The organism is Brevibacillus sp. YAE8 (assembly GCF_057543335.1).
Genome location: NZ_BAAIYG010000018.1, coordinates 1 through 92,107 on the forward strand (window position 1 = coordinate 1; position 92,107 = coordinate 92,107).

The window sequence follows — 92,107 nt, forward strand, 5'->3', positions numbered from 1 at the left end:
AAAGACCAAGGTAGACTTAATAGAGTGATGTTGGCAAGTGCCTATTTATTTTTCCGCCTTGTAAAACGCAGGCTAGCTCTGCATTTTTACGCTGCGATTTTCTGTACTTTTATTATGCGATATACACCAGGTACGCTGAGAAGGCTCTTACATCCCCGACGTAGGATTCAATCGTTTTCGGCGCGATCCCGTTCTCCACAAGATACTCTGTGAATTGCTGAATCACGTCCATCTTTTTAGCACCTCCTGACATGCAAAAAGACCCTAGGGCTAATCGTTAGCCTTCGGGTCTACGCGTTTGATCCGGCGAACTTGCGAAACGCACGACACATCTCGCCTTCGTCATCTCCCCACGCCTGTCTGATGTCCTCCGGGTCGAGAATGCGAAAATGTCCGGTGAGCCTGTTCCGCTGCAGCTTCCACCCGTTTCTCCTGTCCAGGGTGTCCCAGAGCACTTTGCCGCCCGCCGTTTTGGTTGGCAGGTTTGGAAACAGCATGTGCGAACACCTCCTTTCCCTTTCTTTGAACGCAAAAAGACCCTGCATCCTTTGCTTGGACACAGGGCCGATCGGTTCTGGAACGTTTTTGAGCCTCGTACAGCGTCAGCGGTGGCAGATGCGGCACCTTCTGCCGCTGCTTTGGATACAGACGCTACTTGCGGAACATGGAGGGGAAGGCTAGTGAAGTTGCTGCTTTAGTTTTTGAATTTCATCTGGAGAAAGTTCCGTGTACCTTGCAATTTTGTCGATTGGTTCCCCATCTGCTAACATATTCAATGCCATTTTGATTGCCTTTTGCCGCTCGCCTTCCGCTTTTGCTCCCTTAATCATGTTGAGCTCATCCTTCAGCGCCTTCTCCCGCAACTCGTACAACCTGCGAGCCTCGGCATCCTGGCTCAGAAATTCAAGGACGTTGACCGCCTTGCGAATCGTCGGTTCGCTCATCGCCAATTCCTCCAGTTTCTTTTTGCTCTCGGCTTTAAAAAATAGCATCCACTTGACCAACATATCGCTGGTTTCCTGGTGCACTCCTGATACCTTGGGCAATTCGAGAAAGTGGATCTCCAGATCGTCGGTTAACACAAATCCTTTCTCATCCTCCCGCAGCCGAAACACACTGTGGTAGTTCTCTGTCGGAAGGTACTCAAAGTCTATGATGCTGATCGTGACCGTTTTTTTGAGGTTCCGGTACGGTTCACCTTCGGCCAGCTGTCCCTCGTACATCTTTGCCCAATAGTACAGGGAGCGCTTCTCCATGTCGTACTTGTTGTGAAGCTGCACTTCGATGTTGATCTGTTCGCCCGTCTTCGTTTTCGCTCTCACATCGAGGATGGAAGCCTTGTCTCCGACCTGATCGGCGTTGATGTGCGGATCAACCAGGATGATTTCCTTCAGCTCTTTACCTTCCTCCGGTTTCAGCGTGGCATTGAGAAACGATAGCAACAGATCTTTGTTTTCCTCGGTGCCAAAGATTCGTTTGAACACAAAATCGACGATTGGATTCATCCGCTTGGTCACGCCATCACTCTCCCTTCCCCGTCCTTTGTCTGTATTACCATTATACCACCGGAGCGCGGTTCAGACACTCCTGCACAAACCTCCTTTCTGTTCTATCTAAGGGAATATTAAATGTCTGAAATTGGGTTTGAATCGGTTTTTGGTGATGAGGAAAGGGATGGGGGACAGCGAGGGCCGGAAAGTGGGAAACCGACTAGACTGGCTGCAGTTTTTATATTAATCAGCGGGGGTTTCAGGCAAAAAGGTTCGCACGCTTGTTCGCTCGTATGCAAGCGATACCGCCGATCTTTGAACGACAGGATTTTTCAGTGAGCTTAGGTAGAGTTTTGCAGCGAGTTATGTTGTGTCCAGCAAAAACGGGAATGAAGAGGGAAAGCCGTAGCGAGAATACATGAAAGCTGCTACGAGAGCAAGTGAAAGCCGCAACGAGAACAAGCGAAAACAGTATCGAAAACAAAGCACAAGCCCTGTACAAGCCCCACGAAACCCTCCCCCCACCCCCACATACATATTTTTCAAGTCAATATAAATAGACGCTAATCACCGCATGTATTATACTTTTTTGTATATAAATGACTCAGTAAATAAATGTAAAATTATCCATCTGATTCTTCATTTTTTCACTCGACAGGAATGATGCCCACTTGCAAAGTGATTATCTCAATAAAAAAGCAAAGCTGCTTTTCGCAGGCGTGTCGATGCTGGCTGTGTCTGGCTGCCTCTATTTCTTCATGTTGGAAAAGCAGGTGCCGTCGCCGACGGAGAAGTTTATTGTCGAGCACATGACCAATCCGAACGGGACGCTGGCTACTTATCTGCTGGACGCTCCTGCGGAGACGGCGGACATCGTGGCCGGGAGAGAGGCGTTGGCGGAATCGCTTGGCCTCTGGATGCAGTATGCGCTGGCGAGGGACGATCAGAAGCTGTTTGACAGCAGCTATCAGGTGTTGCATCGGTACTTTCTCTCGCCGCAAACGTATTTGTACTGGAAGCTGTCAGCAGATGGTCAGTCGCATGTGACGACGAACGCGCTTGGGGATGATTTGCGGATCGTGGACGCGCTGTGGCAGGCGACTGACAAATGGGGAAAAGAAGCGTACAACAAGACAGCAAACGCTGTAACAGAAACCTTGCTTGCCTCGTCTATACAAAACGGATATCTCGTTGACTTCCATGACTTCGCAAAAAAGGAGTCTCCACACACGCTCAGCCTCGCCTACGTCGACATGTCTGCCCTCAAAAGGATGGCCGATCACGGGATGATCGACGCGGATATGTACAACCGCTACCGGGACCTTATGCGGAATATGCCAGAGGACGGATTGTTTTATCCTAAAATATTCCACGTAGAGAAACAAGTGTACAGCTATGATGACTCGATCAATTTGATCGACCAACTGATCGTCGCGCTGCATCGGGCGGAGATCGGGGAGAGGTCGGAGGCGCTGGTCGGCTTTTTGAAAAAGGAATTTGCGCAGCGTAAGCAATTGCCTGGGCGCTACGACCGTTTAAGCAGGACGCCTGCCGTCTCCTACGAATCTCCGGCGGTCTATGGGCTTGCTATTTTGCTTGCTCTGAAGCAGGACGACCCGGACTGGGCCCGCGAGCTGTATGAGCGGATGGTCAAGCTGCGCAGCGAGGATGCCCGTTATGTTGGCGGATATGTTTTTAACGACAACACGCACATCTTCGACAATCTGTTTCCGCTTTTGGCAGAGGAGGCGATGCGAAGCTACCTGGACTGATGGGAGCGGAAAAATCTATGAAAGGAGCTGAATCATGAACAACAATTCTCCGACGCGCAAGATGGAGATCGGGTATGCCATCCTGTTCCTGCTCACGGCATTCCAGGAAGCGCTGGTTTACGTGCAAGTCTATTGGAAGCAAGCGTACACCTTGACCGAGTTTGTTCTCAGCATGGCGATCCTGCTGGCGCTTTTGCTTGGCTTTACGGTGCCGATGGGGGTATCGGTCGTTCTCATATTCGTCTATATGGTCAGCTATATGGTCTGGCTGGCTACCTACGCGGAATCCAGTGTCATCGTTTACGCCTGGATGCTGGTGATTCCGGCGAATGTGCTGGTTGCGGCATTTATCAGGTCGTATTTGATTCGCAGCAAACGCATTGTGGAACGGCTAGAGGAGCTGAAGGAGATCAATCCGATTATTGATCTCGACACGACGCTGGGCAACAAAGAGGCTCTGGCGGAGACGGTAGTCAAGCAGTCCAATCTGGCCAAACGCTATGAGGATAAATACAGCTTTTGCATGGCGATGTTCAAAATCGAGTTTTTGCCGCTCGTCCAGGAAGCGCTCGGCTCGGAGCGGTATGCGCAGTTGTTGCTGGAATTGTCGAATACGATTCAAAAGCAGATTCGCTTCGAAGATTACAAGTTTTCGCTCGATGAAGGGCGGTTTGTCATTTTGTTGCCGATGACGAACAAAGACTATTTGCAACGGCTGACGGGCCGGATTAAAAACGCGATGATGGACGTGTCGTTTACCGATAAAAAAGGGCGGCCGCTGGAGCTGGTCATTCGCTCGGGAGCGCTTGTGTTCCAAAAAGACCAGTTTAGCCAGTATGAACAAATCGACAACGTGATCGCGGCGCTCGAACGGAACGCAGAGCTGGATCTGATCGGTGAATACATTTAAGCATGGCTAGCAAGCTAGGAGGGGAAAGGGGGGCTTCCGATGTCGTACACGAGCTGGTTTATCCCCTTGTGCATAGCGGTCAGCGTTATTTTTACCGTAGCCATTCTTTTTCTGACGGTCGCTACTTTCGTTTTTCGCGACAGAGTGAGCAAAAAATACGATCGGAGGAAAATCAGTGGCTGAACTGTTGTTGCTGCTCGCGATTATCAGTATTTGGATCGCGGTGTTTGAGTCGGCTGTCATTATGCTGGGGGCAATCCGCTTTGTTTTTCGGCAAAGTAAAAAGGAATTGGTGATTCCGGCGAATATGGAATCATATCCTACCGTGACGGTATTGGTGCCGGCGCATAACGAGGAGCTGGTCATTTCCGCGACAGTGGAGCATATTTTGCAGTTGAACTATCCGGTCGAGAAGCTGCAGGTGATCGTCATCGCCGACAACTGTACGGACCGCACGGCAGAGATGGTGCGGGCGGTGCACGCCAGACCGGAATTTGCGCAACATCATTTGCAGGTGATGGAGCGGACGGGCACCGGGGGGAAATCCGGCGCGTTGAATGACGCGTTGCGGCTGGCTACTGGCGAATGGCTTTGCATTTACGATGCCGATGCTGCACCGGAGAAAAACGCGTTGGCTTTTTTAATGCAAAAGGCGATGGAGCAGCCAGAGCGGTACGGAGCGGTGTTCGGTCGCAACAAGGCGCGCAATCGCGACCAAAATTTTCTCACCCAATGCATTAACTTGGAATTGGTCACTATGCATCGCGTCTACCATACGGGGCTGTGGGAGCTTTTTCAGCTTGGCTCGATTCCGGGGACGAATTTCATCGTCAAGCGCTCGCTGATCGAGGAGGTTGGCGGCTGGGACGAGGAGTCGCTGACGGAGGATACGGCGATTTCCTTTGAAATATTGAAGCGGGGGCAACTGATCGCGCTCGCGCCGCGGGCAGAGGCCTACCAGCAGGAGCCGGAGAAGCTCGGCGTCTACATCAAGCAGCGCAAGCGGTGGGCGATGGGCAACTATCAGTCCATTTTCGGGAACATCACGCATTTGTTCGACGGGACGAGCTGGCGGATCAAGCTGAAGCTTTTGTATTACGCAGCCAGCTACTTCTGGTTCATGGTAGCCATTATCGTTTCGGATATTATTTTTGTGACCAATCTCGTCTACAAAATCATTTCCTTGTTTCATCCCGAAGTGGTTTCGCCGTTCCAGTTTGCCGAAGACATCTACGTCTATCTGGTAGTCGCCTGGGCGCTGATGTATTACTTGTACGTGCTGCAAATCAACCTCGCGCTGGCCTCGGACATCGGCCAGAGCACGACGAGAAACTTCGTCTTGTCCTGCCTCTCGTATTTCACGTATGCGCAGTTGTTTATTATCATCTCTGTCCAAGCGTTTTTCGGGTTGTTGATGGACAAGGTGACGAGAAGAAAAAGAAAGTGGTACAAGACGCAGCGCTTCACATGAGTGAGCGCGCTCGCTTGTTTGCACAGAGTCTGTCGGCGGAGGGCAGGCTCTTTCTTGTTTCTTCCGATCTTTCCAGTCGATGGGCTGACCGTTATGTGAATCTGTTATAATACGAGTACAGATTGTTTGAGGAAAAAATAAACGGGCTCGCTGGAGACGGAAACGGGTGGAGAGAGCAGTGAAATACGACGTGATTTTCTTTGATGTGGACGATACGCTGATGGATTTTGACTTATCGGAAAAAAATGCGTTGGACAAAGCTTTTCGCGAGTTTGGGTGGCCAGAAGGCATGACCGATTACGAAGCGGCCTACCGCGAGATTAACAAAGGCTTGTGGCGCGAGCTGGAGCAGGGCGGCATTACGCTCGCGGAGCTTGGGGTGGAGCGATTCAAGCGGCTGTTTGCGGCTCATGAGCTTTCCGGGGATGCGGAAGCGTTTAACCGGCTTTACCTTGCGAATCTGGGGCAGGAAGTGCATCTGCTGCCAGGAGCGGTAGACGTATGCAGCCGTCTCGCCGACTGTAGGCTGGCGATCATCACAAACGGGTTTGCCGAGGTGCAGACGTCGCGAATCCGATTGTCTCCGCTGCAAGACGCATTCGAACAGATCATCATTTCCCAGGAGGCCGGGTTCCAGAAGCCCGACCAAAGAATTTTCGATTATGCGTTTTCCCGGCTGGCGCTAACGGATAAGAAAAAAGTCCTAATGGTAGGCGATTCGTTAACGTCCGATATTCAAGGAGGACACAACTACGGGATTGATACATGCTGGTACAATCCGCACGGCAAGGAAAACCATCTGGGGATCACGCCGACGTATGAAATCCGCGACCTGACAAATTTGCTGGGAGTTGTCGGCAGCAGCGTCGAGAAAATCATTCACATATAAGTTCATTCTTTTTTTCTTATATATACGAATGTTCGGGCGGTATAATAATCCTATTACTTATGATCTAATTGTTTCTGGAGGAATTACCATGGATCATACAACAGATCTTCTGCAGCGTATCGAGACCATGCGTAAAGAGTTGTCTGAGTTGGTCTTGGAAAAAGGTAGTTTTCTGCATCCGACTGTGATCGATATGTCGCAACAATTGGACGAGTACATTGTGAAATATCAAAAATGCCTCCAGTTACACACATAAAGCAGGAAGAAGTTATCCACACTCTGTGGATAAACTTGTTACTAATTGTCTGAATAGTTCTATTTTATTAGGTCTGCCCCAGTTTTGAGCCAGCTTTTTTAGCGTTGCTCAAAAGCTAGGCAGCTTCATTCGCACTCGCTCCTTTTTTTCGCGTGGCCGCAATCAGCAGCAGCAGGAGCGGCAGCACGACTTGCATCAAGAAGCCGTAGTAGGGGAGCGAAGTCATGTCGAAACGCAGATATTTTTCCTTTTTCAAGCATGAATGTTCACCTCTGGCTAAACGTAGTACCCGTCGATTATTTTTCCATCCATTTTTCCAAAGGCTTGAACAGTGTATTCAGCCATGTAATCGGTCCTGCCATATTGGGCAAATCGAATTGAGCCAGCACAACAAGAGCGAGAAAAAAGCGATTTTGTCTCTCAGCGGTTTCTGTCTCAGGGCAGGCAGTTCAAAGAGGACAATCAAAATCACAAGCACCGTAACGCCTATTGTGACGCCCCATCTCACTTATGTCTCACCTCATCTTCCGGTATGCCGCCTGGAACCGTGACCAAACCGGGACGGCGGATAAACGCCTCGATGTCCGTTGTTACTTTTACCTTGGGGAAAATGACATCCCACTGGTCTTTCGCTTCCTTCCATTCCTGCTGGTATTCCCGGTAAAACTCTGTGGCGAAGTCAAAAATGTCTGCTTTCATTTCGTGCTGCACCTGATGGAGAGCCAGCTCGATGCGAGCGTTGATATCTTCCTGGAATACCTTTTCCACGAGTTTGACCAGCTCGGGACTGCTCATGTTCAGATTGGAGCGAAATCCCGAGAAACAGGTAGCGCAGCCAGCGAATCGCCGAACCGATGACGAAGCGCTGGTAATAATCCTCCGCCGCTTGAAACAGGGCGTAAAAGGTGATCGGCGCAATGAGGACAAACGGTGTCCCGTCGATCAAAATGACAACTCTGCCCTCCAGCAAGGCCGAACAGGCTGTGTCTGGCCGTTCGGTATCTTTTAATTGCGGAAAGGGCGAGGCGGGGTTGTCCTCAATCATTTCTTCTATATATCCGCTCTCCAAAACTCCGTCGATCTTGATCCGTTTTAGCCGGGCGGTCACTTCTTCGACAAGAGTGTAGTCGACAAGTCCCTCCATATAGGCACTTGCTCGGCCATCCTTCCGAGATCGGGAAAATCGCTTTCTGTCACGTGCATGAGCGGCATCAGCACCTGCTGGTCGACGTCCTGGGCGGTGCAGAGGCCGCTGATGAACACGAGATACGCCTTGGACGTCTTGCCGATAAAAAAAGGGCGGAACACGACGTCAGAGCATTTGTGTATAGTTGTTACTCCACAGTTTGCCCAATTATGAATTTTTTAATCTGTTGTCAGCGGAATTGTCAGTATTTTTCAACGATTTTACAAAAAAGAACCAACTGAAACGGTCAGTTGGCTCAAAAGATATTCCCCAAGTTATTTGTTTAGACACTTCTATTTTATCAACAACGAATTATAATGTAAACTTTCTCACCAAATGGAAGTTTAATCGGGGAGAAGAGGCACCCTTCCATTCCTTGACATCCCTAATGCCTACAGGTATCCTTACAAATATTACCCGTCTCTGACGCAGACAGGTCAGCCGGCTGGCTGCCACACCGTGCATTCTCGATCAAAAGGCCGTAACAGGCGGGAGAATGCCAAGTTTTCTATGTTGCAAAAGGATGTCACTATGCTATAGTGAATGACGAACGCAAACTCTATATAGATGTAGAGAAAAGTTGGGAGCGGTGCTATGTTATCCTTCTTGAAGAATTTAATGGGGAAGACACCTACCACCAAAGAGGTGCGAGAGCAGGTTCAGGAGGAATCCATTTTGTCCGCTTCTGATACCGAACAGTCTCATCAGGAAGCACAAAAGCAAAAAGAGGCATCTGCCGGCGTCGTAACAACGCTGTCCTTGCATGAATCGTGGGAAGCGAAGCTGAGTACGCAGGAGAAATACGCGCTTTCCTTTATGGCTCAGGAGCTGGAACCGCTGCCGGAAGGGAATATCTCCCTCGCAGGAACAGCGCTTGTTCCGCATGATGATGGAATCGAAGTGACGGCGTTTATCCGCAACAGCTCGGACCGTCCGATCCGCCTGAAGGAAATGACGCTGGTGGTATTGTTCGGGGATCAGCAGTTGTTTACCCGCCAAGCGTTTGACTTGAGCGAGATAGGGGAAATTCCGCCGCGATCAGCCAGACCGTGGTCGTTTGTATTTTCACGCGAGCACTTCCTGGAGGTAAACGTACTTTTGGCTAACTGGAAGGTCGCATTCGAGATGGCGCAGAAAAAAATGGTGCTGCCGCAACAGTTGGAGCTGGAAGAGTCGTGGATCAAGGCGCTGTCGGATGCGCAGAAAAACTCCTTGATCGAACTGGCGAAAAATCTCCCTGCCTTAAAAGAGGGAGAAGTGAATATCCAGAGTGTGCAAATTCGTCGCTCCCCGGAAGGAGCCCTTCACGTCATGCTGTTGATCCGCAACGGCTCTACGCAGTCGCTCTCCTTTGAAAAGCTGCCGCTCGCTCTCTACGATGCGACAGGGGCAAAGGTGGCAGAAGGAATGTTTGAGCTTGGCAGTTTGACCGTGAATGCCAATACGAGCAAGCCGTGGCTGTTTATTTACCCTCCGGAAAGTATTTTGGTGGAGCAGCCGGACCTGTCGCGCTGGAAAGTGAGTGTTCCGCAGCAAGCGTAGAGAGTCTGGTTTGCATGGGCGATGGGGAAATGTATATCATGAGGAGAGAGAAACTTCGTTCGGGCCCGGACGTGTGAGGAGGTAACACATGTTTTCTTTTGTGAAAAATTTGTTTGGAAAACAGCAGGGTGACAAGGCCCTGGAGGATTTGAAAAAAGAGATTCAGGAAGAGTCTGCGATTGACATTGCGGAGTTGAAAGATACGGAAGTAGAAGTGGAAAACCAGCCCGCAGCGAGCACTTCCGGCAAGCCTGACAGAGTGCGCACAGAGCTGTCCCTGCATCCGATGTGGGAGCAGGAGCTGGATGCGGAGAAAAAATATACGCTGCGATTCTTGCAAGCAGAACTGCCTGAGATGGCACGAGGCTTGATTAGCGTAACGGGCTTCAGCATGATTCCCCAGCCGAACGGCATGACCGTGACGATGTTTTTCCGCAATGCGACAGATAAGCCTGTGCGCTTCAAAAACATCGGTCTGGCTATTTACTTGGACGACAAGCCGTTCGCGCGGATGAGAGTCGACCTGTCTGATATGGGCGCTATTCCTCCGCATACAAGCCGTCCGTGGGAAGTGCTGTTCCCGGAAGAGAGCTACCTGCACGACAACTTCATGTTCAGCCGCTGGAAAGTCGTGATGAAAGCAGGAAAAAGATCGCACATCTGGCCAAGTACGCTGGAGCTGGACCCGGAAATGGAAAGACGCATGACACAGCGTCAAAAAGACCGTCTGGAGTCGCTCGCGTACTCTTTGCCGCCGATTCCGGTCAACTCGGTGCAAATTACCGGGTTTGATATCGGGAAAACGAAAGAAGGGCAACTGGTTGCCGCATTGCTGTTCCGCAACGGCCTGTCTACGGATTATCGTCCTGACAAGCTGAAAATCACGATTTCCGATACGGACGGCGATGTCGTGGCGAGAGGCGTTGTGGATGCCAGCAAGATTCGCGTGAAGCCGGGGAACAGCCGTCCGTGGCTGATCGTGTTCCCGCCGGAGTTCGTGAAAAAACCGGATGCCAATCTGCGCAGATGGGTTCTTGACGTAGAATAGGCGCAAGAGCTCTCGATCGCAGAAATCAGGAGGAGGTTGACATATGAGTTGGTTATTGGAGAACTGGTTTGGCTCCAAGGAAAGCCTGGAGCAAGTACGTGAAGATATTCATGAGCATTTGCATAAAGAGTTTTACCTGGGGGTGTCGGGGATCGACAACCCGCAGCAATCGGCGAACCGGGTTGAGGCCAAAGAGCTGTTTCTGACGATGAACGGTCCTTGGGACAATCAACTGGAGGAGGCGGAGCAGGAGCTGCTGCAGTACGTCCACGATGAGCTGCCTCCGGTCGTTCGCGACGAGGTCGGCATTATTCCGTTCTACACACAGGTGACAGATGAAGGCTACCTGGTGCTGACGTACATTCGCAACGCGACAAACCGCAACGTGCTGTTGCAAAAGCTGCCGCTGACCCTCGTGACTGCTGACGGCGAAGAGGTGGCGAGAAAGACGTTTGACTTGATGGCAAACGGTCCTGTGGGCCACATGGCCAGCCGTCCGATGGAATTTATGTTCCGCTGGGAAGAGTTCGACCGCATTCCTGAGAAGGAAGTGCCGCTGACTCTGACCTATAAAAAGCCGGAAAAACGCCGCATCGAGGAGACCCAGGAGCTGAATATGGGCCTGAGTGCGGACGAACAAAGCCACTATACGCAAAAAGCGGCGGAGGAAGCTCCGGTGGAAAAAGGAAAGGTAGATTTGCAGGTCCTCGATATCAAGCCTACCGATGATAACGGCCTGAAGGTTGTCGTCGTATTCCGCAACGGACTGGAGAAGCGCCTGGAGTTTACCGAGGTGCCGATCATCGTTCACGACAAGGAAGGCGATGCGGTTGCCCGCGTCAGCTACACGCTCGAAAACATGAAGGTGGAAGCAAACAGTCAGCGCATCTGGGCGTTTGATATCCCGTCTTCTTCGATTAAAAAAGCAGAAGTAAACCTGGACGAACTGAGTGCCTACATTCCGCAGGCGCGTCAACGCAAAAAAGAAAAAGCATATGTAGAGCCTGCTACCGAAGACAACAAAGGCCTGCTGCAGTAATGGATGAACCCTTTTTGCCAATGGTGAAAAGGGTTTTTCTCCTGCCATAACGTTCCAAATCTTGGGGAAACAGGGTTGCTTTTCGCCCTTTTTATCCGCTATGCTAGGACGAGAAGCATAATACTTGAATACCTTTTTGAACGTACTGAAATTGATAAGCGCGAACATTTATTCATTTCGATACGTTAAGAAAACCTTCCACGACAGCGCATGCCCCTTTGTTTGAGCGGGCGGCGATAGAGGTTTTCTTGCTGCGCTAGTTGCAGGGGAAAGTAAGGAAGGACTGTGTTTATGAAAAAATCGATTCAAATAGCCGTGTCAGTTGCGATGCTGCTCACGCTTGTACCGCTGGGCGTGCGGCCTGCACTCGCTGCCGCGCCTGCTTCCAATGACAGCTATCTGAGCAATCAGTTGCACATCAGCCAGATCAAGGCCGACAAGGCGTGGCCTGTAGTCAACAGCAACCAGGCGATTACGATTGCCGTGCTCGATTCCGGAGCGGACTACAATCACCCTGACTTGAAGGGGAATCTGCTGCCGGGTGTCAATCTGGTCAACCCGGGGAAATCGGCGCAGGATGACAACGGGCACGGGACAGAAGTCATCGGGGTTCTCGCTGCAAAAGGCAACAACGGGATCGGGGTATCAGGGGTAGTCTGGAACGCCCGGATTTTGCCGATCAAAATTTTGAACAAAGATGCAGTGACGAATGTGGACATGATTGCGAAGGGGATCAATACAGCGCTCGACAGGGGAGCCAAAGTTATCCTGATGTCGTTCAGCAGCCTGTCCTATTCCCGCTCCTTGAAAGAGGCCATTGACCGTGCGGAGAGAAGCGGAGCCGTCCTCGTCGCTGCCAGCGGAAACGAAGCAAGCCGCGTCGCCTATCCGGCTGCCTACCCGACAGTCGTTGCGGTTGGGGCCGTGAATGGGAAAAACCAGGCGATTTATCAATCGAACACGGGGCCAGAGTTAAACATTGTGGCGCCGGGGCTTAACGTATATACGACGAAGCTGGGCGGAAAGTACGGATCGTTTTCCGGTACGTCAGCGGCAGCGCCTCAAGTAGCGGGAGCGGCGGCCCTGATTTTGGCCCGCTATCCAAAGCTGACGGCGCTGGATGTGAGGCAAATGCTTTACCAGACAGCTACAGACCTCGGCGAGAGCGGCTGGGACCGGCAAACAGGCTACGGATTGCTGGACGTGAACAAGGCAGTGCGCAGCGCGCTCTCCGGCGACTTTTTGGAGCCGAACAACTCTTTGCAGCGAGCCAAAGCATTCCCTATCGAACAGCAAATACGCGGCAACCTGGGGCCAAACGACACGGTAGACTGGTTTAAAATGGATGTGCCGTATGACGGAAAAGTCAGCTTTACGGCGACGATTAACTCCGGGGTATCCTCCGCCATGGCGGCTACCTTTTACCCGGAAAACCGAACGCCGATTACGCAGTATTTTGGAAACGGGGATACCGTTACCGTCCCGGCAAAAGCGGGCAGGATGAACATCAAGCTGATGCGAAACGGCGGCGTCAACTCGTTTGCCTACGTGCTGACGAGCAAGTTCACGATCAACCCGGACCGCAATGAGCCAAACGATACGATGGCGACGGCAAGGCCGCTGGTAGGCAACCAGATCAGCGTCACGGGCAACTTCCACCAGGAGGGCGACCAGGACTGGTTCTCCTACTACGTCCGCGAATACGGGCATATGGATGTGACGGTGACTCCCGACAACAAGCGGGTGGACCTGGTGCTTGCCATAGGAAAGCAGGAAACCGGAAAAAATACGGTTTGGGACCCGCTCTACGACAACGTCGACCGCGATAATCCGTCGGAGCGTGCGAGCAAGGAAGTCTCCCCGGGAAAATACTACATTCGGGTCAGCGAGTATCAGCAAAATGCGGTGAACGGCGAATATCGCCTGGATCTCGGGTTCACCCCGCTGAAAAAAGATTTGAACGAGCCGAATGATACGTACAGCAGGGCGTCGCCGCTAGCCGCTGGAGGGGTCATGACCGGAACGATTCCGACGGCTTCGGATGCAGATTGGTTTCAATTTACGCTCAATACAGACTCGTACGTCACGATTCGAGCCCCGTTTATTCCGGTATCCAGCGGTTTTCGCATCGCTCTTTACAGCGAGAAAAACATGAACTACGCGCTCGCTTCGACAAACGAAGTGGCTGAGTTGTCCGATCGGGGCAGCGAGATTTTCAGCCTGCGGTTGCCAAAAGGCAAGTATTACGTGCGCCTGAACAGCGGCATTCCGTTCAAGTACGATGCGTACAAATTGACAGTCACGCAGCAGCCCCTCGTCTCGGGGTATCGGGATATTTCCGACCATTGGGCGCGCACAGAGATCGCCAGGCTGAGCTCCAAAGGAATTGTCCAAGGCTTCGGCGATGCGACGTTCAAGCCTAACGAGGCAGTAACTCGTGCGCAGTTTGCCACAATGCTGCTGCAGGCGATGCGCGCAACCGGCTCGAAGGTAGCCAGCGCGTATTCCGGACGGGAAGTGTTTTCTGATTTGCCAAAAAAGCACTGGGCGTACAACACCCTTGGAGTGGCTTATCAGCTCGGAGTCTTGAAGGGGTATCCAAACAGTCAGATCAAGCCTGACCAAGCTGTTTCGCGGGCGGAAATGGCCGCGATGATCGCCAGGGCGAAGGGCGTGGCTCTGAACAGCAGCAGCGCACCGAGCTATCGCGATGTTCCGGCCAGCCATTGGGCAGCACCGGCGATCGGCGCTTTGACGGCAAGAAACTGGCTAAACGGATACGGTTCGCTCTTCAAGCCACAGGGCAGCGCTACGCGGGCCGAGGTTGTTGTATTAATCGCCAAATCGTATCAAGTGTAAGAAAAAATTTCCGCTTTGCGTTCGACAGACGCATGGCATGGCTATATCGTCCTTGTGAAAACGCGGCTTCGATCACCTCAGACGCTTCCCGCAGGCGATTCCAACAGCGTTTTGTACAGGGCGATTTCGGCCAAAGAGGTGCTCTGGCAAAAGTCTATTGACACCACCTCAAAAAACAATTATTCTATAATCCGTAATGGATACTCTTATCCAGAGCAGGCGGAGGGACTGGCCCTATGAAGCCCGGCAACCGTCTGGAGCGGTGCTAACCAGCAGGACGGAAATCTGTTCTGGCCGATAAGAGGATGAAGGAAGCTAAAAGCGCTCAAACCTTTTCCTCCAAAAGATGGAAAAGGTTTTTTATTTGCGTTTACGTCGATAAAATCCTGACTCGGCTACCAAACTATTTGTATGAGGTCAAAGGAGGTATTTTCTCATGGCTTTGCAAAAAGGTCGTCGTCTGTTCACATCTGAGTCTGTAACCGAAGGACATCCGGATAAAATTTGTGACCAAATTTCCGACTCCATCCTGGACGCCATTTTGGCCAAGGATCCAAACGCTCGCGTAGCTTGCGAAACTTCCGTAACTACCGGGCTGGTTCTCGTAGCCGGTGAAATCACCACCAACACGTACGTGGACATCCAAAAGCTGGTGCGCGAAACGATCCGTGAGATCGGTTATGATCGTGCGAAGTTCGGCTTTGACGCTGACACTTGCGGCGTAATCACTGCGATCGGCGAGCAATCCGCTGACATCGCTCTCGGCGTAGACCAGGCTTTGGAAGCGCGCGAAGGCAAAATGACCGACGCTGAGATCGAAGCGATCGGTGCAGGTGACCAAGGTCTGATGTTCGGCTTTGCTTGCAACGAAACACCTGAGCTGATGCCGCTGCCGATCAGCATGTCCCACAAGCTGGCTCGCCGCTTGACTGAAGTTCGCAAAAACGGCACACTCGCCTACCTGCGTCCTGACGGCAAAACGCAAGTAACGGTTGAGTACGATGGGGACAAGCCAGTTCGCATCGACACCATCGTGATTTCGACTCAACACGCTCCTGAGACTACCTTGGAGCAAATCAAGCAAGACCTCATCGAACAAGTTATCAAACCAGTTGTTCCGGCTGAGCTGCTGGACGCTGACACCAAATACTTCATCAACCCGACTGGCCGCTTCGTAATCGGCGGACCTCAAGGGGACGCTGGTCTGACTGGCCGCAAAATCATCGTAGACACTTACGGTGGCTACGCTCGTCACGGCGGCGGCGCGTTCTCCGGTAAAGATCCGACAAAAGTAGACCGCTCCGGCGCTTACGCTGCTCGTTACGTAGCGAAAAACATTGTGGCTGCTGGCCTGGCTGACAAATGCGAAGTGCAAGTGGCTTACGCAATCGGTGTAGCGCAGCCTGTATCCATCGCTGTTGATACTTTTGGTACAGGAACCGTTTCCGAAGAAGATCTGGTGAAACTGGTGCGCAAACACTTCGACCTGCGTCCGGCTGGCATCATCAAGCAGCTCGACCTGCGTCGCCCTATCTACAAACAAACAGCGGCTTATGGCCACTTTGGACGCAATGACCTGAATGTTCCTTGGGAGCAAACAGACAAAGCAGAAGTTCTGAAGCAAGAAGCTGCGCAACTGGCAAAATAAGAACGACAAAGAAAGAGCCTGGTAAAGCTACTGGGCTCTTTTTTTATTACGGGGAAAATTTTCCAGTTATTGGTGGGCTTTAAGCGAAGGGGAAATGTAGGACTGTGTCGAATCTCCTAGTGAGGAAGTAGAGGAGGGGTTTCTTTGCCGAACAAAAGGCTCTTCCTGACCGTATTTGTTATTTCTTTATTGCTGGTTATGTCTGCATTGGGGATTGGTGAATTTTACCAATCAAAAAAGAATGCCCAAAAAGTGCAACCTTTTCCCCAAGTAGATACGTCTATAAGCATAAGCGAGGCGGAAATTGCTGAGCCAAACGTCACGCAGAACGAAAAAGCAACGGTAAAGCCGAAAAAGTGGTATAACAATCAGGTAGTCGTCCTGACGTATCACCATGTCACGGATGCATCAGGCCAGCGCTACGTCATTTCGCCTGAGCAATTTGCAAAACATATGTCGTTTTTGCACGAAAACGACTTGCAGCCGATCTCGTTGGATGAGTTTTTGCATTTTGTGGATACAGGGAGCTTGCCGACCGAAAATGCTGTCCTGATTACCTTTGACGACGGCTATGAGAGTTATTACACGAAGGCTTTTCCCACCTTACGTACATACGGCTACCCGTCAGTGAACTTCGTGATCGCAGGGCGCTTGCGAGATGTAGCCGATCGAAAACGGGAGAACATGACGACGCCACTTACGCGTCAACAAGTCATGGAAATGCTTCACTCTGGGCTGGCTGATATCGGTTCGCATACGTACAGCCTGCACGAAGAGGAAGCGCGGAATGAATGGGGAGAGATGGGGCCAGAGACGGCTCCCGTCTATTTGCAGGATTTACAACGACTGGAAAATGAGAAAGAATACAGGGATCGGCTCTACGTTGATTTCAGTATGTCTCGTGCAGGCTTGAACAAATGGATGGGCCGGGAGATAAAAACGATTTCATTGCCTTTTGGCTACACGAATCCCATCGTACTGGAGACAGCGCGACAGGCAGGCTACGGATATGTCTTTACTTCTACACCCGGTTTTGTCAAAAGGGGAGTAGATCCGTTCGCCATTCCACGAAATGATGTGGGCCTGCGAGATGTAGATGAGGTCAAACTCCATCAGTTGTTCACGAAAGCGAAAAAAGAGTTCGAAGGAGAGCAATCATGAACAAAGTGATCGACATCAGCGTGCTGGATGGGGTGATTAAGAGAACCATTGAAACTGTGGAAACGAGTAAAACCCAAATTTTTGATATAGCCGAAAGTGCCAGACAGCAAGGCAACTCGTTGAAGTTTGACTTGCACGAGCTTCGGCAGGAAATCTCGAAGGTCATCCAAAAGGTCGATGCGCTGGAGCTGGCCTATCGAAAGTCGCGCAACAGGCTCGTTCAGGTAAGCCGCAACTTCCACATGTACACGGAAGACGACATTCGCATCGCCTACGAGGAAGCGAGCCGGATACAGGTGGAGCTGTCCATCTACCGCGAGCGGGAAAACAACCTGAAGCGCCGTCGCAACGACCTGGAGCGACAGTTGCGAACGCTGGAGGAAACGATCGACCGCGCCGAGAAGCTCGTTTCCCAGATGAGTGTCGTGCTCGGCTACTTGACTGGCGACCTGAGCAAGATCGGAGAAGCGCTGGAATCGGCCAAACAGACTCAATTGATGGGGCTGAAGATCATCCAGGCCCAGGAAGAGGAGCGCAAGCGTGTCGCACGCGAGATTCACGACGGACCGGCCCAATCGATGGCAAACGTCGTGCTGCGCTCTGAAATCGTGGAGCGGATGCTGAAAAACGAGCGCATTCTGGAAGCGCAAATGGAGCTTCACGAGCTGAAGGAAATGGTTCGCCTGAGCCTGGCTGACGTAAGACGGATTATTTTTGACCTTCGCCCAATGGCTCTTGATGACCTCGGACTGGTGCCCACTCTGCAAAAATATATCCAGACGTGCGAAGAACGTATCCGTGCTTCCATTGATCTGGTAGTATTTGGTGTGGAGCCACCGCTGCGCAGCTCTGTCAAAGCTGCGATTTTCCGCCTCGTTCAAGAATGCTTGAACAACGTGGAAAAGCACGCTGGAGCTTCTTCGGTACAAGTGAAGCTGGAGTTTCTGCAGGAGTCGCTAAGTCTCGTCGTCAAAGACGATGGAGTCGGATTCGATCTGGAAAAGCGCATGGCAAACGGCAACTCCTTTGGGCTTTTGGGAATGCGTGAGCGCGTGCAACTGCTGGAAGGCAGTGTGGATCTGCAATCAACTCCTGGCGAAGGAACAAAGGTAATTTTCCAAATACCGTTAAAAATATGAACCGATACAGATTATGTACACAGGGGGATGAAACATGGATAAAAGACAGCAAGAGCTCCGCATCGTGATTGTGGACGACCACCAATTGTTCCGCGAGGGCGTTAAGCGTATTTTGGAAATGGAAGAGGACTTCAAGGTCGTCGGCGAAGGGGCGGACGGCGGAGAGGCTGCTCTGCTTGCGGAGGAGCACAAACCAGACGTTCTGCTGATGGATATCAACATGCCGAACATCAATGGCGTCTCTGCTGCGGAAAATGTCATTTCCGTGAGTCCCTCCACGCGAGTTATCATGCTCTCGATCCACGACGACGAGGGCTATGTATATCGCACGCTGCGTTCCGGCGCGTCCGGCTACCTGCTGAAAGAGATGGGCACCAGCGATCTGGTGGATGCCGTACGCGTGGTAGCCAGCGGCGGCGCTTACATACACCCGAAGGTGACGGGCAAGCTGATTGAGGAATTCCGTCGCCTGAGCGAAAATGAGGGTACGGCAGAGCGCAGCTTCTCTGTTGATGAATCGCAAACGATCGATCCAAAAGTGATCGAATCGCTGACCCGCCGCGAGCGGGAAGTGCTGCAGTTGATGGCGGAAGGAAAAAGCAACCGGGCTATCGGAGAATTTTTGTTCATCAGCGAAAAGACAGTGAAAAACCACGTCAGCAGCATTTTGCAAAAGCTGAATGTCCAGGACCGCACACAGGCGGTTGTCATTTCGATTAAAAACGGCTGGGTGAAGCTGTAAGGCGAGGCTGCGCGTCCGGTTGGCACCCTGTTCAAGCCATTCGGCATACCTTTGTATAGGAGGGGGTATGACCGTGATGGAAGAACTGGTTGTATGGCTATTGGCGGCTTTTGGCTGCTCCTCACTGCTGGTGATGGTAGCTGAGCGATGGACCAGTCGGATGAACAGCATGACCGAACTCCCGCAAGAGCACTACCGTTTGTTGGTACACAATTCGGAGCAGGTGCTGGAGCGTGCCGTAAGAAAGCTTTTGTTTCGCTCATACTGGAGTGGCAAGCCTATCCGGATTACCTTGATAGAAGAAGGGTCTACGGACGATACGCCCCGGATGCTGGCGATTTTAACGCGAGAGCCGTACGGCTGCGGCTTTGGCGCGGCAGACGGCCAGCCTGAGCTGGCGACGGGAGCGATCGTGATTGACTTGCGGGAGAAGCGGGAAGGAGCCTGATTTTTTCGGGCAATTGAATAAACGTACAGGGCTGTCGAGCAAATCGGCGGCCTTTTTGTGTTCGCTGCAAAAAAAAATTTGCCGGCCTGCCTTGTCTTTTTGCACAATGGTGGCAGAAAACACAAGCGGAAATGGGGGAGGCAAATGCGCGAGTACTTGCTGTATATCAAATGCGGCACAGAAGCAGTGGCGCCAGTCCAAACGTATGTGACGCCGAGCTTTTCTGTCGATCGGGCTTTTTGGCAGGAGAGGGAGGGCTGTGTGCTGCATGTGATCGGCAAGACGTCGTCGCTTGCCTTGGCCTTTTCCTTGCGTGAAAAAATAAACGAACGGTTGCGCAAGCGCGTGGGAGAGCGGAGCAAGCTGACAGATGCGCTGGTCGCGGAGCTGCGGGGGCTGGCTGTGGCGAAGGTCAGGGAGGCGAGCGCGCTATACGGGCGGGAAGTGGAGAGAAGGCAGGCAGGGCACAGGAGCCGGGAGCATCAGCCACACCCGCGCCAATCCGTGCAGCATGAAGCGTGGTTTGCGTGGGAGGCGATAGCGTGCAGCGTGGAAGTGAGGCAAGCGGGCGAGCGGGATGAACAGCTTTTCAGTCGCGAGTCTGCTCATTGTGTGAGCGAGAGGGTGGATGTTTCTGGAAGAACTGCCTCTCCGTTTTTGCAACATCGGCTCGCGGATACGTCTGTCCATTGCAGCAGGAGAAGTTCTCGATCTCCATCTCAGGCTCATGAGGCAAGGCAGCCATTCCTATCTCGGGATAATGGGCTGCAAGCTATACCCTATCCCGCTAAGCCAGCAGACAGAAACGACATTGCCTTGAGAGAACTGCTGGATGGCCGCGCTCTTTTCTGGGATGAAGTCGAGACGCTTTTGCAGAAACGCGGAGTGGAAGTGGACGATCTTGCCGCTGTATTGCACAGGTACGTGCTGACTGGCAGAGCGCGGTGGCTTCCCGGAGTGCGAATGGACATGTGCAGCAACTGGCGGCAGAGTCGCTTTGTACTGACGTGCGAGCGATGCGGAAGCGCGGGGCGCGAGGTTGAGCTGACCTACTGCCATACGTGCGGGCAAGGCTGCGCATACTGTACGACGTGCCTTGGGATGGGCAGGAGCAAGTGCTGCACGCCGTATATTTTGCTTGCGGCAGGCGGTTCTCTGCCTGTCGGGAGCAACAAGGGCACAGGCCAGGAGCCTTCGCGGCTGGAGTGGACAGGCAGCTACTCGGACGACCAGGCGAGAGCTGCTGAGCGCGCTCGGCGTTTTGTAGCGAATCCGCGCCCCGGTCTTTCCGAGTTTTTGATTTGGGCCGTGTGCGGAGCAGGCAAAACCGAGCTGCTGTTTCCTTCCGTAGCAGAGGGACTTGCGGCGGGAGGCCGCGTGCTGATTGCTACCCCGCGCAAAGACGTAGTGCTGGAACTGGCTCCTCGCATTCAACGGGTGTTCCCCCACGCGCGGGTGATTGCCGTCCACGGTGCCAGCGCTGAAAAATGGGAGGAGAGCGACATTACGATCGCGACGACCCATCAGGTTTTGCGCTATTATCGCCGCTTTCTGTTGGTCGTACTCGACGAGGCCGATGCGTTTCCGTACCACAATAATCCCGTCCTCTACCGGGCGCTGGCCAGAGCTGTACACCAAGCGGGGAAGCTGCTTTATTTAAGCGCGACCCCACCCCGCTATTTGCAAAAACGACTCGTTTCAAACGATCGTTCAACTCGGCATGGCACGGCGGCCAACCCGCTTTTTTCTGCCACCCACGTCCTTTTGCCGGGTCGCTATCACGGCTTTCCCCTGCCCGTTCCCGAGGTTCTAACGGTCCGCGGACTGCACAAGCGCGTTCGGGCGAATCGAGCAGTGCCTGCATTGACAGATGCGGTGCAGCGTTCGCTGGAGGCAGGACGGCAAGTTTTTGTCTTCGTTCCGCGCATAGATGACGTGGAGGTAGTGCTCGCCTATTTGCAAAAGTGGCTGCCGTCTCGTGCCGAGCTGATGGCAGGTGTCCATGCTGCGGACCTGATGCGCGAGGAAAAGGTGCTCGGCTTTCGGCAAAAGCGCTACACCCTCATGGTGACGACGACGATTTTGGAGCGGGGGGTAACGATTCCACAGAGCGATGTCGTTGTCGTCGGCGCGGAGGCCGCTGTCTTTGACGAAGCTTCTCTGGTGCAGATTGCTGGCCGCGTGGGCCGAGCGTTCGACGATCCGGCAGGCGCCGTGTTGTTTTTGCAGACAGAACGCGCTTTGGCACCCAAGCTGGCGGTCAGGCAAATTACGCGGATGAATCAACTGGCGAGCAGGCTTGCAAAAAGAAGGGGGCACTCATGAGGGGGAGTACATGTGTCAGTTGCGGCGGGCGTGTAAATACGCCCAAAAGAGAAGGCGTTGTCCGCGTGCGTGCAAGCTGGCTATCCCGTCCCGTCAGCTATCCGGCGATCTATCGCTTGCTGCACGACCTCCCGGCCTGCGCAAGCTGTATTGAAGCGTTGCCGTTCATCGGGGAGCAGTTTTGCCGACAGTGCGGGCGGGACATGCGAGCGGAGCCGTACAGCAGCGAGGGCCGCTGCCGCGACTGTGTCAGGGAAGTGGACGAGCCCCTGAAGGAAAATCGCAGCCTGCTCCGGTACGAGCAAGACGGCAAAAGTCTGCTCAGCCTGTTCAAATACCGCGGAGATGAGCGCCTGGCTGGCTATTACGGAACGCTTTTGGCAATCGCGGCCTTTCGCTTTTACACTCCGTCCCGTTTTGCCTGCATCACCACTGTCCCGCTTCATGCCAGGCGGCTGCAGGAGCGCGGATTCAACCAGGTGGACTTGCTGGCAGCCTATTTGGGGAGTGCAACCGGGATTCCGGTGAGGCCCCTGCTCACACGCATAAAAGAGACGGAGAAGCTGAGCAAGCAGGGGGGACGCGCATCCCGGCAGGAAAGCATGCGAGAGGCTTTTGCGTGGAATGAGGGGGCGGTGCTTCCTGGGTTTGCCCGTGGCCGTTCTGATAGCCGGGGCGCCGATCATAGGAATCTGACCAGCATACTTGCAGCCGGGATTCATTTCTTGTTTGGCAATTGGTTCAGCCTGCGTTCTTCCATCTCGCATACTTCTCATGAAGCCAAAAGTGGCGAGAGAGATTCGCAAGCCAATCCCGTTCCGAAACTGGACAACCGCAACAGAGCTGCGCACGCCAATTTCGCTGCGAACCTGGACAGCCACGACAGAGCGACGTACGCCAATGCCGCCCCGAACTCGAATAGCGGCGACAGAGCAGCCTATGCCAATTTCAATCCGAACCCGAACAGCCACGACAGAGCTACACAACCCAATACCGCTCCGCTCCCAAATAACCGCATCCCCCTACCCGCCACTCCCCCGAAAATCCTTCTCATCGACGATATTTACACAACCGGATCGACTCTCCGCTCCTGCGCAAGAACATTGCGAGCACATTTGGGGACAGTTTGTGAAATTTATTCCTTGACAATATACAGATAGCCAGTTTGGAAAAATTACGATATCATGGAAGCATACAGCAGTCGGGAACCAAATGAACTTTCTGGATGTTGAAGGGGTTGTTTTTATGTCTCTGGGCAAGCTGGCAAACTGCTCGCGGTGTGATGCTTTATTTGTACAAACAGTTCGTGACATTTGCCCCAAATGCTATCAAGAGGTGGAGCAGGAATATGAAAAATGCGCCCGGTTTTTGCGCAAGCGCGAAAATCGCGGAGCCAATATTCACCAGGTGAGCGAAGCCACAGGGGTGAGCGTGAAGCAAATTACGAGGTTTATCAAGGAAGGGCGCATTTCTGTAGATGGTAACCCGAACCTTGGTTACCCATGTGAGATTTGCGGGATTTTAATCCGCACTGGCAACATGTGTGACGCCTGCATGAAGGGCTTGAAGCACGAGATATCGCAGCAGCTTGAAGTGGATCAGCGCTTGGAGCAGGAGGCGCGTGCACGTCAGGCGGAAGCGGCCGTCTATCGAAGAAAGCAGAATCGTGACGAATAGTTTTGCGCAAAAAAACTAATCGTCAAACAGGAAATTGCCGATGATACTACTAAGAGGTATCATCGGTTTTTCTTTTTATTAGGGGACCCGTTCCCGCGAAAATGTCCGGTGGTTTGAGAGGATGGTAATCAGATGCGGATTAATGAACCAAACCGTGTCGGGATGATTAATGCTTACAACAAGACGGCCAACAACCAGGTAAGCAAAAGCGGAAAAATCCCGATGGGCAAGGATGAGGTCAACATTTCCACGGAAGCGCTGGAAATGCAGCGCCAGATCGAAGACGCGAACGCGCCACAGCGCCGCGAAAAAGTGGAGCAGTTGAAAAAGCAAGTCGAGGAAGGCACGTATCGCGTCCCAAGCGAGCGGATTGCCGATAAACTACTGTCTTTTTGGAAAAAGCGATAAACCAGTTCTCTAGGGGAAGACGAGGAGAAACGCGAACATGGATAGACTCTACGATCTGCTCGACAACTTGATCCAGTTGCACAAAGCCTTGTACACCTTGGCCACACAGAAAAAAGATGTGCTGGTGAAAGGAAATGTGGATGAGCTGGTGGTGATTACCCGCCAGGAACAAAAGCTAATCAAGGGCGTCACAGCAGCAGAAGCAGCCCGCCAAAGTCTGGTACAGGAATTGACCGTCCAAAAAGGCCTGGCGCTCCAGGAAGGCACACTGGCTGAATTGATCAAGTTGACGACCAGTGCGGAAGAGAAGACGCGGCTTGCGTCCTATCGCGACGAGCTTGTGCGGATTGTCACCGAACTGCGTGAGGCAAACGAGCTGAATCAGCAGTTGCTGGAGCAATCCCTTTCTTTTGTAAACATGACGCTCGACCTGATTACGGACACGCCGGAGGACGACTTCATCTACGGCCACCCGAGCACGGACACATACCGCCAGGCGAGCCGAACATTTTTCAACAAAAAAGCGTAAAGAGGTGCTGAGATGCGCTCGACTTTTCATGGAATCGAAGTAAGCAAACGCGGCCTGTTCGCCCAGCAGTCCGCCTTGAATACGACCGGACACAACATCGCGAACGCGAATACGGAAGGGTACACGCGGCAGCGGGCGAACATGCAGGCGACCCCGGGCATTCCGTATCCGGGACTCAGCAACAGCACAGAGCCGGGCTTGCTCGGAACAGGTGTCAACGTTGTCAGCTTGCAGCGGATTCGCGAAGAATTTCTCGATGTGCAACTGCGCACGGAGAACAAGCACTACGGATATTGGGAAGCGAAAAGAGACGTTTTGCAAAAGGTCGAGGGCATTATGAACGAGCCTTCCGATACCGGGATGCAAAAAGTGATGGATGAGCTGTGGAAATCGTGGCAAGACCTGTCGCAAAATCCCGAAAGCCTGTCCGCTCGTGCGGTCGTTCGTCAACGGGCCATTGCCGTGACAGAGACGTTTGCCGCCCTGAATACATCACTGACCGAATTGCAGCGTGATTTGGACAATGTCGTGGCGACCAAGGTCATTGACATCAACTCCATTGCGCAGCAACTGGCGAACCTGAACAGACAGATCGGGGATGTGGTGCCGCACGGCTATCAGCCAAATGATTTGTACGACCAGCGCGATGTGCTGCTGGACAAGCTCGCGAAGCTGACCGATGTCAAGGTGACCAATCTGAACAGCGGCATGATTCAGGTAACGATTGACGGGCAGGAACTGGTGAACGGCCGGACAGCGGTGACGATGGCGGTGGAGAAGGATGCCACGACCGGTTTCAATAATATTACGCTGGGCGGAGCACCGTTTATACCGCAGTCGGGCGGTTTGCTCGGAACGTTTGAGGCGCGCGGCATCCCTGGTACGGATGCGAATGGCCAGCCAACCATGCAAGGCCCGGTGCCTGACATGATCCGAAAGCTGAACCTGCTTGCAGAAAATATCGCGACAGAAGTAAACAAGTTGCATTCCACGGGAATGAACTTGACTGACATTGAAAACAGAAAGACTAACCCGACGGCAGATTTGGAGAAGCTGGACTTTTTCGTGAAAAAGAATGACGCCTTGCCGCTTACTGCAGCGAATATACAGGTCAACCCGAAAATTTTGGCCAGCCTGAATTCTATCGCGGCGGCGCAGGTAGAAGACCCAAATACGGGATCGGGAACTTCCTTTTACGGCGACGGACGCAATGCGCTCGCAATCGCCAGCATCAAGTTCAAGCCGTTGCAACTGTTGACAGGCTCATCCGGACAAATCGAGTCCACGACCTTGGACGACTTTTATCGTTACACGATTGCCCAGCTTGGGGTAGACAGCCAGGAAGCGACTCGTATGGAAAAGAACTCGGAACTTCTGGTCGGGCAAGTCGATACGAACCGCCAATCCGTTTCGGGCGTCTCTATCGACGAAGAAATGTCCGAAATGGTGAAATACCAGCATGCTTACAACGCTTCTGCCAGGGTCATGACCAGCATGGATGAGATTTTGGACAAAGTGATTAACGGGATGGGACGTGTGGGCCTCTAGTCTAGCCTGCGCGTGAACATCTGAAAGGAGCATTTTCATGGCCGTTCGAGTAACCCAGACCATGTTAAACAATAATATGATGAGAAACTTGTCCAACTCCATGGGCAGAATGGACAAGCTCCAGGAACAGCTCTCTTCCGGAATGAAATTTTCCCGCCCTTCTGATGATCCGGTGGCGGCGAGCCGGGCGATGTTTTACCGCTCTTCCTTGATTGAGAATGAGCAGTTCCAGCGCAACGTGAACGAAGCGCAGTCTTGGATGGAGTTGTCTGACAAGTCGTTGGAAGAGGCCGGGACGATTTTGCAGCGCGTGCGTGAGTTGGCCGTAGCATCAGGCAACGGTGGGCTTGGGGCAGATTCCTTGCAAGCGATGGGAAAAGAAATCGCAGAAATTCGAGATCATTTAGGTAACATTGTCAACCAGACGGTGGGGGGACGTTACATTTTTGCAGGAACGGATACGCTAACCCCACCATATGACAAGGCCAGTGATACTTTAACGTTTACAAACAGAAATGAAATTCTGCTGGAGGTAAACAAAGGAATCCATTTGCCCATTAATGTCATCGGAGCCGATGTGTTCGATTTCAAAGGAACAGACGGCAATAACGTCTTTGATCTCTTGAAAAAGATTGTAGCTGATTTGAACGACGGCAAGCCTGTTAACACAGAGCTTGGAAACATTGACCAACAAATCGACAAGCTGCTTGCGGAGCGAGCCACGCTTGGTGCGCGGACCAACCGGATCGAACTGATAAAAGGCAGATTGGAAAATGAAGAAATTAGCGTGACCTCGCTCATGTCGCAAAACGAAGATGCCGATGTGGCGCAGGTCATTACCAACCTGAAGATGCAGGAAAACGTCCACCGCGCGGCGTTGGGGGCAGGCTCGCGAATCATTCAGCCAACATTGCTCGATTTCCTGCGCTAATAAAATAGGGGAGACGATCAAAAAATGAGACTCCCGCAAATCCAGATTCGCCAAACTTACGCGCAACTAGGGCTGAAAATTACAAAGCCCGTTCAGGAAATTCGCCAGCCGCAGGCCGAACTGAATTTGCGTCAGGAGCCTGCCATTTTGGATATCAAGCAGGCGAAAGGACAGCTATCCATTGATACCAGTGAGGCGCGGGAGAACCTGGACCTGCGCAGCTCGGCACAGCGAACGAGAAACAATGCAGACTACGGACGCCAGAAAGTGCTGGAGGCGATTGCCCAGATCAGTATGGAAGGCGACCGTTTAGCTGCCATCGAGAACAAAGGGGCAAACCCGATCGTCGATATTTCCTTTGAAGAAAGCATTATTTATCAGAGCAGGGAGATCATTGCGGAAGGCTCGATTATCGGAGACGGTATTGAGATCAGGTACGATCTCCAGCCGGCCCAGATCAACGTACAGGTGCGCGGCAAGAAAATGGACCCGGTTATCCATCGGCCTGTTCACAATTATACGCCGGGAAAAGTGGAAGGCTACATGAGACAATGGAATCGTGTCGAGTTTGATGTGGTAGGATTGTATGTAGATCAAAAGATGTGAGGCAGGAGAGAAGATCATGACACAATCCCAGGCGATACAGAGCATGGAGCTGTCTTTTCCGGATGGAGTTCCCGGTTTTCCGCAGCTTTCGCGCTTTCAGATGACGCAGGAAGAAGCGGGACAGCCGTTCTTTAGCTTGAAATCTTTGGAAGACGAGCAGGTAGGCTTCTGGATGATAGACCCGTTTCCGTTTTTTCCTCAGTATGAGTTTACTTTGGCTGAAGCCGTGAAAAAACAACTGCAAATCGAGGAAGGAACGCCACTGTCCGTCCGCACCGTCATCACTGTCCGCAATGAAGGCGATGTCACCGTAAATTTGAAGGCGCCTATCATCATCAACGAGGAAAAGGCTTTGGCCAAGCAAGTGATCTTGAACGACGAAAACTACGGAATCCGCCAGCCGCTCTTTCAGCGGCCCAAAGCGGCCAGTGAGTAGGTGAACTATGCTTGTCTTGTCGAGAAAAAAGAACGAGTCGGTGATGATTGGCGACCAGATTGAAATCAAGATCATTGCGATCGAGGGCGACGTGGTGAAAATCGGCATCGAAGCGCCGAGGGAAATAGACGTATATCGCCAGGAAATCTATCTGGCGATTAAAGAAGAAAACCGTCTGGCTTCGCAGACGAAGATCGATCTGTCGAGCCTGACGAAAATGTTTGGAGCCAAATCTGATGCGCTATAGCGTGTCAGATTTTTTTGTGCAGGTATACTTGGTGTGTAAAATATGTTCACGATGGAATACTCGATCCAGACGAGCGGAATTTCTAATCGACAATCATATTCTGCGAAGGATGTTTGCCTTCCGTGTTAATGATTAATGAAATTTCTTTTGTCTTGTTTTCTCCTGCATTCCAACTTTTCAAAGTATCAAACGTATAATCTTTTGTATCTGGTAGAACGGCTTTCAGTGTAGTTTCATTTTCCCAGCTTATCGAAAGAATGGGAACAGAAAAATCAGAACTTGTTAACTTGATGAATTCGTCAGTGTTTTTAAGTTCAGCTAACGTAAACGAATCTAACTCAATCATCATCACGCTGTGCCTCATAACATCCGTACCCTCGTTTCTCCCTAATAAGAGTGCTAGATAGTTATCATCAGGGGAGAATGTGTGTTCCATAAAAATGCTTCCTGAATGCAGGGGAAGGCTTTTTATGTGATTGTTCTTTATTTGCAGGAAAGTATGATCGCAAAGTTTCATTCCGCAACCATACCTGATGTCGCTATAGATTATTCCCGACGCAGATGTAAATGTTGTGGTTTCTATGCGCTTTAGTTCATTTGCTCTTTCCTTTGAGTCAAACTGATCCAGGTACTTTTTTACTGAATCTATTTTTGAAATGGGAATCGCCACTGTTTTTGAGTCAAGACGAACGGTTAGCGCCTCTGGCTGTTGGTCTCTATGTTGATTCTGCGTATTAATCGAATCAGGGGACTTATTTGTTGAAGGTTGGCCGCAACCTGCTACAAGGAGTATTGTTAAAATAACCCAAATGCATATGGAATACCTTTTTTTCATATAAAACTCTCCTCTTAGATTGTATTTTTGATTTCAATTCATTCTTTATCTTATGTCATTTTATGTAAAAGAAAAGGGGGATTGAAAAAACAATGAGTATTCCGATGTAACTGGACATTTTGATGGACAGGGCTTGGCATCTTCATTGGCAAAATCGTCCCGCAGTTTTTTTGCAAAAAAAGTAGAAAAAAGACTAAACAAGGATGAATCTCCCACCGATAATAAAACTGTAGGGGAAAAACGGCCTAAGCGCGCGATTGGGTTCGGCTTTTCCGAAACATTACCCAAACCTTCCGCAGGGACGTGGAGGGCACACTCAAGGAGGAAAATATTCATGCGTATTAACCACAATATCGCATCTCTGAACACTTACCGTCAGTTGACTGGTAACCAAGCTGCAACAAACAAAAACATCGAGAAACTGTCTTCCGGTCTCCGCATCAACCGTGCTGGTGATGACGCGGCTGGTCTGGCAATCTCTGAAAAAATGCGCTCCCAAGTTCGCGGTTTGGACATGGCTTCCAAAAACGCGCAAGATGGTATCTCTCTGATCCAAACGGCTGAGGGTGCCCTGAACGAAACGCACAGCATCCTGCAACGTATGCGCGAACTGGCTAACCAATCTGCAAACGGAACGAACACAGACGCTGACCGCGCAGCTCTGCAAGATGAAATGAACCAATTGACTTCCGAGATCAACCGTATTGGTAACACTACTGAGTTCAACACTCAGAAACTGTTGAATGGTGGAATGGGCTCTAGCGATGCAGCAAAGGTAACTAAAGCTACGAGTGCTACTGTTAAACTTGGAACAATTACTGCTGGTACTACTTTAGCAGGCACTTGGATTAAAGTTGATGGTACCACATTTGATTTGAGTGGTATTGTTACAACTGGTAATGATGCTGCTACTGCTACTGCACTTGGAAATGTAACAGCTGGTGGAGTAAAATTGTCCGATCTGGTTGATATCAAAAAAGGTGCAACCGGATTGGAATTTACCGCTAAATCAACTGGGACAACCAGCACCATCGAGTGGAGCACTGCTGCTGACGCTGCTATCGGTTTGGGAGCGGCTACAGCTAAGTCTACTGGTACTCCGACCACGATTGAGCGCCATGGTTTGGAAGCTGCTACTGCATTGACTGCTGCACCTACACCTACTACTATCACGAAAGATTCTTCTCTTAAAATTACTGTAGGCACAGATAGCGCAGTAGAGGTAGTTCTTAATGATGGTGCTGCTGATAAGGTTTACAAGACCGATGATTCAGATGCCAATGTTGCAAAAGCAGCTATGGATGATCTGGTTAAAGATCTGAACGCTGCTTTGCAAAAGGCTGGATTGGATGGTAAAGTTTCTGCTTCTTTGTCTGCAGATAACAAAATTCAACTCATTTCTGAAACTGGTAAAGACATCAGTGTAACTAATGGAACTGGTACTCCAATTGCAGCTCTGGGTGGTGGTCTCGCTACTATCGGTAACGTAGACCAAGTAGTTGGACCTGGTGCACAAGGTTCGGGATTCACTACTAAGTTCCAAATCGGTGCTAACAAAGGTCAATCCATGTCCTTGGATATTAGCGACATGCGTTCCGCTGCACTGGGTATCACTGGTAATGCTGGTCAAAAAGGCTTCACAAAAACAAATTCCGTGACTAACGGTACTAATGACATCAAATCCGAAGCAGCTTTGAACATTTCTACAAAAGAAGATGCTTCCAATGCAATCGAAGTTCTCGATAAAGCAATCAACAAAGTTTCTAGCGAACGCGCGAAACTGGGTGCTGTTCAAAACCGTCTGGAGCACACCATCAACAACCTGGGTACTGCTTCCGAGAACCTGACAGCCGCTGAATCCCGTATCCGCGACGTAGATATGGCGAAAGAAATGATGGAACAAACCAAGAACAACATTCTTGCACAAGCTGCACAAGCTATGTTGGCTCAATCGAATAGCCAGCCGCAAGGAGTTCTCCAACTCCTTAGGTAGTCTATTCCAGGGCGTCTCATGGAGTAATCGATGAGAGCATGACTGGGTGAATTGCTGGAATTTCCTCTAGAGCCTTTGATCCCACAACGCAATCGGAAACGGTAATCGTGACGGGTGAAAAAATCAAAGGATTGGATAATCAGCAGCCAAGCTCCTGTCTCGAAAGAGTGGAGAAGGTTCAACGACTAGGACATACCGCCTACAGCGCAATGCCATGGTGATGAAGTCCGTAGGGCAGTAGGATAACTGCTCGAAGTGCCCAGCCCCGAACAGGTAAAGCTGAGGGTGAAGATATAGTCTGTTCTGTTACTGAAAGGTACAGTGGCAAAGCAAGCCAACCAACAACCGCAAGGCGTTCTGCAATTGCTCCGTTAATAACGGCAAACACCCTGGTCTTCGATCAGGGTGTTTCTTTTTGTGCAAGATGAATTTCTCTTGCTTTTTGAATCACTGACCAATATGTCCTGTTGAGGGCTGTGGCTATTTCAGACCACGTCATTCCTTTTTGATGAAGCTCTAGTAAGCAGTTTATTTCTTCTTCCGAATAGTTCCGCTTTCTCTCGGACGAGGTTAGGCGTACTTGCACATTGGAGCCTGTCTTGTTTCTTTGCTCGAGTTTAAGTCTTTCATGTAAACATGTTTTGTATTTCATGCTGGGAAGGTCATCTGTAACAGGTTGAATGATTCGGAGAAAATGTTGAACCTCATGTTCTTTGTTCAATTTTAGGATAAAACCATGGCCATCTGGACGGGAAGCAACTACAAAGTTGGTGTCAAACGTATTATTGATATGGCTTTTCAACATTTCGTTCTCATCATGAGTAAAGCACTGCGTGTAGATTACAATTGTTGGATGGAGAACTAGCATCGAGGGAGTTTTTCTTTTAGAGAGAATAAGAGAACCGTCGTCTAAGTATAAGGTGGCAAGAAACAGCGGATGGGTCATCTGAGCAAGCAATTTCGGAGGAATGATTTTTACGCCATCTGGAAAGAAGTAGGCATACAGCTCTGAAAACAACGGGTGAGAATAAGAGTAGAGATGGTTCGAGTTTGTAATATGGAAGCCGAGGGTCGATAGCTTTTCTTGTTTCCATTCGCGATAGGCGCGCTGTTTTTCGGAGAAATGTTCTTTGTAGGCGTAGTGTTGGCTTCGGGGACCGCGTGACAACGTACCATCACCTAACAGACTGCCGTAGATGATAGACAACTGTTCAATAGATGGCGAGAGAGGCTTAATCCGTTTACGGTAATACTCTTGTTGAGCCTGTTTCACTTTTTCTCTTTTTTTATCCAGAAATTCTTTGTTTTTTCGCAAACCCATTTTGGTTGCGAGCCTGCGAACCTGATGAACGGAAATGCATGCCTTCTCGGCAATGCGTTCATTTTCTAAAAATGCGTAATTTTCTTTGACGACCTGACTAATGTATTCGATCCGCGACAATTACACTCACCTACCCGGTAGGAATGTACGTTCTCTTTCAGGATACCACATTACCGAATTGTTTTCTTCCTTAAATCTCCCGCTATTTTTTCCGATACATACAATAAGGAGAAACCGGAATGGAGGTTAATACATGGACGTATCTATCAATAGTCAATCAGGATTAGGGACGAAGGCAGCGGGAGTGCCTGTACAGGCAGCGTCTGCAGGTGTACCAGCGGCAAAGGAAAGCAAACCGGAGGCAGAGACAGCCACTCAGCAGTACTCTGAAAAAGAACTCGGAAAAGCGGTAGACGACCTGAACAAATGGATGCAGCAAACGCAAAGCACGCATCTGCAGTTTCGTCTGCACGAGCAACTCAAAGAATATTATGTGGAAATCGTCAACGACTCGACTAAAGAAGTCATTCGCCAGGTTCCTTCCAAAAAAATTATGGACATAGCGGCCAAAATGCAAGAAATGATCGGGTTGTTGGTTGACGAGAAACGATAGAGAAGGAGGGATTGACATGGTCAGTCCAATTCGTTTGTCTGGTCTCGTTTCCGGACTGGATACGGACAGCATGGTCAAGGAATTGATGAAAGCCCAGCGCGCACCTTTAAACAAGATGCTGCAGAAAAAGCAATTGGAAACATGGAAGCGCGACGCTTACCGCGAAATGAACGCACTGCTGTTGGATTTCCGCCTGAACACAGTAAGCGACATGCGTTTGCAAGGTCCATACCTGAAAAAAAAGCTCGTATCAGATAATGAAGGTGCGGCTTCGATCAAGCAAGTAGGAATGCCTAATTTGCCTACCTACAAAGTGACGGTAAACACCCTGGCTACAGAAGCCGAGCCAGCTAGAATGGATACGACTACGACAGTGGCAGCAGCCGATTCTGCGAAAAATCTATCTACTGCGGGTTTGAGCGGATCTTTCGAACTGACGGTGAATGGTACGAAAATTACGATCAACGATACCGATTCCATGGAGAGCGCTGTTAAAAAAATCAATGAACAGACCTCCAAGACAGGGGTAGCAGCAACTTTCTTTAACGGTAAATTGATTTTTTCTTCCACTTCCGCTGGGGAAAATGCAAAAATCAAGCTCGAGTACACAAACGATGACAACGCGAAAGTTTTTGGCCTGTTTGATAGCGGCGTTACAGCAGGAGATCCGGCAACCAAAGAAGCTCAGGGTCAAAAAAGTATAGATGGATCTGTTACCATTAATGGCGTGACTACTGCGATCAGCAGCAACAAGTTTACCTTTGACGGCATCGAGTTCGAACTGAAAAAAGCAGAATCGTTTACCGTAAACTCTATGCAGGACGACGAGGCCATCTTCAAGTCCATTAAAGGCTTCATTGATAAGTACAACGAAGTCATCGACAAGATTAATAAAAAAATTAGCGAGCCTCGCTATAAAGACTACCAACCTCTGCTCGAGGAAGAGAAAAGCGCTTTGGATGAGAAGCAAATTGAGAAGTGGGAAGAAAAAGCAAAAAGCGGTGTCCTCCTTCGCGATTCTGTCCTGTCATCCGCGCTGACGGAGATGCGCCAAATCTTCTCTACGGTTGTAGCAGGCATGGGCGATGAAAATTTTGACACTCTCTCTGATATCGGGATCAGCACAGCAAAAGCGGATGCCAAGTTCAGCTATGCCAACTACATGGAAAAAGGGAAGCTGTACATCGACGAAGAGAAGCTGCGCAAAGCCATTCGTGAAAACGGCACAAAAGTAATGGATTTGTTCACCAAAAACCCGGCGGAGACAACCACAGATAAAGACCAGATGGCACGAGAAACGGGAATCGCCAAAAGACTCTACAACAGTCTGACTGGCATCATGTCTAAAATTACAGACATTGCCGGTTCATCATCCATGGGTGACATCTCCGACAGCTACTCCATGGGCCGACAAATGAAAACTCTCACTAAAAACATCAGCACTCTGGAACTGCGCATGAAGAACATGGAAGAGCGCTACTACCGCCAATTCACCGCTATGGAAAAAGCGATGAGCAAGGCAAACTCCCAGAGCAGTTGGCTCGCTCAGCAATTCAGCAGTGGCAGGTAGGATCGAAAAGGAGCTGGATATGATGGCCTATCAACAATCGTTACAGGCATACCAAACGAACTCAGTGAATACAGCCAATCCAGGAGAATTGACGTTGATGCTCTACAACGGAGCGCTGAAATTTCTGAAGCAGTCAAAAGCAGCGATTGCCGAAAAAAAATTCGACAAAGCCAACGAGTACAACAAACGCGTGCAAGACATCGTGGGCGAACTGATGGTGACGTTGGATCAAAAATACCCGATCGCCCAACAAATGATGTCGTTGTACGAATATATGCAAACAAGACTGATTGAAGCCAACCTCAAAAAGGAAACCTCCATTCTGGATGAGGTAGAAGGACTTCTCACCCAATTCCGCGACACATGGAAGCAAGCCATGGTCTTGGCAAAAACGCAAGGGTAGCGGATGGAGATGTCATTTCAACTAACGAAAGAGACAGTCGAGCTGCTATTTCAACAGCTATTGCTTCATTCTCATGATTTGGAGAAAGCCGTCTTGAAGGAAGAAACAGAGCCGGAGGAATGGCTCGAGCTGTTGGACAAACGCGAAGAGGTACTGGGGCAAATTGCTGATGCAATCGATCGGGGATTTGTTCTGCCGCCAGAATGGAATCTGCAGTACGCCACGCCATTTTTGGAGATTGACCAGCGCTTGCTTCCGGTTATGCAGGAGAAGCAGGACGAACTGTCCGAGAAAATCAACCAGATCCAACGCGGTCGAACGGCTAACAAACAGTACGGAGGCTATAGCGGATCTCCGGCATATGGCGCTTTTTTTGACACCAAGAAATAACGGTCATGATACATTTGGATAAGCTCCCTCTTGACTGAATAGGTGCGTGCGTCAATTAGCCGTACTTGTTCGATTCAGGAGGGATTTTTATGCCTGTAAAAGGCCAGAAATTTACGAGTTACACAACCGAATTTAAGCTGAAAGCGGTAAACATGTACTTGGAAGAAGGAATGGGCTACAACCGGGTGACGAAAGAGCTGAATTTAATCAGTAGCTCTTATATCAGAAGATGGGTCAAAAATTACCGGGAGCATGGGATCGAGGGGCTCACAGAGCGCAGAGGAAAAGCAGCAAGGCTCTCCAATGAAAAACCTCACCCCGAAAGAAAGGGATGAGGTCTGGTTAAAGCCGATGGCGAAGAAGGGATTCTTCGCTTTTTTCTTGCCTAATTACACGCTGATATCAATCTGTTTCCCGAGTGTAGGGTGGGGAGCCTGTGTCGTTGCTTGGGCATTGGTAAAATCCTGGATCATTACCATTGCGCCTGCTGCCTGGGTAGCTTGCGCCATTTTCAGCATGCTCAGGCCTACGGTTTGCTGGAGCTGGCTTACTTGCGCGCCCATAATGGAACTGATATCCATATCGAATTTCCTCCTCTCCTGCCATGTCCATTCTTTACATTTATCGGCAGAGCGAACCTCTGCTATAATAATGGAATTCAAATCAACCGATACACCAATAGAAAACCTCAACCCGCTTTACCAGGAAAGAACGTTAGGAAGGTGACACCATTGTCCACAAAACGTCGCTCACTCGTCTTGATCGGAGCCGTCGTCCTCATTTTCATACACGCCGTTTACATGAACGGCAACCTCGCCGATCTGCTGAACGTGACCGCCATCGAGCTGGTCGCGCTCGCTGTAGTTGTTTCCTACGCGATCAAGCGCAAGCACCTCGACCTGAAAAAAATGATCCGCCTGCTGATTCACGGGCGGGACAGCAACGTCGAGGAGACGATCAAGCGCTTCTACTACTACGCGCTCGTCCAGAAAGAACAGGGATATATCGCGCTCGAGCGCGAGCTGCAGCAGGAGCGCGACTCGTTCGTGCAGCGCGGCAGCTTGCTGGCGATCGAGGGCGTGCCTGAGGACGAGCTGCGGATGATCCTGGAGAACGAGCTGAAGGGCGAGCAGTACCGTTACCAGCAGACAGCAGGCTTCTTTCGGCTTATCAGCTTGCTGGCGCCAGGGATGGGGCTGGTCGGGACGCTGCTCGGGATGACGGGGGTACTCAAGTCGCTCGAAGACATGGCGCTCACAGGTCACAGCCTGAGCGCAGCCGTTGTCGCCACGCTCTATGGCGCGCTCCTTGCCAATTTGTTCGCGCTGCCGTGCTACTACCGGATGATGGATTTGTATGACCGGGAAATGTTTGAAAAACGGCTGTATATCGAGGGCTGCGTCGGTTTGCAGCGGATGGAGACGCCGCGCCTGTTGTTTGAAAAGCTCAACTCGTTTTTGCCAGGCGACCAGAAGCTGGTGCTCGTCAAAGAGCCTGGCAGCATGAAGGGCACGATTGAAAGGCAGGATCGCTATGCATGACGATCGGTTGTACGATGAGAAAGAGCTGGAGAAAAGCTGGCTCATCAGCTACAGCGACTTGATTACGCTGCTGTTCGTCATCGTCATTATCATCGCGGCGACGCAAATGACGAAGATTCAGACCCAGCGCGAAGCCGCCAAAAAGGAGCAAGCTGAACAGCAGGCCAATCTGAAGCAGGTGCATGAGAGCCTCGATCTGTTGAATTTGCAAAAGCTGGAGCTGGAACGCGAGATTCATCAACTGGAGGGGCAAAAAAAGGCGCTCACAGGCACCGTGGATGAAAAAGGCACACAGGAGCAAGAGCAGGCGCAAAAGAGCGTGCCAAAGCCGCCTGTCGGCATGCCGGACACGGGTGAGCGCGATATGGAGACGGTGCACAACCAGCTCTCGTCCGCTTTGGCCGAGCTGAATCTGGACTACGAGGAGACCGAAGAGGGATTGCGCATCCGCCTTCCGGAGAAAATTTTGTTCGCCAGTGGCTCTGCTGATCTCCAGGAGCAGGGGAAAGAGGTCGTAGGCACTGTAGCACGTGTGTTGCAGCGCTACGAGTACAAAGTGAGGATCGAAGGCTACACAGACGACGTGCCGATCTCGCGCAGCGCATACAAGTCCAACTGGGAGCTGTCCTCTGCCCGCGCTATTGCGGTGATGCGGGAAATGGTTGATGCATATTCCTTGCCGGCGTCGCGCTTTACGGTGGCAGGATTGGGAGAATACAGGCCACTCGTGGACAATTCGAACGAAGAGAACCGCGCGCGCAACCGCCGGGTAGAGGTTATTATTTTGGCGGAAAAAGAATAATTCGTATTTTTCAGATAAATAAATCGTTTTCAGGCAGGATTTTTATATACAGGATAGAAGTATATCCGGTGTATACGAATCCTGCCTTTTTGCTGCTAATTCCAGTTCTATACCAAAACTCGACTCCGTAACCATAGTACCAGAGCCGCAGAACGCGCAGGAAAATAGTTATACACAGCTTGTGCACAACGTCATGTGGATAATGTGGATAACTTTGTGGGGAACGCAAAAAACACATGATTTCCATGTGGACAGTGCTGGGGAAAAGTAAGCATACACAGAGAGAAACAAGGGGGATTTTTAATGCGTATCGGGAAAAAGTGGTTCAAGTCTCTTGTGCTGGTCGTAGGCGTGGGGCTTTTGGTCTCAGCCTGTGGATCGGGTGGCCAGCAAAGCTCGGGAAGCGGAACTGGCGCGAGCGGCTCAGGGTCAGGCTCCGGCTCGGGTGAAAAAGTGTACGTGGTAGGAACAGATGCAGCTTATCCGCCGTTCCAGATGCTGGAGGCCGACAAAATCAGCGGCCATGACATTGACGTGATGAATGCGATCGCAGAAGCGGGAGGATTCAAGATCGAGTGGAAAAACACAGGCTGGGACCCGCTGTTCGACGGATTGGACAAAGGGACGGTGGACATCGGGATTTCGTCGATCACGATCACGGACAAGCGCAAGGAAAAATACGATTTCTCGGATTCGTACTTCGAAGCGAATCAGCTCATTCTCGTAGCGGAAGACTCTCAGGTGACCAAGCTGGCCGATCTGAAAGGCAAAAAGATCGGGGTACAGGCTGCGACTACAGGGGAAGAAGTGGTCAAAAAGGCGTTTGGCGATACGTATCAAGGCTTGATGGGCTATGACGACATGCCTTCGTCCGTGGACGATTTCTTCAATGGCCGTGTCGATGCAGTTGTCGGGGATAATGGCGTGCTGCAATATTACGTAAATAAAATCAAAGACAAGAAGTTCAAGCTGATAAAAGACGACTCGTTTGAAAAAGAATACTACGGAATCATGGTGAAAAAGGGCAACACGGACGCGCTGAACAAAATCAACGACGGCTTGAAGAAAATCAAGGAAAACGGCAAGCTCCAGGAAATCTACAACCAGTACTTTGGCAGCAATTAGTCATCAGTAGCCGGGTGCGTCGCGGGACGTGCCCGGTGTTTGTGACTCCAGTGCTGACATACACGAAGGGAGGACTTGCCATTGGACTGGAGCGTCATCTATGAATATCGCGAGCTGTTTATCCGAGGCATTATCAATACCATTTTACTAACGGCGGTTGCTACCGTTTGCGGGACCTTTTTGGGGTTGTTTATCAGTTTGGGCAAAATGTCGTCGAACCGCTTTTGGCGGTGGACATGCTCGATCTACGTGGAGCTTTTTCGGGGGACGCCGATGCTGGTGCAAATTTTGCTGATTCACTTCGCCGTCATCCCGTCTATCTGGGGACTGTTTTTTCCGGGAGAGAGCAGTCCGGAAGCGATCTACTCTGGATTCGTGGCGCTGTCGCTCAACGCAGCGGCCTACATCGCCGAGATTTTTCGCGCAGGGATTCAATCGATCGATCCGGGACAGATGGAAGCGGCACGCTCGCTCGGGATGACGAAGGGGCTGGCGATGCGGCTGATTATTTTGCCGCAGGCGTTTACCCGGATGCTTCCTGCCATCGGGAACGAATTTATCGCCCTTTTAAAAGACTCCTCCCTCTGCGCCGTTATTGCGACACCGGAGTTGAATTACGCCGCCATGAACGTGGCGAAGAGCACATTTGAGCGCTACCCGCCGTATTTGACAGAGGCGGCTGTGTACCTGGTGCTCACGTTGTTCCTGTCGCGGGTAGTCGTAAGAGGATTGGAGAAAAAATATTCAACGAGATAGAAGAATGCAGCTTCTGATTTTGGAGAAACTAGAGGTGTACACACAAAGATTTGTAATCCAAATTTTTACAAGAGAAAGGGTTGTGCTGTTTCATGCAAGGCAAAGTAAAATGGTTTAACGCAGAAAAAGGTTTTGGTTTTATCGAGCGAGAAGGTGGCGACGACGTATTTGTCCACTTTTCCGCGATTCAGTCGGATGGTTTTCGGACATTGGAAGAAGGACAAGCTGTAGAATTTGATATTGTGGAAGGCGACCGCGGGCCGCAAGCAGCCAATGTCGTCAAACTGTAAATCATATCGCTGACAGCAAATCCCCCTGGCCAACATCAGGCTCAGGGGGATTTTTACGTCTAGCTAATCATTCGGGTGATGGTAAGCGCGCGATGCTCGCGCAAATCCAAAAACTCGTCTCCTCGGCGAACGAGTGGACGCATCGGTTCATCGGTATGAATCATAATGATTTCGACGTGGTCTCCATTGCTGAGCAACGCCTGAGAGCCGACGTAGAGCAAAATAATGTACTGGATAAAACGCGAAACGATCAAAGGGTTCAGTTGGCCTTGGCATGCCAGCTCCCTCAATACGTTGGCAGCGTGAAAGGGAGAGGTGCCGCGGCGGTAGACGCGGTCTGTGCAGATAGCGTCGAACACGTCAGCAACGCTGATGATCTGGCACTCCAGAGGGATGTCTTCCTTTTGGCAGCCATGAGGATAGCCGCTGCCATCCAGGCGCTCGTGATGCATGAGAGCGCACCTGGCGATCCACTCGTCAGCGTCCTCCATCGACAGGAGCAGCTCGCTGCCGTAGAGGGTGTGCAGCTTCATGATCTCGTACTCTTCATCGCTCAAGCGATCGGGTTTGGACAAAATCTCGTCGGGAATCATCATCTTCCCTACGTCATGCAAGAGACCGGCTTGTCCCAAGCGGTAGATTTCGTCCTGGGGTCGTCCTACGATTTTACCGATCAGGGCAGCTACGATTCCGACATTGAGAGAATGGCGATAGGTGTAATTTTCCGTGCCTTCCTTGATGTAGAGGAACCGGAGGAAGCCCATTCGCTGGAGCACTTGGTCCAGCAGAGGATAAAATGTGCTGTTGAACTGATGCAGGGGAGGAACAGAACCTGTAGCGATCTGTTTGAAAAGGTGCTCGGTTTCTTTGACTGCTGCAATGTACTCGCGGGCAGCTTCTGCCTCGTTCCAATGCAGAATGGGCAAAGGCTGCTCGGGAGCTTCCGACGCAGAAGTGACGTGCACAGCTTGAATGTGGTGTGCCTCCAAAAGTCGAATGTCACTCAGGTGAAGGACTGCCCCGGCGGGCAAAAGAAGCAGGCCGTACTCATTGTAGACGTCTTGCGCGAGCGTAGTACCAATAATGGAATGAGAAGGTTTCACCTCTGCCATGAGGATTCCTCCAGTGCGATGACGACCGCGATATAAGATTGAGTGACTACCTTCTCTATTATAACATAGGGAAACTAGCGAGTATTGGTAAAATTCTGTCGATTATTGCCGGATTGTAAAAATTTCACTAAGATTTTTTTAAGCTTGGAGCAGGATTAATTACAGGGGTGCCGAATACCTATATATAGACGGAAGGAGGTTGGAACCATGAAATTTAATATTCGTGGAGAAAACATTCAAGTCACCGCAGCACTGAAAGAGTATGTGGAAAAGAAAGTCGGCCGTCTCGAAAAATATTTCGAAACTACGCCTGCAGATGTACAAGTTACCATGCATGTACATCGTGGAGAAGGCACAATCGAGGTAACAATCCCGCTTGCCGGGGTGATTATCCGAGCAGAAGAAACGCACGAGGATATGTATGCCGCTATTGACCTGGTGGCAGAAAAGCTGGAGCGTCAAGTTCGCAAGCATAAAACGAAACTGATGCGCAAGCTGCGGGTTGATTCCGCTGCGAAAGTCGGACAGCGCGATAGTCAGCCAGTAGCTGTGATGATACCAGATGTCGATGAGGAAGATGTTGACATTGATATTGTCAGAACGAAGCGTTTTGACCTGAAACCGATGGATGCGCAGGAAGCCGTCATGCAGATGGATATGCTGGGACACAGCTTCTTCGTTTTCCAAAACAGCGATACCAACGACGTCAGCGTGGTGTACCGCCGCAACGACGGACGCTATGGTTTGATTGAACCGAAATAACGAAACTTTACATTTCTTTACTCGTATAAGACTAGGGAGTTGCTTTTGGCAACTCCCTTTACTTGTGTATATGAGCTTCTATTTGTTAAAATAGCTTTTTAGAAAGTATTATTTTCGTAGAATCGGTATCCTTTTTTCTGGCGCGCCAGGTGGTGCGATATTTTTGTCCGGAAGCATATGGAAGGGGTGTCCTCATGTTAGGACTCGTTAAAAAGATATTTGGCGACAGCAATGAACGTGAAGTGAAAAAGATGTTTAAGCGCGTGGAAGCGATCAACGCGCTCGAACCAAGCATAGCAGCGCTTTCCGACGAGCAACTGCGGGAGAAGACCGCAGAGTTCAAAGCCCGGCTGGCCCAAGGGGAGCAGTTGGACAAAATTTTGAACGAAGCATTTGCCGTTGTGCGCGAAGCATCGAAGCGGGTTTTGGGCATGCGCCACTTCGATGTCCAGTTGATCGGTGGTATGGTGCTGCAGGAAGGCCGCATTTCCGAAATGAAAACCGGTGAGGGGAAAACCTTGGTGGCGACCTTGGCGACCTACCTCAACGCTCTACTTGGCAAAGGCGTTCACGTCGTAACAGTGAACGAATACTTGGCAGAGCGCGACTCGCGGATCATGGGCCAACTGTACAACTTCCTCGGTCTGACAGTCGGCCTGAACAAAAACGGACTGAGCCCGGAAGAAAAGCGGGCCGCTTATGCTTGTGACATTACGTATGGTACGAACAACGAGTTCGGCTTTGACTATTTGCGCGACAACATGGTTCTGTACAAGGAACAGATGGTGCAGCGCCCGCTCTTTTTCGCCATCATCGACGAGGTGGACAGCATCCTGATCGACGAGGCGCGGACGCCGCTGATTATTTCCGGATCGGCAAACAAATCGACAGAGCTCTACTACATCTGCTCGCACTTTGTGAAGCGGCTGGAGCCGGAAAAAGACTTTACGATTGACGAAAAGCTGAAGATCGTCAACCTGACAGACGAAGGTGTGGGCAAGGTCGAGAAAGCCTTCAACATCGACAACCTGTACGATACGGCACACATCACCTTGAACCACCACATTACAGCGGCATTGAAAGCCCAGGTCCTGTTCAAGCGCGACGTAGACTACGTGGTGCAAGAGGGCGAGGTTGTGATCGTCGACGAGTTCACGGGCCGTCTGATGGTGGGACGCCGGTACAGCGACGGTTTGCATCAGGCGATTGAAGCCAAGGAAGGTCTGCGCGTGCAGAGCGAGAGCATGACGCTCGCTACGATCACCTTGCAAAACTACTTCCGTATGTATGAAAAGCTTGCCGGTATGACCGGGACGGCGAAAACAGAGGAAGAAGAGTTCAAAAAGATTTACGGTCTGGACGTTGTCGTCATTCCAACGAACAAGCCGGTCATTCGCCAAGACTTGCCGGACCTGGTTTTCAAAACCGAAGCTGCCAAGTACCGTGCGGTTGTGAACGACATCGTCGAACGTCATAAAAAAGGCCAGCCGATTCTCGTCGGTACGATTTCCATTGAAAACTCGGAGCGGCTGTCGCACATGCTGAAGCAAAAAGGCGTTCCGCACAGCGTGTTGAATGCGAAGCATCACGAGCGCGAGGCGGAAATCGTCGCGCGCGCAGGTCAATACGGTGCGGTGACGATTGCTACCAACATGGCCGGTCGCGGTACGGACATCCAGTTGGGCGAAGGCGTAGCGGAATTGGGCGGCCTGCACATTATCGGTACAGAGCGTCACGAGAGCCGCCGGATCGACAACCAGTTGCGCGGTCGTGCCGGGCGTCAAGGGGACCCGGGTTCCTCCCAGTTCTTCCTGTCGATGCAGGATGAGCTGATGCGCCGCTTTGGTGCCGACAATATCATGAACATGATGGATCGTCTGGGCATGGAAGAAGACATGCCGATCGAGAGCCGTCTGGTTACCCGTGCGGTAGAATCTGCGCAAAAACGTGTCGAAGGATCCAACTTCGATGCACGGAAAGGCGTACTCCAGTACGACGACGTGATGAACCAGCAGCGCCTCGTCGTTTACAAACAGCGCAAAGACATCCTGGAGCAAGAAAACCTCAGCGATGTTGCGCTCAACATGATTTACAGCGTGCTGGAGCGTGCTGTCGAGCAGCATTGCCCAAAAGAAGAGGTACCGGAGGATTGGGACCTGCAAGCATTGGCCGATGCGGCGAACAACGGCTTCCTGCACGATGAAACCATTACCGTCTCCATGCTGAAAGGCAAGGAAGCAGAGGAAATCGTCGAGTTGCTGAAAGCCGAAGTCGTCAAACAGTACAAAGAGCGCGAAGCTCAAATCGGCGAGATGATGCGCGAGTTCGAAAAAGTGGTCATTCTGCGCGCTGTCGACAGCAAATGGATGGATCACATCGACGCGATGGATCAACTGCGCCAAGGGATTCACCTGCGTGCTTACGCGCAAAACGATCCGCTGCGCGAGTACCAGTTCGAAGGCTACGAGATGTATCAAGCGATGCTGGCTTCCGTACAGGAAGAGGTGGCCATGTACATCATGAAGGCCGAGGTGAGCCAAAACCTGGAGCGCCAGGATGTCATCCGCGGCCAGGGCATCGACCCGAACCAACTGCAGACGTCAGGCCCATCCGACCGTCCGGACCCTGAGACGTCTGGCGATGCCGACCCGAAAAACCGCGCGCAGCGCCGTGCCCAGGAGCAGGAGCGCCGTCGCCAAAACAAAAAACAGTAAGGCATAGCCTACATTAGCCAGCAATCAAAGCATTCCTCTGCACAGCGGCCATTTCGCTGCGGGAGGGATGCTTTTTCTTTTCCAATCGACAGCAGATGCTCCGTTGCAGCGCGGTTGCGCCGTTTGTGTAGACCTGCCCAAGAGATTTTCTTACTGTTTCCTGACGCCTAGACAGTATTCGTCCCGATCTGTTCTTCCTCGTCTGTTATGGTCGGTCTATTTGTCTAACACTGGTAAAAGTCATCGAACGATTCAGGTGGAAATGTTCGGAAAAATCCATAGAATCATAAGTACAACACTTTTTACCAAATACACGGGGACGGGGGAATGAACAATGAAAGCGTCAGTCAACGTGATGGGCATACAAACCAAAAACATGATGGAGAGAATCGGGAAGACATTGAAAGCTGTACTGAAAGCGGCAGCGGAGCATAAAAAAGTAAAATGGATTACCAAAGAAGAAAGAGGGGAGGAGCCTAAAGTATTCACAGCCGAAGACCCTGTCTTCTATGAAGAACGACTGAAAACGGAGATACCGGAGCCGAACTGGACGCCAGGCGTGCTGATCTCGCCGAAAGGCATGCTGGATCAGCCGCAGCAAAGTCCGGCGGCTGCAGGGGAGCGGAGGCTCAGGCAAGCGCGAATGAAGCAAAACATCCGCAAGCGTGAGGCGCGGATTCGCCAGTCGCATCTGTCCGTGGTTGCGGCGCCGCAGACGGAGAGCAAACAACCACATGAAATCCGAGACTTGAGATCCTCGCCATCACCGCCAATGGCTACATAGGCGCTACATAGGCAGGACAGATGCCAGGCAAGCGGCGAATCACGCTTTTTACGCACGGCAGGTTGCCAGGTTTGCGGATCTGGCGAATTACGTTACAATAAACTTAGCTTACGTAAAGAGAAGGTGACTCGCAAAAATGGCATTGATCGATATTGCGGACGTCAAACAAGAGATGTCCAGTATGGCTAAACGTTTAGCGGATATCAGGGGGTCTCTTTGACCTCCCTGTAAAACAGGAGCGGATCGGCGAGCTGGAAGAGCGCATGCTGGCTCCGGACTTCTGGGATGACAACGAGGCTGCGCAGAAAACAATCAGCGAGCTGAACGCCATCAAAAGTCTCGTCGAAACGATGAGCAAGCTGGATTCCCAGTACGAAGACCTCCAGTTGATGCTGGAGCTGGTCATCGAAGAAGGTGACTCGTCGCTCATCCAGGACTTGTATGACAGTACCCAGGAGCTGAAAAAGTCGTTTGAACGCTTCGAGCTGGAGCTGCTTTTGAGCGATCAGTACGACAAAAACAATGCGATTCTGGAGCTGCATCCGGGAGCGGGTGGAACCGAATCACAGGACTGGGCTTCCATGCTCTTGCGAATGTACACACGATGGGGGGATGCCAAAGGCTTTAAAGTCGAGACCTTGGACTATTTGCCCGGGGATGAAGCAGGCGTAAAAAGCGTGACCCTCCTGATTAAAGGGTACAACGCCTACGGATATCTGAAATCGGAAAAAGGCGTGCACCGCCTCGTGCGCATTTCTCCATTCGACGCGTCCGGGCGCCGTCATACATCTTTTGTATCCTGCAACGTTCTCCCCGAAATCGAGGACGACAATGCCGTAGACATCCGCACGGAAGACCTCAAGATCGACACCTACCGTTCCAGCGGTGCGGGTGGTCAGCATATCAACACGACCGACTCCGCTGTCCGGATTACCCACTTGCCGACGGGCATTGTGGTTACATGCCAAACCGAGCGCTCGCAAATTAAAAACCGGGAGCGAGCCATGAAAATGCTGACGGCTCGGCTGTTCGAGAAAAAGCGGGAGGAACAGGAAAAAACATTGGCTGCCATCCAGGGTGAACAAAAAGATATCGCCTGGGGAAGCCAAATCCGTTCCTACGTCTTCCACCCGTACAGTCTGGTGAAGGATCACCGGACCAACATGGAGGTAGGAAACGTTCAGGCAGTGATGGATGGCGAGATCGACGTCTTCATCGACGCGTATCTGCGCGCGCAGATCAAACGCTAGAGCTGTTTACAGCCCCTCTCTGCTGCAAGGCTTTTGCTTTTGCAAAGAAATGACGACCGTCGTGCCCTCGCCAAGCTCGCTCGTGATGTCGAGCGAGCCGCCGTGGTCGCGAATGATTTTGGAGCTAACCAATAGCCCCAGACCTGTTCCGGTTTCTTTTGTACTGTAAAATAGCTCTCCCAATCGCGGAAGCAGCTCCTCGGGTATCCCGTCGCCTTGATCGGATACCCGAATGAGGACGTTCTGATCGTTCTCGACTACCGCGATCGTGAGAATCTCACCTGACGGCATGGCTTCCATGCCGTTTTTTATGATGTTGATAAACACTTGCTTGATCTGGTATTCCTCGCAAGAAATAAGCGAAGTAGCCGTGGGAAATTCGTTCAATTTCGGAAAGCGTAATTTGCAAGTAATGACGGTTGGTAATCGGCTCGCTCTCCATGAGCTGGAGAAACCCTTTCAGCGAGGTGAGCGGATTGCGGATTGCGGATTTCATGCGCGATCCCTGCCGCCAGCTCGCCAAGGGCGGAGAGCTTGTCCGAGTAGCGCAGCAGCTCCTCGGAATGGCGCCGTTCTATAATGTCGCGGGCGACGATCACTGTATTTTTCACTTCGCCATCTGCTCCGATGTCGAGCGTTCCTTTGAACTCGAACAGAAGCATGCGGCCGTCCGGGTGAGGGTAGATGTATTCAGCGTCCAAAGGTGTTTTTTCCACAATCATCTGCAAAAAGTCACGTCTGGCAGCCTCTCTCTGCTCAGGCTGAATCAGGATGGAAAAATGCCGGAGCAAAATATGAGAGGCTGGCAAGCCGAGCACGGATTGGATCGAGGGCGAAGCGTATGTAATGTGGCCGTTCAGATCATGCGCAACAGCTCGGAAGCTGCATAGCCCAGTAATTGCTCGGCTGCGGCGTTGACGCCAGTAAGGTTGCCATGCATGTCGATAATGTAAACAGCATCGGGGTTATTCTGGAAGAGAGAAGTGTATAACTGCAACTGCGTACCCATACGTGACCACCTTTCTGTCGCTTCTTGCTTCATTTCAAACGTTCGCTGTAGATCGGAAAAATCCTACCTGTGCCAAAGTCCCGATTGGCAAATATGTTATACTGCAAACAAATACGCAAAATAAGGAGAGGACGCACACATGTTGTATGTCGCTTTGTTGCCGATTGTCGATCAGGAATTGAACGCGAAAATCAGACCGGCTCATTTAGAGTATATCAACGATTTGTACAAGCAAGATAAAGTGTTTATGGCAGGTCCGTTCACGGACAAGCAGGGAGGCATGGTCATCTACAAGGCCGCGTCCCTGGAGGAAGCGCGCAAGCTGGCGGAAGGCGATCCGGTTGTGGTGGAAGGCGCACGGACACTGGAACTGCGGGAGTGGAATCCGCTTGAGCTGCCCTTGACCTAAAATTCGCAGGGCCACAGGAATGAATAGCCCGCTGCGGAGGCATACTGAGCGAAGAATTTCTACAACAAGGAGGGAACCGCTTTGAAACGCATCCCACTGTTTACGGTTGCGGCTGTACTCGCATTCTCGCTCAGCGCCTGTGGCGGCGGCAATCAGCAGACCCAGCCCCCTGCTGAAAAGCCGGCTACGGAGACACCTTCGACAACCGCTCCATCTGGCAGCTATGACGCGGCTACGGCAGAGGCGTTGTTTAAAAACACCTGTGCAGGCTGTCATGGACAATCGCTGGAAGGTGCTGTCGGGCCGAATTTGCAAAAAATTGGCGGCCAACTGAGCAAGGAGCAGATTTTGGAAGTGCTGAATAACGGAAAAGGTTCGATGCCGCCTGGCCTGGTAAAAGGGACAGACGCGGAAAACATCGCTGCTTGGCTGGCCGACAAAAAATAAAGGTGAGTTGGACAAAAGACGCTCGGGTATGGAACCCGGGCGTTTTTTTGTATAAAAGGGCCCTTTGCTAGCGACTTCCCGCTTTGCCAAATGAAGCAGAAACAGATTTGCTAGTTGTATTCCGTTTGAATTTTTATTATTATTCATGTATAAAAATACAAACGAATGATGGGAAGAAGGGGAGAGGTGCATGGTTCGGGTCGGAATCGTTGGGGCAACCGGGTACGGCGGTGCGGAGTTGATCCGTCTGCTGGCTGGCCACCCTCAGGTTGAAATAGCGAATGTTTATTCAAGTTCAGCAGATGGAGAGGGGCTGGAGAAAACCTTTCCTCACGTAGCGGGACTGGGACTGCCAAAGCTTTTGCCGATTGACGCTGACAGCATGAGCGCCGCAAATGATCTGATTTTTCTCGCGACGCCTGCTGGCGTAAGTGCCGGGTTGTCTCCGCAACTGGTAGCAAACGGCGTGAAGGTCATTGATCTGTCCGGCGATTTTCGCCTGGAAAAAGGCGAGGTGTACAAGGCGTGGTACAAAAAAGAGCCTGCGCCCGCCAACTTTGTCGAACAGGCGGTTTATGGCCTGACGGAATGGAATCAGGAGCAGGTGGCAGGCGCCAGCCTCATTGCCAATCCGGGCTGCTATCCGACAGCGACCTTGCTTGCCTTGATCCCTTTGCTGAAAAGCGGATGGGTGCAACCGAACAGTTGGATCGTCGACGCCAAGTCGGGCGTGTCCGGAGCGGGACGCGGCGTATCGCTTGGCGTGCATTACAGCGAAATCAATGAAAGCATTCACGCATACAAGGTGGGAAGCCATCAGCATACGCCAGAGATTGAGCAGGAGTTGCAAAAGCAGAGCGGCGTGGAGACGGTCGTCCAGTTTACGCCGCATCTGGTGCCGATGACGCGCGGGATTTTGGTCACTGCTTACGGACAGTTGTCCGCAGAGGTGACGCAGGCGCAAATTCAGGAGCTGTATGAAGCGACTTATGCCGACAAGCCGTTTGTCCGTGTGCGCCCAGCCGGAAGCCATCCGCATACAAAAGAGGTTTACGGTTCGAATTACTGCGACATTGCGATTCATGTGGATCAGCGCACTGGCCGCGTTGTTTTGCTGTCGGTGATCGACAACATGATGAAGGGCGCAGCAGGCCAAGCTGTGCAAAACATGAACGTCATGTACGGACTGCCGGAGAAAACGGGGCTGCCGCTCGTTCCGGTATATCCGTAGAGGAGGAGAAGCGATGCAGGGGATAGTAGTCATCAAGTGCGGCGGAAGCACGATGGATCAGTTGCCGGATTCTTTTTTTCAGGCGATCGCGAAGCTGCAGCAGGAAGGCAGGCAGATCGTCATCGTGCACGGAGGCGGACCGGCGATTAACGGCATGCTCGACCGCGTTCAGATTACTCCGCAGTTTGTCGACGGGCTGCGCGTGACTTGCGAAGATACGCTGCGCGTCGTGGAAATGGTTTTGTGCGGCAGCATCAACAAGGTGCTGGTGAGACGGCTGACGCAGGCAGGCGCCAAGGCATGGGGCGTGAGCGGAATTGACGGTCAGACGCTGATCGCGCAGAAAACGGCGAAGCCGCTTGGCTGGGTAGGGGAAATTACGAAAGCAAATACGGCGATACCGCAAGCGATTCTGGCGCAAGGCTACGTCCCGGTGATCGCGCCGCTTTCCATAAGCGAGGATGGGGCGAATACGTACAACATCAATGCCGATGTGGCCGCAGGAGCGATTGCAGCGGCACTCGCGGCGGAAAAGCTCATCATGGTCACGGACGTTCCCGGCATTCTGCGCCCGCAAGCAGACGGCACGAAGGCAGTCGTTGCGCAAACGAGCGCAGAGGAGATTCAGGACATGATCCAGTCCGAGATCATCACGGGCGGAATGATTCCGAAGGTTCAGGCCGCGCTGGACGCGCTCGGCCAGGGAGTGGACCAGGTGGTCATTTGCCGGGGGACGGCCGAGGATCTGCTCGGCGTGTGCACAGGGGAAGCAGTCGGAACGACCGTCAGAATGAACGTGAATCACGCGAACTAAGGAGGGAATGGACATGAGTACAGTGACAGCGCCTATGCATGTGATGAATAACTATGCGAGATGGCCGATCAGTCTGGTAAAAGGCCAAGGAAATCAGGTGTGGGACGACCAGGGGAAACAGTATCTCGATTTTACTTCAGGGATTGCGGTGACGTCTTTGGGGCATGTCCCGCCAAAAGTGACAGCCAAGCTGCACGAACAGCTCGATACGCTGTGGCACTGCTCCAACCTGGTGCACATTCCGCAGCAGGAGATTTTGGCGGAAAAGCTGAGCCGCTTGTCCGGGCTCGATCAGGCGTTCTTTTGCAACAGCGGGGCGGAAGCCAATGAGGGCCTGATTAAGCTGGCCCGACGCTACGCGCAAAAGGTGAAAGGAGAGGACCGCTTCGAAGTCATCACGTTCGAGCAGTCTTTTCACGGACGGACGCTGGCGACATTGACGGCGACCGGGCAGGAAAAGGTCAAGGATGGCTTCGCGCCGTTGCCGCCTGGCTTTGTCACCGTGCCGTACAACGATCTCGCAGCGGTCAAGTCGGCGATTACAGACAAGACGTGCGCGATCATGCTGGAGCTGGTTCAGGGCGAGGGCGGCGTGCATCCGGCAGAGGAAGCGTGGGTCAAAGCGCTGCGCGACTTGTGCGACGAGCACGGCTTGCTGCTTTTGGTGGACGAAATTCAGACAGGGATTGGCCGCACCGGCACGTGGTTCGCTTTTCAGCAATACGGGGTGAAGCCGGACGCGATCTCGCTGGCAAAAGGACTGGGCAGCGGGTTCCCGATTGGCGCTGTAGTCGCCACGAAGGAAGTGGCCGCAGCCTTTGCGCCAGGGACGCACGGAACGACGTTTGGCGGCAATCCTTTGGCAGCGACCGCGGGAATCGCTACCTTGGCGACAATGGAAGAGGAGCAAATTTTGCAGCAGGTCGCCCATATTCACGACGTGCTGATGCAGGAGCTGGAAAAGCTGCATGCTGAGCATCCCGACAAGGTCGTCGCGGTTCGGGGCAAAGGACTTCTTCTGGGCGTGGAGCTGACGATTCCGGCAGGCGACGTGGTTGCTTATGCACGGGAAAAAGGCGTGATTCTGCTCACGGCTGGTCCGCAAGTAGTGCGCCTGCTGCCATCCTTCGTCACGACGGATGAAGAAGTAAAGCAGGCAATGGCCGTGTTCGGCGAAGCGTTGGCCCAGGCGTAACGGCAAATATTCCATGATTTGTGAAAATGCAACGAGTGCGGAAAGTCAAAAAACTCGTTGCATTTTTATAATGTTGAATGTATATTAATACAAAGAGTTGCATAAATTCTCGGTATGAACGGCATGAACGTGAATGACTTATTCACCTAAACAGATGCGCCAAATGGCGTTGGCTCTTGCCTATTGGAGAGGAGTGGCTTCATAGATGGATAGAGATAAGCAATCGCTGGGAACGGGCTACCTCACGCTGGAGAGCGGGGAGGTATTTGCAGGGCAGCTTTACGGAGCGCCTATTAACGGTTTCGGCGAAGTGGTTTTTCATACAGGCATGACCGGCTATCAGGAAGTAATGACAGACCCTTCCTTTGCAGGTCAGATCGTGACTTTTACTTATCCGTTGATCGGGAACTACGGAATCAACGAAAACGACTACGAGGCGGCAAAGCCGGCTCTGACGGGGATGATCGTCAGCGAGCTGTGCACAGAGCCGAGTCACTACGAATCGACGAAAACATTGGCCCAGGCGGCGGAAGACTTTGGCTTCCCGATTTTGGCCGGAATCGACACCCGAACCATTACGAAGCGAGTTCGCCAAAATGGTCCGGTTTTCGGGGTGATTTCCGATCAGCCTATGCAGGCGGCGGAGGTTGCGTCACTGCGCTACAAGCACGCGAAAAAATCGCTGGTAGCGAATGTATCCACCCAACAGATCGAGCGTTACCCGGGAGCCGGGGAGCATGTCGTCCTGGTCGACCTCGGGATGAAAAAATCGATTCTGGATGCGCTTTTGGAGCTGGGCTGCCGTGTGACCGTCGTGCCGTTCGACACTTCTTTTGCGCAAATTAACGCGCTCGCACCGGACGGCCTGCTGTTTTCCAACGGCCCTGGCGACCCGGAGCACCTGCTGGCGTATTGCAGCGAATGGCGAAAAGCGGTTGAGCAGTACCCGACTTTGGGCATCTGTCTGGGACATCAGGTGCTGGCGCTGATGTACGGCGGCAAAACAGAAAAGCTGGCGTACGGTCACCGCGGCAGCAATCACCCGGTGAAAGACCTGGTGACAGGCAAGGTGTACATGACCTCGCAAAACCACGGGTACGTCGTCAAGGAAGAGTCTTTGGACAAACGGCAGCTCGCCGTCTCGTACCGCAATGTAAACGACGGCTCTGTCGAAGGGCTGCGCCATGTGAGCCTGCCCGTTTTCAGCGTGCAGTACCACCCGGAGGCACATCCCGGACCGAGCGATACTTCCCATATATTCCACCAATTCTTGCAATCGATGCGTGTAGTAGGAGCGAAGAGATATGCCTAAATTGCCACACATTCATAAAGTTCTGGTGATCGGCTCCGGCCCGATCGTCATCGGCCAGGCGGCAGAATTTGACTACGCCGGAGCGCAGGCTTGCCTTTCGCTGAAGGAAGCGGGCGTGCAGGTCGTACTGGTGAACAACAACCCGGCGACGATCATGACAGATGAGCAGGTTGCAGACAAAGTTTATCTGGAGCCGCTCACGGTCGAATCCGTGACGGCGATTATCGCCAAAGAGCGTCCCGACGGACTTTTGCCCACGCTTGGCGGGCAGACGGGGCTGAATCTTGCGGTTGCTCTGGCAGAGGCAGGCGTGCTGGAAGCGTACAACGTTCAACTGCTGGGCACGCCGCTTGCTGCCATTCAAAACGGGGAAGACCGTGAGCTGTTCAAGCAGTTGATGCAGCAAATCGGCGAGCCTGTTCCCGAGAGCGATACCGTGGAATCAGTCGAGGCGGCTATCCAGTTCGCCAACACCATCGGCTATCCCGTCATCGTCCGTCCTGCTTACACGCTGGGCGGCGCAGGCGGCGGTATCGCTGAAGACGAGGCAGCCTTGCGCAAGGTCGCGGCAGGCGGAATTGCGGCCAGCCCCATCGGGCAAGTCCTGATCGAGCGCAGCGTAAAAGGCTGGAAAGAGATCGAATACGAAGTCATGCGGGATGCGAACGACACCTGCATCATCGTCTGCAATATGGAAAATCTCGATCCTGTAGGCATTCACACGGGAGACAGCATCGTCGTCGCGCCGTCGCAGACGCTGACAGACCGCCAGTATCAAATGCTGCGCAGCGCCTCGACAAAAGTGATTCGCTCGCTCGGTGTCGTCGGCGGCTGCAACATTCAGTTTGCGCTCGATCCGCACTCAGATCGCTACGTGCTGATCGAAGTCAATCCGCGGGTGAGCCGCTCCAGCGCGTTGGCTTCCAAGGCGACCGGCTATCCGATCGCGCGGATTGCGGCCAAGCTGGCATTGGGCTACGGGCTGGACGAGGTCATCAACCCGATTACAGGCTACACCTACGCCAGCTTTGAGCCGGCTCTGGACTATATCGTGGTGAAAATTCCACGCTTCCCGTTTGACAAATTCCCGCATGCCGATCGCAGGCTGGGCACGCAAATGAAGGCGACAGGCGAAGTCATGTCGATTGCCCGCAATCTGGAAGCGGGACTGTTGAAAGCCGTTCGCTCACTGGAGCAGGGCTGCACGCACCTGTCCCGTCCGGAGCTTGCTTCCTGGACGCGCGAGCAGCTTGCGCAGTCGTTGCAGGACGCTACCGACATCCGCCTGTTCGTTTTTGCCGAAGCGATCCGCAAAGGCTTCACAGAAGCAGAGCTGCACAGCCTGACAGGCGTCGATCCGTTTTTCCTGCGCAGCTTGCGCAAAATCGTCGATCTGGAAGCGGAGCTGTCCGCACACGACAGCAGCACGCTATCCAGAGAGCTGCTGCTTGCCGCAAAGCGCAGCGGCTTTGCGGATGAAACGATTGCTTCGCTGGTGGGAACCACTCCGCTTGCCATCAAAAAACAGCGCGAGCAAGCAGGCATCACGCCAACTTACAAAATTGTCGATACGTGCGCAGCCGAATTTGATGCGCAGACTCCATACTACTACTCGGATTGGCAAGGAGTAGACGAAGTAGAGACGCTGGCCGGGCGAAAAGTGCTCGTGCTCGGCTCCGGGCCAATCCGCATCGGGCAAGGAATCGAGTTTGACTACTGCTCCGTGCATGCCGCCAAAGCGCTGCAAGCAAGCGGAATCGCGGCCATCGTGGTGAACAACAACCCGGAAACGGTGAGTACGGACTACGAAACAGCCGACCACCTTTATTTTGAACCGCTGCATGTAGAGGACGTGCTGCATGTCGCCGAGCGCGAACAGGTAGAGGGCGTCATGGTCCAGTTTGGCGGACAGACGGCGATCAATCTGGCGGCAAAGCTGGAGCAGGCCGGACTGAAGGTCATGGGCACGACGCTGACCGCGATTGAGCGGGCAGAGGACCGCGAGCTGTTTTACGCGATGCTGCGCAAGCTGAACATCCCGCATATCCCGGGCAAAGGCGTATCGTCCCTGGAAGATGCGACAGCGATAGCGGAGGAAATCGGCTTCCCGGTTCTGATGCGGCCTTCCTACGTCATCGGCGGGCAAGGCATGGTAGTCGTACACAACATCGAGGAGCTGACAGCGACGATCAACGACTGGCTCCACCACCCGCAGAGCGAAGCGTTTTTCCCGCTTCTCGTGGACAAATACGTCCCGGGCCGGGAAGCAGAGGTCGATGCGGTCTGCGACGGGCAGTCTGTCATTATCCCGGGCATTTTCCAGCACGTGGAGAAAGCGGGCATTCACTCTGGCGACAGCGTGGCGCTGTTCCCGGCTCCGGCGCTGTCGGATGAGATCAAGCACAAAATTGCCAGCTACACAGAAGCGATCGCACGGGAAATGGAAGCGGTCGGCCTAATCAACATTCAGTTTGTCATCGACACCGATACCGTCTATGTGCTGGAGGTTAACCCGCGCGCATCGCGGACAGTGCCAATCACGAGCAAAGTGACGGGCATCCCGATGGTCCAGTTGGCTGTGCGCGCCCAGTTGGGGGAAAAGCTGGCGGACATGGGGTACGGAACCGGGCTGCTGCCTGAGATTCCTTTTGCAGTCGTCAAAGCTCCTGTCTTCTCGACCATCAAGCTGAACGGCGTCGACCCGGTACTCGGACCGGAAATGAAGTCGACCGGAGAAGTGCTCGGACTTGGACGGACGTTTGAGGAAGCGGCCGGAAAAGCGTTTGCCTTCAAAGACAACCTGTACGGCGACTGGAAAAACGGTCAGCTTGTCATGATCTCCCTGGCGGATGCGGACAAGAAGGAAGAGATCGGCCAACTGATCGGGCAGCTTCAGGCAGATGGTGCTACTCTCGCAGCGACGGCGGGCACGGCCAGTTGGTTGGCAGCATCCGGCGTTGCGGTCAAGCATGTCGTGGAAGATGAAGCAGCCTGGAACCAATTGCTGCAAAAAGAGCAGGCAGCCTTTGCGCTGGTCACCGCAACAAAAGGAAATCAACAGGGCAGAAGAGGGTTTGCCTTGCGCAGCCGGATGGTGCAGCAAGGAATCCCGCTGTTCTGTGCAACGGATACATTCTCGTTATATGTGAAGTCCATTATGATGAAAAGAGGTGGCTCTCATGCAGCCAGTGAAGATATTGGAACACTTTCAAAACTTGCCCCTGCAAAAGCATAAAGGAAAAGATTTTCTGCGTGTCGACGAATTTAACGGCGACGAACTGATGGAGTTGCTCCATCTCGCCGCTCACATCAAGCAACTGCAAAAGCTGGGACAGCCGTTCCAGCCTTTGCAGGGCAAGACGCTGGGAATGATTTTTGACAAGGCGTCGACGCGCACGCGCGTCTCCTTCGAAGTAGGGATGCACCAGCTCGGCGGGCTTGGCATGTTCATGAGCGGAAAAGAGCTGCAACTGGGCCGCGGAGAGCCGATCAGCGACACGGCAAAGGTGCTGTCCCGCTACGTGGACGCGATCATGATCCGCACGTTCTCCCACTCTTATGTGGAAGAGCTGGCCGAGCACGCCTCCATCCCGATCATCAACGGCCTGACCGACCTGTACCATCCATGTCAGGCTTTGGCTGACATGCTGACCATCTGGGAGCACAAAGGCAAGCTCAAAGGTGTCAAGCTCGCCTACGTGGGCGACGGGAACAACGTAGCCAACTCGCTCGTTCTCGCTGCCGTTTTGCTCGGCCTGGAAGTGCGTGTGGCGACGCCTGTCGGCTATGAGATGGATGCTGCCATCGTGGCAAAAGCTGTCGAGTACGCGAAAAAGAGCGGCGGAAAAATGATGGTGACGCATGATCCAAAAGAAGCAGTCGCGGGGGCTGACGCTGTTTACACAGATGTTTGGACCAGCATGGGCTTCGAGGAGGAAAACGAAGTGCGCCTGAAAGCATTCGCGAATTACCAGGTGAACGAGCAACTGGTGGCACAGGCAGACCGCAACTACCTTTTCCTGCACTGCCTGCCGGCGCATCGCGGCGAGGAAGTGACCGCAGGCGTCATCGACGGACCAAGCTCCGTCATTTTCGATCAGGCTGAAAATCGCTTGCATGCCCAGAAGGCGATTCTGGCAGCGCTGGTATGAACAAGGTTCTAGTCAAATAGAACTAATCGGAATTAAATCCAATAGACTATGAAACTGTGATTGCCGAATTTTGTCACTTATGTGTAAAATATAGCTAGGAAAGTCGCAAAGAAGTACAGACTGTATCTGGTCGCTTGGTCTGTATGGAGCCAGTAGCGAATCCACCCTTCTCGCAACCAGTGCGGAAGGAAAGACGGAGCAGAGGCTGTACCTGGTCGCTTGGCCTCTGACTTGAAAACCAGTAGCGAAGCCAGCTTTCTCCACTATGCACGTAAGGAGGGGAATAGAGATGAAAAAATGGTTCGCGGCGATTTTGATGGTGGTAGCGATCGTGGCTGCTACTTCTGCAAACTTCCATATCGGATAATAAATTTTCGAGGAAACACCGCTTGCTTGAGTGGTGTTTTTTCTTAAACCTTTGGAGGCAAGCGAGATGCTTTTGGATGTAATTTGTTTATCTTTTATTGTTGCTTTAATACGAGGGGGGAGAATAAAGGAATTTCCCAAGTTTAATAAAGTTGTGTTGCTCATCATTACGATTGTTCTCCAAGTTTGCGCTGCATTTTTCCCAACAATGGGAGGCATTTTCATTTCTATCGCGTATGTATTTATATTGGCATTCTTGATGTTTAACAGAGAGTTCGAAGACATGCGCATATTTTTGATCGGATGGTTTCTTAATGCAATTGCTATTTGGACAAACAATGGAAAAATGCCTATAGATTTAGAGCAAGCAAAAAAGTTACCATATGATCTAGAGCCCGTTATCAATGGGACGAATTTTAAGCACAGTGTCTTGACGGAAAGTTCCAATTTGCCATTTTTAACAGATGTAATTTATATGCCCGTGATCATTCCAAGGGTAATCAGTATTGGAGATATCTTTATTATGTTAGGAGCCTTTTTGCTTGTTCAGCGCTTAATGAATAAACCTATCTCGCTATTACAGCTTCATGAAGGTAAAAGATATGCGAAAAAAAATTAATCTCTCTAACCTGATAAAGGGCATTGTAGTGCAGTTTGGCTTTGTTATAGCTGCAATCTGTATTTTTTACAGCTCAATATCGGAATGGGAGCCCAGAGAACATTGGGGAGTATTGTTTACCTATACTCTCCTCACTATCTTTTCCTGTTTTACACCTGTGCGAATTTCCAACACTATTTTGACAGTAAATAATGCTGTCATTTTTTCGGGGATCTTGTTATACGGTGTTTGGGTAGGGGTATGGACTGCGTTAATTGAATCCGTTATCATTGCTTTTCTGGTGAGGTTTCATCCTTTAAAAGCAGCTATTAACATTGGGCAGCTACTAATGACGATTTGGGTAGTAGCTGCTTTGAATGAGTGGATTAACAGTTTCGGTACAATCTCTCCCATCATATCGGATATATTTTTAGCAGTAGTTTACTGGTTTGTAAACCTTATGTTATGTGGATTGGGGATATCTTACTTCTATCAAAACAGTTGGGTCCAAACAGTGAAGGCGATGGCCAAGGGGTTCACCTCTACTTATTTGTTGCTTATGATTTTAGCAGGCGTAGGTTCCAGGCTAGTAGAGACTTACGGACCACTGACATTGATTCCGATGATGATTGCATTTTTTACAATTAATCATGTTTTTCATCATTACTACGAGAATCTTCAAAGGCTTCAACAAAAGGTTGAAGAGGTCAAATCTTTTAACCACAATTTTCTTACAGCCATGGCAGCCTCCATCGACGCCCGCGATCACTATACCAGCGGACATTCTCAACGGGTTGCTCACTGGGGAAAAGAAATTGCCAAAGAAATCGGATTGCCTGCGGATAAAGTGGAGGAAGTGTATGTTGGAGGCATCCTGCACGATATCGGCAAGATTGGCATCGCAGATGAGATTCTCAATAAAAAAGGAAAATTAACACCTGAGGAATACGATACGATTAAACAGCATACGGTGATAGGATACGAAATTATTTTGCAGGCAGGTATGTTTCATGAGCTTCTGCCTGCGATACGATCACACCATGAACGAATGGACGGCAGAGGATACCCTGATGGTTTGATGGGGGATGAGATCCCGCTCATTGCGAGAATTTTGGCCATATCCGATTCGTTCGATGCGATGGTGGCAGATCGGCCTTATCGAAAAGGGTTGCCGGTCGAGGAAGCCCTTCAGGAAATACGCAGAGGAGCAGGAACGCAGTTCGATCCGGAGCTGGCCAGCCATTTCGTTGCGATAGTGGAAAGACTGCCGCGAGAGGAACTGCAGTGCATTATTGGACAAGAATTAAATCCAAAAAAACAGTTACAGGAGGCAAACAGCTAGCTGCCTCTTGTAACTGTTTTTTGTTTGGACGCTTGCAAAGCAACGGCCAGATTTGGATAGCGGCCATTCAATTTTTGCATAAAAACGTTTCTATGCATGGGACGAGGTACTGGATTGCGCGTTCAATCAATGAAAACCCACTATGATCCTTCCAGGAAAAAGGCTTGCATAAAGGACAATACAGACGGAGAATCAACAGAATTTTGGCTGGCAAACAACGACGCGGAAGCGGTATTGCAAGATCAGCTAAGCCTTGCTACACGCCAAAACCAGCCCCCTTGCAATCAACACGACAACTCGGAAAAGCAAAAGCGCCAGAAGGGATACCGTCCTTTCCTCAGGAAAGCGCTTCCTGATTTTGTCTGTGAAAATATCGCGAATAAACAAGAAAAGTGGTTGTATTTTTATTAACTCGTTTGTATAATTACTCACATGAGAGATACTTCGAAACGGGGAGAGAGAATGATGGCAAAAGATAAAATTGTGTTGGCCTATTCTGGCGGTTTAGATACATCGGTAGCAATTAAATGGTTGCAAGACACCTACAATTTCGACGTAATCGCAGTTGCGCTCGATGTAGGCGAAGGGAAAGACCTGGATTTCGTCCAGAAAAAAGCGTTGCAAGTAGGCGCGCTCAAATCGATCGTCGTCGATGCCAAGGAAGCTTTTGCAGAAGAATTCGTTCTGCCGGCCCTGAAAGCAAACGCGATGTACGAAGGCAAATACCCGCTCGTATCGGCTTTGTCGCGTTACCTGATTTCCCGCGTGCTGGTTGAGATCGCGGAAAAAGAAGGCGCGGTAGCGGTAGCGCACGGTTGCACAGGAAAAGGAAACGACCAGGTGCGCTTCGACGTATCCTTCACAGCGCTCAATCCGAACCTGAAAATCGTGGCGCCTGTTCGCGAATGGGGCTGGACTCGCGACGAAGAGATCGAGTATGCGAAAAAGAACAATATCCCGATCCCGATTGATCTGGACAACCCATACAGCATTGACCAAAACCTGTGGGGCAGAAGCTGCGAGTGCGGCGTTCTGGAAGATCCGTGGGCAGCGCCGCCAGAAGGCGCGTACGATCTGACGAAGTCGATTGCAGATGCGCCGGACGAAGCAGAAGAAATCGAAATCACGTTTGTCCAAGGCAAGCCGACTGCCCTGAACGGCGAAGAGCTGCCTTTGTCCGAGCTGATTTTGAAGCTGAACAAAATCGCTGGAAACCACGGCGTAGGCCGCATCGACCACGTGGAAAACCGCCTGGTGGGGATCAAATCCCGTGAAGTGTACGAGACGCCTGCTGCCACAACCCTGATTCTGGCGCACCGCGAGCTGGAATTTTTGACACAGCCTCGTGAGGTAGCGCAGTTCAAGCCGATCATCGAGCAAAAAATGTCCCAGGTGATCTACGAAGGTCTGTGGTACTCGCCAATTCGCAACGCGATTCAGGCGTTCATCGAAGAGACGCAAAAACACGTGACTGGCGTTGTACGCGTGAAGCTGCACAAAGGCCATGCAATCGTAGTGGGCCGCAAGTCTGCCTCTTCGCTCTACAGCCATGAGCTGGCGACTTACAACGCTGGCGACCAGTTCGACCATAAAGCAGCGCTCGGCTTCATCAAGCTGTGGGGCTTGCCAACAAAAGTGTACGCAGAAGTGAACGAAGGCGTACTGCATGAGAACAAAAACACCGCGATCAAGATTTTGGATGAAAAGGATGCGATCACGCAATGAAACTGTGGGGAGGACGCTTCACGAAGCCGACGAATCAGCTCGTAGAAGAATATACAGCTTCTATCTCTTTTGACCAGAAGATGTGGCGGCAGGACATCGTCGGCAGCCTGGCTCATGTTGCCATGCTGGGCAAGTGCGGCATCCTGCCGATGGAGGAAGTACGTCAAATCATCGCGGGCTTGAAAAAAGTCAAAGACAAAATCGAGCGCGGGCAAGCGGAGTTTTTGGTTGCTCACGAAGATGTTCATATGAATATCGAAAAAATGCTGATTGAAGAGATCGGTCCGGTGGGGGGCAAGCTTCACACCGGACGGAGCCGCAACGACCAGGTCGCACTCGATATGCACCTGTACTTGAGAGAAAAGCTGATGGAGATCATCCAGTTGGCCATGTATTTGCAGGAAGCGCTGCTTGAGCAGGCCAGTCAGCATCTCGATACGGTCATGCCTGGCTATACGCATCTGCAGCGTGCGCAGCCGGTTTTGTTCGGCTACCACCTGATGGCGTATGTCTCCATGCTGCAGCGCGATATCGAGCGGATGACAGAAACGTGGAAACGGGTGAATGTGCTGCCGCTTGGCGCTGGTGCGCTGGCGGGCACGACCTTCCCGATCGACCGGACGTTTGTCGCGGAGATGCTGCAATTCGACGGCATTTATCAAAACAGCATGGACGCGGTGAGCGATCGCGATTTCATCGTGGAGTTTTTGGCGGACGCTTCCTTGCTGATGACGCATTTGTCCCGTCTGTGTGAGGAACTGGTCATCTGGAGCAGCCAGGAGTTTTCTTTTGTAGAACTGGACGATGCGTTCTGCACAGGCTCCAGCATCATGCCGCAAAAGAAAAATCCGGACGTCGCCGAGCTGGTGCGCGGAAAAACGGGCCGTGTCTACGGCAACCTGTTCGGTCTTTTGACAGTGCTCAAAGGCTTGCCGCTCGCGTACAACAAGGACATGCAGGAAGACAAGGAAGGCATGTTCGATACGGTGGCGACGATCCACGGCGCTCTCGCTTTGCTGACGCCGATGATTAAGACGATGCAGGTGCGGACGGAGCGCATGCGCCAGGCTGTCACCAACGATTTTTCCAATGCGACCGATTTGGCGGACTACCTGGTGCGCAAAAACATGCCGTTCCGCCAGGCTCACGAGGTCGTCGGCAGAACTGTTCTGTACTGCATTGAGCAGCAAAAATATTTGCTGGATTTGACGCTGGAGGAGTTCCAAAGCTTCTCGGGAGTCATCGGGGCAGATGTGTACGACGCGCTGGCAGTGGAAACCGTCGTGAACGCCCGCAACGTGCTGGGCGGAACCGCGCGCAATCAGGTCGAAGCCCAAATTGCCTGGTATCAGGAAAAATGGAAAGAGACACAAGTCTGGGTCGATAAAAACAGCCAGAAAGTGATGATCGAGTCGCTGATTGATGTAGGATCGCCAGCGTAACCGATTAGACGGCAGAAAATGAGTACGGATAGGCATACCAGCCTGTCCGTTTTTTTTGTGCAAAAATTTTTTGGCGTGGCACGAGAGGCTTTCTTGGCGTTTAGCTCGGTTGGTCTGGGGCAATAATTGTGAAAAGGTCATAGGGTCGAAAGCGGGCAAAAAACACCATGCTAGAGAATTACAAAATCAGTCCCCGACAATTTATGATGCTGGTTACCCTTGTCACGATTGGCGATTCCGTGCTCGTCCTGCCCGCCATTGCGGCGGAGCTCGCCAAACAGGACGCCTGGATTTCGGTGACGGTCGGGCTGCTGATCGGACTGGGCAATGTTCTTTTGATGATCGCAGTAGGCAAGTGCTATCCGAATGAAAGCTTCTTTTCTTTTATAGATAACATGTTTGGGCGAGTGTTGGGCACGGTGATTACACTTTCCTTTGTTTGGTACACATTTTTTTCGGCTGCGGCACACGTCCTGGAGACGGGCGATTTTGTCGGGACGTATTTGTTGAATGACACGCCGAGCATAGCCATTCAACTGCTGCTCGTCAGTCTCATCATGTTCGGAGTGCGCCTGGGGCTGCAAACTGTCGCTGATTCCGCGCAAATTTACTTTTACGGGTTCTTTTGCTTTTTCGTGCTGCTGATGCTTTGTCTGATTCCCCAGGCAGACGTAGCCAGACTGCAGCCGGTGCTGGAAAATGGCTGGAAGCCTGTTTTGGCAGGCGCGATTCCGTCCATTGCTTTTCCGTTTTCGGAGCTGGTTATTTTTTTGGCGATCTTGCCGTACGTATCCCCGATTCAGAGGCGAATGCGGTATTTTTTGAAAGGCGCATTTTTAGGCGGGCTTGTGCTCGTACTCGTCATTTTAATGTGCATTCTCGTCCTGGGGGCAGACATGACAGCAAGACACGGGTACCCTTCGTATGTGCTCGCCAAGCAAATGAAGATCGGGCTGTTCATCCAACGGCTGGAAGCGATTTTGGCCGTAGTCTGGTTCATCGCTGTCAACGTCAAGATCATGATTTACAGCGTGTTTTTTCAACTGGGGCTGCGGCATGTGTTTCGGATTCGGGAAATGTCTGTACTGACCTTGCCGTACATGGTGATGTTGCTGGTGATGGCGAACATTTTCACGCCGAACATGGTCGTGTACGTGCACATCATCTCGCAGTACTGGCCGTTTTACGATTTTACCTACTCGATTGCCCTGTTGCTTTTGCTCCTGATCGTTCACAAGTTGAGAAGCAAGTATGGTGATCGGAAAAGAAGCCCATCCTAAAAAACGCCGCGACTCTCATGGGAAGAGTGCGGCGTTTTTGCTTTTACAACTTTTACAAAGCCATGCGCAAAATTTCGAGGACGTCTTTGCTGGTCAATGTTTTGAACTGACCAATCGGGCCAAACGGCGTCGCTTTTTCCGCCATCAGCTCCAAATGCTCGTCTGTAATTTCGTAGTCCGCCAAACGGGTCGGCGCTCCGATGCGGGCAAAGAACGCTTCTGTTGCCGCAATTCCTTCTAACGCCACTTCCTCGTCGGTTTTGCCGGCGGGATCGACATTCCACACCTCCACGGCGAAGCGGACAAAGCGGGCGACGTTTTCGCGATAGACGTAGCGCATCCATTTCGGGAAGATGATCGCCAGGCCGCCGCCGTGCGGAATGTCGTACACGGCGCTGACGGCGTGCTCGATGGAGTGGGTAGCCCAGTCGGTTGTCACGCCGACAGGCAGCGTGCCGTTGAGCGCCATCGTTCCGCAGTACAGGATGTTGGCGCGGGCATCGTAGTCGTGCGGGTTTTCCAGGACGCGCTCGGCGTTTTCAATGACGGTTTTCATGATCGACTCGGCGAAGCGCGTCTGGAGCGGAATCTCGGTTGTATGCGTGAAATACTGTTCGAAAACGTGCGACAAAATATCGCTGATTCCGTAGATCGTCTGATCGCGCGGGACGCTGAACGTATTTTCCGGATCGAGGATGGAGAAGGTCGGGAAGGTGGTGCCAGCCCCGTGCTTTTCTTTTGTTTCCCAGTTCGTAACGACGCTGCCTCTGTTCATTTCCGAGCCTGTTGCGGCCAGCGTCAGAACGGTGCCGAGCGGCAAGGCTTTTTCGGCCACTGCTTTGCGCGAGTAAAAATCCCACACATCCCCTTCGTAGGGGACGCCGACAGCTACTGCCTTGGCCGCGTCAATCACGCTTCCGCCGCCAACGGCGAGAATCCAGTCGACCCCTTCTGTCCGGCACAGATCAATCCCTTTTTTCACCGTGCTAAGACGAGGGTTCGGCTCGACGCCAGGCAACTCCAATACGCGGCAGCCCGCAGCTTGCAGAAGCGCTGTGACCTTGTCGTAAAGACCGGAGCGCTTGATGCTGCCGCCGCCGTACACAAGCAATACCGTGTTGCCGAGCTGCTTGGCTTTTTCCTCCAGTTGGGCCAACTGTCCCCGGCCGAAAATAAGTTGTGTCGGGTTGTAGTACACGAAGTTTTCCATCTTGCCAGCTCCTCTCATACTCATGCATACATTCATTGTAGCGGACTGCCCTGACCCGTGCCAGCGAGCGATGTGCTGCTGTAATTTTTTGGACATTTCATGTCGGATGGAAGAGAAACGAGGCGGTTTCGACAAGAAATGAGAGATTTAGTGGATACCATCCGCGAAACAGGGTGGTATAATAAATAAGATGGGTAACCTCGCTGTTTTTCAACAAGGTATGGCAACGGTTGCCCGAGGGAAGAGGGGTTTTGTCGATTTTGCCTGAAAAAGCAGCATTTCGGCGGAAAAACAAAAAATCAGGATCAAGAGAATATAGAAGGATCTGACAATGTAGGATGTGATTTGCTTGATCGAGATGTTTGATGTTTGGAAAACGTACCCGAATGGCACGAATGCTTTGAAGGGTATCAACATTCGGATTGAAAAAGGCGAATTTGTGTATGTGGTTGGGCCGAGCGGAGCGGGAAAATCCACGTTCATCAAGCTCATGTACCGCGAAGAGAAGCCGACCAAGGGCCAAATTTTTCTCGGCGGATTCAATGTCAGCCGGATCAAGGAACGGCAAATTCCGCTCGTTCGCCGCAGCATCGGGGTTGTCTTCCAGGATTTCAAACTGTTGCCGACACTCACTGTATTCGAAAATGTCGCATTTGCGATGGAGGTAATCGAGAGCAACCCGAAGCAGATCAAGCCGCGCGTCATGGACGTGCTGGGATTGGTCAAATTGAAGCACAAGGCGAAAATGCTGCCAAGCGAGCTGTCTGGTGGCGAGCAGCAACGGGTGGCACTCGCGCGGGCGCTGGTGAACAACCCGGGCATTATTATCGCGGACGAGCCGACGGGTAACCTCGACCCGGAGACGTCCTGGGAGATCATGAAGCTGTTTGAGGAAATCAACCAGCGCGGCACGACGGTCGTCATGGCGACGCACAACCGGGAGATTGTCAACACGATGAGAAAGCGGGTCATTGCCATCGAGGCAGGACAGATCGCCCGTGATGAGCAGAGAGGGGATTACGGTTATGAAGATTAGAACGCTGGGACGCCATGTCCGTGAAGGGGTCAAAAACCTCGGCCGGAACGGCTGGATGTCGTTCGCGTCGGTCAGTGCCGTTACGATCACCCTTTTCATTTTGGGCGTGTTCCTCATCTTGGCAATGAACGTCAACTACTTTGCCAAATCAGTCGAAAAACAAGTGGAAATCAGAGTCTTCATGGCGGACCTTACCCCCAAGGAAGACTTGCAAAAATTCGAACAGAGCGTGCGCAACATGCCGACGGTGGAGTCCGTCGAGTTCATTTCCAAGGACGAAGGCTTGAAGCAGTTCAAGGAAAGCATGGGCGACAAGGCGTACCTTTTTGACGGCTTGGAAAAGGGAAATCCGCTTCCCGATTCTTTTGTGGTCAAGACGAAGCTGCCGCAAGATACGCCGGCAGTCGCCAATCAAATCAAGCAAATGAAATCGGTCAGAAGCTTGAACTACGGGGAGGGGACGGTTGAAAAGCTGTTCGCTGCCACTGACACTGTGCGAAACGTCGGGATCGGCTTCATCGTCGGCCTGGGCTTTACCGCCATGTTTTTGATTGCCAACACGATCAAGCTGACGATTGTCGCGAGACGCCGAGAGATCGAGATCATGAAGCTGGTTGGCGCGACAAACTGGTTTATCCGCTGGCCGTTTTTTGTAGAAGGACTGCTGATGGGAGTGTCCGGGGCGCTGATCCCGATCATCATGCTGACAGTTGGCTACTACTACCTGCTGGATGCTATCAATACCAGCTTCGAAGCTTCCCAACTGTTCAAACTGTTGCCATTGTACCCATTGGTATATCAGGTAGCCCTCGCTTTGCTGGCGATTGGCGCGTTTATCGGAATCTGGGGAAGCTTGGTGTCTGTGCGCCGCTTCTTGCGAGTTTAACATTGGAAAACGTGGGAGGAGTATCATGAGAAAGAGGATCCTATACACACTCTTAATCACCGGCCTCTTGGCTGGTTCTGCGATCCCGACTAACGTGAGCTGGGCAGCCAGCAAAGCATCTTTGGACAAGATCAATCGCGAGTTGAAGGAAATACAGCAAAAGAAGAAACAACAGCAGCAACAATTGAAGCAAACCGAGCAGCAGATCAGTGTCGTGCAAAAGGAACAGCAAGATTTGCAGACGCAACTGATGACGATCGACCTGCGCCGCAACGAGGCGCAAAACAAGCTGGACAAGCTCGAAAAGCAAATGAATGAAACAAAGGAAAAAGCTGCCGAGGCGCAAGATCAACTGGACGAGGCGAAGGATCGGGTAGCGAAGCGGGAAACGCTGCTGAAAACCCGGGTAAAATCCATGTATGAACGGGGAAATGTCTCGTACCTGGACGTGCTGCTCGGATCGTCCGACTTTGGCGATTTTCTGACCCGCATGGAGGGTTTGCAGTTGATCCTTGAGCAGGATACGCGTATCCTAGAAGACAATATTCGCGACAAAGAAACGATCGAGACGAAGAAGAAAGAAATCGAGCATCAACTGACCGTTTACGCGGGAATGCTCGACGAGGCGGAAGCGCTCAAGGCTGAGCTGGACAAGCAGTACAAGCAAAGTCTCGTGGTCAAGGCCGAACTGAAGAAAAAAGAGGCCGCACTGGAAGAAGACCTGGAGCAGTACGGACAGCAACTGATCGAAATCACACGTCAGGAAGCCGCCAAATATGCGGAGCGTGTGCGCGCGATGAGCGCGTCCAGCACAGGGTACAAGGGCGGCAAGCTCGGTTTGCCGATCGCGGACGGACAGTTTCGCTTCAGTTCAGGCTTCGGGATGCGGTCAGACCCGTTTACAGGCCGTTCTGCTGGGCATAATGGTGTAGACATGGCAGCACACAAAGGAACGCCGATCTTGGCTGCGGCTGACGGGGTCGTCATTTTCGCAGGGTATTCCAACGGCTTCGGGAATACGGTAATGATTAAACACAGTGCGGAGATCACCACGCTCTACGGACACATTCGCGAGGGTGGCATCAAGGTTTCTGTGGGACAATCCGTATCGAGAGGCCAAAAAATCGCCGAAGTAGGCTCTACTGGCCGCTCTACCGGAAATCACCTTCATTTTACCGTCTACAAAAACGACGTTGCCGTCAACCCTATGCCGTACCTGAAATAGTCAAGCAACGGGCAGCCAGACAAATATTGCTAACGGCAAATGCATACACTAGCAGCATATCTTTTTGCCGGTAGCACAAAGGATGGTGACGTGAGTAGTGAGATGGAAAGGACGTACCGTATTAGCGCTTGTGCTCATCTCGATGGTGGCCAGCAGCTTTTTGACCATAGCGATGATGAAGACATCAGCCAGCGCGAACGCAACTCAGAATGGGGCGCTGACTGCGTCCACAGGCGCGGTGTTTTCGGGAGGCTCGGAATATCCCCAGGAGTTCAAGAAGCTGTATGAAGCTTTTACAGCGATTAAAAAAGACTACATTCAAACGGTTACGAATGAACAGTTGGTAGAAGGCGCAATCGGCGGGATGGTCGGAGCTTTGGAAGATCCGTACAGCGATTACATGGACCCGAAATCAGCCGAAGAGTTTACCTCGACGCTGCATTCGACTTTCCAGGGAATCGGCACAGAGGTCACGATGCAAAACGGACGGGTCACCGTCGTCTCGCCGTTCAAAGGTTCTCCGGCCGAGCGTGCGGGTCTTAGACCGAACGACCAGATTTTGAGCGTCAACGGAGAATCGCTGGAAGGCTTGGATCTGCATCAGGCCGTGACCAAAATTCGCGGGCCAAAAGGAACGAAAGCCGTTCTGAAGGTCGTTCGCGCAGGAGTGGCAGAGCCACTCAACATCGTGTGCATTCGTGACGATATTCCAATCGAAACGGTGAATAGCCAAATTATCGAGAAAAACGGCGTAAAGGTCGGCGTGATCGGCATTACCCAGTTCTCGACGGAAACAGCCAAGCACTTCAAGGAGCAGCTTGCTTCCCTGGAGAAAAAGGGAATCGGCGGCCTCGTCATCGACGTGCGCGGCAATCCGGGCGGCTATTTGCTGGCTGTCAAAGAAATCGGAGAAGTGCTCGTGCCGAAAAAAGGCGTCATCGTCGCCATTGAGTACGGTGCTGGCGGGCAGCAAAAAGAAGAGTACCGCTCGATAACGGATGCTGCCAAACCGTATCCGATTGCGGTCCTGATTAACGGCGGCAGTGCCAGTGCCTCGGAAATTTTGGCCGGGGCGATGCGCGACAGCGGCAACTACAAGCTGGTCGGCGAAAAGAGCTTCGGAAAAGGCACTGTCCAAAGCACGATGGAAATGACGGACAAGAGCCAGCTCAAGCTGACCATCGCCAAATGGGTCACCCCAAGCGGCGAATGGATTCACAAAAAAGGAATCGAGCCGGACTTCAAGGTCGCGCAGCCTGATTATTTCAATGCGACGCAGTTGCCAGCCGACAAGGAGCTGGCCCGCGACATGGCAGGCGCTGACGTGAAGAACCTGCAACTGATCCTGACCGGACTGAAATTGTCGCCAGGCCGCGATGACGGCTACTTTGACGAAAAGACCGAACAGGCGATCAAGCAGTTCCAGACGGCGAAAAAGCTGCCTGTGACCGGAAAAGTGGACGCGGCGACCCGCAGTCAGCTCGAAGAAAGCTTGCGCGAAACGATGCGCAAGCCGGAGAACGATCTGCAATTGCAGAAGGCGCTGGATGTCGTTACCGGCAAATAGGAAAAATAATCAAGAACAGGGAAGCAGGGAAATTCCGCTTTTCCGTAGAAATGATAACCACGGCAAATCACATGTCGTGGTTTTCTTCTTTTCCATTTGAGGTGAGGCAATTGGCGATTCAGGCAGATATGCTTTCCATTGCATATGGCTTTGCCGCATTTTTTCTCAATCCCGTTTTTTACCTCTTTCTCGGCTTCATTTACTTGCACTATCGCAGACAGATGAAGCTGGAAAGGCAGCTCTTTGCCGCACGCATGCAGTCTCCGCTCCTTTCGACAATCCGCGCAGTAGGGATGGGCGTGGCAGGGGGATTGTGCATCTCTCTTCTCGCCGCAGGACTGGGAGTCGTCGTGCAGGCGCAGGATTTGTGGATTTTATGGGCATTGGCCCTTCTTTTGGCGCTGGTTCGCTTGCGTTTTCTCTGCTTTGCTTATGCGGCGGGTCTGCTGACGGTTTTCCATGTAATTGCCCAACTGTTTCCGGGTTTGCAGGACGTTCCTGGTCTGGGCAGTGTGTGGACAATGCTGCTGCAGGCGAAGCCGATTCCGCTCCTTGCCCTGGTAGCCATCATGCACTTGATCGAAGCGATGCTCGTCCGCTGGAACGGAGGCAGGGACGCTTCTCCGCTGTTTGTCGAAGGACAGCGCGGACGAATCGTCGGGGCTTACTTGTTGCATTCTTTTTGGCTGACTCCGCTTGCCCTGTTCGTCCAGGTGGAGCCGAGGACGATCAGTGGCGCGCTTTATCCGGGTTGGCCGTTTTTTTCAGGCGAGCTTGCTTCCTTCGGACTGATGCTGCTGCCGACGGTTACGGGTTTTTCGGATATGACCCAAACGATGACACCATTGGAAAAGGTCAAGCAAATTTCCAAAAACCTTACCTGGTACGCAGTCGGGCTTTTGGCGCTTTGCGCCCTGTCCGTCTTGTTTGCCCCGCTCGTTTTGCTCGCTGCCCTGTTTGCGTTGTTCGGGCATGAAGCGTTGTTTTTCTGGAGCCAGTGGAAAGAAAGGAAGCGTTCTCCTTACTACATCCAGTCTTCACGCGGCATCAAGGTCATGGGAGTCATCCCGGGCACGCGGGCAGAGGAGATCGGGATTGCGACAGGAGAAATCATCGTGAAGGTCAACGGCATTCCGGTGCGAGACAAGGAAGACTTGTACCCGGCGTTGCAGGCCAATCCGGCTTTTTGCAAAATGGAAGTGCTCACGCGCGAAGGCGAGATGAAGTTTGTGCAGTGCGCTGTCTACGCGGGCAATCACCATCAATTGGGAATCATCGTGGTGCCGGACGCAACGACTCGCGTATTTGTCGATTTGAAACGATCCAGCGTCGTCGAGCTTATCAAGCAGAAGCTGGAAAAACTGAATGTCGGAGCTTGATGTATCGAACGAGAGAAGGAGAGAAGGTATGCGCCAACGGTTGCGTGCCTTCTTTTTTTTGGATAGACAGGTTCGATAAAAACATTTTTCTGAAAAGCTCGTCTGTTCGTAAAACTTACGCCTGGCTGGCGCGTCTACCTTTACGAGGAAATGAAGGGAGTGAGTCATTTGTCCGATCTGAAAAAAACGGTCTTGTGCGTTTTGACTGGGGCGTTAACGGCGACAAGCATAATGGTTGCGCCATTTGCCGGAGCAAGCGCAGAAAAATCGGCCAGTTCTGTACTCGCAGCGAATGCCGAGAGCGCAGTCCCTGCACCTGTTGCCAAAGGGGTGCAAAAATTGGTTCGGCTGTTGCCGGAACTGTCTTCGCGCAAGGTCGTTTACGGTGGCGATGTGGATGGACCAGGTGTCAGCGGCGTAAAAGTGTCTTTTGTGCGGGCGGCCACCGGAACAGCTCAGGGGGAGGACAGCGCGATTTTTGACCGAGCCACAGGGAATTTGCTCCAGTTGGACCTCGTTCCCGCCAAAATGGCAAAGCCAGCATTTCCGACTGACCAGCAAGCGAAAACGCGAGCGCAGACTTTCCTGACAGGCTTGCTTGCTGGAAATACGTATCAGGCGAGAGAAGTGAAGAAGGAAGAAGGCAAGCTGACGGTCAGAATGGTTCGCAAAGTGAACAATGTGGTGTTCGACGATGCGTATGACAGCTTTGTCAGCTTCGACGCCGCGGGGCGGCTTGTCGGGTTGCGGATGTTTGACGGGCGATTGTATGAAACCGTGAATCTGGCGGTACTCCCTTCGCCGCAGCGCGTCATTTCCGCAGCGCAAGCAGTGGGCAAGTGGAAGGGACAACGCCCGCTGGAGCTGGTGTACTTGCTGCCGGAGCAGGAGCAAAACAATCAGACGGCAGCGCGTCTCGCCTATATTGTCAAGGATGGAGTCATTTCGCAGGAGCATACCGGCAGTGCCTTGGACGCGTTCAGCGGAAAAAGGCTGGCAGCACCAGTCCAGCAGGCACAAATTTTGAACGTGACCGGGACAGGGGAAAAGTGGAGCGCGCAGACCGAGAACGAGGCCCGCAATTTGCTGCGCATCCTGTTCAAACTCGAATCAGCCAATTTGCCGCTTGCCGTATTGGACGAGAAGTACGATGACGGCCAGGAGCGCCGTTTCTTTATTTGGGGCTACTTCCCGGAGGGTGTCGCAGATGCGGACAAGAAATACCACATCGGAAGTTTTCCGGTAGGGATCAGCCAGGCCCAAAAGCACCATATTATGCTCGAAACCGATGCCAAGACAGGGCGGCTGATTCGTTTTGTCTACAAGCAGGCAGATGAGCAGTGGTCCACCGCCAAAACAGACAAGAGCCGGGATCGCAAAGGGGCGGAAGCGCTGTTGCGAAGACTTGTGCCTTCCGGAAGCAACCAGTTGAGGCTTGCCGATGTCGGCACCGACAAATATACGACGCTGGTGGCCGACCCGCTTATCGGCGGCGTTCCCGTCTACCGGATCGGGCAGATGAAAGAAGAAGGGATGTACACGATTACCGCAAATGCGTGGACGGGCAAGGTCGAGGAAGTGATCGTACAGCGCCCGGACAACATGGTCTTCCCCGCTCGCGCCAAGGCGATCAATGAACAGGGAGCGATGGAGCGATTGCTGCAAGCCATGCCGCTTGAACTGACCTACATTCACCAAAAGGATCGGCAAACAGGCGCGATGAGCTGGAAGCTTGGCTATGACCTGTCCTTCCGCCAGACCCGCTCGCACTGTTTTTGCGGGGGCGATGTGAAGATAGATACGACGTTGTATGTCGATGCGCTTACGGGACAGACGGTCGTAAAAGAATAGGGACAAGTAAAAAGAAAAAGCCGCACGCTCCAGAGAGAGCAAGTGCGGCTTTTTCGCATAGAAAGGACTAGGCGCTCGCTTCAAACCCGGTGATTTGATTCAGCGCAATTTTTTTGTCATCGGTCAAGACGAACTCCACGACGCCGTTTTTCATGCTGACGGCTTTAATGACACCGTTCAGGCTGTTGTCCGTGGTCGAGCCGTCTGTATTGGTTTGCTTTTCCGTATAGGTGATGTTGAAGCCGATCATTTGGGCGTACTGCAGCGAATTGCTCATGACGCTGCTGTCCGGCCTGACGCTCATGCCCACGACCTGATCGAGCTTGACCGTCATGCCGTTATCGAGCGTAAACTGCGTGGCGCCGTCTTTCATGGAGAAGCCGGTGACGACCGCGTTGGCGATTTCATCTACTTTGGTGATGTCGTCTGTGGTCGCCGGATTGCCGTCTTTGTCTACTTCCTTGGTCGTCTTGTACGAGATTTCCTTGCCGATCATGTTCATGAACTTCACGCTGCTATCCAGCGCATTTCCGGTCATGCCCTGCGATTCCAGACCTTTGATGTCCGCGAGCGGAATCGGGGTAGACTCTCCGGCGATGCGGAAGTAGATTTTGCCGCTGTCCATGTAAACGGCGTCGAGCACGCCTTCCTTCGTCTCCGTCGAGGTTTCACCCGTCACCTCGTCTTTGGTCGTGAGGGAGTAGGTGGCGGTGCGGCCGATCAGCGACTCGTACTTTTCCAGTGTCAGCATGCTGTTGTTCGATTGCTCCATCAGCGTCGCCATTTTGGTGATTTTTTCCACCATGGTCATCATGCTCGTCTGCTGGATGAACTGGGAGTTGTCCATCGGGGACATCGGGTCCTGATGCTTCAACTGTTCCAGCAGCAGCTTCATGAAGGCGTTGTTGTCAAGCTCTGTGGTGAACTCCTTTTTGCCTTGATAGCTCATATGTGGTTGAATATAAGGATTATTTTTAACGGTGGTTCCGATATCTGACATGTCGATCCTCCCTGAAGGTGGCGAGTCTAACCGTACGTGCTTGTACACTACTACTTATTATCGGTATAATGTGTCGAAGGATGAAGACAAACATTTGTTCGAATTTCGGCTTATCATAGCCGGAATTGTGTTATAATGGAAATAGAAACAGTTATGCAACGAGGAGATGAACGAGGGAATGGACCGTTTTGAATTGGTATCGGAGTATCAACCGTCCGGTGACCAGCCGACCGCGATCGCCGAACTGGTAGCGGGGCTCCAGGCAGGCAAGCGGCACCAGACGTTGCTCGGGGCCACTGGTACGGGAAAAACCTATACGGCCGCCCAGGTGATTGCCCAGGTGAACAAGCCGACACTGGTGATGGCGCACAACAAGACATTGGCTGCCCAGCTATGCGCAGAGTTCAAGGAGTTTTTCCCGAATAACGCGGTGGAATACTTCGTCAGCTACTATGACTACTACCAGCCGGAAGCGTACATTCCCCAATCGGATACGTTTATTGAAAAAGACTCCAGCATCAACGACGAGATTGACAAGCTGCGTCACTCGGCGACCAGTGCCCTGTTTGAGCGGCGCGACGTCATTATTGTGGCGTCGGTATCGTGCATCTACGGCTTGGGTTCGCCGGAAGAATACAAGGAGCTGCTGCTGTCGCTGCGCGTCGGCATGGAAAAAGGACGAGACGAGATTTTGCATCGGCTGGTCGACATCCAGTACACGCGCAACGACATCAACTTTACGCGGGGGACCTTCCGGGTGCGCGGAGACGTCGTGGAGATTTTTCCGGCGTCACAGAGCGAGCAGGCGATTCGCGTGGAGTTTTTCGGAGACGAAATTGAGCGGATCACCTCCATTGACGTGCTGACCGGAGAGATTTTAGGGCAGCGCGACCACGTAGCGATTTTCCCTGCGTCCCACTATGTCACCCGCGAAGAAAAAATGAAGCTGGCCGTCCAAAGCATCGAGGCGGAGCTGGAAGAGCGGCTGGCAGAGCTGCGCGCAGCCGGGAAGCTGCTGGAAGCGCAGCGGCTGGAGCAGCGGACGCGCTACGATATTGAGATGATGCTGGAGATGGGCTTTTGCTCCGGGATCGAAAACTACTCGCGCCATCTGACGGGGCTTCCGGCAGGGCACGCTCCGTACACGCTGATGGATTACTTTCCAGAGGACTACCTGCTGTTGATTGACGAGTCGCACATGACCTTGCCGCAGGTGCGGGGGATGTACAACGGCGACCAGGCGCGCAAGAACGTACTGGTCGAGCATGGATTCCGCCTGCCGTCTGCGAAGGATAACCGCCCGCTGCGATTCGAGGAGTTTGAGCAAAAAATCAACCAGGCGATATACATCTCGGCAACGCCCGGCCCGTATGAGCTGGAGCACTGCCCGGAACTGGTGCAGCAGGTCATTCGCCCGACAGGACTGGTCGATCCGACGATCTCGGTGCGCCCGATCAAAGGGCAAATTGACGATCTCATCGGGGAAATCCAGGCTACGATTGCCAAAAACGAACGCGTCCTCGTCACGACATTGACGAAAAAAATGTCGGAGGACCTGACCGATTACTTGAAAGAGATCGGGATCAAGGTCCGCTACTTGCACTCCGACATCAAGACGATCGAGCGGATGCAGATTTTGCGTTCCTTGCGATTGGGCGAATTTGACGTGCTGATCGGGATCAACCTGTTGCGGGAAGGTCTGGACTTGCCCGAGGTTTCGCTTGTCGCTATTTTGGACGCCGACAAGGAAGGCTTCCTGCGCAATGAGCGCTCCCTGATCCAGACGATCGGGCGGGCAGCCCGGAACGCCGAAGGGCGCGTGATTATGTACGCGGACAAGATGACGGACTCGATGAACTCGGCGATTCGCGAGACGGAGCGCCGCCGCGCCATCCAGCTCGCCTACAACGAGAAGCACGGCATCACCCCGCAGACGGTGAAAAAAGCTGTGCGCGAAGTGATTGAGGCGACAAAGGTGGCCGAGGAAAAAGCGGACTATTTGCCACACGCCGATTTCAAGAAGATGCCGAAGAAAGATCGACTGGCTGTCATCGAACGCATGGAAGAAGAAATGAAGGAAGCGGCGCGCAACCTCATGTTCGAGCGTGCGGCCGAACTGCGTGATTTGATTCTGGAGCTGAAGGCGGAACTCTAAGGAGAGGTTTTTTCATGCCATTGGAACATATTGTCGTCAAGGGCGCGCGTGCCCACAATCTGAAAAACATTGATGTAGTGATTCCGAGGGACAAATTCGTCGTATTGACGGGTTTGTCCGGCTCGGGAAAGTCTTCCCTTGCTTTTGACACGATTTACGCAGAGGGACAGCGGCGCTACGTGGAGTCTCTCTCTGCCTATGCCCGCCAGTTCCTCGGGCAGATGGACAAGCCGGATGTGGATTCGATTGAAGGGCTGTCGCCCGCTATTTCCATCGACCAGAAGACGACGAGCCGCAACCCGCGCTCCACAGTCGGCACGGTGACGGAAATCTACGACTATTTGCGTCTTTTGTATGCGCGTGTGGGCAGAGCGATCTGTCCAGAGCACGGCATCGAAATTCAGTCCCAGACGATCGAGCAGATGGTAGATCGCCTGATGGAGTACCCGGAGCGCACGAGAATGCAAATCCTCGCGCCCATGGTACAGGGACGCAAGGGAGAGCACGTCAAGCTGCTGGAGGACATTCGCAAGCAGGGCTTCGTGCGCGTGCGTGTGAACGGCGAAATTACCGATTTGTCCGAGGACATCAAGCTGGAAAAAAACAAAAAGCACAACATCGAAGTCGTGGTGGACCGCGTCGTCGTGAAGCCGGATGTGCAGTCGCGCCTCGCGGACTCTTTGGAGACGGCTTTGCGCCTCGCGGACGGCAAGGTGATCGTCGACGTGATGGAGCAGGAGGAGCTGTTGTTCAGCGAGAAGCACGCCTGCCCGATTTGCGGATTTTCCATCGGCGAGCTGGAGCCGCGAATTTTCTCTTTCAACAGTCCGTTTGGCGCGTGCCCGGAGTGCGACGGTTTGGGCGTAAAGCTGGAGGTAGACCCGGACATGGTCGTTCCGGATGCGACCAAGACGTTGCATGACGGCGCGATTGGCGCCTGGGAGCCGAAGTCGTCGACTTACTATCAGCAGTTGCTGGAATCGGCTTGCCGCCACTTTAACATTCGCATGGACATTCCATACGAGGAGCTGCCCTCGGAGCAAGTGCAGATTTTGATGTACGGCAGCGAAGGGGAGAAAATCCAGTTCCGCTATGAAAATGAGTTCGGGCAAGTCAGGGAAGCGGTTGTGCCGTTTGAAGGCGTCATTCCGAATCTGCAACGCCGTCATCTGGAAACCAGCTCGGACTACATTCGCGAGCAAATCGAAGGCTTCATGAGCCAAAAACCTTGCCCTGTCTGCAAAGGGCACCGTTTGCGTCAGGAGAGCCTCGCTGTGAAGGTTGGAGAGCGCAGCATTTCCGAGCTGACGACGCTGTCGATTCTCGATGCACACCAGTTCATTAATGAACTGGAGTTGACCGAGCGGGAAGCGAAGATTGCCAACCTGATCGTGAAGGAAATCAAGGCACGGCTCAACTTTTTGATCGACGTCGGGCTGGATTACTTGACTCTGAGCCGGGCGGCCGGGACATTGTCCGGGGGCGAGGCGCAGCGGATCAGGCTGGCTACCCAGATCGGCTCCAGCCTGATGGGCGTCCTCTACATCCTCGACGAGCCGAGCATCGGTCTGCACCAGCGGGATAACGCCCGCCTGATTAAGACCCTGGAGCATATGACCAAGCTGGGGAACACGCTGATCGTCGTCGAGCATGACGAAGATACGATGATGGCTTGCGACTACATTATCGACATCGGGCCTGGTGCGGGTATTCACGGTGGCCAGGTAGTGTCTGCGGGCACGCCGGAAGAAGTGATGAAGGATGAAAACTCGCTCACAGGCGCCTATTTGAGCGGTCGCAAGTTCATTCCGGTCCCGCTGGAGCGCAGAAAGCCTACAGACAAATGGATCAAAATCGAGGGCGCGAAGGAAAACAACCTGAAAAACGTCACAGCGAAAATTCCGCTGGGATTGTTCGTCGCTGTGACAGGTGTATCAGGCTCCGGGAAAAGTACGCTCATCAACGAGATTTTGCAAAAGGCGCTGTCGCGCGATCTGAACGGCGCCAAAGTAAAGCCGGGCGAACACCGCCGCATCGTGGGACTGGAGCATCTGGACAAAGTCATTGATATCGACCAATCCCCAATTGGCCGGACGCCGCGCTCCAATCCGGCGACGTACACAGGCGTCTTTGACGACATTCGCGATCTGTTTGCCTCGACGAACGAAGCGAAGGTGCGCGGTTACAAAAAAGGTCGCTTCAGCTTCAACGTCAAAGGCGGGCGCTGTGAGGCGTGCAGCGGCGACGGGATTATCAAAATCGAGATGCACTTTTTGCCGGACGTGTACGTGCCTTGCGAGGTGTGCCACGGCAAGCGCTACAACCGGGAGACGCTCGATGTAAAATACAAGGGCAAGAGCATCGCTGACGTGCTGGAAATGACGATTGAGGATGCGGTGGAGTTTTTCCGCAATCTGCCGAAGATCGAGCGCAAGCTGCAAACGATTGTGGACGTCGGCCTTGGCTACATGAAGCTGGGACAGCCTGCAACGACTCTCTCCGGCGGGGAAGCGCAGCGCGTCAAGCTGGCCTCCGAGCTGTATCGCCGCAGCACAGGGCGCACGCTGTACATTTTGGATGAGCCGACAACAGGCTTGCATACGGATGACATCGACCGTCTGCTCAAGGTGTTGCAGCGCCTGGTGGAAAACGGCGACACAGTACTCGTCATCGAGCACAATCTGGATGTCATCAAAACGGTCGATTACATCGTCGATTTGGGGCCAGAAGGCGGTACCCGCGGCGGACAGATTGTCGGCACAGGTACGCCGGAAGAAGTGGCGCAATTGGAAGGCTCGTACACGGGAACGTACTTGAAGCCGATTTTGGAAAGAGATAGAGCGAGAACCATGGCCAAGCTGGAACAGTTGGTATCGAAGTAAACAAAGATGGCCTCCCTGGCAAAAGCAGGGGGGCGTCTTTTTCTGTACAAAACAAGCCGGGCACGAAAAAGGGAACCGCTAAAAGCGTGGCGAGGCTGCGCCATGCCATGCTCATGCTGGCAAGAGACGGGGGAGAAGAACATGGAATACGTGGCAAAAGCGCTGGCGGCCCTCCCAGCCGATCTGGTGGAGGAAGCGAAAAAATGCTTTGACGGTCAAGACCCTGCACACGATTGGCAGCATAATTTGCGCGTGCTGGCAATGTGCGAGCGGATCGGCGGCGAGGAAGGGGCGGACATGCAGGTGCTGCGCCTCGCTGCTTTGCTGCACGATGTCGGGAGAGCGGAGGAGCGGCAGACCGGGGAGTGTCACGCGGAAATCAGCGCGCGAATGGCAGGAAAATGGCTGCGGGAGCGCGGCATGGAAGAAGAACGGATCGCGCGGGTACAGTCCGTGATCCTCGCCCATCGCTTTCGCAAGGAGCGTCCGCCTGTAAGCCTGGAAGAAAAAATCTTGTTCGATGCGGACAAGCTCGATTCGATTGGCGCTATTGGAGTTGCCAGAGTTTTTGCTTATACTGGGGTTATTGGAGGGCCTATCCAATCCGACGACCCGCAGCAGCATACTCCGCTCAAGGAGTATGACTGGAAGCTGCAGCGCATCAAAGACAGGCTGTTCACCAAAACGGCCCAAGCGATTGCGCAGGAACGGCACGCGTTCATGGTCCGCTTTTTTGCGCAGTGGGAGCGGGAAGTGAAAGGACTCCAGTAGACGCTGGGGAAACTGGCGGAAGGAGGAATGAGGATGATCCGCTGGATAATCAAAATGCTCCTGAACGGAGCTGCCTTGCTTTTCATTAGCAAATGGTTTGCGTCCATTTATGTTGCGAATTTCACCGTGGCATTGTGGGCCATTCTGATTTTGGGTGTCGTGAACACCTTGATTCGTCCGGTGCTGATGTTTTTTACTTTGCCGCTGACGATCCTGACGTTGGGGCTTTTCTGGTTTGTCATCAACGCTGTGACGTTTGCCCTGACAGCCTACTTCATTGACGGATTCGAAGTGGGACCGTGGCCGGACAATATCGGCATCGTCATCGTGGCTGCCGCGCTGATGAGTATTTTTGGCTGGTTGATCGAAATGGTTGTCGGCATGAAAAAAGAGAAAAGGTAGAAAGCATCAAAAAAAACCCGCGGACTCTTTCGGGAGAGTTCGCGGGTTTGCTATTGTGGCGGGATTATGCTTGATTGTTAGATTTCTCTTCGTTTCGCATGTGAGGCGGGAGTGGTTCGTAGAATATTCCAGCCTTTAAAACTCCCGAGACGTTCAAAACAGACAGACCGCCAAAGAAATTGCAAACAGTGGAAAGCACTTTCTTCATGGGTATCATCCTCTCAAAAAGTTTTTTTCCAGGAAAGATACAAAGCGAAACGAAATAGGCATGAGAAAAAAAGATTGATAGAAAACTGCTAGTATGTAAGTCATAGAGTGCCTATAGGAATATCTTACCAATAAAATTGAGAGAATGCAACCGATAATGATTAGGAAGATTGCAATTTTCCGATTTCTTTTTTGAGCAGCCGGATTATCAGGCATATACGTATGTTTGGCTGGACCGTATGCATAGTTGATGATGATGCCAACCCCAGCGGTAAATATCGTCAGGAGCGACAAAACAGAGGCAGAAGGCTTAGGGATGTATTCGATGATTGCGCCACCGAGAAGCAAGAGCAGAAGTGTTGCTCCCAGACAAGACCACGGATTTTTCAAATGAGCCCCGCCCGTTAAAGAACGGAGTAAAAAGAGAAGGCATAGGAGAGGGAAGACCTCTCCTAGCAACCCGAGTAAAGCAGATACAAGCAGGATGACGAAAAGATTAAGAGCATTTAACAAAAAAAGTTCGATCCCGTGCGCCAATTGTCCAGTTGTGTACGGTGTATCATCTGTCTTGATGCGATGGGCAATTTTTCCTGACAATTTCCCTGTCCAGGTCATATTGATGGCCTCCCCTGCTATCGGTTAACAAACGAAATGTAAAAACTGGTGACTCCATCAGCAGATTTGACTTGAATCTTGCCGTTGTAGCGTTCCGCTACGTTTTTGACGATGGCGAGGCCAAGGCCGCCTTCTCCATTCTTTTTCGTTGTATAGCTCGTTTGGAAAATTTCTTGCAGCCGATTCTCCGGGATTGTCGGACCGCTATTTTCGATGTACAGGTAGTGCTCGTTCTCCGTTTGTCCCCATTCCAGACGTATGTAACGATTTTCCTCCAGTTCGTAGGAGGTTGCACGTATAGCGTTATCCAGCAAATTGCCTAAGATTTTGATTAAGTCGTATGTTTTGTAGTGGGAGAACTGGCTGATTTTCTTAATTTCCATTGTGAGCGAGATGCGTTCAGCCAAGCAAACTACCATTTTTGATTGTAGCAAGGAAGCGATAGCTGGGTTCTTGATCCGTTCCAATACTTGCGAACTGGAGTCAGCGGATCTTTCAATCAATACCGTTTCTTTTAGCAATTGCTCTACGTATTCCTTGGCATGACTATGTAATTCCTTTTTCAGTAATCCATTGATGGCTGTGTAGTGGTTCAAAGAATCATGCTTGATCGAACGAACAGCAGTAAAGAGATCCTGAATGCTGTTCAGGTATGGTGTTCCGGTTTCTTCTTCCACTTGGTTGATTGTCAAATTGAGGTAAATTCGGAACAAAATGACGATAGCAATAAACAGAGTCAAGATAGCCAACTGGAAAAACAGTTGAAACTGCGGAGTGTACAGGGCGAATATGGATGAATTGTTTCCCCGCAGAAAAAATGAGGTGTTCATGAATAAAATGAGAAAGAATTCAATGCTGCCTAATAGGATCAACAGGAACAAATAGCGATTCAGACGATTTAATTGATTGTGTTTAAATAGCGTACGTATATCAAAGTTATTGACACGAAGTAATACAGCAATGCCAACGTATACCCCAAGGTAAAATGTCCGGGCTACAACAGCTAACATGGTAGAGGACAAAATCTCTTCCAGAAATAGTTGCTGACTGTTGAAAATGACGAGAATGATAGATTCAGCTAAAAGCATGACGGCAATCGCAAACGTTCCCATGAAAACCGATTTGAGAATGTTAAAGCGGTATAGACCTAGCAAGAGCACAGTAGTGCATAAAAACATTAACAATACTTTCGGTTGATAAAGCACTTCCAGCAAAGTTAGCAGCTCGCCTGTTAGTGCAAATAGCAGGCTAAATAGAATGGCTTGTTTCTTCTTTTCGAACACCGACAGGTTGAATAAAGCCAAACTAATCGTCAGTAGCAAGAAGGCTTCGGGTATGTCTACGAGTAAGAAGCGAAGTAAAAAATCCAAGGTGTTGCCTCCTCTTTTTGTCCGACATTCGGAGTAAAGCAGTCTATATTTGCACTTTAACTCAGATTTCGCCTGATACCAACCTCATTTTATATCTTATGAAATAACGCGAAAAATGTAAATGATACGACAAATTGCAAGCTTAGGCAAGTTGGGGGTCGAGAGGCAAAGGTTGTCGGAGGCAAGATGGTTTCGATACAATAGAGGCACACAACCGGGGACGGATATCCCAGATAAGGGGGAAGCTTTCATGCGCAAGACAAATGTGAGCCACCTTGTGGATCATTTCAATATGACGATTTTAAGCGGAGAAGAGGGGCTGGGGCGCGAGATTACGGTGACGGATTTGAGCCGTCCGGGCTTGCAGCTTGCAGGCTACTACTCCTACTACGCCGAGGAACGGATTCAACTGTTTGGCTTGACGGAAATCAACTTTTTCCAGACGCTGAACAGGGATGAGCGATTGGAGCGCATGAATTTTTTGATGCAGGGGCAGACGCCGTGTTTTTGTGTGACGCGCAACCAGCCTGTCCCGGAGGAAATGATCGAGGCCTCGAACAACTGGGGCGTGCCTGTGCTGCAATCGCCTTTGGCGACGACGACCTTGGTGGGCAAAATGACCAACTTCCTGGAGAACCGCCTGGCGCCTACTACCACGATTCATGGCGTGCTGACGGATATTTACGGGGTCGGCGTCCTGATTATGGGATCGAGCGGAATCGGGAAAAGCGAAGCCGCTTTGGAACTGGTCAAACGCGGGCATCGACTGGTGGCGGATGATGCTGTCGAAATTCGCCAGACGCAGGCAGGCCAGCTAAGCGGCAGCGCACCTGAGCTGATCCAGCATTTGCTGGAGATTCGCGGCGTGGGGATCATCAATGTCATGACCATGTTCGGAGCAGGGGCTGTCCGCAACGTGAAAAATATTGAGATGGTCGTGCAACTGGAGCTGTGGGAACCGCACAAAATGTACGAGCGGCTGGGACTGGACGAAGAGACGCTGAAAATCATGGACACGGACATCCCGATCATTACCGTACCCGTGCGACCAGGGCGAAATCTGGCCGTCATCATCGAAGTGGCAGCGATGAACTTCCGCCTGAAGCGGATGGGCTACAATGCGGCGATGCATTTCTCGCGCAAGCAGTCGAACGCCATTCTGGAAGATGCCGATTCAGACTTGTAGGACGGAGAGTGGCGTATGAGGAAGACAACACGTTATCCGGTCCAGGGGCCAAACCCGCTCTGGCAAATGTACCGCACGGTCAGCTTCTGGAAAGTCATGAAAAACTTCATCGTCATCCAGCTTGCCCGCTACACGCCTTTTCCGTCATGGAAAAACTGGATGTACCGCACCTTTTTGCGGATGGAGGTCGGGCAGGAAACGGCAGTGGCGCTGATGGTCATGATGGACACGATGTTTCCGGAGTTGATAAAAATCGGCAAAAACAGTGTGATTGGCTACAATACGACCATTCTCGCCCACGAGTATCTCGTGGAGGAATACCGGCTGGGAGAAGTGCGCATTGGTGACAGGGTGCTGATTGGAGCCAACTCGACGATTTTGCCGGGGGTGACGATTGGGGACGGGGCGATCGTGGCTGCGGGAACGGTGGTCCACAAGGACGTGGCGCCCGGGTCTTTTGTCGGCGGCAACCCGATGCAAGTGATTCGGCCGGGAGGGCTTGAGGAAAAATAGGCTCGCGCGCCGCTGGTCAGGCTTTTGCGGGAGAAAGAAAGAATAAAGGAACGGAGTCCGTTTTGGCGGGCTCTTTTTTATTGGCTTGCAGCAGAGAGAAGCGGGGCTGCTGGTGAAGCCGTTGGAGATGAGCGGTGTTTGCAAGCATTGTTCGGGTCGCCTACAGCTTATAATCAAGAATTTTTCGACTATTCTTATCTCCGTTGACCGTGAGCGGTCTTCGTGGTAATCTTCATCATAACACTTTAGTTTGTTACCATATTAGCAGAGTAAAGCGAAACGGAGCAATGGAGGGAATGACGATGGCGAAGCCGTTGGGATTTGAAAAACCGCTGGGGATGCGGGACATATTACCGGAATCACTGGCGAAGCAACGGCATTTGGAGCGGGCGCTGCGGCATTGTATCGAACGGTGGGGGTACGAGGAAATTTCCACACCGTCGCTGGAGTATTACGATACCGTGGGAATGGCGAGCGCAACGCTGACAGATCGAATGTTTCGCCTGTTGGATAAACAGGGGCATACCGTTGTGCTGCGGCCGGACATGACGACGCCAATCGCTCGCGTTGTTTCTTCTTTATATAAAGATGTACCGCTGCCGATCCGCCTGTTTTATCAGGCCAACGTGTTTCGCGCCCAGGAGAAGGAAGCTGGCCGAAATGCGGAGTTTTTCCAGACGGGGATCGAGCTGATTGGCGACGGCTCTGTGGATGCGGATGCGGAGGCGATCGCGCTGGCAGTTTTTTGTTTGCGGGCGGCAGGCGTGGAGACGTTCCGAATTGCGATCGGGCACGTCGATTTTGTAGACGGGCTGCTGGAAGACGTGATTGCCGAAGAGGATGTGCGCCAGCAATTCCGCCAGTATTTGCACGAGCGCGATTTTGTCGGCTTCCGCCAATTGCTGGAGACGGTTGCGATTGACTCTGCGGGGAAAAAGCGGCTGGACGCCTTGCTTCGTTTGCGCGGCGGAAAAAGCAAAATCGCGGAGGCGCGGGAGCTTGCGGGTGACGGAAAAGCAGGGCGGGCGGTAGAAACGATTGCTTCCTTGTGGGAATCGCTGGAGGCATACGGGGTTACCGAGGATTTGCTGTTGGACTTCAATCTGATTATCAATCTGAACTACTATACAGGCGTTGTCTTTGAAGGCTACGCCGCCGATCTCGGCTCTCCGCTGTTGGGCGGCGGGCGTTACGATCAGCTTTTGGCCCAGTTCGGGCGCTCTGCACCTGCCACCGGGTTTGCGATCAAAATGGATCGGCTGCTGACGGTCACGCCGTCGCTGCGAGGTCAAGCGCCAGAACGCATTTTGCTGCTTTATACAGAAGATCGGCGGCCGGAAGCATTGGCAAAGGCGCAGCAGTTGCGCGCGGACTTCCAGGTGGTCGTGACCCGGCTCGTAACGGGAAAAGCGGAGATAGCGGCAGAGAGCGGGCAAGGCTACAGCAAGGTGATCTGCATGACGGAACAGGAGGAGTAGGAGATGGCGTTTTTCGCAAATGAGCAAAAGCTGACGATTGCCATGCCCAAAGGGCGAATTTTTGAAGAGGCTGTGCACTTTTTGCAGCAGGCGGGTCTGGAGGTAACGGCTGAACTGCAGGATTCACGCAAGCTGGTCATCCCTGTGGAAAATGCCAGGCTCGAATTTATTTTGGCAAAGCCTACCGATGTCCCGACTTATGTGGAATACGGAGTTGCGGACGTAGGCGTGGTCGGCAAGGATGTTTTGCTCGAAGAAGAACGGGATGTCTACGAGCTGTTGGACCTGCAGATCGGCTACTGCCGGATGATGGTCGCCGGATTGCCGGACTGGAAGCCGACAGAAGCGCCGAGAGTGGCGACCAAATATCCGAAGATCGCTTCCCGCTATTTTCGCGAGCAGGGGCAGCAGGTGGAGGTCATCAAGCTGAACGGCTCGGTGGAGCTGGCGCCGATGATCGGGCTTGCGGACAGGATTGTGGATATCGTCTCTACCGGCCGGACGTTAAAAGAAAATGGCCTGGTGGAGCTGGAACATATTTGCGAGATTACGACGCGGCTGATTGCCAACCGCGCGAGCTACCGGATGAAAAGCGAAGCGGTCGATGATATTGCCGGAAAGTTTCTGGAGGTTATTCCAGGCAGAAAATAGAGAGAAGGAGGGGGAGAAGGACCATGCGGATTATGGAAGCGAGTCAGTTTGACGGAAAGCGGTCGGTGGAGTCGGGGACGAGAGAGCAGCAGGAAGCCGTCAGGGCCATTCTCGCCGCTGTTCGGGAGCGAAAAGACGAAGCTTTGCGGGAATATACAGAGAGGTTTGACCGGGTGCGGCTGGAGACGTTTCGGGTGAGCGCAGCGGAGTTTGCCGAAGCGAGCGAGCAAGTCTCTCCGCAGGTCAAAGCGGCTTTACAGGAGGCGGCGGAAAACATACGCGATTACCATAGCCGCCAGGTGCGCCAGTCGTGGTTTGTGACGAAGGAGAGCGGCACGCTGCTGGGACAGTTGATTCGCCCTTTGCAGCGCGCGGGACTGTACGTGCCGGGGGGCACGGCCGCCTATCCTTCCAGCGTCCTGATGAACGCGATCCCGGCCAAAATCGCAGGCGTCCCCGAGGTGGTCATCACTACCCCGCCGGGAGCGGACGGCAAGGTCAATCCGGCGATTCTCGTAGCGGCGCAGATCGCGGGGGTGACGGAGATTTACAAAGTGGGCGGAGCGCAAGCCATCGCGGCGCTCACCTATGGCACGGAACAGATCAAGGCGGTAGACAAGATCGTCGGGCCGGGCAATATTTTTGTCGCATTGGCAAAGCGCGAGGTGTTCGGGCTGGTCAGCATTGACATGGTAGCCGGGCCAAGCGAAATTGCCGTGCTGGCTGATGACACCGCCAATGCGCGTTATGTCGCTGCCGATTTGCTGTCGCAGGCGGAGCATGATCCGATGTCGGCCGCGATTTTGGTCACGCCTTCGCGGGAGTTGGCCGAGCAGGTGGCGCTGGAGGTAGAGCGGCAGCTTGCCGAACTGCCGCGCCAGTCGGTTGCCGCAGCAGCGATTCGGGATTACGGGGCGATTTTGCTCGTGGAAAATTTGGACGAAGGGTTCGCCGTCATCAACCGGATCGCTCCCGAGCATTTGGAGATCATGATTGCAGAGCCTTTCGCACAGTTGGGCAAGGTGCAAAACGCCGGGGCGATTTTCCTCGGGCCGTACAGCTCAGAGCCTGTCGGCGATTATTTTGCCGGAACCAACCATGTGATTCCGACTAACGGCACGGCGCGTTTTTCCTCGCCGCTGTCGGTGGATGACTTTATCAAAAAATCCAGTGTCATCTCTTACAGCAAGGATGACCTGGTGAAAAACGGGCCAAAAATCGTGACCCTGGCCGAGCAGGAAGGGCTGGCGGGGCATGGACGCGCCATAACCGAGAGACTGCGCGACTTTGATCGCGAGAAGCAGGAGTGTGACCAGTGATGAGTGATCGTACAATCCGCACAGCAGCTATTGAGCGCAATACAAATGAGACGCAGATCGCCCTTTCTTTTGGCGTAGATGGAGCAGGCGAAAGCAAGCAGGAGTCGGGAGTGCCTTTTTTGGACCACATGCTTGACCTGTTCACCCGGCACGGGCATTTTGATCTGACGGTAAAAGCAAAAGGAGACATCGAAATCGACTACCACCACACGGTAGAGGACATCGGCATCTGTCTCGGGCATTGCATCCGCGAGGCACTGGGCGACAAAAAAGGAATCAAGCGCTACGGGAACGCCTTTGTTCCGATGGATGACGCGCTGGCGCAGGTTGTGATCGACATTAGCAACCGGCCGCATCTGGAGTATCGGGCCGCTTATCCTACGAACATGGTCGGCCAGTTTCCGACTGAGCTTGTGCATGAATTTCTGTGGAAGCTGGCGCTCGAAGCGCGGATCAATCTGCATGTGATCTTGCACTACGGCCACAATACGCACCACATGATCGAGGCTATTTTCAAAGCGCTGGGCCGTGCTCTGGACGAAGCGACGACGATCGATCCGCGTGTAAAAGGGGTCCCGTCTACCAAAGGGGTTTTGTAGGATGATAGGCATCATTGATTACGGCATGGGCAATTTGTACAGCTTGAGCAAGGCTTTGGAGCGGCTCGGCTATTCGTATGAGTTCGTTTCTGCGCCTGATCGGCTGCAGGAGTACAGCGGGCTGATTTTGCCGGGGGTAGGCGCTTTTGGCGACGCGATTGCAAACATCAGGGAGCTGGGCCTGGATCGGGCGATTGACGCATACGTCGCTTCCGAACGGCCGATCTTGGGCATTTGCCTGGGGATGCAGCTTTTGTTTGACAAAAGCGAGGAGCACGGGGAAAACACCGGACTCGGCCTGATTCGCGGTGAAGCGGTCCGTTTTTGCGGCGACTACAAAGTGCCGCACATGGGCTGGAACCAGTTGCGTCTCCGGCGGGAGCATCCGCTTCTGGAGGGAGTGCGCGAAGGCGAGTACGTTTATTTTGTTCACTCGTACCATGTGCTGTGCAAGCCGGATGTGCTGCTGGCGACGAGCGACTATCATCAGGAGGTCACGGCGATTGTCGGACGCGGCCAGGTGTACGGGATGCAGTTCCATCCGGAAAAGAGCGGAGAGACGGGAATGCGGCTGCTGCGCAATTTTGCCGTTCAATGCGAGGGGGTTTTGGCGTGAGTTTTATCATTTATCCAGCTATTGATATTCGCGGCGGAAAATGTGTGCGGCTGTTTCAAGGGGATTACGCCCAAGAGACGGTGTACGCCGATTCGCCTGTTGCCATGGCACAGCGTTGGGTAGAGCAGGGGGCCGAGTGGGTGCACCTCGTTGATCTGGACGGGGCCAAGGAAGGAAAGCCGGCCAATGCGTCCATCATCAAGGAAATCGCCCGCACAGTGTCCGTCCCCGTGCAGGTTGGCGGCGGCATTCGGACGGAAGCGCAGATCAAGGACTATTTGGATGCAGGCGTGGCGCGGGTGATTGTCGGCACCGCCGCGATTGAAGACGAGCCTTTTACGAAACGGATTTTGCAGGCGTACGGCGACAAAATCGCGATTGGACTCGACTGCCGCAATGGCCTGGTCGCTACGCGCGGCTGGCTGGAGACAACGGACGTCGCGGCGACAGAGCTGGCAAAGCGGCTGGTGGCATACGGCGCGGAAACGTTTATTTACACCGATATTGCCCGCGACGGCACGATGACAGGGCCGAATGTCGAGGAAATCGCAGCACTCGCGATAGCGACAGGCAAGTCGGTCATTGCCTCTGGAGGCGTGAGTCGGCTTGATGACCTGCTCGTTTTGGCAGGGCATGCAGCAGACGGAGTGTCCGGCGCGATTGTCGGAAAAGCTCTTTACACGGACGCTTTCACGCTGGAAGAAGCGCTGACTCGCATGGAGGGACGTGAGCAGGATGTTGGCTAAAAGAATCATCCCGTGTCTCGATGTCAAAGACGGGCGGGTTGTAAAAGGAGTCCAGTTTGTGGGGCTGCGCGACGCCGGAGATCCGGTCGAGCTGGCGAAGAAGTACAGTGAAGAGCGTGCGGACGAGCTGGTGTTCCTGGATATTTCCGCCTCCCACGAAGGGCGCAAGACGATGGTGGATGTCATCGAGCGGACGGCGGCCAACATTACGATTCCGTTTACCGTTGGCGGCGGCATCAACAGCGTGGAGGACATGAAGCGGATTTTGCGCGCCGGAGCGGACAAAATTTCGCTGAACACAGCCGCTGTGCTTCGTCCCGAGCTTGTTCGCGAGGGGGCGAATGTGTTCGGCTCCCAGTGCATCGTAGTCGCGATTGACGCCAGGTCGGTAGGGGAAGGGCGCTGGGAAGTGTACACGCACGGCGGACGCAACGCTGCCGGCAAAGATGTCGTTAGCTGGGCGCAAGAAGTGGAAGCGCTGGGAGCAGGCGAAATTCTTTTGACCAGCATGGATGATGACGGCGAGAAAAAGGGCTTTGGGATCGAATTGACCAGACGCGTCTCGGAAGCGGTAAACATTCCGGTGATTGCTTCTGGTGGGGCAGGCTCGAAGGAAGACTTTTACGACGTGCTGACAGCGGGGCGGGCAGATGCCGCTCTGGCAGCTTCTATTTTCCATTACGATGAGACGTCCATTCACTCGGTGAAAGAGTATCTCCAGACCAAAGGAGTTGTCGTGCGGCCATGACAGTAGAGCTTCTTACAGCAGAAAACGTGCGCTTTGACGAAAAAGGACTGATTCCTGTCATTGTACAGGATGCGGTGAGCAAGGCTGTTTTGACGCTTGCCTATATGAACGAGGAGTCGTTGCAGCGTTCGCTTGAGACGAAAGAAACGTGGTTTTGGAGCCGCTCGAGACAGGAGCTGTGGCACAAAGGGGCGACGTCCGGGAATACACAGCGGATTGTTTCCATTCAGGTGGATTGCGACGGGGATGCGCTCGTCGTGCAAGTCGTGCCGAATGGACCAGCCTGCCATACAGGTGCCTATAGCTGTTTTGCCGGGGAGCTTTTGGCAGGGGGACAGGAGCGGGAGACAGCAGAGGGCAGCGAGAAAGCCGTCACAGCCGTGACGAGCGCGACAGTCGACCGATTTGCGATTCTGGGCGAACTGGAAGCGTTGATCGCTGCTCGCGAGGCCGAGCGCCCGGAAGGCTCGTACACGACCTATTTGTTCGAGAAAGGCGTCGACAAGATTTTGAAAAAAGTCGGGGAAGAGGCCGCCGAGGTGATTATCGCCGCGAAAAATCGCAGCCACGAAGAACTGCGCTACGAGGCTTCCGACTTGATTTTCCACCTGCTTGTCCTGCTGCGGGAGCAGAAGCTGCCGCTGGATGATGTGCTGACTGAGTTGCAAAGGCGGCGGTGAGGCGCTGGTGTTGCTTGCGAGAAAACCACTCTGTGTACAGTAGAGTGGTTTTTTGTTATGATTCCAGTATCTGTCTTTTGAAAGGTGTGGTGTCCATGAAAAAAGGAATCATGAAACTCGACAAAACCGATGATCGATTGGCCAATCACCAATGGAAAGGCAGGAAACAAATTGCTCAAAGGAACGGTAGTGGAACTGCGCCCTGTTGTGGCGGAGGATATGGAGAGGCTGTATCTGTGGCGCAATGACGAAGAAGCGGCGACCTTGGCTGCTGGCTCATCAATGGTCGTGTACAGCAATATTTCGCTTGATTCCCTTCGCACGATGTATGAGGAAAACGTGCGGACGGCTCGATTGGATGACAAGTACAACCGTGCTGTTTTCTCGATCTATACGCTTGATGGCGTGCATATTGGCAATTGCGACTATCGGGATGTGAATTCGGTTACGCGTACGGCGACCATTGGCATCGCGATTTTGGCTAAAGAGTACTGGAGCAAAGGATATGGCACGGACACGCTGAAAGTTTTGCTGCGCTTTCTTTTTCTGCGCTTGAATCTGAAGCGGGTGCAGTTGGATACATGGAGCGGCAACACGCGGGCGATTCGCGCTTATGAGAAATGCGGATTTGTCGTCGAAGGGCGGCTCCGCCAAAACGAGTACGTGAACGGGCAGTATTACGATACGATTGTAATGGGGCTTTTGCGTGAAGAGTTTGCTTTGGCCGATTAAGTGAAAAGGAGCCGTTCCCCACTGTTTTCAGGGGAGCGGCTCCTTTGTTTACCTTCGGGGCAGCGCTGATGGAGTCGACAGCAGAGGTGTCAAAATTCGACTGGAAGATAAAACTTTTAAAATTAGCTATTGATTTCGTATTTTAGATGTGATAGATTATTCCTTGTCGCCAAGAACGACGACAAAACACGAGAAAAGATAACAACTTTCGATAAAAAAGTTCTTGACTCGTAAACAACGAACGTGATAAGATGTAAAACGTTCGACAAAAAATGCTCTTTGAAAACTGAACAGCGAAAGCGTTGATGAGTCTATCATTAATGATTTGCCAGTTTTGAACCAGTAACAAACTTTATTGGAGAGTTTGATCCTGGCTCAGGACGAACGCTGGCGG

General features: G+C 52.3%; 92 protein-coding genes, 1 pseudogene and 1 riboswitch. Of the genes and pseudogenes, 74 read left to right on the forward strand and 19 right to left on the reverse strand.

The genetic code is table 11. From position 1 onward, the window contains the following. Positions 1-112: 112 nt before the first annotated feature. The 3 genes from AC27IT_RS18660 to AC27IT_RS18670 all read right to left on the reverse strand — a co-directional run bounded on the left by AC27IT_RS18660 (position 113) and on the right by AC27IT_RS18670 (position 1,517). Positions 113-232 carry a site-specific integrase gene (locus tag AC27IT_RS18660; protein WP_005836701.1) on the reverse strand — a complete coding sequence of 40 codons (120 nt, stop codon included), beginning with the start codon at positions 230-232 and terminating at the stop codon, positions 113-115. A 58-nt stretch (positions 233-290) separates the two neighbouring features. Beyond that, complete coding sequence (locus AC27IT_RS18665; protein WP_003842539.1) at positions 291-497, reverse strand: hypothetical protein; 207 nt, start codon at positions 495-497, stop codon at positions 291-293. Positions 498-677: 180 nt separating this feature from the next. Further along, positions 678-1,517, reverse strand: a complete 840-nt coding sequence (locus tag AC27IT_RS18670; protein ID WP_026557545.1) for an Rpn family recombination-promoting nuclease/putative transposase — start codon at positions 1,515-1,517, stop codon at positions 678-680. A 644-nt stretch (positions 1,518-2,161) separates the two neighbouring features. Here AC27IT_RS18670 and AC27IT_RS18675 point away from each other — a divergent pair. From AC27IT_RS18675 to AC27IT_RS18695, 5 genes are all read left to right on the forward strand, one after another. After that, positions 2,162-3,262 (forward strand): glycosyl hydrolase family 8, encoded by a 1,101-nt coding sequence (locus AC27IT_RS18675; protein WP_487092030.1) that lies wholly within the window; start codon positions 2,162-2,164, stop codon positions 3,260-3,262. Positions 3,263-3,296: 34 nt separating this feature from the next. Further along, the gene (locus tag AC27IT_RS18680) at positions 3,297-4,172 is read left to right on the forward strand and encodes a GGDEF domain-containing protein (RefSeq protein WP_007784942.1); all 876 of its coding nucleotides are present in this window, start codon (positions 3,297-3,299) and stop codon (positions 4,170-4,172) included. A gap of 175 nt (positions 4,173-4,347) precedes the next feature. Further along, positions 4,348-5,643, forward strand: a complete 1,296-nt coding sequence (locus AC27IT_RS18685; protein WP_005836712.1) for a glycosyltransferase family 2 protein — start codon at positions 4,348-4,350, stop codon at positions 5,641-5,643. A gap of 178 nt (positions 5,644-5,821) precedes the next feature. Further along, positions 5,822-6,532, forward strand: coding sequence for a YjjG family noncanonical pyrimidine nucleotidase (locus AC27IT_RS18690; RefSeq protein ID WP_005836714.1), 711 nt, complete (start codon positions 5,822-5,824; stop codon positions 6,530-6,532). 88 nt (positions 6,533-6,620) lie between these two features. Further along, entirely contained in the window at positions 6,621-6,788 is a 168-nt protein-coding gene (locus AC27IT_RS18695) for an aspartyl-phosphate phosphatase Spo0E family protein (protein WP_005836716.1), read from the forward strand. Between the two features lie 115 nt (positions 6,789-6,903). Here AC27IT_RS18695 and AC27IT_RS18700 read toward each other — a convergent pair whose 3' ends face one another. The 4 genes and pseudogenes from AC27IT_RS18700 to AC27IT_RS18715 all read right to left on the reverse strand — a co-directional run bounded on the left by AC27IT_RS18700 (position 6,904) and on the right by AC27IT_RS18715 (position 8,096). Beyond that, the gene (locus AC27IT_RS18700) at positions 6,904-7,044 is read right to left on the reverse strand and encodes a hypothetical protein (RefSeq protein ID WP_157179546.1); all 141 of its coding nucleotides are present in this window, start codon (positions 7,042-7,044) and stop codon (positions 6,904-6,906) included. Between the two features lie 248 nt (positions 7,045-7,292). After that, positions 7,293-7,583 carry a Ger(x)C family spore germination C-terminal domain-containing protein gene (locus tag AC27IT_RS18705; protein WP_487092031.1) on the reverse strand — a complete coding sequence of 97 codons (291 nt, stop codon included), beginning with the start codon at positions 7,581-7,583 and terminating at the stop codon, positions 7,293-7,295. Positions 7,584-7,593: 10 nt separating this feature from the next. Beyond that, positions 7,594-7,938 (reverse strand): annotated as a pseudogene (locus tag AC27IT_RS18710) (spore germination protein); the annotation flags it as partial. Next, positions 7,893-8,096, reverse strand: coding sequence for a hypothetical protein (locus AC27IT_RS18715; RefSeq protein WP_286085957.1), 204 nt, complete (start codon positions 8,094-8,096; stop codon positions 7,893-7,895). The gene AC27IT_RS18715 and the pseudogene AC27IT_RS18710, both read right to left, overlap by 46 nt. 472 nt (positions 8,097-8,568) lie before the next feature. Here AC27IT_RS18715 and AC27IT_RS18720 point away from each other — a divergent pair, with 472 nt between their 5' ends. The 19 genes from AC27IT_RS18720 (at position 8,569) to csrA (ending at position 28,307) form a co-directional block, all read left to right on the forward strand. Further along, positions 8,569-9,516 carry an accessory Sec system S-layer assembly protein gene (locus AC27IT_RS18720; RefSeq protein WP_007784928.1) on the forward strand — a complete coding sequence of 316 codons (948 nt, stop codon included), beginning with the start codon at positions 8,569-8,571 and terminating at the stop codon, positions 9,514-9,516. A gap of 88 nt (positions 9,517-9,604) precedes the next feature. After that, positions 9,605-10,564, forward strand: coding sequence for an SLAP domain-containing protein (locus tag AC27IT_RS18725; protein ID WP_005829772.1), 960 nt, complete (start codon positions 9,605-9,607; stop codon positions 10,562-10,564). A 43-nt stretch (positions 10,565-10,607) separates the two neighbouring features. Next, positions 10,608-11,603 carry an SLAP domain-containing protein gene (locus AC27IT_RS18730; RefSeq protein ID WP_005829773.1) on the forward strand — a complete coding sequence of 332 codons (996 nt, stop codon included), beginning with the start codon at positions 10,608-10,610 and terminating at the stop codon, positions 11,601-11,603. A gap of 291 nt (positions 11,604-11,894) precedes the next feature. Beyond that, the gene (locus AC27IT_RS18735; protein WP_005829775.1) at positions 11,895-14,462 is read left to right on the forward strand and encodes a S8 family peptidase; all 2,568 of its coding nucleotides are present in this window, start codon (positions 11,895-11,897) and stop codon (positions 14,460-14,462) included. A 203-nt stretch (positions 14,463-14,665) separates the two neighbouring features. After that, positions 14,666-14,766: riboswitch (SAM riboswitch) on the forward strand. 132 nt (positions 14,767-14,898) lie between these two features. Then, on the forward strand, positions 14,899-16,110 hold the full coding sequence (metK, locus tag AC27IT_RS18740; RefSeq protein ID WP_007784923.1) for a methionine adenosyltransferase: 1,212 nt from the start codon (positions 14,899-14,901) through the stop codon (positions 16,108-16,110). 144 nt (positions 16,111-16,254) lie between these two features. Then, entirely contained in the window at positions 16,255-17,271 is a 1,017-nt protein-coding gene (locus AC27IT_RS18745) for a polysaccharide deacetylase family protein (protein WP_005829780.1), read from the forward strand. Next, a complete protein-coding gene (locus tag AC27IT_RS18750; RefSeq protein WP_007784919.1) occupies positions 17,268-18,410 on the forward strand; it encodes a sensor histidine kinase in 1,143 nt (380 codons plus the stop codon). The genes AC27IT_RS18745 and AC27IT_RS18750 overlap by 4 nt, the downstream gene beginning before the upstream one ends. A gap of 34 nt (positions 18,411-18,444) precedes the next feature. Continuing rightward, positions 18,445-19,152, forward strand: a complete 708-nt coding sequence (locus AC27IT_RS18755; RefSeq protein WP_005829784.1) for a response regulator — start codon at positions 18,445-18,447, stop codon at positions 19,150-19,152. A gap of 67 nt (positions 19,153-19,219) precedes the next feature. Beyond that, positions 19,220-19,600 (forward strand): glycosyl transferase family 2, encoded by a 381-nt coding sequence (locus AC27IT_RS18760; protein ID WP_035986318.1) that lies wholly within the window; start codon positions 19,220-19,222, stop codon positions 19,598-19,600. Positions 19,601-19,744: 144 nt separating this feature from the next. Further along, entirely contained in the window at positions 19,745-21,925 is a 2,181-nt protein-coding gene (locus tag AC27IT_RS18765; protein ID WP_487092032.1) for a helicase-related protein, read from the forward strand. After that, entirely contained in the window at positions 21,922-23,085 is a 1,164-nt protein-coding gene (locus tag AC27IT_RS18770) for a hypothetical protein (RefSeq protein ID WP_487092033.1), read from the forward strand. The genes AC27IT_RS18765 and AC27IT_RS18770 overlap by 4 nt, the downstream gene beginning before the upstream one ends. A gap of 85 nt (positions 23,086-23,170) precedes the next feature. Further along, positions 23,171-23,602 (forward strand): TIGR03826 family flagellar region protein, encoded by a 432-nt coding sequence (locus tag AC27IT_RS18775; RefSeq protein ID WP_025844210.1) that lies wholly within the window; start codon positions 23,171-23,173, stop codon positions 23,600-23,602. A 132-nt stretch (positions 23,603-23,734) separates the two neighbouring features. Next, on the forward strand, positions 23,735-24,010 hold the full coding sequence (flgM, locus tag AC27IT_RS18780; protein ID WP_005829793.1) for a flagellar biosynthesis anti-sigma factor FlgM: 276 nt from the start codon (positions 23,735-23,737) through the stop codon (positions 24,008-24,010). Between the two features lie 37 nt (positions 24,011-24,047). Continuing rightward, the gene (locus AC27IT_RS18785) at positions 24,048-24,539 is read left to right on the forward strand and encodes a flagellar protein FlgN (protein WP_025844215.1); all 492 of its coding nucleotides are present in this window, start codon (positions 24,048-24,050) and stop codon (positions 24,537-24,539) included. 12 nt (positions 24,540-24,551) lie between these two features. Then, on the forward strand, positions 24,552-26,087 hold the full coding sequence (gene flgK, locus AC27IT_RS18790) for a flagellar hook-associated protein FlgK (RefSeq protein WP_005829797.1): 1,536 nt from the start codon (positions 24,552-24,554) through the stop codon (positions 26,085-26,087). 37 nt (positions 26,088-26,124) lie between these two features. Next, entirely contained in the window at positions 26,125-27,018 is an 894-nt protein-coding gene (gene flgL, locus AC27IT_RS18795) for a flagellar hook-associated protein FlgL (protein ID WP_238500655.1), read from the forward strand. A 24-nt stretch (positions 27,019-27,042) separates the two neighbouring features. Continuing rightward, a complete protein-coding gene (locus AC27IT_RS18800) occupies positions 27,043-27,624 on the forward strand; it encodes a DUF6470 family protein (protein ID WP_005829801.1) in 582 nt (193 codons plus the stop codon). Between the two features lie 16 nt (positions 27,625-27,640). Further along, positions 27,641-28,060 carry a flagellar assembly protein FliW gene (gene fliW, locus AC27IT_RS18805; RefSeq protein WP_122952574.1) on the forward strand — a complete coding sequence of 140 codons (420 nt, stop codon included), beginning with the start codon at positions 27,641-27,643 and terminating at the stop codon, positions 28,058-28,060. 7 nt (positions 28,061-28,067) lie between these two features. Further along, on the forward strand, positions 28,068-28,307 hold the full coding sequence (csrA, locus tag AC27IT_RS18810) for a carbon storage regulator CsrA (RefSeq protein ID WP_005829804.1): 240 nt from the start codon (positions 28,068-28,070) through the stop codon (positions 28,305-28,307). Between the two features lie 82 nt (positions 28,308-28,389). On the opposite strand, the gene AC27IT_RS18815 is transcribed toward csrA, so the two are convergent. Further along, the gene (locus AC27IT_RS18815; RefSeq protein ID WP_487092034.1) at positions 28,390-29,142 is read right to left on the reverse strand and encodes a hypothetical protein; all 753 of its coding nucleotides are present in this window, start codon (positions 29,140-29,142) and stop codon (positions 28,390-28,392) included. A gap of 334 nt (positions 29,143-29,476) precedes the next feature. Between AC27IT_RS18815 and AC27IT_RS18820 the strand changes: the two genes are divergently transcribed. Further along, positions 29,477-31,135 carry a flagellin N-terminal helical domain-containing protein gene (locus tag AC27IT_RS18820; protein ID WP_487092035.1) on the forward strand — a complete coding sequence of 553 codons (1,659 nt, stop codon included), beginning with the start codon at positions 29,477-29,479 and terminating at the stop codon, positions 31,133-31,135. Positions 31,136-31,535: 400 nt separating this feature from the next. Here AC27IT_RS18820 and AC27IT_RS18825 read toward each other — a convergent pair whose 3' ends face one another. Further along, the gene (locus tag AC27IT_RS18825) at positions 31,536-32,576 is read right to left on the reverse strand and encodes a hypothetical protein (protein ID WP_283858353.1); all 1,041 of its coding nucleotides are present in this window, start codon (positions 32,574-32,576) and stop codon (positions 31,536-31,538) included. 133 nt (positions 32,577-32,709) lie between these two features. Here AC27IT_RS18825 and AC27IT_RS18830 point away from each other — a divergent pair, with 133 nt between their 5' ends. The 5 genes from AC27IT_RS18830 to AC27IT_RS18850 all read left to right on the forward strand — a co-directional run bounded on the left by AC27IT_RS18830 (position 32,710) and on the right by AC27IT_RS18850 (position 35,767). Further along, complete coding sequence (locus AC27IT_RS18830) at positions 32,710-33,069, forward strand: flagellar protein FlaG (RefSeq protein WP_025844246.1); 360 nt, start codon at positions 32,710-32,712, stop codon at positions 33,067-33,069. A 16-nt stretch (positions 33,070-33,085) separates the two neighbouring features. Then, positions 33,086-34,639 (forward strand): flagellar filament capping protein FliD, encoded by a 1,554-nt coding sequence (gene fliD / locus AC27IT_RS18835; protein ID WP_487092036.1) that lies wholly within the window; start codon positions 33,086-33,088, stop codon positions 34,637-34,639. A gap of 22 nt (positions 34,640-34,661) precedes the next feature. Further along, positions 34,662-35,042 (forward strand): flagellar export chaperone FliS, encoded by a 381-nt coding sequence (gene fliS, locus AC27IT_RS18840; RefSeq protein ID WP_005829829.1) that lies wholly within the window; start codon positions 34,662-34,664, stop codon positions 35,040-35,042. 9 nt (positions 35,043-35,051) lie between these two features. Next, the gene (locus AC27IT_RS18845) at positions 35,052-35,432 is read left to right on the forward strand and encodes a flagellar protein FliT (RefSeq protein ID WP_487092037.1); all 381 of its coding nucleotides are present in this window, start codon (positions 35,052-35,054) and stop codon (positions 35,430-35,432) included. Between the two features lie 89 nt (positions 35,433-35,521). Then, positions 35,522-35,767, forward strand: a complete 246-nt coding sequence (locus AC27IT_RS18850; RefSeq protein ID WP_005829832.1) for a helix-turn-helix domain-containing protein — start codon at positions 35,522-35,524, stop codon at positions 35,765-35,767. 54 nt (positions 35,768-35,821) lie between these two features. On the opposite strand, the gene AC27IT_RS18855 is transcribed toward AC27IT_RS18850, so the two are convergent. Further along, on the reverse strand, positions 35,822-36,013 hold the full coding sequence (locus AC27IT_RS18855; protein WP_025844255.1) for a putative motility protein: 192 nt from the start codon (positions 36,011-36,013) through the stop codon (positions 35,822-35,824). A gap of 150 nt (positions 36,014-36,163) precedes the next feature. On the opposite strand from AC27IT_RS18855, the gene AC27IT_RS18860 reads away from it, so the two are divergent. The 5 genes from AC27IT_RS18860 to AC27IT_RS18880 all read left to right on the forward strand — a co-directional run bounded on the left by AC27IT_RS18860 (position 36,164) and on the right by AC27IT_RS18880 (position 39,946). Next, positions 36,164-36,973, forward strand: a complete 810-nt coding sequence (locus AC27IT_RS18860; protein ID WP_487092038.1) for a motility protein A — start codon at positions 36,164-36,166, stop codon at positions 36,971-36,973. Next, positions 36,966-37,775, forward strand: a complete 810-nt coding sequence (locus tag AC27IT_RS18865; RefSeq protein ID WP_005829838.1) for an OmpA family protein — start codon at positions 36,966-36,968, stop codon at positions 37,773-37,775. Before AC27IT_RS18860 ends, AC27IT_RS18865 begins: the two co-directional genes overlap by 8 nt. A gap of 303 nt (positions 37,776-38,078) precedes the next feature. Beyond that, complete coding sequence (locus AC27IT_RS18870; protein ID WP_007778013.1) at positions 38,079-38,900, forward strand: basic amino acid ABC transporter substrate-binding protein; 822 nt, start codon at positions 38,079-38,081, stop codon at positions 38,898-38,900. Between the two features lie 81 nt (positions 38,901-38,981). Continuing rightward, positions 38,982-39,656 (forward strand): amino acid ABC transporter permease, encoded by a 675-nt coding sequence (locus tag AC27IT_RS18875; RefSeq protein ID WP_005829841.1) that lies wholly within the window; start codon positions 38,982-38,984, stop codon positions 39,654-39,656. Between the two features lie 92 nt (positions 39,657-39,748). Continuing rightward, positions 39,749-39,946 carry a cold shock domain-containing protein gene (locus AC27IT_RS18880; protein WP_005829843.1) on the forward strand — a complete coding sequence of 66 codons (198 nt, stop codon included), beginning with the start codon at positions 39,749-39,751 and terminating at the stop codon, positions 39,944-39,946. 59 nt (positions 39,947-40,005) lie between these two features. Here the strand turns inward: AC27IT_RS18880 and AC27IT_RS18885 are convergent, their stop codons facing one another. Continuing rightward, complete coding sequence (locus tag AC27IT_RS18885) at positions 40,006-41,058, reverse strand: HD-GYP domain-containing protein (protein ID WP_487092039.1); 1,053 nt, start codon at positions 41,056-41,058, stop codon at positions 40,006-40,008. A 207-nt stretch (positions 41,059-41,265) separates the two neighbouring features. On the opposite strand from AC27IT_RS18885, the gene hpf reads away from it, so the two are divergent. The 4 genes from hpf (at position 41,266) to prfB (ending at position 46,568) form a co-directional block, all read left to right on the forward strand. After that, positions 41,266-41,820 (forward strand): ribosome hibernation-promoting factor, HPF/YfiA family, encoded by a 555-nt coding sequence (gene hpf, locus AC27IT_RS18890; RefSeq protein ID WP_005829846.1) that lies wholly within the window; start codon positions 41,266-41,268, stop codon positions 41,818-41,820. A 194-nt stretch (positions 41,821-42,014) separates the two neighbouring features. Next, on the forward strand, positions 42,015-44,534 hold the full coding sequence (gene secA, locus AC27IT_RS18895) for a preprotein translocase subunit SecA (protein ID WP_327944337.1): 2,520 nt from the start codon (positions 42,015-42,017) through the stop codon (positions 44,532-44,534). Positions 44,535-44,868: 334 nt separating this feature from the next. After that, a complete protein-coding gene (locus AC27IT_RS18900) occupies positions 44,869-45,318 on the forward strand; it encodes a hypothetical protein (protein WP_005829851.1) in 450 nt (149 codons plus the stop codon). A gap of 136 nt (positions 45,319-45,454) precedes the next feature. Then, positions 45,455-46,568, forward strand: a protein-coding gene (gene prfB, locus AC27IT_RS18905) for a peptide chain release factor 2 (RefSeq protein ID WP_100228543.1) whose coding sequence is annotated in 2 segments (ribosomal slippage) — positions 45,455-45,535 and positions 45,537-46,568 — 1,113 coding nt in all. Because the reading frame shifts where the segments join, the coding sequence is not laid out codon by codon here. 6 nt (positions 46,569-46,574) lie between these two features. Here prfB and AC27IT_RS18910 read toward each other — a convergent pair. The 4 genes from AC27IT_RS18910 to AC27IT_RS18925 are packed head-to-tail and all read right to left on the reverse strand — an operon-like array spanning position 46,575 to position 47,577. Then, on the reverse strand, positions 46,575-46,868 hold the full coding sequence (locus tag AC27IT_RS18910; protein WP_487092044.1) for an ATP-binding protein: 294 nt from the start codon (positions 46,866-46,868) through the stop codon (positions 46,575-46,577). Beyond that, positions 46,846-47,010, reverse strand: a complete 165-nt coding sequence (locus AC27IT_RS18915) for a hypothetical protein (protein WP_369750382.1) — start codon at positions 47,008-47,010, stop codon at positions 46,846-46,848. Before AC27IT_RS18915 ends, AC27IT_RS18910 begins: the two co-directional genes overlap by 23 nt. Next, the gene (locus AC27IT_RS18920) at positions 46,952-47,386 is read right to left on the reverse strand and encodes a PAS domain S-box protein (RefSeq protein WP_007777997.1); all 435 of its coding nucleotides are present in this window, start codon (positions 47,384-47,386) and stop codon (positions 46,952-46,954) included. Before AC27IT_RS18920 ends, AC27IT_RS18915 begins: the two co-directional genes overlap by 59 nt. Positions 47,387-47,424: 38 nt before the next feature. Then, positions 47,425-47,577: a PAS domain S-box protein gene (locus tag AC27IT_RS18925; RefSeq protein WP_235694635.1), complete on the reverse strand. Its 153-nt coding sequence runs from the start codon at positions 47,575-47,577 to the stop codon at positions 47,425-47,427. Between the two features lie 139 nt (positions 47,578-47,716). Here AC27IT_RS18925 and AC27IT_RS18930 point away from each other — a divergent pair, with 139 nt between their 5' ends. The 14 genes from AC27IT_RS18930 (at position 47,717) to AC27IT_RS18995 (ending at position 63,889) form a co-directional block, all read left to right on the forward strand. Beyond that, positions 47,717-47,986, forward strand: coding sequence for a YciI family protein (locus tag AC27IT_RS18930; RefSeq protein ID WP_005829860.1), 270 nt, complete (start codon positions 47,717-47,719; stop codon positions 47,984-47,986). A gap of 81 nt (positions 47,987-48,067) precedes the next feature. Then, complete coding sequence (cccB, locus tag AC27IT_RS18935) at positions 48,068-48,433, forward strand: cytochrome c551 (RefSeq protein ID WP_026557530.1); 366 nt, start codon at positions 48,068-48,070, stop codon at positions 48,431-48,433. A 190-nt stretch (positions 48,434-48,623) separates the two neighbouring features. Further along, positions 48,624-49,664 carry an N-acetyl-gamma-glutamyl-phosphate reductase gene (gene argC, locus AC27IT_RS18940; RefSeq protein WP_007777988.1) on the forward strand — a complete coding sequence of 347 codons (1,041 nt, stop codon included), beginning with the start codon at positions 48,624-48,626 and terminating at the stop codon, positions 49,662-49,664. 13 nt (positions 49,665-49,677) lie between these two features. After that, complete coding sequence (argB, locus tag AC27IT_RS18945) at positions 49,678-50,478, forward strand: acetylglutamate kinase (protein ID WP_122952581.1); 801 nt, start codon at positions 49,678-49,680, stop codon at positions 50,476-50,478. A gap of 13 nt (positions 50,479-50,491) precedes the next feature. Next, positions 50,492-51,673: an aspartate aminotransferase family protein gene (locus AC27IT_RS18950; protein WP_007777983.1), complete on the forward strand. Its 1,182-nt coding sequence runs from the start codon at positions 50,492-50,494 to the stop codon at positions 51,671-51,673. Between the two features lie 205 nt (positions 51,674-51,878). Beyond that, a complete protein-coding gene (locus AC27IT_RS18955; protein WP_005829871.1) occupies positions 51,879-52,985 on the forward strand; it encodes a carbamoyl phosphate synthase small subunit in 1,107 nt (368 codons plus the stop codon). After that, positions 52,978-56,220 carry a carbamoyl-phosphate synthase (glutamine-hydrolyzing) large subunit gene (gene carB / locus AC27IT_RS18960; protein WP_122952582.1) on the forward strand — a complete coding sequence of 1,081 codons (3,243 nt, stop codon included), beginning with the start codon at positions 52,978-52,980 and terminating at the stop codon, positions 56,218-56,220. Before AC27IT_RS18955 ends, carB begins: the two co-directional genes overlap by 8 nt. Continuing rightward, complete coding sequence (argF, locus tag AC27IT_RS18965; RefSeq protein ID WP_005829874.1) at positions 56,165-57,136, forward strand: ornithine carbamoyltransferase; 972 nt, start codon at positions 56,165-56,167, stop codon at positions 57,134-57,136. Before carB ends, argF begins: the two co-directional genes overlap by 56 nt. A 433-nt stretch (positions 57,137-57,569) precedes the next feature. After that, positions 57,570-58,121, forward strand: coding sequence for a DUF5317 domain-containing protein (locus AC27IT_RS18970; RefSeq protein WP_005829878.1), 552 nt, complete (start codon positions 57,570-57,572; stop codon positions 58,119-58,121). Continuing rightward, positions 58,105-59,442, forward strand: coding sequence for an HD-GYP domain-containing protein (locus AC27IT_RS18975; protein ID WP_025844290.1), 1,338 nt, complete (start codon positions 58,105-58,107; stop codon positions 59,440-59,442). The genes AC27IT_RS18970 and AC27IT_RS18975 overlap by 17 nt, the downstream gene beginning before the upstream one ends. Positions 59,443-59,556: 114 nt before the next feature. Then, positions 59,557-59,853, forward strand: coding sequence for a hypothetical protein (locus AC27IT_RS18980; RefSeq protein ID WP_283858348.1), 297 nt, complete (start codon positions 59,557-59,559; stop codon positions 59,851-59,853). A gap of 54 nt (positions 59,854-59,907) precedes the next feature. Further along, entirely contained in the window at positions 59,908-61,167 is a 1,260-nt protein-coding gene (locus AC27IT_RS18985; protein WP_005829883.1) for an argininosuccinate synthase, read from the forward strand. Further along, positions 61,164-62,609 carry an argininosuccinate lyase gene (argH, locus tag AC27IT_RS18990; RefSeq protein ID WP_005829884.1) on the forward strand — a complete coding sequence of 482 codons (1,446 nt, stop codon included), beginning with the start codon at positions 61,164-61,166 and terminating at the stop codon, positions 62,607-62,609. Before AC27IT_RS18985 ends, argH begins: the two co-directional genes overlap by 4 nt. 167 nt (positions 62,610-62,776) lie before the next feature. Beyond that, positions 62,777-63,889, forward strand: a complete 1,113-nt coding sequence (locus AC27IT_RS18995) for a GerAB/ArcD/ProY family transporter (RefSeq protein WP_005829885.1) — start codon at positions 62,777-62,779, stop codon at positions 63,887-63,889. 52 nt (positions 63,890-63,941) lie between these two features. Here the strand turns inward: AC27IT_RS18995 and AC27IT_RS19000 are convergent, their stop codons facing one another. After that, on the reverse strand, positions 63,942-65,099 hold the full coding sequence (locus AC27IT_RS19000) for an iron-containing alcohol dehydrogenase (protein WP_238500633.1): 1,158 nt from the start codon (positions 65,097-65,099) through the stop codon (positions 63,942-63,944). A gap of 349 nt (positions 65,100-65,448) precedes the next feature. Here AC27IT_RS19000 and ftsE point away from each other — a divergent pair, with 349 nt between their 5' ends. The 6 genes from ftsE (at position 65,449) to AC27IT_RS19030 (ending at position 73,043) form a co-directional block, all read left to right on the forward strand. Next, a complete protein-coding gene (gene ftsE / locus AC27IT_RS19005; RefSeq protein ID WP_122952588.1) occupies positions 65,449-66,135 on the forward strand; it encodes a cell division ATP-binding protein FtsE in 687 nt (228 codons plus the stop codon). Then, entirely contained in the window at positions 66,125-67,021 is an 897-nt protein-coding gene (ftsX, locus tag AC27IT_RS19010) for a permease-like cell division protein FtsX (RefSeq protein ID WP_025844303.1), read from the forward strand. The genes ftsE and ftsX overlap by 11 nt, the downstream gene beginning before the upstream one ends. Before the next feature lie 25 nt (positions 67,022-67,046). Then, complete coding sequence (locus AC27IT_RS19015; protein ID WP_025844305.1) at positions 67,047-68,246, forward strand: murein hydrolase activator EnvC family protein; 1,200 nt, start codon at positions 67,047-67,049, stop codon at positions 68,244-68,246. A gap of 97 nt (positions 68,247-68,343) precedes the next feature. Further along, the gene (locus AC27IT_RS19020) at positions 68,344-69,813 is read left to right on the forward strand and encodes a S41 family peptidase (RefSeq protein WP_005829891.1); all 1,470 of its coding nucleotides are present in this window, start codon (positions 68,344-68,346) and stop codon (positions 69,811-69,813) included. A gap of 110 nt (positions 69,814-69,923) precedes the next feature. Further along, on the forward strand, positions 69,924-71,192 hold the full coding sequence (locus tag AC27IT_RS19025) for a PDZ domain-containing protein (protein WP_487092041.1): 1,269 nt from the start codon (positions 69,924-69,926) through the stop codon (positions 71,190-71,192). A 150-nt stretch (positions 71,193-71,342) separates the two neighbouring features. Further along, positions 71,343-73,043 carry a hypothetical protein gene (locus AC27IT_RS19030; RefSeq protein WP_487092042.1) on the forward strand — a complete coding sequence of 567 codons (1,701 nt, stop codon included), beginning with the start codon at positions 71,343-71,345 and terminating at the stop codon, positions 73,041-73,043. A gap of 67 nt (positions 73,044-73,110) precedes the next feature. Here the strand turns inward: AC27IT_RS19030 and AC27IT_RS19035 are convergent, their stop codons facing one another. Continuing rightward, positions 73,111-74,043: a flagellar hook assembly protein FlgD gene (locus AC27IT_RS19035; RefSeq protein ID WP_283858345.1), complete on the reverse strand. Its 933-nt coding sequence runs from the start codon at positions 74,041-74,043 to the stop codon at positions 73,111-73,113. A 178-nt stretch (positions 74,044-74,221) separates the two neighbouring features. On the opposite strand from AC27IT_RS19035, the gene uvrB reads away from it, so the two are divergent. The 4 genes from uvrB to AC27IT_RS19055 all read left to right on the forward strand — a co-directional run bounded on the left by uvrB (position 74,222) and on the right by AC27IT_RS19055 (position 80,253). Next, positions 74,222-76,198, forward strand: coding sequence for an excinuclease ABC subunit UvrB (gene uvrB, locus AC27IT_RS19040; protein WP_005829898.1), 1,977 nt, complete (start codon positions 74,222-74,224; stop codon positions 76,196-76,198). Between the two features lie 14 nt (positions 76,199-76,212). Then, positions 76,213-79,080: an excinuclease ABC subunit UvrA gene (gene uvrA / locus AC27IT_RS19045; protein ID WP_005829900.1), complete on the forward strand. Its 2,868-nt coding sequence runs from the start codon at positions 76,213-76,215 to the stop codon at positions 79,078-79,080. Positions 79,081-79,221: 141 nt separating this feature from the next. Next, positions 79,222-79,851 carry an HD domain-containing protein gene (locus AC27IT_RS19050; RefSeq protein ID WP_025844314.1) on the forward strand — a complete coding sequence of 210 codons (630 nt, stop codon included), beginning with the start codon at positions 79,222-79,224 and terminating at the stop codon, positions 79,849-79,851. A 33-nt stretch (positions 79,852-79,884) separates the two neighbouring features. Beyond that, positions 79,885-80,253 (forward strand): phage holin family protein, encoded by a 369-nt coding sequence (locus tag AC27IT_RS19055; protein WP_005829904.1) that lies wholly within the window; start codon positions 79,885-79,887, stop codon positions 80,251-80,253. A 213-nt stretch (positions 80,254-80,466) separates the two neighbouring features. Here AC27IT_RS19055 and AC27IT_RS19060 read toward each other — a convergent pair whose 3' ends face one another. Further along, entirely contained in the window at positions 80,467-81,075 is a 609-nt protein-coding gene (locus tag AC27IT_RS19060) for an accessory gene regulator B family protein (protein ID WP_025844319.1), read from the reverse strand. Between the two features lie 17 nt (positions 81,076-81,092). Next, a complete protein-coding gene (locus tag AC27IT_RS19065) occupies positions 81,093-82,445 on the reverse strand; it encodes a sensor histidine kinase (protein ID WP_025844321.1) in 1,353 nt (450 codons plus the stop codon). A gap of 250 nt (positions 82,446-82,695) precedes the next feature. Between AC27IT_RS19065 and hprK the strand changes: the two genes are divergently transcribed. The 11 genes from hprK to AC27IT_RS19120 all read left to right on the forward strand — a co-directional run bounded on the left by hprK (position 82,696) and on the right by AC27IT_RS19120 (position 91,713). Then, positions 82,696-83,631 (forward strand): HPr(Ser) kinase/phosphatase, encoded by a 936-nt coding sequence (gene hprK / locus AC27IT_RS19070; protein WP_005829909.1) that lies wholly within the window; start codon positions 82,696-82,698, stop codon positions 83,629-83,631. 15 nt (positions 83,632-83,646) lie between these two features. Next, positions 83,647-84,144, forward strand: a complete 498-nt coding sequence (locus tag AC27IT_RS19075) for an acyltransferase (RefSeq protein ID WP_007777925.1) — start codon at positions 83,647-83,649, stop codon at positions 84,142-84,144. Between the two features lie 302 nt (positions 84,145-84,446). Further along, a complete protein-coding gene (locus tag AC27IT_RS19080) occupies positions 84,447-85,622 on the forward strand; it encodes an ATP phosphoribosyltransferase regulatory subunit (RefSeq protein ID WP_005829912.1) in 1,176 nt (391 codons plus the stop codon). Between the two features lie 3 nt (positions 85,623-85,625). Continuing rightward, positions 85,626-86,273, forward strand: a complete 648-nt coding sequence (gene hisG / locus AC27IT_RS19085) for an ATP phosphoribosyltransferase (RefSeq protein WP_005829913.1) — start codon at positions 85,626-85,628, stop codon at positions 86,271-86,273. A 23-nt stretch (positions 86,274-86,296) separates the two neighbouring features. After that, positions 86,297-87,592: a histidinol dehydrogenase gene (hisD, locus tag AC27IT_RS19090; protein WP_238504350.1), complete on the forward strand. Its 1,296-nt coding sequence runs from the start codon at positions 86,297-86,299 to the stop codon at positions 87,590-87,592. Further along, a complete protein-coding gene (gene hisB, locus AC27IT_RS19095) occupies positions 87,592-88,191 on the forward strand; it encodes an imidazoleglycerol-phosphate dehydratase HisB (protein ID WP_007777917.1) in 600 nt (199 codons plus the stop codon). Before hisD ends, hisB begins: the two co-directional genes overlap by 1 nt. 1 nt (position 88,192) lies before the next feature. Further along, the gene (gene hisH / locus AC27IT_RS19100) at positions 88,193-88,807 is read left to right on the forward strand and encodes an imidazole glycerol phosphate synthase subunit HisH (protein ID WP_005829917.1); all 615 of its coding nucleotides are present in this window, start codon (positions 88,193-88,195) and stop codon (positions 88,805-88,807) included. Further along, a complete protein-coding gene (gene hisA, locus AC27IT_RS19105; RefSeq protein WP_122952595.1) occupies positions 88,804-89,553 on the forward strand; it encodes a 1-(5-phosphoribosyl)-5-[(5-phosphoribosylamino)methylideneamino]imidazole-4-carboxamide isomerase in 750 nt (249 codons plus the stop codon). The genes hisH and hisA overlap by 4 nt, the downstream gene beginning before the upstream one ends. Next, positions 89,543-90,301 (forward strand): imidazole glycerol phosphate synthase subunit HisF, encoded by a 759-nt coding sequence (gene hisF, locus AC27IT_RS19110; RefSeq protein ID WP_007777911.1) that lies wholly within the window; start codon positions 89,543-89,545, stop codon positions 90,299-90,301. The genes hisA and hisF overlap by 11 nt, the downstream gene beginning before the upstream one ends. Continuing rightward, a complete protein-coding gene (gene hisIE / locus AC27IT_RS19115; protein WP_005829923.1) occupies positions 90,298-90,981 on the forward strand; it encodes a bifunctional phosphoribosyl-AMP cyclohydrolase/phosphoribosyl-ATP diphosphatase HisIE in 684 nt (227 codons plus the stop codon). Before hisF ends, hisIE begins: the two co-directional genes overlap by 4 nt. Before the next feature lie 171 nt (positions 90,982-91,152). After that, positions 91,153-91,713, forward strand: a complete 561-nt coding sequence (locus tag AC27IT_RS19120; RefSeq protein ID WP_238504352.1) for a GNAT family N-acetyltransferase — start codon at positions 91,153-91,155, stop codon at positions 91,711-91,713. The last annotated feature ends 394 nt before the right edge of the window (positions 91,714-92,107 follow it).

Coding starts and splice junctions, on each gene's coding strand:
- AC27IT_RS18660 (WP_005836701.1), bottom strand. CDS start 232: ATGGACGTGATTCAGCAATTCACAGAGTATCTTGTGGAGAACGGGATC.
- AC27IT_RS18665 (WP_003842539.1), bottom strand. CDS start 497: ATGCTGTTTCCAAACCTGCCAACCAAAACGGCGGGCGGCAAAGTGCTC.
- AC27IT_RS18680 (WP_007784942.1), top strand. CDS start 3,297: ATGAACAACAATTCTCCGACGCGCAAGATGGAGATCGGGTATGCCATC.
- AC27IT_RS18695 (WP_005836716.1), top strand. CDS start 6,621: ATGGATCATACAACAGATCTTCTGCAGCGTATCGAGACCATGCGTAAA.
- AC27IT_RS18705 (WP_487092031.1), bottom strand. CDS start 7,583: ATGAGCAGTCCCGAGCTGGTCAAACTCGTGGAAAAGGTATTCCAGGAA.
- AC27IT_RS18720 (WP_007784928.1), top strand. CDS start 8,569: ATGTTATCCTTCTTGAAGAATTTAATGGGGAAGACACCTACCACCAAA.
- AC27IT_RS18725 (WP_005829772.1), top strand. CDS start 9,605: ATGTTTTCTTTTGTGAAAAATTTGTTTGGAAAACAGCAGGGTGACAAG.
- AC27IT_RS18730 (WP_005829773.1), top strand. CDS start 10,608: ATGAGTTGGTTATTGGAGAACTGGTTTGGCTCCAAGGAAAGCCTGGAG.
- AC27IT_RS18735 (WP_005829775.1), top strand. CDS start 11,895: ATGAAAAAATCGATTCAAATAGCCGTGTCAGTTGCGATGCTGCTCACG.
- metK (WP_007784923.1), top strand. CDS start 14,899: ATGGCTTTGCAAAAAGGTCGTCGTCTGTTCACATCTGAGTCTGTAACC.
- AC27IT_RS18750 (WP_007784919.1), top strand. CDS start 17,268: ATGAACAAAGTGATCGACATCAGCGTGCTGGATGGGGTGATTAAGAGA.
- AC27IT_RS18755 (WP_005829784.1), top strand. CDS start 18,445: ATGGATAAAAGACAGCAAGAGCTCCGCATCGTGATTGTGGACGACCAC.
- AC27IT_RS18760 (WP_035986318.1), top strand. CDS start 19,220: ATGACCGTGATGGAAGAACTGGTTGTATGGCTATTGGCGGCTTTTGGC.
- AC27IT_RS18765 (WP_487092032.1), top strand. CDS start 19,745: ATGCGCGAGTACTTGCTGTATATCAAATGCGGCACAGAAGCAGTGGCG.
- AC27IT_RS18770 (WP_487092033.1), top strand. CDS start 21,922: ATGAGGGGGAGTACATGTGTCAGTTGCGGCGGGCGTGTAAATACGCCC.
- AC27IT_RS18775 (WP_025844210.1), top strand. CDS start 23,171: ATGTCTCTGGGCAAGCTGGCAAACTGCTCGCGGTGTGATGCTTTATTT.
- flgM (WP_005829793.1), top strand. CDS start 23,735: ATGCGGATTAATGAACCAAACCGTGTCGGGATGATTAATGCTTACAAC.
- AC27IT_RS18785 (WP_025844215.1), top strand. CDS start 24,048: ATGGATAGACTCTACGATCTGCTCGACAACTTGATCCAGTTGCACAAA.
- flgK (WP_005829797.1), top strand. CDS start 24,552: ATGCGCTCGACTTTTCATGGAATCGAAGTAAGCAAACGCGGCCTGTTC.
- flgL (WP_238500655.1), top strand. CDS start 26,125: ATGGCCGTTCGAGTAACCCAGACCATGTTAAACAATAATATGATGAGA.
- AC27IT_RS18800 (WP_005829801.1), top strand. CDS start 27,043: ATGAGACTCCCGCAAATCCAGATTCGCCAAACTTACGCGCAACTAGGG.
- fliW (WP_122952574.1), top strand. CDS start 27,641: ATGACACAATCCCAGGCGATACAGAGCATGGAGCTGTCTTTTCCGGAT.
- csrA (WP_005829804.1), top strand. CDS start 28,068: ATGCTTGTCTTGTCGAGAAAAAAGAACGAGTCGGTGATGATTGGCGAC.
- AC27IT_RS18815 (WP_487092034.1), bottom strand. CDS start 29,142: ATGAAAAAAAGGTATTCCATATGCATTTGGGTTATTTTAACAATACTC.
- AC27IT_RS18820 (WP_487092035.1), top strand. CDS start 29,477: ATGCGTATTAACCACAATATCGCATCTCTGAACACTTACCGTCAGTTG.
- AC27IT_RS18830 (WP_025844246.1), top strand. CDS start 32,710: ATGGACGTATCTATCAATAGTCAATCAGGATTAGGGACGAAGGCAGCG.
- fliD (WP_487092036.1), top strand. CDS start 33,086: ATGGTCAGTCCAATTCGTTTGTCTGGTCTCGTTTCCGGACTGGATACG.
- fliS (WP_005829829.1), top strand. CDS start 34,662: ATGGCCTATCAACAATCGTTACAGGCATACCAAACGAACTCAGTGAAT.
- AC27IT_RS18845 (WP_487092037.1), top strand. CDS start 35,052: ATGTCATTTCAACTAACGAAAGAGACAGTCGAGCTGCTATTTCAACAG.
- AC27IT_RS18850 (WP_005829832.1), top strand. CDS start 35,522: ATGCCTGTAAAAGGCCAGAAATTTACGAGTTACACAACCGAATTTAAG.
- AC27IT_RS18855 (WP_025844255.1), bottom strand. CDS start 36,013: ATGGATATCAGTTCCATTATGGGCGCGCAAGTAAGCCAGCTCCAGCAA.
- AC27IT_RS18865 (WP_005829838.1), top strand. CDS start 36,966: ATGCATGACGATCGGTTGTACGATGAGAAAGAGCTGGAGAAAAGCTGG.
- AC27IT_RS18870 (WP_007778013.1), top strand. CDS start 38,079: ATGCGTATCGGGAAAAAGTGGTTCAAGTCTCTTGTGCTGGTCGTAGGC.
- AC27IT_RS18880 (WP_005829843.1), top strand. CDS start 39,749: ATGCAAGGCAAAGTAAAATGGTTTAACGCAGAAAAAGGTTTTGGTTTT.
- AC27IT_RS18885 (WP_487092039.1), bottom strand. CDS start 41,058: ATGGCAGAGGTGAAACCTTCTCATTCCATTATTGGTACTACGCTCGCG.
- hpf (WP_005829846.1), top strand. CDS start 41,266: ATGAAATTTAATATTCGTGGAGAAAACATTCAAGTCACCGCAGCACTG.
- secA (WP_327944337.1), top strand. CDS start 42,015: ATGTTAGGACTCGTTAAAAAGATATTTGGCGACAGCAATGAACGTGAA.
- AC27IT_RS18900 (WP_005829851.1), top strand. CDS start 44,869: ATGAAAGCGTCAGTCAACGTGATGGGCATACAAACCAAAAACATGATG.
- AC27IT_RS18910 (WP_487092044.1), bottom strand. CDS start 46,868: ATGGAAGCCATGCCGTCAGGTGAGATTCTCACGATCGCGGTAGTCGAG.
- AC27IT_RS18915 (WP_369750382.1), bottom strand. CDS start 47,010: ATGGAGAGCGAGCCGATTACCAACCGTCATTACTTGCAAATTACGCTT.
- AC27IT_RS18925 (WP_235694635.1), bottom strand. CDS start 47,577: ATGGGTACGCAGTTGCAGTTATACACTTCTCTCTTCCAGAATAACCCC.
- AC27IT_RS18930 (WP_005829860.1), top strand. CDS start 47,717: ATGTTGTATGTCGCTTTGTTGCCGATTGTCGATCAGGAATTGAACGCG.
- argC (WP_007777988.1), top strand. CDS start 48,624: ATGGTTCGGGTCGGAATCGTTGGGGCAACCGGGTACGGCGGTGCGGAG.
- argB (WP_122952581.1), top strand. CDS start 49,678: ATGCAGGGGATAGTAGTCATCAAGTGCGGCGGAAGCACGATGGATCAG.
- AC27IT_RS18950 (WP_007777983.1), top strand. CDS start 50,492: ATGAGTACAGTGACAGCGCCTATGCATGTGATGAATAACTATGCGAGA.
- AC27IT_RS18955 (WP_005829871.1), top strand. CDS start 51,879: ATGGATAGAGATAAGCAATCGCTGGGAACGGGCTACCTCACGCTGGAG.
- carB (WP_122952582.1), top strand. CDS start 52,978: ATGCCTAAATTGCCACACATTCATAAAGTTCTGGTGATCGGCTCCGGC.
- argF (WP_005829874.1), top strand. CDS start 56,165: ATGCAGCCAGTGAAGATATTGGAACACTTTCAAAACTTGCCCCTGCAA.
- AC27IT_RS18970 (WP_005829878.1), top strand. CDS start 57,570: ATGCTTTTGGATGTAATTTGTTTATCTTTTATTGTTGCTTTAATACGA.
- AC27IT_RS18975 (WP_025844290.1), top strand. CDS start 58,105: ATGCGAAAAAAAATTAATCTCTCTAACCTGATAAAGGGCATTGTAGTG.
- AC27IT_RS18985 (WP_005829883.1), top strand. CDS start 59,908: ATGGCAAAAGATAAAATTGTGTTGGCCTATTCTGGCGGTTTAGATACA.
- argH (WP_005829884.1), top strand. CDS start 61,164: ATGAAACTGTGGGGAGGACGCTTCACGAAGCCGACGAATCAGCTCGTA.
- AC27IT_RS18995 (WP_005829885.1), top strand. CDS start 62,777: ATGCTAGAGAATTACAAAATCAGTCCCCGACAATTTATGATGCTGGTT.
- AC27IT_RS19000 (WP_238500633.1), bottom strand. CDS start 65,099: ATGGAAAACTTCGTGTACTACAACCCGACACAACTTATTTTCGGCCGG.
- ftsX (WP_025844303.1), top strand. CDS start 66,125: ATGAAGATTAGAACGCTGGGACGCCATGTCCGTGAAGGGGTCAAAAAC.
- AC27IT_RS19015 (WP_025844305.1), top strand. CDS start 67,047: ATGAGAAAGAGGATCCTATACACACTCTTAATCACCGGCCTCTTGGCT.
- AC27IT_RS19030 (WP_487092042.1), top strand. CDS start 71,343: ATGAAGGGAGTGAGTCATTTGTCCGATCTGAAAAAAACGGTCTTGTGC.
- AC27IT_RS19035 (WP_283858345.1), bottom strand. CDS start 74,043: ATGTCAGATATCGGAACCACCGTTAAAAATAATCCTTATATTCAACCA.
- uvrB (WP_005829898.1), top strand. CDS start 74,222: ATGGACCGTTTTGAATTGGTATCGGAGTATCAACCGTCCGGTGACCAG.
- uvrA (WP_005829900.1), top strand. CDS start 76,213: ATGCCATTGGAACATATTGTCGTCAAGGGCGCGCGTGCCCACAATCTG.
- AC27IT_RS19050 (WP_025844314.1), top strand. CDS start 79,222: ATGGAATACGTGGCAAAAGCGCTGGCGGCCCTCCCAGCCGATCTGGTG.
- AC27IT_RS19055 (WP_005829904.1), top strand. CDS start 79,885: ATGATCCGCTGGATAATCAAAATGCTCCTGAACGGAGCTGCCTTGCTT.
- AC27IT_RS19060 (WP_025844319.1), bottom strand. CDS start 81,075: ATGACCTGGACAGGGAAATTGTCAGGAAAAATTGCCCATCGCATCAAG.
- hprK (WP_005829909.1), top strand. CDS start 82,696: ATGCGCAAGACAAATGTGAGCCACCTTGTGGATCATTTCAATATGACG.
- AC27IT_RS19075 (WP_007777925.1), top strand. CDS start 83,647: ATGAGGAAGACAACACGTTATCCGGTCCAGGGGCCAAACCCGCTCTGG.
- AC27IT_RS19080 (WP_005829912.1), top strand. CDS start 84,447: ATGGCGAAGCCGTTGGGATTTGAAAAACCGCTGGGGATGCGGGACATA.
- hisG (WP_005829913.1), top strand. CDS start 85,626: ATGGCGTTTTTCGCAAATGAGCAAAAGCTGACGATTGCCATGCCCAAA.
- hisD (WP_238504350.1), top strand. CDS start 86,297: ATGCGGATTATGGAAGCGAGTCAGTTTGACGGAAAGCGGTCGGTGGAG.
- hisB (WP_007777917.1), top strand. CDS start 87,592: ATGAGTGATCGTACAATCCGCACAGCAGCTATTGAGCGCAATACAAAT.
- hisH (WP_005829917.1), top strand. CDS start 88,193: ATGATAGGCATCATTGATTACGGCATGGGCAATTTGTACAGCTTGAGC.
- hisF (WP_007777911.1), top strand. CDS start 89,543: ATGTTGGCTAAAAGAATCATCCCGTGTCTCGATGTCAAAGACGGGCGG.
- hisIE (WP_005829923.1), top strand. CDS start 90,298: ATGACAGTAGAGCTTCTTACAGCAGAAAACGTGCGCTTTGACGAAAAA.